Here is a 113,316-nt window from a genome sequence, read left to right as displayed (position 1 = left end):
AGAGTCAGCCCAACCGTGCCGCCGCGCGCGCGACGATCTCACCGCGCACTCTGCGCGATTCGACGGTGCGCTTGTTGGCTTCTTCCAGCACGTGCTGGGGCGCGGTGTCCGGGCGGCCGGAGTCGAAGGGTGGCGCGGGGGCGTATTCAATCTGCAACTGCACCAGTTGCGCCGCCGCCTCGCTGTACAACTCGGCCGCCAGGGTCAGGGCGAAGTCGATGCCGGCGGTGATGCCGCCGCCGGTCAGCAGGTTGCCGTCACGGACCACGCGTTCGTGTACGGGGATGGCGCCGAGCGGGGCGAGCAGGTCGTGGTAGGCCCAGTGTGTAGTCGCCTTGCGTCCCCGTAGCAAACCTGCCGCGCCCAGTACCAGCGAGCCGGTGCACACCGAGGTCACGTAGCGCGCGGTCTGTGCCTGGACCTTGAGGAAATCCAGGGTCTGCGGGTCTTCCATCAGTGCGCCCACGCCGGAACCGCCGGGTACGCAGATCACATCCAGGCGCGGGCAGTCGGCGTAGGTCATGGTCGGGGTAAACACCAGGCCAGTGCTGGAGGTGATGGGTTCCAGGTCTTTCCACACCAGGTGCAGGTTCACCTCCGGCAGTGAACCCAGCACGTCGTAGGGGCCCGTGAGGTCCAGTTGCTGGATGCCGGGGAACAACAGAAAGCCGATCTGCAAGGTCATGAATGAAGCTCCGTGAAAGGGGTGGACGGCTTCACTCTAGAGGCCTAGGCTTTGGCGAATACGCCATTGAAGCCACGAATCACGCCAATCATGCCTCGAATCGTTCACGTCCTCGCTTTCGATAATGCCCAGGTGCTCGATGTGACCGGGCCGCTGCAGGTGTTCGCCTCCACCAATGACCTGGCGCGCCAGCGCGGCGAACCCTTGCCTTACGCGGTGTCGGTGATCGCCGCCCAATCGGAACCGGTGATGACCTCCGCCGGCCTGGCCCTGGTGGCCGAGCCGTTACCGGCTGCGGACGCGCCGTGCGATACGTTGGTGATCGCCGGCGGTTGGGGCGTGTACGGCGCTGCCGAAGACCCGGCCCTGGTGGATTGGGTGCGCGAGAAAGCCAAACACACCCGGCGCATGACGTCCGTCTGCACCGGCGCGTTCCTGCTGGCCGCCAGCGGCATGCTCGACGGTTGTCGCGTGGCCACTCATTGGACCCGTTGTGAAGAGCTGGCGCGCAAATTTCCTTCGTTGACGGTGGAGTCCAACCCGATTTTCATTCAGCAGGGTGCGGTCTGGACGTCCGCCGGTGTCACCGCTGGCATCGACCTGTGCCTGGCGCTGGTGGAGGAAGACCTGGGCCGCGCCATCGCCCTGGAAGTGGCGCGGCACCTGGTGGTGTTCCTCAAGCACCCCGGTGGTCAGTCCCAATTCAGCGTGACCCTGTCCCTGCAAAAAGACGACAGCCGTTTCGCCGAACTCCACGCCTGGATGGCCGAAAACCTGACCCTCGACCTGAACATCCCCACCCTGGCCGCCCAGGCCGGCATGAGCGAGCGCAGCTTCGTGCGCCACTACCGTGCCGAAACCGGCCAGACCCCGGCACGCGCCGTCGAGTTGATCCGCGTCGAAACCGCGCGCCGCCAACTGGCGGACAGCACCGCATCGATCAAACGCATCGCTGTGCAGTGCGGGTTTGGCTGTGAAGAGACCTTGCGACGCAGCTTCCTTCGCGCCCTGTCGGTGACGCCCCAGGCCTACCGCGAGCGCTTTTCGCCAAGCAGTTCCAGCAGCGCATCAAGCGTGGCGTGTGGCGCTTCCTGAGGAATATTGTGGCCCACGCCCGGCAGCACCTGGCGTCGGTAAAACCCGCTGAAATGCTCGATGTCATCATCCTCGTCGGGCGGCGGGCCCACGCCATCATCGGCGCCGCACAACGAAATGCTCGGCACTGAAATTGTCGGTTGCAGGGCCAGCGCGGCTTCAATGGATTCCAACGCCGGGTCGCCGGGCGCGTACATGAAACGATGGCGATACGAGTGAATCACCACCTCGACGAAATCCGGGTTATCGAACGACGGCGCGGTCTGCTCATACAGGCCCGGCCCCTCGGCCCAGGACGGCGACCACAGTGCCCACAACAGCTTGCACAGTTCACGCCGGTTGGCGGTCAAGCCGTCCACACCGCGCTGGGTGTGAAAGTAGAACTGATACCACAAGCGATGCTCCGTCACCGGCGCCCTGGGCTTCAGTGACTTGGCGATGTCCTGGATGTTGTAGCCATCCCCGGTCACCAACCCGCGCACCCGCTCGGGCCACAGCGCCGCGACGATACACGCGGCACGCCCACCCCAGTCATAGCCGGCGAGGGTCGCCTGGGGAATGCCCAGCGCATCCATGAAATCCAGCAGGTCCTTGGCCAACGCCGCTTGTTGCCCGGAACGCATCACCTGCTCGTTGATAAAACGCGTCGGGCCATAACCGCGCAGATACGGCACTAGCACCCGACACCCGCGCGCGGCGAGTACCGGCGCGATCTCGTCATAGCCGCGCGGGTCGTAGGGGAAGCCATGCAGCAGGATCACCGGCGTACCGTCGAGTGGGCCGTGGGCTTCATAAGCCACGTCGAGCAGGGTGGTGCGCACGGTGTGCAGGGGGAAGGCGATGGTCATGGCGGACTCCTGTCAGGTGCTGGAACTCTAGCCGAAAGGCGTGACGGCAGGGTGCGGGACTGAAGGCTGGGGCGTTACGTGTCCAGGCCGAGGTCGGCGCGGCGCAGCACATGCTTGAAGTGATGCCGCCACAGGTCCACCCCCAACTGCCCCGACCGGTCCAGCGACGAACCCATCGTGAGATCGCTGATCAAGGTCGGCTGCAACCCCGCGTCAAATAGCGCAAACCCCGCCGCCAGCACACAGGTGTCGGTCTGGATGCCGCACACCAGTACGCGCTCTGGCCCGAGGCTTTTCAGGTAGGCAACGGTCTCGGGTGTCGGGGCGTAACCATGCTTGATAAAGATGCGGTCGGCTGCAATCAGGCTCTGGTCATTCGGTGCCGGTTGCCAGCCGAGCTGCCGGGCGAAGGGCGTGATGCTTTCGTCATGGCGTTCCACGGTGGCGACTGACGGCATGCGCCCGAGCAGGGCGTTGATGCCGTCCACCAGCCACGTGGGCGGGTTGAAGGAAGGTTGCACGTCGATGATCAGCAGTACCTGGCGCATGGCGTTCCTGTCCGTAGTCGAGGGCCTGCCCATTGTGCACAGGCCACTTCAGGGTTGCCAGGTGGTTTTCTGCCCGCTGAGTTTACGGTCCAGAAACGATGCCGCACTGATCAACGCCAGGTGGCTCAAGGCCTGGGGTGTATTGCCCAGGTGCCGGGCCTGGTTGTCGAACTCTTCGGCGTAGAGGCCCAGAGGGTTGGCGTAACGCAGCAGTTGTTCGAATTCCAGGTGGGCCTTTTCCACTTGCCCGGCGCGGGCCAGGCATTCGACGTACCAGAACGAGCAGGCTGCAAACGCGCCTTCGGTGCCTTGCAGGCCGTCGATCTGGCTGTCGTCGTTGCGGTAGCGGTAGACCATGCCGTCGCGCACCAGGCTTTTCTGAATGGCTTCCAGGGTCGAGAGCCAGCGTGGATCGGTCGCCGCGACAAACCTCACCAACGGCATCAATAGCATGGAACCGTCGAGCGCCGTGGTGCCGGTATGCTGCACGAAATGCCCGCGTTCTTCGTTCCAGAAGTTGCTCCAGATGTCGGCGTAGATCGCTTGGCGAGTCTGGTCCCAGCGTGCAAACGGCGCCGGCAACGAACGCTTGGAGGCCAGGCGGATGGCGCGGTCCAGCGCCACCCAGCACATCAGTCGTGAGTGCAGGAAGTGATGCTGCTCGCCACGCATTTCCCAGATGCCCACGTCTTTGGTGTTCCAGATTTCACAGACCTGATCGGCCACCTCCACGGTGTGTTTCCAGCCTTCATGGGAGATGGCCTCGCCGTACTTGTTGACCAGGTAGACGGCATCCATCAGTTCGCCATAGATGTCCAGTTGGATCTGGTCGAACGCCTCGTTGCCGATGCGTACGGGTTTGGCACCGCCGTGGCCGGCGAAATGGTCGAGTTCGGCCTCCGGCAATTCCTGGCGGCCGTCGATGCCGTACAGGATATTGATCTTGGTCGGCTGGTTGCAGCAGTCGCTGACCCGGCCTTTGAGCCAGCGCATATAGGCATTGGCTTCTTCGACAAAGCCCAGGCGCATGAAGGCGTAGACGGTGAACGATGCATCGCGGATCCAGGTGTAGCGGTAGTCCCAGTTGCGCTCACCGCCGGGCGTCTCGGGCAGGCCAAAGGTGGCGGCGGCGATGATTGCGCCGTGTTTGCGCGAGGTCAAAAGCTTGAGGGCCAGGGCCGAGCGGTTGACCATTTCGCGCCAGCGCCCGCGGTAGTTCGATTGCGCGATCCAGCCGCGCCAGAACGTCAAGGTGTGGGCCAGCGCCAGGTCGGTGCAGCGGCTGTCCACCCGTTCATCCTCCTGGCCACCGAGGACGAACTCGGCGCCTTCTTCCTGGCCCAGGGTAAAGCTGGCCACGGCGGCACCGTCTTTGATCTGCAGCGGGTAGCTGCCGGACAATCGCAGACCGGGTTGGCCTTCGGCGCTGAAGCACACCGTGCCATCGTCACGGGTGGCTTGGGTGGGCGTTCGCGCGTAGTCGTGGCGTACCGCACAGCGCAGATGAATGTCGGCCTTGCCACTGACCACACGCACCCGGCGGATCAGCAGCGGCAGGTCATCAACGTCCTCGCTGATGGCCAACAAGTCAGTGATCTCCACCACGGCCTCGTCGCTGAGCCAGCGCGTTTGCAGCACGTTGGTGTCGGGCAGGTAGATCTGTTCGCGACGGGCGTTGGGCAGGTCCGGGGTGAGTTGGAAAATGCCGGCGTCGGGACTGTCCAGCAGCGAACAGAAGATCGACGGGCTGTCGAATTCCGGCCAGCAGAAGAAGTCGATGCTGCCTTTGTCGTTAACCAGTGCGGCACTGCGCATATCGCCGATAATGCCGTGGGCATCGATGGGGCTTTGTTGTTCGTTCTTCAAATCAACCATTGCCACGGAACTCCGGATAAAGGCTCATGCCGCCATCAATAAAGAGCGTGCTGCCGACCACATAATCGGACGCATCGCTGGCCAGCCACACCACGGCGTTGGCCACGTCTTCCACGTCGCCGACTCGCCCGTAGGGGATCAGCTTCAACAGTTCCTTCTGCGCTGCGCCTTCGGTGGCCGCGCGATTGATCGCGGTGCGTATCGCCCCCGGCGCAATGCCGTTGATGCGGATGCGCTGTTCGCTGACTTCCTGGGCGAGGGTGCGCATCAGCATCTCCACGCCGCCCTTGGACGCTGCGTAATTCACATGCCCGGCCCAGGGGATCAGTTGGTGCACCGAACTCATGTGGATGATTTTGCCCGCCGCCCGCGATACGCCTTCGCGCACGCCCTGGCGGTTGAAGATGCGCACCGCCGCGCGGGCACACAGGAACTGGCCGGTGAGGTTGACGCCGATCACCGCGTTCCAGTCGTCCAGGCTCATGTCCACCAGGTTGGCGTCCTTCTGCATCCCGGAGTTGGCCACCAGGATGTCCAGGTGACCGAAGGCATCCAGGGTCTGGGCAAAAAGCCTCTCTACATCGTCTTCTTTTGAGACGTTGGCGCCGATGGCAATCGCCCGGCCCCCCTCGGCGTTGATCTGCTCTGCCAGGGCCTCGGCCGGTGCGGCCTGGCTGTTGTAATTGAGCACCACGGCCGCTCCGGCTTGCGCCAGCGCCTTGGCCGCGCCGGCACCGATTCCGGAGCTGGCACCGGTCACCAGCGCTACTTGTTGCTCCAACGAAATACGCATTGCTCACCGACCTTGAATTCGTGAGTTCAAGTAGCTGACTGATCGCGCGCAAAGGAAGTTCACCCGTGTGAAATTAGCGACTACAACCATGGTGAAAAATGGAATAACAGAACTATAAAAAATAACCATAAGATACTAAAAAACCGCTCAAAAGCGTTTGACAGGCTTTTTCGCCGCGTGTCTTATAGGCACACATCAACCCGCTCCGTTGGTAGTTCGGAAGTCATCGCGGGGCCACCTATAAGAGAAATCCATGTGCCATTCGGCCGATATAGGGGAACTACCCGTTCAGGTAAAAGCAGCGGCCTTAGTTGGCGTGCATAAGTTAGTTGGCGTGCCTAAGTTAGTCATCTTCGATTGCGATGGTGTCCTCGTCCAAAGTGAAGAAATAACCCTGTCTGTATTGATCTCCATGTTTAATGCTCTTGTTCAGGGCGACACGATGCTTGATGTGACACATTTCACCGAACACTTTCGTGGGCGGAAGATTGCTGAGTGTTTGCGCGAAGCCGAGCAGATATTGAACATCAGTGTGGACGAAGTGTTTGAACAACGCTTTCGCGAGCGAGCGCTGCACGCGCTGACACTCGGGTTGACAGCGACGGAAGGAATAGTCGAAGTGCTGGAAAGTTTGGAAGTGCCTTATTGCGTCGCCTCGAGTGCACCACGCAATAAGATAGAACACTGTTTGCGCCTGGCTGGACTGTTTTCTTATTTCGAAGGGCGGATATTCAGCTGTTATGAATTGGGTCGTTGGAAACCCGATCCGTTGGTGTTTATGACGGCTTGTCGCACTTACAGTATTGATGTGAGTGATGCGCTGGTAGTTGAAGACAGTGTGACGGGTATCCAGGCAGCCGTTGCTGCCCAAATAAAAGTGCTGGGCTTTGGTCCACCGCATCGGCATGCGCAATTGGCCGCGGCGGGAGCATTGCCGATTGCCGACATGCGTGAAGTATTGACCATTTTCAATTGACTTATTAACTCAGGGAGGCGGCGTTGTGAACACACTTGGTTACCTGGAACGGCTCAAACGCAACGATCAATCTTCAGAAGTGTGGTGGGATTCGTCGCCTGCCGTGTACCTGCCGTACAAACAACACCTGCTGGAAAAATACCCGGCGGCCGCGGTTTATATAGAAGCGTTGATGCCGGATGAGTTTTCCCAACCTTGGGGCTTATGCAGTGCGACCACCAACCCCCGGTTGGTGACGGCCGTGATCCTCGATAAGCGTGAGTATTGGTCCTCACGTTTCAACTTGGCCAACCTGTCTCCCAGTGAGTTGCGCAAGCAGTTGTACAACGAGGTCATTGTTGAAGGTGCCGCGACGCTGATGCCAAGGTGGGTGCAATCGGCACAGGTCGAAGGTTGGATTTCCGCCCAGGTCGACCCGGTTGACGTGCGCTGTACCGAACGGATGACCACCCGAGGGTTGGAGTTGCAGCGCCTGGCGCCGAACGTGATGGTCAAGGTGCCCGGCAGTCTGGAAGGGCTGGTCACGGTCGAACACCTGGTGGCCCAGGGTGGGTCGGTGAATATCACCTTCTGCTTCACGGTTGCGCAGTTCCAGGCCGGTATCCAAGCCATCGAGCGCGGCTTGGCGACTGCGCGCAGCAACGGGATCGACACCGGGCGCTGCAAGTACGTGATCACCTTCATGATCGGGCGTTTCGCCTGCCAGCCCGAGTTCACGCTGCAGGCTGCCGAGCGTGGTCTGGCCTTGAGTGCCGAGGAACTGCGCTGGGCTGAGTTGTTGATCTACGAGCAGATCCAGGCGCTGGTGGCGGCCTCGAGCGTGCCGGTCAAGACCCTGCTTTCCAGCATAAAGGTCGATGTGGACGAACGTGGCAACAAGCATTGCTGGCATCTGGAGAAGACCGGGCAGACGGCGACCTGCTACACGCTGACACCGGAGGTGGTGGAGTTCCTGATCGAGCGCGAAAGCCATGGCAAACCCGTCGTACCCGCGCTGGAGCACCAGAAACCGCCCACGTCGACCTTTGCGAAGCTGATTCGCATCCCCTATTTCTACGAAGCCTACTTTGTCGACAGCATTGAACCGTACGACTTCGGTAACCATGAAGCCTTTATCAACGCCTGCAATGAAGCCAACAGCGCGCATCGGCGCCTGGCGGATTACTGCGTTCGGCTCTGCCCAGTGGCCAGACCGTTCAAACGCGCACTCAACGCGTTGCTCGCCGCCGAATTTGGGGTGATTGCATGAACAGGATGATCGGGTTGTGGGCGCACCCACGTTCGCGCTCCACGGTGCTTGAGCGCGTATTTATCGAGCGGGGCGATTTCGAGGTCTTCCATGAGCCTTTTGCGCATATGGCATTTTCCGAGGACTCGGCGATCCCCTCTGATGAGTGGGATCACAGTTTGCCCACGACTTACCAAGGCATTAAAGAACATCTGCTTGATGCCCGTGAGCGTGCGAATGTCTTTCATAAAGACATGTGTTATCACTGTTTGGATGACTTGAAAGTTGATACTGGCTTTCTCGCGCAACAGGACAATATCTTTCTTATTCGCGAACCCGCCAGCAGCATTATTTCCCATCATCGGGTGCATCCCGAAATGCCCTTGCAGGCCATCGGGCATAAAGCGCTGTACGACATATTTTGTGTCGTCACCAAACTGACGGGGAAAGTGCCTTATGTGATCAATGCCGATGATTTGGCCGCAGAACCGGAGCGGGTGATTCGCAAATTGTGTGATCACTTGAATATAGAGTTTCTGCCACACGCCATGACGTGGAAACGTGAGTGCCCACAACAATGGAAGACGTGGCGTAGTTGGCATGTCGAAGCGGAAAACAGTGAGCGGATTGTTTCGCCAGATAAGCAGGGCGTCGATATTGAGGCAGTTGAACAGTATCCGAAGTTAAAGGCGATGTATGAATACCATCGAACGTTTTACGCGCGCATGAATGAATTTTGCCAATAGGGATTGTTGTATGAAAAAGTTGATTGTTACTGGAGCGGCCAACGGAATTGGCCGAGCCACTGTGGAATTGGCGATTCAGCAGGGTTATTTCGTGATCGGTGCGGACAAGGATGCCGAGGGCCTTAACGTGCTGCAAGGTCTGTATGGTGCTGATGTATTCGAGGCGCACAGTGCTGATTTCTCGGATATGGCTGTTATCAAGGGGTTTATCCCAACGCTTTATGAGCGGCATGCAAGTATTGACGGCCTGGTCAATAACGCCGGTATTTATCACGGCAAAAGTGTCTATGCCTACTCCGATGAGCAGATAGACGAGATCCTCACCGTCAACCTCAAGGCACTGGTTTATCTCTCCAAGGACTTCGCCGAACGGGAAATGCAGCATGAAGCCCCGCGCAGCATCGTCAACATCGCTTCGGTGGCCGGTGAAGTGGGCAGCTGCGATGCGCTCTACGGCGCCACCAAGGCGGCGGTGATCGGCCTGACCAAGGCCAATGCCTGGAACTTTGCGCCGTTCGTACGGGTGAACGCGGTCTCCCCGGCACTGATCCATGAAACCGCCATCTACGGCACCATCCCCGAATACCGACGCGCCGAGTACGCCCGCCAGGAAGTGCTCAAGGAGCCGATCCTGCCCAGTGGCGTGGCCGAGGTCATCTTGCTGCTGGTGGGCGATGCGATGCGCCATATCACTGGCAGAGTGATTCCGGTCGACAATGGAGCCTACCCACGATGAGCCTTCCGGTACGCAAGAGGAAACTGTTGCTGGTGGGCGCTGGCAACCTGTGCCTGCAGATCCTGAAGATTCTGGGGCCGAAAAACGCGTTCGAGTTTGTGGTGTTGGGCCGCAATGAGGAGGCCACGATCCGGCTGTGCAACCTGGTGGCGTTGTCCTGTGCGCAACTGGGCCAGTTTATCGACATCAAACCGGTGATTGCCGACCTGACGGACATCGGCAAGGTCACGCGGCTGTTACGTGAAGAAGCCCCGGATATGCTGGTGAACTGCGCGTCGTTGCAGTCATGGCGGGTCATCACCGGGTTGCCCAAGCTGTCGTTCGAGAAGCTCGACCAGGCCCAGTTCGGTCCCTGGCTGCCCATGCACCTGACGTTGATGCATTGCTTGATGCAGGCGGTGAAAGCCTCCGGCATCGCTACCAAAACCGTGAATGCGGCGTTCCCCGATGCGGTCAACCCGATCCTGGCGCGCATCGGCCTGGCGCCGGACATTGGCGTCGGTAATGTGGCCAATCTGGTTCCGGCCGTGCGCCTTTCCATCGCACGCTTGCTTGAATGTGCACCCGCTGATGTGCAAGTGCAGCTGTATGCCCAGCACTACTTCAGCCACTACGTGCCGCGCGGTGGTTTGCCACCGCGTGCCAGCTACCGCCTGCTGTATGACGTGCGCAATCGGCCAGAGGTGGCGCGCCTGCCGGCCGAGGCGATTTTCTCAACGGTGAAGTCCGAGTTCCGTCGCCTGGGCGGGGTGGATGGGCAATTCCTCACCGCGTGCTCTGCGGTCACGGTCATCGAAGGGCTGTTCTCGTCCGTGCCGGTCCTGGTGCATGCGCCGGGTCCTCTCGGGCTTCCGGGCGGCTATCCAGTGTGGCTGCACGAAGGGCGGATCCAGGTGCAGTTCTCCGAGGCTTGTCCACAGGATGAGGCGGTGCGCATCAATAGCATCTGCCAGAGCCAGGACGGCATCGACGAAATCCACTGTGATGGTTCGGTCACTTACAACCCGCACTGCATGGCCGTCATGCAATCGATGCTGGGGTACTCCAGGAACACCATGTCCATCGAGCAGTCCGCCGAGTTTGCCCATGAGCTGGCGAGTAAATACCTGGCCTTCAAAAATTCAACCTGGTAGGTGTGTGATGAATCAGATATCGGGGCGCAAGCACAACGATGTACCCAGCTATGCCAGGCAATATTCGGCGGATTTCGTCGAGCGTTGGGATGAGCTGATCGATTGGGAAAAACGCAAGGCCGGGGAGGGCGGGTTCTTCGAAAACCTGCTGCGCAGCCACGGTGTGCGCTCGGTGATCGACGTGTCGACGGGCAGCGGTTTCCATGCCGTCCAACTCAAGCAGGCGGGCTTTGAGGTGGTTGCCACGGATGGCAGCAGCACCATGTTGACCAAGGCGCGGGCGAACTTTCGCAAACATGGCCTGGACATTCAGTCCCATTATCGCGACTGGCACTCACTGGATCCCCAGGAACTGGGCCAGTTCGACGCCGTGGTGTGCCTGGGCAGTTCGCTGTGCCATGTCTTCGCCGCCCACGATCGGTTGCGGGTGTTGGCGAGGTTCAGGGCTTTGCTCAAACCGGGTGGTTTGCTGATTGTGGATCAGCGCAATTTCTTCGCCATCCGTGCCGGCAACTACAAGGCCAGCGGAAATTACTATTACTGCGGTAAGAACGCGTCGGTCAGCCTGGGACAGGTCGATGAGCACCTGTGTGAGTTCATCTATTCCTTTGATAACGCGGAACTGTACCGGCTGCAGGTCTATCCCCTGTTGCCGGGCGAATTGAAGGGGGAGGTGCTCAAGTCCGGGTTCACCCACCATGAGAGTTACGGTGATTTCGAACTGGACTACGACATGATGGATTGTGATTTCGTCATCCACACTGCGCGCGCCGAATAAGGAGGGCTTGATGAGCACACTCGTACAGAGCAATGCGCGCCCCTTGGACAGCGTCGTGCTGGCGGTGGTCCTCACCGGGTTCGTGGCCAGCACTTATGGTTTTGGCGTTTACCTGTTCGCCAACCTGGTGGTGGACATGCGCCGCGACATCGGTTTCGACTACACCACCGTGGGCCTGATCACCGGCGGCGCGCAGATTGGTTTCCTGCTGTTTTCATCGGTTACCAGCTATATCAGCCGGTTTTTCGAGGGATGGAAAATCAGCCTGGTGTCTACGGTGATGACGTCCCTGGCGCTGCTGGGGTTAAGCGTCAGTAACAGCATCTGGTTGTCGGGGGCGCTGTTGATCTTGCTCGGTGGCTGTTCCGCTTCGGTGTATATCCCGTTGGCGGAGATCGTTACCAAGGGCTTCAGCCCGGGCAATCGCTCGCGGGTCATGGGGCTGATTTCCAGCGGCACCAGCTACGGCGTATTCATCAACGGTTTGCTGGTGTCGTTTCTGACACTCAATGGTGGCTGGCGCTCGATCTGGCTCACCGCCGGGCTGATCTCGGTGGCCCTGTGTGGGGTGGCGTGGTTTCTGTTGCGCAACCTGGCTGCGGGCCAGGACGCCGGGTTTTCCGGCGAGGACACCACCGCCTTTGACCGTCAGCAACCCTGGCTCGGTCGCTCGTTGTACCTGACCTGGGCCATTGCCTTTCTCAATGGCATGGCGTTGCTGCCGTTCCAGACTTACCTGGCGCCGTTCCTGCGCGATGAATTGGGTGTGTCGGTACGGGACGCCGGGTTTATCTGGACCACCCTTGGTGCCGTAGGCATGGCGTCGGGTTTTCTGGTGGGCTGGATCGCCGACAAGGTGGGCGTGCGCGCGTCGCTGGCAATGTGTTTCCTGAGCGCGGGGCTGGCCGCCAGCCTGGTGTTCAGTTTCAACAGCCTGCCGTTGTTCTATCTGGCGGCGTTTCTGTTTGCGCTGGCGTTCTATCCCATCTTCGGGCTGGTCCCCAGTTATATCGGGCAAATCGTCCCGGTCAGCCGTCTGACCCAGGCCTTCGGTATTGCCAACGTGTTGATCGGCCTGGGTGGCGTGTGTGGCAATTTCCTGGGCGGGTTTTCCAAGGATTTGACCGGGTCGTTTTCGACGGTCTACTGGGTGGTGGCGCTGTTGCTGTTCGTGCAATGCGTGATGGTGTTCCTGTTGGGTAAACGGCCCATTTCGGTCGGGGAGGGCGAGCAGTCATGAGTTATTTTCCAGACACTTCAAACCAGAACCTGCACGCCTTTGCGTTCAGCCGCCGGCGCGCCGGGCATCCGAGCATGAAACACAAACCCGTGGTCATCTGGATGACCGGCCTCTCCGCGTCCGGGAAGTCGACCATTGCTGATGCGTTGGATATCGCGCTGCAGGAGCAGGGGCGAATCACTGCCATTATCGACGGCGATTCGGTACGCGGCGGGCTGTGCCGGGACCTGGGGTTTACCGACAGCGACCGCGACGAGAACATCCGTCGCGTCGCCGAAGTGGCGCGGTTGATGCTGGAGGCGGGGTTGATCGTGATCGTGGCGCTGATTTCACCTTCGTCGGCCAGCCGGCACTTTGCGCGCTCGATCATCGGCAACGAGTTTTTCGTCGAAGTGCATGTGGATGCGCCGTTGGAAACCGCGGAAAAACGTGATCCCAAGGGGCTGTATAAAAAAGCCCGCGCCGGGTTGATCAAAAACTTCACGGGTATCGACTCCCGCTACGATGTACCGGTGTTTCCGGAAGTGCATTTGGATACCCAGGCGCTTTCAGTGGAACAGTCGGTCGCGACGATTCTTGATTGGGTGGCGCATAACGACGGTCACACCTAGCCGTCTGTCTTTGCGCGAGGATGACACTGTCTGCATGCTGAAAAAACAAGGTAATCTGCGCCATCGCAGGGAGAACGCGTTTTTTCAGGAGTAGGCATGACACATTTTACGGGCACTGCAAAATCGATCCGTTTGATTGGTGGGGCCCGGGTGTTGGATTTTATCAATACCACCAACGGCCGTCGTCCTGGCACTTCGCTCAAGGTCATGGAAGAACGGCTCACCAGTCTCCAGTTCTTCTTCGAGTGGGCAGTGCACGCGTCGTTGATCTCGGCCCGAGAGTTTGACGACTACAAGCCGATGGTGTTCGAGTCTTCGATGGCCTACCAGCCGGACCTGGATGCGATCATCGCGTTCAGGGAATGCCTGTACGCGGCGTTCTATCCGTTGTCGTTACAAGGGGCCGCGCCCGATGACGCGTTGCAGCACATCAACCGGGCCTTCCAGCAAGGCGTTGCCTGGCGGGTGCTGTGTTCTGTCGATGGCAAACCTGCCTGGGCGTGGAAGCCCTGCACCACGACGCAGGAGCTGACGACCATGGTGCTCGGGCGCCTGGCCATCGAGGCCACGCAGTTACTGGTGTCCGGTGAACTGCACGCATTGCGCAGTTGCAGCGCCACTGATTGCGATTGGGTGTTCCTCGACATCTCCAAGAACAAGCAGCGCAAATGGTGTCAGATGAGCGTGTGCGGCAGCCGTGAAAAACTCAGTCGTCTGAGGCAGGTGGGCAGCACACACTAGTTTCGAGGTGATATGACGGGTAGCAATTGCTCCGCTTAATAGGAAGCATTACTATTCACGCCCCGCCTCCCCAGTGCACCCGCGATGATCCCTCAGCCGCCCCGCAGAACAGGCTTTTTCGAACATTACGAAGAGTTGATCGGAACCTGGACGCGCCGCCTGAGAAACCGTCAACAGGCCGAAGACCTGGCCCATGACACCTTTGTGCGGGTGCTGGAGTCAAAATCCAGCGAGGTTGAGCAACCGCGCGCTTATCTGCATCAAACCGCGCGCAACATCGCAGTGGATGCCTATCGACGTGAAGACCGTCGCGAAGCTATCACGCTGGAAGCCTTTGATCAGCGTTCGCCCAACAGTGGCGACCCGGAGCATTTCATGCACGCGATCCAGTTGGCGGACTCTATCGAGCGGGCCTTGTCTGAGTTACCGCTCAACTGCCGCAAGATTTTCATCTGGCAGAAAATCGAGGGCCTGACCCAGCAGGAAATCGCCGAACGCCTGGGCCTGTCTAAAAACATGGTGGAAAAGTATATGATCCGCACCCTGCGGCATCTGCGCGACCGCCTGGACGCGATGGCGCCATGACCCAAGGATCTTCCACGATGGACAACCGTGCCCGAGACGAAGCCGCGCAATGGTTTGCGCGCCTGCAGGATGCCGAGTTGAGCATTGCCGAACGCCAGCGCTTCGACGCATGGCGTAATGAGCATCCCGATCACCAATATGAATTTGATGTGCTGCAAGGCCTTTGGAGTGCCACCGGCTTGCTGCCTAAAGCGCGCTTGCAGGCGTTGTGCGAAGCCCCGGTGGAGCGGCCCAAGCGGCGTGCCGTATTGCGTTATGCGGTGGCCGCCGGTGTGATCGCGGTGGCCCTGGGCTTGGGTCTGTTCAGTGGGCTCGATCATCCGAAACCCTACAGCGCCGAGTTCAGTACAGGTGTGGGTGAACATCACCAGGTGGCGTTGCCCGATGGCTCGGTGATGGACCTCAACAGCCGCACCGTGGTCGCGGTGCAGTATGAAAAAGGCCGGCGTGGCGTGGAACTCAAGCAGGGCGAAGCCATGTTCAGCGTCGAGCATGACACCAGCCGACCCTTTGTCGTGGCTGCCGGGGCAGGGCAGGTGACGGTGACCGGCACGCGCTTTGATGTGCGCCGTGATGAAGGCCAGACTCGCGTGATGGTCGAGGCCGGAACCGTGAAGGTACAAGGTGATTCACCGGACAACCTGGTGACGCTGACGGCTGGCCTGGGCACCCACGTCGACAACAAAGGATCGGTGGCAGCGGCCTACACGGTGAACACTGAAGAATTGACCGCCTGGCGCACGGGCAAGCTGGTCTTCAACAACGCTTTGCTGGGCGAAGTGGCACGCGAGGTTTCGCGCTACCGCGAGCGTCCGTTGCGGGTCAGTACGCCTGCGGTGGGTAACCTGCGCCTGACCAGCGTGTTCAAGGCCAACGACACTGACGCCTTGCTCAAGGCCTTGCCGCACATCCTGCCGGTGGCCTTGCGGACCTTGCCGGACGGCAGCCAGGAAATTATTTCACGCTGACATTCAGGTTTTTTTCGAGTTCTTCGTCTTCTCCTGCAACTGCAACTGGTTTGCATTAACAGCCGCATACTCTTGCGATCACAGGATTAGGTTCGACGTGAAAAAACTCGCCATCCACAACAATAAAACTTCCCGCTGGGCGCCGCTCGTCCTGGCGCTCGCAGTCAGTGCCACGCTCCCTGCGGCCTACGCCGCCGACGCCATTCATATCCAGGCCCAGCCCCTGGGCGCGGCGCTGAGCCAACTGGGCCAGCAAACTTCCCTGCAAGTGTTCTTCAGCCCCGATCTGGTCGCGGGCAAGCAGGCGCCGGCCGTAGACGGCAACCTTTCCCCTGAACAAGCCCTGCGCCAATTGCTGCAAGGCAGCGGCCTGGACTACCAGATCGACGCCGGTTCCGTGACCCTGCGCCCGCTGAACAGCGGCACCGGTGAAGCCGGCTCGCCCCTGGAGCTGGGTGCCACTGATATCAAGGTGGTCGGCGACTGGCTCGGCGATGCCAACGCTGAAGTGGTGCAGAACCATGCTGGCGCGCGCACCGTGATCCGCCGCGAGACCATGGTGGAGCAGGGCGCAATGAACGTCGGCGACGTGCTGCGCCGTGTGCCAGGTGTACAGGTGCAGGAATCGAATGGCACCGGCGGCAGCGATATTTCCCTCAACGTCGGCGTACGTGGCTTGACGTCACGGCTGTCGCCACGCTCCACCGTGCTGATCGACGGTGTGCCGGCTGCGTTCGCACCCTACGGCCAACCACAACTGTCGATGGCACCGATTTCCGCCGGCAACCTGGACAGCATCGACGTGGTGCGCGGTGCTGGCTCCGTGCGTTATGGGCCACAAAACGTCGGTGGCGTGATCAACTTCGTGACCCGTGCCATCCCCGAGAAATTCTCCGGCGAAGTCGGCACCACCCTGCAAACCTCTGCCCACGGCGGCTGGAAGCACGTGGAAAACGCCTTTATCGGCGGTACCGCCGACAACGGCATCGGCGCCGCTTTGCTGTACTCCGGGGTCAATGGCAACGGTTACCGCAACAGCAATAACGCCAACGACATCGACGACGTCATCTTCAAGACGCACTGGGCACCGACCGATCAAGACGACTTCTCGCTGAACTTCCACTACTACGACGCCAGCGCCGATATGCCCGGCGGCCTGACCCAGAAGCAATTCGATGCCAACCCGTACCAATCGGTGCGTGATTGGGACAACTTCAGCGGGCGCCGCAAGGACGTGTCCTTCAAGTACATCCGCCAGATCGATGACCGTACCCAGGCCGAAGTGCTGACTTACTATTCCGACAGTTTCCGCGGCAGTAACATCGCCAACCGCGACCTCAGGACGATTGGCTCTTACCCGCGCACCTACTACACCTTTGGCATCGAGCCGCGGGTGTCCCATGTGTTCGATGTGGGCCCGAGTACCCAGGAAGTCAGTGTGGGCTATCGCTACCTCAAGGAAGGCATGCATGAGCAGGCCACCAGCCTGAACCTGGTCAACAATGTGCCGACTCCGGGTGGGCAGAGCGACGGTCACGTGTATCAGGACCGTACGGGGGGCACCGAGGCCAACGCGTTCTATATCGACAACAAGGTTGATATCGGCAAGTGGACCATCACGCCGGGCATCCGCTTCGAGGACATCCGTACCGAATGGCACGATCGCCCGGTGGTTGCATTGAATGGCACCCGTACCCAGGAAAAACGCCGCGAAGTCCACAACAACGAACCGCTGCCGGCCTTGAGCGTGATGTACCACGTATCCGACGCCTGGAAACTCTTCGCCAACTACGAGACCTCGTTTGGCAGCCTGCAATACTTCCAACTGGGTCAGGGCGGCACCGGCGACCAGACGGCCAATGGTCTGAACCCGGAAAAGGCCAAGACCTACGAAGTGGGGACGCGCTATAACGACAATGTGTGGGGCGGTGAGCTGACGTTCTTCTACATCGACTTCTCGGATGAGCTGCAATACGTCAGCAACGACGTGGGCTGGACCAACCTCGGCGCGACCAAGCACACCGGCATCGAAGCGTCGGCCCATTACGACTTGTCGAACCTGGACCCACGTCTGGACGGCCTGACCGCCAATGCCGGCTTCACCTACACCAAGGCCACCTCGGAAGGCGACGTACCGTTCAAGGGGCGCGACCTGCCGCTGTACTCCCGTGAGGTCGCCACACTGGGCCTGCGCTATGACGTCAACCGCTGGACCCACAACCTGGATGTGTACGCCCAGTCCGGCCAGCACGCCCCCGGCACGACCAGTACCTACATCACTCAAGGCACGGCTGACGGTCAGTACGGTGATATCCCAGGCTATGTCTCAGTCAACGTGCGCAGCGGTTACGACTTTGGCGAGCAGTTGTCCAACTTGAAACTGGGCGTGGGCGTGAAAAACGTCTTCGACCAGCAGCACTACACCCGCTCCAGCGACAACAACTCCGGGCTGTACCTGGGGGAGCCCCGCACGTTCTTCGTACAGGCCAGCGTCGGGTTCTGATCGACACATTGCCGCTCTTCCTGCTCAGGTCGAGCGGCGCTGCCTGCCGACAGACCGTCTTGTCTCTCACTCGATCAGATGCTCTTCCTACTTCGATTCTGGAAACTTTCAGCGGTCTCAGGAACCGGTTCCTACTGTTCTGCCACACAGAAGATGCCTGCCTTTGCTGGCTTCCTTGACGACTCAAAGTCAGGCACCTGAATACACCGAACTGGAGAACTGGAATGTCGGTATCAGCATACAATCAGAGCGTCGCTCCTTCCCTCGATAACGCCTCCCTCGGAGATGCTAAGCCCGGTGCCGAGCGATCTGCTGCCGCATCAAGTGTCCAGCTTACGGTAGGCGTCAATTTCACTGCGCAGTCCAATCACGCCGGCCCGGTATTCGGTGGCCCGCCGCCGCGTCCATTGCCGGAAAACTTACGCCCGAATCCCGGCCCGCCACCACGTCCGAACCCCTCGTTGCCAGACCCCTATTACTCGAAACAAAGTAACGAGCAATTGGCACAAGGCCTTTTGAATAATTATGGCGCGTTCAAAGGGCGCTGGCCTTCACGTTATGTCACGGAACAAAGTCTGCAGAAAGTGGCCAAGCAGCCGTTGACTGGCAACCCTTACAAGGACCCGAATATTCGATTGGCGAACGAGGTGCTGCGGCGTCCCGGGTTGCTGCAATCGCTCGATCGCAACGGCAGCACCGGTGCGTTGGATGGCCGCTTGTCCAGGGACGATATCACCAGTTTTGTTCGTTCGGACAATCCGTTGAAACTGAGTGACGACAAGCAAATCGTTCAAGACATGCTGAATAATTTCAATGCGCTGAAGGGCGGGTACTTCAGCAGCACGATTAAGCTCAGGGAGCTCAATGCACGTGCAACGCAACCGTTGTCCGGCAATCCCTACAACGACCATCTCATCCAGCTTTCGCGGGAGGTCATGGCACGTTCTGATCTGAGATCAGCGATGGATAATATTTACAGCTGGCAGCGCGATGGCAGGATTTCTCGCCAGGAATTGTACACATTGCTGGGTTAGACCTGGGGCTCCCTGCCGTGCACTAGGCGGCAGGGGGCGGCAAGCGCTTGACGTAACCCTGCACCCCAATCACATGGAACTGATTGCGAAGATCTACCACAAAGAAAATATCCAGCGGCCATTGAGTGCCGCTGGGGGCCTTCATCTACCGGATTAGGTCTGGACCATGAACTCGACATCATTTGAACCCCGTCACTCCCAGTACAACGCGTCGAATGTGGCTGCACTGACACAGGAGGCAAAAAATCCACGAGAGCCGCAGGGTCTCAACCTCACATCCTCGCCGAGGTTTAGCTTCAAGGCGCCCACCGCCGAAGACTTTGACAAAGGTTCTCGGGTGTTCACGGAAGAGTCGGCGCCCAGCGCTGTGACTTCCCTGTTAGCGAGTCTTTGGAACAAGTTGTCCCGCCGCTGAGCAATGCCGTTTTACACGGCAGGATTTTCCAAGGCATGGATGCGCGGCAGGTGAGCTGGTTACAAGCGCTTAAGATTCCCCAGGGTCTATCCAGCGTTTTGGACGAGCGTCTTCGGAACCGTTGTTTCCTGTGCACCACTCAATCGCTGCTTGTGCCATCTTGATTTCGAGGCCCTTTCGAGGATCAGGCAATCAAGGCCCAGGCTACGGAATCTAGATTAGGGTGGAGGTGAATCATGATTGGTCGTGTCAATAATCCGAGCTATACGCAAACGGCTGGGTCCAACGCACCAGGGCCAACGGGGAGTGGTCAGTCTCGCTATGAGGTCGATGCCCGCGCATTGGGTAAGCCGCTTCCGGCCGCGCAGCCAATCAACACCCGTTTCGCGAACGGCGCCGACCGGCACTTCGACGGCCAGAATCTGTACGGAGGCATGACGAAAGTTGGCAACCCCTTCGTCAGTTCGGACGACCATCTGCTGGCGACCGACTTGAAGAACAACCTGTCATTGCTGGACGCTTTCAAGAAAGATGGCCGGCTGACCCAGGGTTCTTTACAGGAGATCGCCAAAGAGGAACCCAGCAGCAGCAAAGTCTCGGAACGCACCATCATGTTGGCGCGAGAGATACTCAACCGACCCCGACTGAACGAAGCGATAATTGCGAAGGGCGGTGAAATCACGCATGACAGTTTGACCAGGGCTGGTGACTCAGAGATCGGCAATACGAACCCCAACACGCAAAGCGCGGATCCGTTCCATGCGAAAACCGACGCTCAGGTCGTCCAGGCATTCAGAGGCATGTTTGATGACTTGCGGGATAAGTCGGAAGACCGCTCATTCTTTTTCGAAAAACATCGGTACGTCAAAAAAGACACACTCATCGAGATCAGTAAGGATCCGAACCAGACGGATAAGAACGGCGAGCCTTTACGGGATGTGCGCACCGGGTTTCCGTTGAAAATGTACAGCGAACAACAGGTATACCTGGCCAAGAACCTGATGGAGCGGCCGGGTTTGATGGCCTCTCTGGACAGTTATAAAGCCAATGGCTACAACCTCTTTGGCAGTCATAACGATGATGGCTGGTTGAAGAACTACAGCATTGACCGCTGGCTGGAGAACGACAAGGAAGAGAAGGGGAAATAACGTAGGCAGGCGCGCATCAGCGGCTTGAAAGCATCAAGCCGGCGATGCCGCCCTGTGTTCAGACGCGCAGGATTTTTCCACTGACCGCCACCGCCGCAAGCAACCCTCCAATTAACAGAAAGGCAGTGGCCAGGCTGCTGCCATGGGCGATGAACCCGATCACGGCAGGCCCTGCCAAAATCCCCGCATAGCCCAAGGTGGTAATGGCCGGCACGGCAATGTGCTCTGGCATGACGTTCTGTTTGCCCACAGCGGTATAGAGTACCGGGACGATATTGGAGCACCCGGCGCCTACAAGCGCATAACCCAACAACGCCACTTCCCAGGCCGGGGACAATGTGGCGAGGAATGTACCGGCCGCAGCCAGTGCGCCACCGGCCACGATCACCCGGGTAGCTCCCAGCCGGCGCACGATGGCATCACCGGTCAAGCGCCCGGCCGTCATGGTCAAGGCAAAGGCTGCGTAACCCAGGCCAGCATAGGCTTCGTCCAGGCCGCGCTCGGCACTGAGGAACACCGCACTCCAGTCGAGCACCGCACCTTCGGCCAGGAACACGACAAAGCACAGGCAACCGATGAACAGCACCACGCCGTGGGGCACGGCAAACGCCGGACCGGAACTCTCACTGCCGTAAGGCAGCAAATGCGGTGCAGCCTTGAGCAGCGCCGCCAGCGTGATCACAATCACCACCAGCGTCGCCTGCAATGGCGACAGTCCCAGCCCCAGCAGCCCCGAAACGCCCGCTGCACCGACAATCCCGCCCAGGCTGAACAGCCCGTGAAAGCCCGACATCATGGTCTTGCCGCTGGCTCGCTCGACGATCACCGCCTGCAGGTTGACCGTAGAATCCACGGTGCCGAGGCCAGCGCCAAACAGGAACAACCCCGCCATCAATAGCGGAATCGAACTGACCGTCGCCAGCGTTGGCAACGCCAGGCAGATCATGATCGTCCCGGCACTCAGCACACGTCGGCAGCCAAAGCGCGACGCCAACGCACCGGCGGCGGGCATGGCGATGATCGAACCGACGCCCAGGCACAACAGCAGCAGGCCCAGGGTGCCTTCGCTCAGATCGGCACGGGCCTTGGCATAGGGCACCAGCGGCGCCCAGGCTGCGATGCCGAAGCCAGCAATGAAGAAAGCGATACGGGTCGACATTTGCTCTAACCGCCCGGGAACCACGGGCGCTGAGGTGGGAATGGCAGTCATGAAAAATCCTTGGTTTTGCGTTCTACGAACGATGTCCGGCGTGACATCCTTGCACATCAGGTCGTGGTGCGCGAGCCGGGTTCCCTGGGGGAAGTCGTGGTCGTGAATTTTATTTTTACAAACCCGGAACGTCAGGAGGGTTCGTCGCCACACAAACGGTATCGAGTGTGTACGAGGCGGTCTGGAAGGTGCGTAATCCCCGTGGGGGCTTTTGAACCCCTGGGCCCTCGCGGCGGATTACCACCTTCCAGGCCGCCTCCGAAACCCTATCAGGCAGGCGTTTGCCTATCGACGCTGACTTCAACCTCCTCGGCGCACACTGTCGCAAAAGACCATGGCGACGGCGCGCGGACTTCGGCCTGATGAAAACGTCCGTTCAGGGGATTGAACGTGTAGTGCTTGCAGGATGGTGTGCAGCGTCGAGATCCCACACAATCTGCCCCTTCTTCAGCGCATGCACAGGTGGACGACCCCATGACCCTGTTCTACGACGCCCGCGGCAATATCTATGGCGTGGTCAGCCCGGCCTCGTTGAGAGACGCGGGCATTGCTGTACCCGAGAGCGCTGAGCTGGCTGCGCGTACTCGCAGCAACTGGACGTCGGCGGCCATCGCCTCTGAATGCAGTTGGGGCTCGCTGCCACGTCCAGCCGGTGCCAAGACTCATCGCTGCGATGGCTTGCTGGTCGGGCCGTTCCAGGCCGAGCCGCCCTTTGACTTGATGATTGTCAACACCGACGGTTCCTTGGCCGAGCGCAGTGGCAATGGCCTGACGATTTTTGCCCAGGCACTCACTGACCAGGGCCTGCTAAGCGGGGCCTGTGAGTTGAGGGTGCACCACGACAAATCGGACGCGGTATCACCCGTATCGACATGGGTTGAACCGGCAATCCGTGAACAGGTTGCGGGGTTCTGGCTTGAGTTGGGGGTACCTGGTTTCGGGCCTGAGGTGGTGGGGGCGCAGATGGAGGTGGATGAAACTGAACTGAGTCATGTGAGCGAGTTGGCGGCGATCAACCCTCAGTGGGCGGCCAGCCAATTTGTGCGGGTGGGCAACCCCCATTGCGTGACACTGGTCGAGCAGGTGTCGGCATTGCCGGACAACACTCAGATGCAGCAACCCGCACTGTACGAGCCCTTGAAGACCATTGCGTTTGCTCCCCCGGCGGGTGGTGGTCGGCCCTGTCCGGCAGGGGTCAACTTGCAATGGGCGGCGCGCCAGCCCGGCAATCGAATCATCGCGCGCGTGTTCGAACGGGGGGAGGGGCCCACCGCGTCTTCCGGAACCAGCGCCAGTGCGGTGGCTTGTGCCGCTTGGCGGGCGGGCTGGGTGGAGAGTGGTGAGGTTGCAGTGGTGATGCCGGGTGGCATTGCGCCAGTTCGCTTGCACACCCAGGCCGAAACGTTGCTGAGCGTCAGTCTGTTCGGCACTGCGCAGTTGCAAGCATGAAGTTGTTTAACGGCTGACACTGTTAACCGGTGTCAGCCATTTCTATGTCAGTTAGTCATGCCGATGTAAGTCGGTGTAGGGCATTTCTTGTTATTAAGAAATGGCACGCTGGCTCGTTTTATTATTGTGTAAAAGACACTTCCAGCTTAGTTGTACGAAACTTCTTTTTTATTTGAAAACGGTCGATTCCTCCCCGAAATGACTAAGCTTTGAGACGTTCCAGCGCCTTTTCTCGATAACTAATTCTCTGTGTAGCGAGAGGGCCTGTCTCCGGGTGTTCATTTATTAACGGCGGGTAACAACGGATGGTTAACGCGTTTGTTTCGTCACGTTTCAATCTGGTTCTTCCACATGTAGATATCGACTTGCAAGTCCTGGCATTCAAAGGCAGTGAAGTCCTCGATCAACCGTTTTTCATTCACATACAGGTGGTCAGCGAAAACCCTTCCCTTGATCTGGAAGCGCTGCTCCACCAACCCGCCTACCTGGCTTTCGGCGAAGCGGACGACGGTTTGCATGGGCAGGTCTACGCCATTGGCCGGGATGACCCAGGTCGGCGCACCACGCGCTATCACCTGACCCTGGCGCCCCGCCTGGCTTACCTTGCGCACCGACGCGACCAGAGGATTTTCCAGCAGCGCAGCGTGCCCCAGATCATCGCCGAGGTCCTTGAGCAGCATGGCATCCTGGCGGATGCTTACGCCTTCGAACTTGGCCCCGTGGTTTATCCGCCGCGTACGTTCTGTGTTCAGTACGCTGAGAGTGATCTTCACTTCATCCAGCGGCTATGTGAAGAGGAGGGCATTCACTATCATTTCCGTCACAGCGTGGACGCCCACCTGCTGGTATTTGGCGATGACCAAACGGTGTTCCCGCGTTTGCCCGTGCAATGCTATAGCGCTCCTGGCGGGCCGCACGCCGATACGCCGGTTATCCAGCGTTTCGACGTGCGCCTGGGCATCCGCAGCCAGAAGACGGTGCGTCGTGATTACGACTTCGAACATCCTTCCGTGCACCTGCACGACAGCGCGGGGGCCGCGTCGACACTCCCACTTGAGGACTATCAGTATCCCGCAGGATTCACCGCTCATACCCGTGGCAAGCAGTTGGCACGGCGGAGTCTGGAGCTTCACCAGCGCGACCGGTATCGGGCATTGGGCAAGAGTGATCAGCCAGTGCTGCGCAGTGGGCACTTCCTTGAGATACGCGATCATCCCGACCCCTCCTGCAACGACCTGTGGCTGATCACGTCGGTGCGTCATGAGGGTTATCAACCCCAGGTGCTGGAGGAAGCGACGCCGGCAACCGACGTATTCCAGGGCTATCGCAATCGTTTTACCGCAACACCCTGGCAGGCCGTGCATCGACCCTCTCTCAGGCATACCAAGCCGACCATCAATGGCAGCCAGACCGCAACCGTGACCGGGCCCGCCGGTGAGGACGTGCATTGCGATGTGTATGGCCGAGTGAAGGTGCGCTTTCACTGGGACCGCCTGGACGAGGCGGATGATAAAAGCAGTTGTTGGTTGCGGGTGGCGTCCGGATGGGCCGGTGACGGGTTCGGTGCAACGATGATCCCGCGTGTGGGCATGGAAGTGCTGGTGACCTTTCTGGACGGGGATCCCGACCGCCCCCTGATCAACGGCTGCCTGCCGAATGCATTGCATCGGCCGACCTATCCCTTGCCACTGCACAAGACTCGCAGCGTTTTGCGCAGCAGCAGTTCCCTTGGCGGCGAAGGCTCCAACGAGCTGTACCTGGAAGATCGCCGGGGCGAGGAACTTGTCTACCTGCGTGCGCAGCGGGACCTGGAGCAACGGGTGGGCCATGACAGTCGGCTGGAGGTCGCAGGGGAACGGCAAGAAGTCATCCATGGGATCAGCACGACTCACCTGGAAAGCGAAGAGCATCGTCAGGTCACCGGCGACCGCAAAGTGTTGCTCAGGGCGAGCGACTACCTTGATGTGCATGGCGATAGCCGGACCCACGTGGCACAGACCTTGGTCATTGAGGCAGGGCAGCAGCTCCACCTTAAATCGGGTGCCAGCCTGGTGATTGATGCCGGGTCACAACTGAGCCTCAAGGCGGGTGGAGAGCATCTGGTCATCCAGGCGGGTGGCATTTTTAGCAGCCGTCCCATCGCGCTGGGCGGTTCGGCGTCTGTTACCCAATTGGCGAGCGCTTTCAGGGTGGCCGGTATGCCTGAGGTCTCCAAGGTACAAGGCACGATCATGAACCTGGCCAGGCAACTGGGAGCGGACTATTGCCCGGTGTGTGAGCGTTGTCGCGAAGGCCTGTGTGATCTGCCAGGGAGGGCGGCCTGATGCAGAACACGCCAAGTCAATGGATAAACCAACAGCAGCAGGCAGGGCGAAGCCTGTGCCTGATCCTCGATGGGCAGAATGCCGCGCGTCAGCCACTGTTGGCGGTGCGCAGTTTGTCAGACTATCGCAGCCTCTATGCCGAGACTGCGCTGGCGGATCTCATGAGGGAGGGCCCCGTGATCCTGCTGTTGAAGCAGATGAGCGAGCCTGCATTACGAGACCTCTTGCAACAGCCTGAGAATAACTGGGGCTGGCTGGGCAGTTTGTCGTGCAAGGACCTGACTGGCGTGACTCGGCACTGGCGCGACCGTTTGCTGACGGGACCGGAGGGCGAGCAATCGCTGTACCGCTTTCACGACAACCGTACCCTGGCACGTGCGCTGGACTATCTGGGTGCGGACCACTGGCCGGTCTTTCTTGGCCCATTGATCAGCGTGTGCTACTGGCACGAAGACCGCTGGCGCACGGCTGACAACCCGGCTGTCGGCGAGTATCCGCTGCCTGACCCGGTTCCTTGGCTGAACACGCCCAACCCGAATGCCGAAGCCATCCTGCACGCCAATATTCTGCGTTACCTGTTGGCTGTACACAGCGAAGAACTGGTCGCTTTGGTGGAATTCCAGGACCCGAGAATCTGGCTGGGCCAAGTCTTGGAGCTGGCGCGTGTCTGGCAATGGAGAAGGCCGGAACAATTGGAGTTTCTGGTGGTGCGACGGTTGGAGGAGGCCACACGCAACAGTCTCATTCGGTGGCAACCGCTGGTTGGGGAAGCGCCAGGTGATCATTTTGAACGGGTGGTGGAGCAGTGGCGATCAATGGAGGGAAAGGATGAATAGGCGAAGGCTTGGTGCGTGGGTTGTGGTGGGAATGCTGACGCTGACAGGCTGTGCGGGCAAGCCGGTTGAGCACTTTACGCTGGAGGTGGATCTGCCGGCGGAGTTCCGCTTCATCGGGGGAGCCAACTACGGGCCTGCGACCGGGGAAACCTGCACGCTGCCAAGGCGTCGGGGCAAGAGGCCGGAGCGGAAGATTTTTATTGCGCGTTACAAGCCTGTGGCCGAGCGCGTGAGTGTTGAACTGCCGTTGAGTGAGGTGATTGAAGGTTGCCCTACGGTTTTGCGAAGTGTCGATTTTGATATGTATGCGAAGTGGGGTAAGCGAGATACGGATGTGGGGGGCGATCGTGCAGGCATCGCCATTCGAGATCGCTGGAATGATCAACCTGGCATGCCCGAGTCAGGTGTGCAGGAACTGATTGGGCAATGTCAGTGGCGCTTCAGGACTGTGGGGCCGTTTCATGCGATCAGGAAACTTCTGCAATGTCGTTCGAAGAATGCAATAGGGCCGTTGCAGGAGTCCCTGGCCGGTGGTGCTGCTCAACGTGATCAGTTAGCGGGGAAAACGCTCAGGCTGGTGCTGACGGTCACGGACAAGGAAGAACCGGCTGTTGGTGATAACTGGGTGGTCGTTCCGGGTGGCTGGAAGCGTTGTAAAGGTAAAAGCTTTGAAGACCTTTATGCGTTTTGTAACGGCAACACCTCCGACTTTAAACCGATAAAAATGCCGGATGGTCGCGTTTGTGATGTTTATCCATCGTGTCAATAACAAGGAGCAAGGTCATGAAGCAGGATGCATGGAAGCAATCTTTTTTCAGTGATAGCAAGCCAGCCTGTTCACTGCGCGGGCATTGGGTGAGCTTTTGCCTGGTCGACGAACTGGGCGTGGGAGCGGCGTATGGGGGACTGCCATACACCGTCCACGATAGTGCAGGGCAGGAGTACAAAGGCAGGCTGAATGGAGAAGGGTTTGCCAAGCTAGACAATATTTTCTGTGGGCCTGTGGTACTTGTTCTCGACGATCTGTATTCAGGAACAGAGCCCCCCTATCTACAACTGATGTTGCGCCCCACCTACAAACTTCCTATCACCGAGCTTCAAGTTCGGGCTGAACAGACTCGGTTTGCCGCCTCTGATGGCCAGCGCCTCGACAGTAATCCTGCTCAGCACAAGGCCAACCGGTTCTATCAAGTGGAAGTGCGTGATTTGGTCCGCCATGTCGCCCATTTGCCACCGGTTGCGCAGCGGAGTCATCAACCCCTGCGACACGCGTTGAACATGATGGGTGAGCTGGGATTTGGACCACCTCAATCAAACTTGGTAGGAGTCGTGTTGTTTCCCAACAACCACACCGCTCTGGAAGTTCGACCACTCAGGGCCTTTCGCCCGATGCTTTCAACCGACGACGGTTTCTGCGCCTTGAACCTTTATCAGTTGGCATTGATGGCCACCTTGAGTTATTGCAACTTCGGCCAAGTGCCACCTGAAAAGCCCCACGACCACGTTCGCTTTCCCCTTGATCCCAGCATCGGGCATCTATTTGCCGAAGAGCTTTCGGGTTTCCATGAGGCCTGGCGATTTGATGCAGAACAAGTCGACCGTTTTTTCCCCCTTTACGAAGAGGTCCCTTACTCCCAGCGTTTTGAGATTTTGCCCTTCGATCCAGAGCTATACCCACAAAACCAACCGGAGCTGCAGGAAAAGCAGGAACATCCAGCGAATGTGCACTTTTTCGATGATGAAGCGCTTGGTACGGATACTCAGGCGTTTATTACCCATCACGATGAAGTAATCCTGATCGCGGTGCGTGGTACCGCCAGTGGTGCGGACGGGATGCGAGATGCAAACGCTCATCAGGTCCCTTACACGGAAGGAGTCGGCAAGGCCCACCAAGGTTTTTATCAGGCTTACCGGGCAGTGCGCGATTTCGTATTGCACTACCTCGACCAATTCCATACCGGCCAACGAATTATCATCTGCGGCCACAGCCTGGGCGGCGCAATCGCTTTACTCCTCGCAGAAGGTCTGCGCAGGGCTCCGGAGTGCAACTACAACATCCTCCTCTACACCTACGGCGCCCCCCGCGCCGCCGACTCTGAATTCACCCAAGGTGCTTCAACCCTGGTCCACCACCGTATCGTCAACCACAACGATCCCGTCCCCAGCGTCCCGGCCCCTTGGATGAACACCACCGCCAAACTCTGGATCCCAGGCGCCGTCACACTGTTCAGCGCCCCTGCACCGGGCGGCCTGCTGTTCGCCGCCGGGTTGGTGCGTTTTGGCGCAAACCCTTACCAACACCACGGCGAACAGCACCATTTCATGCCGATCATGCTGCCGGATGGCACACAGTCTTCGGTGTTGTGGAAACCCGGTTGTGAATCCATCCAAGAGGCCGGTTGCAACCGAACCTTGCAACTGCGTGGCGACATGCCCGAGCGGGATAACCTGCTGAGACAGCTGTTCCAGGCCAACCAGCACTTCATGACTGCCAGCTACATTCCGGCGGCGTGGGCAACGCTACGTCGCTGGCAGCAAACCCAGGAAAGCAACGGCCCACTGGTCACGCCAAGCGAGTTCGAGCTGCTCGACCTGGCCCTGGAGACCATGCGCCAACAACTGCGCAACAAGCGCCGGGAACTGGCCCGCCTAAGGTCTGCCAACGACCGAGGCTATGAACACAACGAAGCCCTGAATACCGAGATCGACCGCTTGCACACCAGCCGTGAGCGCCTTGCGACTCTGCGCTGGCGCCGCCTGGAAGCCCGTGATGTCTACGGCAGTCAAGCCCATAGCGCCAACGTGCAACCCAGCCTCAAGCGCTGGTTCAGCCACCGTGAAAACCGTGAGCCGTCGCAAGTCGCCAGCATTCCCCCCGCGCAGCATCACGAATGGGGGAGGGTGCAAACGCTGGATATCGACTCGATTGTCTGAACCCGGTTTTACACAAACTCAACCTGCGCCGGCTGACGCCGCATCAGCACCTTGCCGTTGCGGATCGAGTACAGCGGCAAGCCCTGACTGCGGATGACCTCATAGTCGCTGTCCGCCGAAAGGATCAGCAGGTTGGCGGGCCTTCCGGGTTCCAGACCGTAGCGGTCACCCAGGGCCATGGCCTTGGCACTGTTGTCGGTCACCAGGTCGAGGGCGCTTTGCAGGTTGCGGTAGCCGAGCATGTGGCAGATATGCAAACCGGCCTCCAGCACCCGCAGGATGTTGCCGTTGCCCAAGGGGTACCAAGGGTCGACGATGGAATCCTGGCCGAAACACACGTTCATGCCGGCCTCCAGCAGTTCATTGACCCGGGTGACGCCACGGCGTTTCGGGAAGCTGTCGAAGCGTCCTTGCAGGTGGATACTTTCGGTGGGGCAAGAGACGAAGCTGATCCCCGAATGCCCCAGCAGGCGGAAGAGTTTGGCGCAGTAGGCATTGTCGTAGGAGCCCATGGCCGTGGTGTGGCTGGCGGTGACGCGGGCACCCATATCGCGGCTGCGGGCTTCTTCGGCCAGCACTTCGAGAAAACGTGAATGGGGGTCGTCGGTTTCGTCGCAGTGCACGTCCACCAGGCAGCCGGTACGTTCGGCCAGGTCCATCAGGAACTTCACCGAACTCACGCCCTGGTCGCGGGTGTATTCAAAGTGAGGGATACCGCCGATTACGTCGGCCCCCAGGCGGATGGCTTCTTCCATCAGTTCGCGGCCGTTGCGGTACGACTCGATGCCTTCCTGGGGGAAGGCGACGATTTGCAGGTCGATCAGGTGCTTGCTCTCTTCGCGCACTTGCAGCATCGCCTTGAGCGCGGTGAGGTCCGGATCGGTGACGTCGACGTGGGTGCGCACGTGTTGGATACCGTGGGCGGCGAGGGCCTGGATCGTCTTCTTGGCGCGGGTCTTGGTGTCTTCCTGGGTGATGGTGGCTTTGCGCTCGCCCCAGCACTCGATGCCTTCGAACAGGGTGCCGCTCATGTTCCAGCGGGGCTCGCCGGCCGTCAGGGTGGCGTCCAGGTGGATATGCGGTTCAACGAAGGGTGGAATCACCAGGTTGCCCGCAGCGTCCAGGTCACCAGATGCCAGTACGGGCGCTGTCGTTTGTGGCGTGATGCTGGCGATCCGGCCATGTTCCAGGTGCAGATCATGCAGGCCTTCACGGTTGCGCAGGCGGGCGTTGATGATGTGCATGGGCAAGTTCCTCTTGGCTAAAAACAATCAGGCAGACAGTCGCCAGATCATCAGCGCTATACCGATGTCCAGGCGATCATAAGCGTTATCCAGCGTCAGCCCGCACAGGGCTTCGATGCGCTGGACACGGTGCGTTAATGTATTGCGGTGCACGGCCAGCCGCTGGGCGGCGGCCACAAGGTTACCATTCTCATGGAACCAGGCTTCCAGGGTGGGCATCAGGTTGGGGCCATGGTGCAAGTCGTGGCGCAGCAATGGGCCGAGGCGTTCATTCAGGAATTGATCGAGGAGGGCGCGATCACGCACGCCGCTGAGCAGCTTGAGCACGCCCAATTCGTCGTACACGCACAGCCCGGCACGCTCACTGAAGCGCCGCGCAGCCGCCAGTGCCTGGCGGGCTTCATCCTGCGCCTGGGCCAGGTGTGCCGGTGGGTGCGCTGCGGCGCTGAGGCCGATAAACAGTTTGAGCGGCGCCAAGCGTAGATTCAGCGGATTAAGCCAATGGGCTAGCTGTTGGCGGTTGGTCAACGCCGCCACGGCATCCGGCGCGGGCAGCAGCACTGTCCATTGGCCGGCTCGTCCCTGCACCGGCAAACCGGCCGAGAATTGCCGCAGTCGACGGCTGATAACGTCGTGTTGTCGCGCCAGTTGCGCTTCCACCGAAGCCGCATCACCCTGGGCAAACAGCAACTCGTTGCCTTCCAACTGCAGTTGCACCACTTGCCAATACCCGGCCAATGGCATGCCCAATTGCGTGGCCCGGTGCAGCAACAGTTCCAGGGATTGGTAGTCGCCGGTCAGCAAGCGCTCAAGCACATCATGCCGCGAGCGCCCCAGTTGTTCGGACTGGATCAGCGCCGAACCAATGGCCTGGGTTACCAGCACCATTTTCAGCGAGTAGGGCTGTTCGATCAACGGCATGCCGGCGGCTTCGGCGGCGTCGAGTAAACGCTGGGGAATCGCCTGGATATACGCAGGCCCGGTCAGCACTACCAAGCCAGCCACTTGACGCTCGCAGGCTTCCTCAAGCAATTGCAGCAGGTTGGTTTCGTCGCGCGGGTGATTGATCCCGGTGACGAACACGAGCTCGCCACCGAGCACCCATTCCGCAATCCCGCTGTTTTCTGCCACATAAGGCCAGCGCACACCGTTATCCAACCCGGTCTCGCCAGCGCGCAGGCGCATGGATTCCAGGCCCGGCAGCGCCAGTACATCGGCAATGGTCAAGCTCATGCCTGGGCATCAGCCAGAGGCGCACGCACGCGTAGGACGGCGGTGAGCACGATGTAGGTCAGCGACGCTGCAACGATACCCACCAACGGCGCGACCCAGGGCGAGTTGAACGCCAGCACGGTGCCAACGCCATAGGCCACCAGCCCCGGCCAGTTGAATGCCGGCAGGCGCGCATCCGCCAGGCGCGGGTAGCGGCCGCGATAGCGATAGAAGAAGTCCGCCATGATCACCCCACCAATCGGTGGGATCACCGTGCCCAGCAGAATCAGGTAAGGCACCAGCATGTCGTACATGCCGAGCAACGCCAGCAGGGTGCCGATCACGGCGCCGGCCAGGGTGACTGTCTTGCGGCGTTTGGTGCGCAACAGGTTGCAGCCGGCCACAGCGAAGTTGTAGATCGTGTTGTCCTGGGTGCTCCAGATATTGAGCAGCAACATGGCCATCGCCGCCATGGCAAAGCCTTGCAGCAGCAACACTTCAACCACGTCCGGTTGCTGATAGACGATGGCACCGTAGGCGCCAATCAGCACCATCAATCCATTGCCGATGAAGAAGCCGATCAGGCTCGCCAGTACCGCCACTTTGGCCGAGCGCGAAAAACGCGTCCAGTTGGTGGCCTGGGTCGCGCCGCTGACAAAGGTGCCGAACACCAGGGTGATCGCGGTGGACAGGTCCAGCTCACCGCTCGGCACCACCGCCAGCAGCCCATCCAGCCCGCCGACTTTGACCGTGGCGACCCACATCGACAGAAACAGCAGGATGCCCATGGCCGGCACCGCGATGTAGGACAGGATTTCCAGCCCGCGATAACCAACGTAGGCCGTGGCGCAGAACACCAGGCCGAACAGCACCATCAACGCCAGTACGCTGCCCTGGCCCAGCTCGAAATATTTGCCCAGCACCACGGCGGCAGTGGCGGTGCCCCAGGCGTACCAGCCGATCTGGGTGAAGCCGAGGATCAAGTCGCTGAGCTTGCTGCCCATTTCGCCGAAGCAGAAGCGTCCCATCAGCACCGAATTCAGCCCACTCTTGAAGGCGATGTAACCCAGGCCTGCGGCGTAGATACCCAGCAGCAGGTTACCCAGGGCGACGACGCCGAGCATGTCGGTAAAGCTGAACGCCACTCCCAGCTTGCCGCCGGCAAACATGGTCGCGGTAAAAAAGGTAAAACCCAGCAGCACCATGGCAGTAGACGCCAGGCCCTTGCGCGCATGCATCGGGACTTCGCTGAGGGGGTAATCGTTGCCCGGTTCTTGCTGCGTCATGTGCCTTGCTCCTGAATGAGTGACGCAGGCCTATTGCACCGCGCGTGCCACATCGGGCAGCAGTGACACACGCACGGTAGGGTTTGTGCACTGTGCACAGTATTTATAGCCAAAACGGGAAGGAGCGCGGGAAAGAGTGTTCGGCGTGCCCAATCGGGCACGAAAGCGGTGCAGCCGTGATACAAATTGGATCAGTCGAACAGCGTCTGGGTGATCTCGCCACGGTGGAAGGCAAATGCAGCCTCCAGATCACTTTCGATGGTGCGCCCGCGAGACAGTGGCGGCAGGTCATTCAGCCGGAAAAAGCCCACTTCGGTGGTCTCGAACCCTGCCATCGGAGCCGACTGATCTACCGGTTCACAGAGGAAGTACAGCTTATAGAAGTCGCGCACATCCGGCCGATACAAGCCCTTGGCCTTGTGCGTCACGCTGTATAGGGCGCGCGCCGTCACCGTCAGCCCGGCTTCCTCGCGAATCTCCTTGACGATATTTTCCGCCGCCGACAAACCGATATCCGCATAACCTCCCGGCAACGCCCAGCAGCCATCGGTCAACTCCCGTACCAACAGAATTCGATCGTCTTGGATGACCGCCCCGCGCACGTCGATCATCGGCGTCGAGTAGCGTTGGGCAAAATCCGTGACCAGCCCGGTGATGCGCTCCAAGGGCACATTGCCCAGCTGCGCGAGCATGCTGTGGGCAATCTCGGCAATTTCTTCCAGGCGCTCGCGCTCGAAATCATCGGTACAAAAGTGCAGCCCTGTGGACGCCAACGCCTGCAAGCGTTTGGCCTGGGCCAGCCAGGTGTTTTCCATGGGTTACTCCCGGAGTTTCTTGGTCATGTACACCCGCCGCAGGCCATGTTTTTCGGCCCGGTGGGTCTCGATACAGCCACGACGGGTGTACAGCGTGATGTTCTCGTGCATGGCTGCGTTGGTGTATAGACGAATGGCCGCGAAGCCGGCATCCAGCGCCTGGTGTTCGGCAAAATTGCAGCGGGCTCCTCTGGACAGTCGATCAGTCTGCCGGCGCTTCGAAGATGTCTTCGATAGGTCGTTCGAACACCTTGGCGATCTTGAACGCCAAGGGCAAGCTCGGATCGTAGCGGCCGGTCTCGATGGCGTTGACGGTTTGGCGTGACACACCCAGGCGTTCGGCGAGGTCGGCCTGGGACCAACCCAGTCCCGAGCGCAACTGGCGCATCAGGTTGTTCATTGGTAGCGCCTTGTGCCGATGATCGTGGCGACGCACCAGACGCCGCCCATGATCGGCCACACCATAAAGGCCGACAGCCGTGGGAAGCCAGCGGTTTCCAGGAAGCCGTAACTGAAGGTCGTCAGGGCCGTGCACACAAAGGCCACGGCCAGTGCGTCCAACTGGATCTTGCGGCCCATTTCATCCATGGCGTTGAGCCGGCGGATGATCGCAATTGCCATCGCGATCATCGGAATGACCGGCAGCAAAGCCAGGGCAACTCGGGCGGCGCCGTTGGGCATGGACGACATGTAGGCGCTGGAAACCACCACGCACAGCATATACGCCAGCATTGTCACCGCGAATTCCACCAAGAAGCGTTTGACCGACATAGCCATCTCCGTAAGTAAAGGGTGCTTTACATTAAGTGCGGGCCATTGAGGTGTCAAGGTCGCTTTACATGGATAAATGCCAGGCGCAAAAAAACCACCCGAAGGTGGTTTTTATGGACGCAGTCGATTACTCGCCGCGATAGATGCAGCCGCTGGTGCAGGTCTCGTGGATGCGAATCGCACTGAGCTCAGGCAGCAGAGGTTTCAACTCATTCCAGATCCACTTGGCGAGCACTTCGCTGGTCGGGTTTTCCAGGCCAGGGATGTCGTTGAGGTAGTTGTGGTCGAGGCGTTCATAAAGCGGCTTGAAAATCGCCTTGATCTCCGAGAAGTCGCGAATCCAGCCGGTATGGGGATCCAGGTCGCCGCTCAGGTGGATCGCCACCTTGAACGAATGCCCATGCAGGCGCCCGCATTTATGGCCTTCCGGTACGTGGGGCAGGCGGTGGGCGGATTCGAATGTAAATTCCTTGAAGATTTCCACAGTGTTTTCAGCTCGGTCGGTGTCTGGCAGGCGGCGAGTTTAACAGCTTGATCCGTCGCTGCGCATACCGTCCCTCTGTAGGGCGCGGCTTGCGGGCGAAATGTAGAGTGCAGGTGGCGAGGGAGCTTGCTACCGATGGAGGCCTGACAGCCGGTCGCTATCTACCTGTTATCCCGCGATCCAAAATGTGGGAGCTGGCTTGCCTGCGAAAGCGGCCCGACAGACGACCACAATCTAACTGCTACCCCGCACTCCAAATGTGGGAGCTGGCTTGCCTGCGAAGATGGCCTGACAGCCGACCACAATCTAACTATTCCCCCGCACTCCAAATGTGGGAGCTGGCTTGCCTGCGAAGATGGCCTGACAGCCGACCACAATCTAACTATTCCCCCGCACTCCAAATGTGGGAGCTGGCTTGCCTGCGAAGGCGGCCCGACAGACGACCACAATCTAACTGCTACCCCGCACTCCAAATGTGGGAGCTGGCTAGCCTGCGAAGGCGGCCCGACAGACGACCACAATCTAACTGCTACCCCGCACTCCAAATGTGGGAGCTGGCTAGCCTGCGAAGGCGGCCCGACAGACGACCACAATCTAACTGCTACCCCGCACTCCAAATGTGGGAGCTGGCTTGCCTGCGAAGGCGGCCTGACAGCCGACCTGGATGTTGGATCTGCCCGGGTACATATCCGTTATTTAGGTAACGACTACTATTGGTTCCGCCCTTACGGCGGGTCACTTTCGAAAAGCGCGAAAGTAACCAAAGCGCTCTTGCCCCAACACTCGGCACCTCGCCTAGGCTCGGTGTGCCCGTAATCCGACAGGGATTTGGGGGGCCGCCGCCACGCGCCATCCATGGCGCGGGGCGGCTAAACCGGCATCCCTGCCGGTTTACCCCCCAAATCCCTGTCGAATTCCGGCCAGCGTGTTTGACGGGGCGCCTAAGATCAAAAGCAAAAGCAAGAGCAAGAGCAAAAGCAAAAGCAAGAGCAAAAGCAAGAGCAAAAGCAAGAGCAAAAGCAAGAGCAAGAGCAAAAGCAAGAGCAAAAGCAAGAGCAAGAGCAAGAGCAAGAGCAAGAGCCGCTCGCTTCGCATCGTGGTTAGCGGTGAGGTGGCACCTACAGGGGCTGTAGGCTCTCGCCCAATCGGCCGTTGTCCGCCAATGCCAGAAACTCATCGCCCAGCCGCTGGCTTTCGCTCATCGCGGTCTGCCAGTATTTGTTGCGGCTAGGATCGTCACCCATGAAGCGCTTGAAGTCGCTGCGGTCCGGCAGTTTGCCGTGGGGCAGGCGGGCGAGGTAGTCCTTGGACGGTGCCAGCAGCAACACGTCCTGCAGACCTTGCGGGTTGCTGCGCCGCCACGGCAGGCCCTTGTCGAACCAGCCGGGGATGACCCGGTCGGTGAAATGCGGGTACAGCACGATGTCGTCGCCGTGGTAGGGCAGGTCGAGGTGGTAGTCCAGCAGGCCGCCGTCGCGGTAGGTGCCGGCGCCTGCGCCCGGCAGGTCGCGCACGCCTTGCATTACCATGGGGATCGAGCCCGAAGCTAGCAGGGCCTGGCGCAGGTTACCCAGTTCCAGGGCCAGGAAGCGCGACGGGAAATCCTTCAGTGGGTGCACCGGTGGCGCCTGGCGCGGGTCGTGGATGATCAGCCGCTCAAAGTGCCGCGACAGCCGCGCGCGGCCGCGCAGGTTGTCGGCGATCACCGACGAAAGGCCCAGCCCGAGGCGCCCACGGTGGTCATCGGCGAGCAGGCCGTGGCTCTTGACCACCATGATGTTCAGACGATAGTTCGGGTTATCCAGTAGCTGTGCATCGCGACCGGCCAGCAGGTCGTCGAGCATGCGTTGGCAGCTCTGGCTGACCTCGGCCATGGTCACGCCTTTGGCAAAACGTTGCTCGTTGTACAGACGACCGAGGTCCAGCAGGCCTTGCACCGGGTCAGGCAGGCACGCGCTGGCAAACCGCCAGGAGCCGATGGAAGCCCCGATCAGCGCCCGTTCCCGTGGCGCGCGGGGCAACCAGTCACCGAATAGCGCCAGGTCCAGGCCCTGGATACCCAATGCCTTGGGGCCGCCGGCCGCGCCGGGCAGGATGCCGACGTCGGCCGGTGTGAGGCCTTGCGCACGAATACGAGCAAAGGCGCGTTTGCCGGCCTTGAGGGTCAGGGCGGGAAACTTGATGTGGATAGCTGTCATACCGGTCTCTGTTCGAGCGAGCGGGGCATTATAGAAAATCTCGCGGAATGTGTGAAAAGGCCTTGCCTGGAATTGCCATGGTGGCAATTCAGTTTCAGTTAAGTTGCAGCGCGTACGGTGACCGGCGTAGGAAAACATCCTGTAACGGAGACATATCATGAAGCGCCTCACCGCTCTGGTCGCCGCCGGTATGATCGCCCTCATGGCGACCCAGGCCCGAGCCGTGGACCCCGACAAGCCACTGAAAGTGCCTGCCACTGTTACTATTGTCGCCTTCGATAAACTGGAAGCCGCGGCCCTGGCCCTGCACCCCGGCTCGACGCTGCTGGATACCGACCTGGACGAGGCCTACGGCAAGTACGTCTACGAGGTCGAATTGGAAGATGCCCAGGGCATCGAATGGGACGTTGAATTGGACGCGCTCACCGGGCAGGTTCTCAAGAATCATCAGGAAACGTAATGAAGGTTAATCTATGTGCCAGCAGTCGTGCCGCGCTGGTGCTCATGGCATTCTGCTCCAGCCTGGCGGCCCGCGACCTTAATCAGGATGAAGCCTTGTCGCTGCGCCAGCAGGGGGTGATCCTGCCGCTGGAGCAGCTGTTGCACCAGGCCATGGCGCGGTATCCGGGTTCCCGCCTGCTGGAAGCCGAACTGGAAAAGAAGCACGGCCAATATGCCTATGAAGTGGAACTGGTGACCACCGAAGGCGTGGTGCGCGAGATCAAGCTGGACGCCAGCACCGGTGTGCTGATCAAAGATGAGGAAGACTGATGCGCCTGCTCTTGGTGGAAGACAACGTCCCCCTGGCCGATGAATTGCTGGCCGGGCTGCAACGCCAGGGCTATGCCGTCGATTGGCTCGCCGATGGTCGCGACGCCGCGTACCAGGGGCGTAGCGAACCCTATGACTTGATCATCCTCGACCTCGGGCTGCCCGGTTTGCCTGGGCTTGAGGTATTGGCGCAATGGCGTGCCGCCGCGCTGGCCACCCCGGTGCTGATCCTCACCGCCCGCGATTCCTGGGCCGAGCGCATCGAAGGGCTCAAGGCCGGCGCCGATGATTACCTGAGCAAGCCGTTTCACCCCGAGGAGCTGTACCTGCGCATTCAAGCGCTGGTGCGTCGCTCCCACGGCCAGGCCAACCAGCCCACCTTGCAATCCGCCGGCCTGCACCTGGATGAAGGCCGCCAGTGCGTGCTGCGCGATGGCGCAGAGATCCCGCTGACCGCCGCCGAGTTCCGCCTGTTGCGCTACTTCATGCTGCACCCCGAACAGATCCTGTCGAAAAGCCATTTGGCCGAGCATTTGTATGACGGCGAAACCGAACGCGATTCGAATGTGTTGGAAGTCCACGTCAACCACCTGCGGCGCAAGTTGGGCCGCAGCGTGATCGAGACCCGCCGCGGCCAGGGTTACCGGTTTGGCGCCAGCCCTGCATGAAGTCGATCCAGCGACGCCTGAGCCTGGGCCTGGTCAGTGTCATGGTGATCGTCGGCGTGGTGCTGGCACAAACCAGCTTGTGGTTGTTTGAAGCCGGTTTGCAGCGTTACCTGGAAGCCGGGTTGCGCAACGACGCCGAGAACCTGCTGGTGGCGCTGGTGCGTGGTCCTAACGGTGTGCAGTTGGATGAACAACGCCTGTCGCCAGCCTATCAGCGTCCGTTTTCCGGGCACTACTTCCGCATCGACTTTGCCGACACCCACTGGCGGTCCCGCTCGCTGTGGGACCAGGAACTGCCGCGCCTGCCCGAAGTCGGGATCAAGGGCAATCTGCAACTGGGACCGGAAGGCCAGCAACTGCTGGTGCTGCGCTCGGACTACAAACGCTTTGGCCAGCCGATTTCCATCAGCGTGGCCCAGGACTACACCCCGGTGCGGGAAAGCTTCCGTCTCATGCGTCAGATCGGTCTGGTGCTAGGGCTGGCGGCGCTGCTGCTGGTGCTGATCCTGCAACGGATCACCGTACGGCGCGCCTTGCGCCCGCTGGAAACCGCGCGCAACCAGATCGCCCAACTGCAACAGGGCCAGCGTTCACAGCTCGATACCCAGGTACCGCTGGAACTGGAACCGTTGGTGGCGCAGATCAACCACCTGCTGGCTCACACCGAAGACAGCCTCAAGCGTTCACGCAATGCCTTGGGCAACCTCGGCCATGCCCTCAAGACCCCGTTAGCCGTGCTGTTGAGTGCCGCGTCGAGCGACGCGCTCAAGGATCGCCCCGAGCTGAGCAAGCTGTTGCGCGATCAATTGGAGCACGTGCAACAACGCCTCAACCGTGAACTCAACCGCGCGCGCCTGGCCGGGGAAACCCTGCCGGGCGTGCTGTTTGACTGCGAAAAAGAACTGCCCGGCCTGCTCGCCACCCTCAGCATGATCCATGGCGAACACCTGGACCTGAACTACCACGCCGCGTCCGGCCTGCAACTGCCTTGGGACCGTGAAGACCTGTTGGAGCTGCTCGGCAATCTATTGGACAACGCCTGCAAATGGGCGGATGCCGAGGTGCGCCTGACCGTCACGGAGACTGGCCGCAACTACCTGTTGGCGGTGGAGGATGACGGTCCCGGCATTCCCGAAACCCAGCGTGACCAGGTGTTCAGCCGTGGCACGCGCCTGGATGAACAGATCCATGGTCATGGCTTGGGGTTGGGGATCGTGCGGGACATCGTCGAGGTGTGGGGCGGGGTGTTGCAGTTGCAGGAAAGCGAGCTGGGTGGGTTGAAAGTGCTGATCGAATTGCCGAAGCGCCAAGGATAAACCTGGCGCCTCGACAATTGTCTGGTTAGACCCTGAACTGATCCATCAACCCTTGTTGCTGATTCGCCAGGCTGTTCAACGCCTGGCTCACCCGTGCCGATTCATTCGCCTGTTCCGACAGCGACTCGGTCACATCGCGAATAGTCGCCACGTTGTTGTTGATTTCCTCGGCGACGGCACTTTGCTCTTCGGCGGCGCTTGCGATCTGCAGGTTCATGTCGCTGATCACCGTGACGGCATCACCAATCTGGCGCAGGGCCGTCACGGCTTGCCCGACCTGTTCGACACTGCCCTGGGCCTGGCGATAGCTGTTACCCATGGACCCGACAACCGCTTCGGTGCCGTTTTGCAGGTGCTCGATGACCAGGCGGGTTTCTTCCACCGACTCCTGGGTCCGCTGCGCCAGGTTGCGTACCTCGTCGGCCACCACTGCAAACCCACGGCCGGCCTCACCGGCGCGGGCGGCCTCGATGGCGGCGTTGAGGGCCAGCAGGTTGGTCTGCTCGGCGATTCCGCGAATCACTTCGAGCACCGAACCGATTTTTTCGCTGTTGGCAGCCAGGCCTTCGACCTGGGTCATGGCCGTGCTCATGTCCGACGCCAACGCCCCGATATTGTGAGTGGTGTGCTCAATCACTGTCAGGCCATCACGGGTGGCTTGGTCGGCGTCGCGAGCGGCTTGTGCGGCCTGCGCAGCGCTGCGTGCCACATCCTGGGCGGTGGCGCTCATTTCGTGAGACGCCGTGGCCACCTGGTCGACCTGGCGGTACTGCTGCTCCATGCCGGCGCTGGTTTGAGTGGCGATGGCGGCGGATTGGTCCGCAGTACCACGGGCGTCCTGAACCGAGCGTTTCACCTCGGCAATGATCGGTTGCAGTTTGTCGAGGAAGCGGTTGAACCAGCCGGCCAACTGGCCCAATTCGTCCTGTTTGTCGTAGGCCAGGCGGCGGGTAAGGTCGCCTTCACCGCTGGCGATGTCTTCGAGCATGTGCGCCACACCGAGGATCGGGCGGGTCACGCTGCGTGCCATCAACCACACCAGGATCAAGCCGACCACCGCAGCCAGCAGGCCCAGGCCCAATTCCAGCAAGGTGCCACGGGTGTTCTCGGCGTCCATCTGGGCTTTCAGCGCTTCAGCCGGGCCTACCAGGACTTTCTCCGGCACATCCAGCAGCACGCCCCACGGCTTGCCCTCCGGGATGGGCGCAAAGGGTGCCAATACCTTCAGTTGATGATCGGTGCGCAGGCTACGAATATGCGTGCTGCTGGCCAAAGCGTCGATCAATTGCGCGCCGTTGGCGGTATCGACCTGATCCAGGCGCTGGCTGAGCTTGCTCGCGTCCGGGCTATAGCCGGCGAGCAAACCGGTGGGGCTGAGGATGCTGACCTGGGTCTGACCGTCATACAGCTTCTGGCTGGCCTGTTGGCTCACGGCCTGCAGGCTGTTGAGGTTGATGTCCACCGACAGCGAGGCAATGACTTTGCCGTTGGCCATCAACGGGAAGACGATGCTGGTCATCAGCACGTTTTGCCCGTTGATCCTGTAGAAGTATGGCTCGATGACGCACGGCTTGAGCAGGGTGCGTGGGCAGGTGAACCAGGCGTTGGCCTTTTCACCGCTGGGGCCGACGCTGGTGTCGGACATGTCGCTTTCCGGCAGCGCCATCGACTCCAACTTGCCGGGTGTCGGCTGCGACCAGTACAGGGCGAAGCGGCCCTTGTCGTTACTGCCGAGTTCAGCCTGGCCGGCGAACAACTCATCCTTGCCGTCCAGGGCATTGGCTTCGAACACCAGGGACAGGCCGAGCAGATCCGGGTTGGCCTGCAGCGCGGCCTTGACCTGGCGGGTCAGGTCTTCGCGGGTGTCGAAGGCATCGAGAAAGCGCTTCTCGGCCTGTTCACGCAGGAACAGCACCTGGCGGGAAAAACCATGGCCATACTGATAGGCGTCCATGAACTGGCGGCGGATGCCCAGCGCCTGCACTTCGCCTTGGGCCTCGATGCGCGCCTGGGCGGCTTCATCCAGCATCTGCATGCTGGACGCCTTGACCTGCTGCGAACTCTGCTCCATGCGATACAGCGACAGACCCACCAGCAGGGTCACGATTCCCAGCAGGCAGAGGCCAGCGAGCAGGGTGATTTTCCATTGAATGGAGAGCTGCCTAAGCGACATCGGTACGTCCTTACCTGAAAACACATAGAGCTCGGTTATCGGCTGATTTCAACTTTTCTTTATTCAAACGATCAATTTAAACTTGCTTTGTGATGAGGTGCTCGCTCACCACAAAAACGCCTTGTTCACTCCCTGCTTTTGACATGAGCGCCCACCTGCTGCACAGTGCGCGCCCTCTAATAAGACCTCCTTCACGCCTGCACGCTGGTTGCCACCCGATGGTCGCCTGGGCGCGGGCATGCCTGTTTTTTATGTTTTTCTGCTTGAGGTAACCATGATTAACGCAGTCATTGCCGCGGTCGGCACCATGCTGGTGCTCAGTTTGTCCCGCGTGCATGTGGTCATCGCCATCATCGTCGGCGCCCTGGTGGGTGGTTTGACCGGTGGCCTGGGCATAGACGCCACGCTCAAAGCCTTCAATGGCGGTTTGGGCGGTGGTGCGACCGTGGCGTTGTCCTACGCCTTGCTCGGCGCTTTCGCCGTGGCAATTGCCAAATCCGGCCTGGCCCACGCCCTGGCTGACAAGGCGCTGCTGCTGGTGGACCGCCAGGACGCCAGTGGCGGCGGCCACGTCAAATGGCTGCTGATCGGCCTGCTGTGGGTGGTGGCGATTGCCTCGCAGAACATCCTGCCGATCCACATCGCGTTCATTCCGTTGCTGGTGCCGCCGCTGCTCTACGTGCTGACCAAGCTGCAATTGGACCGCCGCCTGATCGCCTGCGTGATGACCTTCGGCCTGATCACGCCCTACATGTTTTTGCCGGTGGGCTTCGGCAATATCTTCCTCAACCAGATCCTGCTGGCCAACGTGGCCAAGAGCGGCGTGGATATCAGCCAGGTCAACGTCACCCACGCCATGAGCCTGCCGGCACTCGGCATGGTGGTGGGCTTGCTGGTGGCGGTGTTTATCAGTTACCGCAAGAAGCGCGTGTACGACCTGGAGAAAATCGAGCGGGTCGAGCAAGTGGCGGTGCAATACAACCCGCTGACGCTGCTGGTGGCCGGCCTGGCGATTGCCTCGGCGTTCATCATCCAGCTGTGGCTGGACTCGATGATCATCGGCGCCCTGGCCGGGTTCCTGATTTTCTCGGTGTCGGGCATCGTGCGCTGGCGCGATACCGACGATCTGTTCACCGAAGGCATGAAGATGATGGCGATGATCGGCTTCATCATGATTGCCTCGTCGGGCTTTGCCGAAGTGCTCAAGGCCACCGGCGACGTGCGCTCGCTGGTGGAAACCTCGGCGGCGTTCATCGGCCATAACCGTGGCGTGGGCGCGTTGCTGATGTTGCTGGTGGGGCTGCTGGTGACCATGGGCATTGGTTCTTCGTTTTCCACGGTGCCGATCCTGGCCGCGATTTTTGTGCCGCTGTGCGTGCAACTCGGCTTCAGCCCGGTGGCCATTGTGTGCATCGTCGGCACCGCCGGTGCACTGGGTGATGCCGGTTCGCCGGCCTCGGACTCCACCCTCGGCCCGACCTCCGGCCTGAATGTCGACGGCCAGCACCACCATATCTGGGACACGGTGGTACCGACGTTCCTGCATTACAACCTCCCGTTGCTGGCGTTTGGCTGGTTGGCGGCGATGACGCTCTAACAGCCTCGCCGCGCATATCTGCAGATTCGTCTCGGTGGCGGCGCCTGCCGCCGCCTTTTGTCGGAAGAGTCGCGGGCTTGGGTAGTGATTTTCTGAAATCGACCTGCACTCGGCAGGGGAAGATTGTCGGACTGTCGATGGTCTTTATATTCCGGAGCTTCTTACCCGACGTTGACGTACTCCGATGAAAAAAGCCGTCCTTTTGCTCGCCATTCTGATGATGACAGCCTGCGTCACGGCGCCGGAAAATCTGATTGTAAAAAACGGCTATGCCGTTGACACCACACACACCTCCCCAAACCAGAACGAGCGGATTCGTTTTTTAGTCCTGCATTACACGGTCTTTGACGACAAAAACTCCCTGGATGCGCTGACCAACGGCACCGCCAGCGCGCATTACCTCGCCTATAGCACTCCGCACAAGCACCACAACCTACCGGTGGTTTTGCAGTTGGTGCCGGAGGCAAAACGCGCCTGGCACGCCGGCGTCAGTCATTGGGGAAACCGGGCCAACCTCAATGACACCTCCATCGGCATCGAGATCGTCAACGCTGGCTTCATTGAAGGCCCCACCGGGCGGTTGTGGTTCCCCTACACTGAAGCGCAACTGGCGCTGGTCAAGTACCTCGCCGCGGACGTGATCAAGCGCTACGCCATCGAGCCGCAAAACGTTGTCGGTCACAGTGACATTGCTCCTTTGCGTAAATCCGACCCCGGTCCGTTGTTTCCCTGGCAGGCGCTTTCCGAACACGGTATCGGCGCATGGCCAGACGCAGTCACGGTACACAAGCACCTGGCCGGGCGCCCTGAATCTCAAACGGTTGACGTGAGCATTGTGCAACGCGCCCTTGCCACTTATGGCTACACGATCCCGCAGAGCGGCGTGTTGGACGACGAAACCCGCCAGGTCATCCGGGCGTTCCAGATGCATTTCCGGCCTGCGGGTATCTCGGGTATCCCTGATGCCGAGACCGAGGCCGTTGCATTGGCCCTGGTGGAAAAGTATCTGTCCTGAACGCCGCAATGGCCGAGCTGGAGCAGTAAGTGCGCGCGCCATCAGACGTTGGGGTCCTACAGAATCCGCGCGATTGGCCGTTAACCTCTCAAGTCGCCACTAATAAGAGAGAGAAAAGCCATGCGTCTGAGCCTCAAGGCCAAAGTCCTGTCCCTCGCCGTAGTGCCGGTGCTGCTGTTTGCCGTGGTCATCAGCCTGACCACCGTGTGGATTTTGCAGGGCCAGGCGCGCAACGAGGTGGAAGAAACCCGCCAGCGCCTGCTCAACGACGCCAAGGCCACCCTGCAAAGTTATGTCGAAGTGGCCATGAGCACCATCAAGCCGCTCTACGACGCGGCCGCGCCTGGCGATACCGCTGCGCGTGCGCAGGTGGTCAAACTGCTGTCCAACACGAGCTACGGCAAGGACGGCTACTTCTTCGGCTACGACTCCGAGACCATCCGCCTGTTCAAGGGCAACAGCCCCGACGGCGTGGGCAAGAGCTTCAAGGACAACCGAGACCCCAATGGCGTGTACGTCAACCGAGACCTGGTCAAGGTCGGCAAGGACGGCACCCACTACCTGCAATACAGCTCGACCCAGCCGGGCCAGACCGAATTGGTGCCCAAGATGGGCTACACCGAATACCTGCCGAAATGGGACATGGTCATCGGTACGTCGGTAAACCTGGACGGTATTGAAGCCCAAGTCGCGGTGGTCGAAGCCAAGGTGCAGAAACGCATGGAGGGCGTGCTGCTGAGCATTCTCGGCGTGGCCGTGGTGCTGCTGTTGGTGATCGCTGCCGTTGGCATGCTGCTGGCCAATACTATCCTGCGTCCACTGCACTTGATGAAAGCCAACCTCGACGACATCGCGGCCGGCGAAGGTGACTTGACCCGCCGCCTGGCCATCACCAGCCAGGACGAACTGGGCGATCTGGCGGGGGCGTTCAACCGTTTTGTTGACAAGATCCACGGCCTGGTGCGCCAGATCACCGAGATGACCAGCCAACTCACCGGCCTGGTCAGTCAGGTTTCCGACCAGGCCCAGCGTTCCGAACAGGCCATGGAACGCCAGCGCCACGAGACCGACCAGGTTGCCACCGCGATCAACCAGATGTCGTCGGCTGCGCAAGAAGTGGCGCGCAGTGCCCAGGGTGCCTCGGTCGCTGCCCAGCAAACCGATGCCGAAGGCCAGGCCGCCAAGCGTGTGGTGGACGGCAGCATTGCGCAGATCCATGCGCTGGTGAACGACATCCGCAGCAGCGGCGTGTCCCTCGACAGCCTGCAGCAGGACGTGTCTTCCATCGTCAGTGTGCTCAGCGTGATCCGTTCCATCGCCGAACAGACCAACCTGCTGGCACTCAACGCCGCCATCGAAGCCGCAAGGGCAGGCGAGGCTGGGCGTGGTTTTGCGGTAGTGGCCGACGAAGTACGCGCCCTGGCCAGCCGCACCCAGACCAGCACCCAGGAAATCCAGGGCATGATCGACCGCCTGCAAAAAGGCACCGAGGCCGCGGTGGAGGCCATGCGCCGTTCCAGCGATGCCGGCGACGGCACCTCGGCCCAGGCCAACGAAGCCGGAGCCTCCCTGGACACCATGGCTCAGTTGATCGGCACCATCAATTCGATGAACGCCCAGATCGCCAGCGCCGCCGAAGAGCAGACCGCCGTTGCCGAGGAAATCAACCGCAGCGTGCATCAGATCGCTGTGGCGGTGGACAGCGTCGCCGACGAAACCCAATTGGGCGCCCAGACGTCCCGCAGCTTGGCGGAGCTGGGTCAGCGCCTGGGGCAGTTGGTCGGCCAGTTCCGGATCTGATCAGCCATAAGAGGACTCATCTCCTGTCACGGGCCGACCCGCTTCAGTGTCTGGTTGAACGCGATACCGTTATAGGTCGCGCATCAGCAAGCCGAAGCGCACATCCATCTCCGCCGGGACCGGCACGTACACCGTGTGCCCATCCCCCGGCGCGACCTCCACAGCCTCGTCCTGGCTGTTGTGCATTCTCTCCAGGTCAAAGTGGAAGTTGCCGGCAGGGGTCATCAATTCCAGGTGATTGCCCAGGGCGAAGCGGTTTTTCACCTTGACCTCGGCCAGCCCGCCCCGGCGCTCGCCAGTCAGCTCGCCGACGAACTGCTGGCGTTCGGACACTGAGCTGCCGTTCTGGTAGTTCTGGTATTCATCGTGCACATGGCGGCGCAAGAAACCTTCGGTGTAGCCGCGCTGGGCCAGGGATTCGAGGTCGGTCATCAGGTTGCGGTCGAAGGCGCGACCGGCCACCGCATCATCAATGGCCTGCCGATACACCTGGGTGGTGCGCGCGCAGTAGAAGTGCGACTTGGTGCGGCCTTCGATCTTCAGTGAATGCACGCCCATCCGGGTCAGGCGCTCCACGTGCTGCACGGCGCGCAGGTCCTTGGCGTTCATGATGTAGGTGCCGTGCTCGTCTTCGAAGGCGGGCATCTGTTCATCGGGGCGGTTGGCCTCTTGCAGCAGGAACACCTGATCGGTGGGCGCGCCAGTGCCCAGGGTGGGTTGGCATTGCTGAACGATATCCCCCGTGGCGTTTTCCACAGCCGGGGTCGCCTGATATTTCCAGCGACAGGCATTGGTGCAGGTGCCCTGGTTGGCATCGCGCTTGTTCATATAGCCCGAGAGCAGGCAGCGTCCGGAATAGGCCATGCACAACGCGCCGTGCACAAACACTTCCAGCTCCATGGCCGGCACTTGCTGGCGGATCTCATCGATTTCTTCCAGAGACAACTCCCGCGACAGAATTACCCGGCAGATGCCTTGCTGCTGCCAGAACTCCACACTGGCCCAGTTCACCGTATTGGCCTGCACCGACAAGTGGATCGGCATCTGCGGGAAGTGCCGGCGCACCAGCATGATCAATCCGGGGTCGGACATGATCAGCGCGTCCGGCCCCATGGCGATCACCGGGGCCAGGTCCTTGAGGAAGGTCTTCAGCTTGGCGTTGTGCGGCGCGATGTTCACCACCACATAAAAACGCTTGCCCAACACGTGGGCTTCCTGGATGCCGAGTGCCAGGTTGGCGTGATCGAACTCGTTATTGCGCACCCGCAGGCTGTAGCGCGGCTGGCCGGCGTAGACGGCATCGGCGCCGTAGGCAAAGGCGTAACGCATGTTTTTCAGGGTGCCGGCGGGCGCGAGCAGTTCGGGGGCGAGGATGGGAGGCATGGGCACGGGTCGCAAAAGGTCGCGAAGGTAGCCGAGCGGCGAGGGCGGTTTATTGATCCAGGTCGTCCTTTGGGCTTTTTGTATCGCTGTGTATCGGCGGGGGCTGTGGATACGTATCGATTTATCCGCGCGGTTTTCCGACACAGGCGCGATACCTCAGGGGCTTCTAATTGATTCCAACGAGGCACACCGCCTCCAACCCTGAAAACCTGGAGTCAACCGCCATGAACACCAAAGCCATCTACGCCGCCTGCCTGTTTGCCGCCCTGAACATCTGCACCTTGTCGGCCCGCGCCGAAGCCGCCACTGCCGCGCAAACCTACACCTACGGCACCCACCTGGACATCAAGCAAGTGGTGTCGATGAGCCAGGACTCCAAGCCCGCCTGTGGCGTGGTGAATGCGCGCATGACCTACCTGGACTCCCACGACAAGACCCAGGTGCTGGATTACCTCAAGTTCGGCGACGGCTGCATCGGCGACAACTGAGTCGCGCTGACCTCTCCCATTTTTTGCCACAGGAAAACCGCCATGAACCATCTGACCCGCTTTTTGACCGCCACCGCCTTTGCCCTCGCCGGCACTGCCGTGCACGCCAACGCCGCGATGGAGAAAAGCAGCTGCGCCGCCAGCACGTGTTTCCAACTGACCCCGGTGCAACACGGCGCCGGCCAAGACCTGCTGGTGGAGGACGGCAGCCGTCGCACACCGCTTGGCCAGGCGCTGGACCACCAGACGGCGTGAAGCCGTCTCCCCACTCGATAAGGTGAACACCATGCTACTCATCGCATTCCTGGGCGGCGTCCTGACCGTCCTCAGTCCTTGTATCCTGCCGGTGGTGCCGTTTCTGTTCGCCGGCGTCGACCGCACCCGCCGTTCGATCCTGCTGACCCTCGGCGGCATGGTCCTGACCTTCGCGCTGATTTCCAGCCTGGCCGTGGTCAGCACGGAGTGGGTAATACAGGCCAATAACACCGGCCGCCATGTGGCGCTGATCGTGATGGGGCTGTTTGCGCTGTCGCTGATCTCGGCACGGGTCGGTGGCTGGCTGGCACGCCCCTTTGTGGTGTTGGGCAACCGTCTCGATCCTGACAGCCGCACGCTGTCCGGCCCGCTGAAGTCGGTCCTGATCGGCGTCGCCACAGGCCTGCTGTGGGCGCCGTGCGCCGGGCCGATCCTGGGCGTGATCCTGACCAGCGCGATGCTGCAAGGCGCCAATGCACAGACCAGCCTGTTGCTGGTGGCCTACGGCCTGGGCAGCGCCTTGTCCCTGGGCACGCTGATCTTTGCCGGGCGCGGCTTGGTCAATCGACTCAAGGCCTCGATTCCGGTGACCGGTTGGCTGCGCCGTGGGGCAGGTGTGGCGGTACTGGCTGCAGCAGTGGTGATCTCCACCGGTGCGGACAAAACCTTACTCGCCGGTACGTCGTCCGAAGGTGTCAGCAGCCTGGAAAAGGGCGTACTGGAAAACGTGCCCAAAGTTGTGGATTACGTGGTGAGCAAGGTCAAGGCCGACCCTGGCCAGGACAATGCCAACGGTGCCATGCCGTCGCTGGCCGGCGCGGTCGAGTGGCTCAACTCACCCGAACTCACCGGCGAATCCTTGAAAGGCAAAGTGGTGCTGGTGGACTTCTGGACCTATGACTGCATCAACTGCCAGCACACGCTGCCGTATGTGAAGCAATGGGCGAAGAAGTACGAGAAGGACGGCTTGGTGGTGATCGGCGTGCACACCCCGGAATACGGCTATGAACGCATCATCGGCAACGTCAAGGACCAGGTGCGCAAGCTGGGTATCACCTACCCGGTGGCCATCGACAACAACTACGCGATCTGGCGCAACTTCGACAACCAGTACTGGCCCGCCCATTACCTGATCGATGCCAAGGGGCAAGTGCGTTACACCCACTTCGGCGAAGGCCGTTATGACGCGCAGGAGCAGATGATCCAGACGTTGTTGAGCGAAGCCAAGGCCATTCAGTGATGCGGTCTATGCTTGTTCAATAACCGAGGGCACTCCCAGGTTTCGCTGCGGACTAAGCAACAGGGTCTACAAGGGACCTCTGCTTTTCTGACATGGACCGGACATGAATCAAACCAATCTGCAATTCAAGACCCTGCTGTTGTTGCTGGGCCTGGTGACCATCGCGTTTATCTGGATATTGCTGCCGTTCTACGGCGCGGTGTTCTGGGCGGTGATCCTCGGCATCATCTTTGCCCCGATGCAGCGGCGCCTGCAGCAGCGCTTTGGCTGGAACCGCAACCTCACTTCCCTGGCCACCTTGAGTGCCTGCCTGATCATCGCGATCCTGCCGGTGATCATCACCAGCGCCTTGCTGGTGCAAGAGGGCGCGACGCTCTACAAGAACATCGAAAGCGGCAAGCTGGACGTGGCCGGGTATATCGAGCAGTTCAAGAATGTGTTGCCGCCGTACTTCCAGCACCTGCTGGACCGTTTCGGCATGGGCAACCTTGAAGGGTTGCGCGAGAAAATCGTCAAGAGCGCAATGCAAGGCAGTCAGTTCTTTGCCACTCAGGCATTCAGCTTCGGCCAGGGCACGTTTGATTTCCTGGTGAGCTTTTTCATCATGTTGTATCTGCTGTATTTCCTGCTGCGCGATGGCCCTGAACTGGTACGTAAGGTGCGCACCGCGGTGCCGTTGGCCGAGCCACAAAAGCGCCGGTTGCAACTCAAGTTCAATCGGGTGGTGCGTGCCACGGTCAAGGGCAACGTGCTGGTGGCCGTGACCCAGGGTGCGCTCGGCGGGTTGATCTTCTGGTTCCTGGATATTCCCAGTGCATTGCTCTGGGCGGTACTGATGGCGTTTCTGTCGTTGTTGCCGGCGGTGGGCGCGGGGATTGTCTGGGGGCCGGTAGCCGCCTACTTCTTATTGAGCGGCGCAATCTGGCAGGGCGTGGTGCTGGCGCTGTTTGGCGTGTTTGTGATCGGCCTGGTGGACAATGTGTTGCGGCCGATCCTGGTGGGCAAGGACACCAAGATGCCGGATTACCTGATCCTGATCTCGACCCTGGGCGGTTTGTCGGTCTTTGGCTTGAACGGCTTCGTGATCGGGCCGCTGGTGGCGGCCTTGTTCATGTCCAGTTGGGCGTTGTTCGTGGAGAGCAAGCCGCGAGTCAAGTTGCCGTTGCCCTAAAAGGCAGCTTCAAGCTTGAGGCTTGCAGCTGCTTCACGGCTGCTTATAAAAGGACCACTGATGGCTTCGCCATCGCGAACCAGGTACCAGCAGGCGAGCAAGCCCAGCTGGCGAAGAGGGGCGGGGACGGCGCTGCCGATGACGGACATGATCTGAATAGTGGCCATAAGGACCTCCGATTGCTATGGAGGTCACTGTACGGGGCAGGCTGATCTAGGAAAAATCACCTGGCTCGATAGTCGACATCGACGCGAGACGTCAGTCCACCACTTGATCGAGCATGTTCACCACTTCCTGCTCGCTGAGCAGACCCTTGCGCACCAGGTTTTCCGCCAGCAGCGCGAGGAATTTGGCGCTGCGGTGGCCCTCCAGGTGCTTGAGTTCGGTGAGGGCGCTGTAGACTTTGCTGGATGTGCAGAGGCCAGCGGTGCGGTGCGGGTTTTGCGTGGGCATGGTCAGTCGTCCTTGTTGTTATTGGGTGGACAGGATCGATAGTGGAAGGCTGTCGTGACACAAACATGACAGCGCAAGGCCGGTTCGAGCAAGTAGACATTGGTGTCGATGATGTGCGATTGCGCACCGGGCATTGTCCTCAGAGCGACCTTGACGGCATGAATCCGGACTTTCCAGGCAAAAAAAAGGCCCCGCAATCCGGCGAGGCCTGTTTCAGGCGATCCGCTTACCAGCCGCGACCGTAATAGCCGTGGGGAGGGCCGTAGTAGCCGCGTGGTGGACCGTAATAGCCACGCGGTGGGCCGTAATACACCGGCGCCGGACGATAATAAACCTGCTGTTGCACATACACCGGTGGCGGCGGTGCGTAGTAGACCGGCGGCGCGGCGTACACCGGCTGCGGTTGCACATACACCGGCTGCTGCACGTAGACGTCACGCGGCTGGCTGGCAACCACGGAGCCCACGACGGCTGCGCCGACTAAAGCACCCAATACGGCCGGGCCACCCCAACCACCACCATGGGCGGAGGCTTGGCCTGCCATCGCGAGTGCGCCAACCAGCAAGGCGATCTTGGGGATTGTACGAATCATGGTCATTCCTCGGTTAGCCCCAGCGCTTGTGGTCTGCAATCAATAGATTCAAGTAATGTCGCGGGGATACTTTTAAGACAACGTATTTCTGAAAAACAGCACAGCCGCTAGGTAAAGGTTGTGTAAGGTCTGTACCCAATTGCTTACTCAAAGGAGTTATCCATGCAGATGCACCCCAACAAGGACACCCAACTGTGCATGTCTCTGTCGGCGCGCCCCGGGAATTTCGGCCTGCGGTTTCATAACCACCTGTACGAGCAGTTGGGTCTGAACTTCTACTATAAAGCCTTCAGCAGCCAGGATTTGCCCGGCGCGATCGGTGGTATCCGCGCGCTGGGCGTACGGGGTTGCGGGGTTTCCATGCCCTTCAAGGAGGCTGCCATTGCCTTAGTGGATGAACTGGACGATTCGGTTCAAGCCATCGACTCCCTGAACACCATCGTCAACACCGACGGGCACCTCAAGGCCTATAACACCGACTACATCGCCATCGAGCAACTGCTGAAGAAGCATGCCGTGCCTAAGGACTCGACCTTCGCTCTGCGTGGCAGCGGCGGTATGGCCAAGGCCGTGGCCAGTGCCTTGCGTGACGGTGGTTACGCCAATGGCGTAATCGTTGCGCGCAACGAAGCAGCAGGCCGGGCGCTGGCGCAGAACCTGGGATATGAGTGGCGAGCCGAATTGGCGGATATGCGTCCGCAGATGCTGATCAACGTGACGCCCATCGGCATGACCGGCGGGGCTGAGGCAGACGCGTTGGCGTTTGACGCTGATGCGGTGGATGTCGCGGAGACTGTGTTCGATGTGGTTGCGATCCCCTCGGAAACACCATTGATCGTGCGTGGAAGGGCCCAGGGCAAGCGGGTGATTACCGGCTTGGAAGTCATTGCCATCCAAGCGCTGGAGCAGTTTGTGCTCTATACCGGCGTGCGGCCGACCGATGAGCAGTTTCAGGCGGCAGTGGCCTTCGCCCGAAACTGAAGCCTTGCCTGGAACGAACGTGGGAGCGAGCAAGCCCGCTCCCACACGTTGACTGTTTTAGGCCTGTTCCAGTAGCGCCAACCGCTCTTCCAACGCTGCAATCCGCGCTTCCAGCTCTTCAATCCGGTCCACGGAAACCCCAACCCCACGCTCTGCCGGGCTACCCCGCGCCGCAATAATCGTCTCGATGTCCGCCGGGTCACCCAGCGCATGGGTATACCGATCTTCCCGTTGCCCGGCCTGACGCGGCACCAGCAGCGCCAACCCTCGCGCAATCAAACGCTCAAGCTGGTGCACCACCTGCTCAGTATCTTCAAAATCATGCATGCGCCCGCTGCGGGTGAGCAGTTCGTTGACCGTCTGCGGCCCTCGCAGGAATAACAAGCCAATCAGGATGACCTGGGCTGGCACCAGTTCCAGTGCCTTGTCCACCCGATGTTCCCAACGGTCGGCGCGGCTGCCCATCACCAGGCGGGTAAAACCCTGGCCCTCCAATGCGCGCAGGCTTTGGCCGACCTGGCCCTGACTGAGGTTCATGACGGGTTCGCGACTGGTCTTCTGGTTGCAGGCCAGTACCAGCGCATTGAGAGTCAGGGGATAGGTTTCCGGGTTGGTCGCCTGTTTTTCGATCAGGCAGCCCAGGATGCGGATTTCCGTGCTGTTCAGGCGCGGCTCAGGGGTCTCGGTGTCGTGCTCGGCGGTCATCGCGCTTTCCCTATGCAGTGAGCTCACTAGCGTAAGCCGGAAAAAATAAAAGACAAGCGCCCGGCATGTCTATAATCGCCGCTGGTTCAAACCGTGACATTACCCAGAGACTGCCATGACTATTTCCCTGTACGCCGCCTCCATCCCGGTCTTCAAGCAAATGCTCACCGCCCTGAGCGGTGTGTTGACCAAAGCCGAAGCCCACGCCACCGCCAAGAACATCGAGCCGAACGCCTTGCTGCAGGCACGCCTGTTCCCGGACATGTTCCAACTGGTTCGCCAGGTGCAGATCGCTGTCGACTTCGCCAAGGGCGTTTCCGCACGCCTGGCCGAGCTCGAAGTGCCGAAATATGAAGATACCGAAGTCACCTTTGCCGACCTGCAAGCCCTGATCGCCAAAGTGTTGGCCTTTGTCGACACCATCAAGCCCGAGCAGATCGACGGCAAGGAAGGCATCGAGATCATCACTCGCCCAGACACGCCGAAAGAAAAGCGCTTCAGCGGCCAGTCCTACCTGCTGACCTACGGCCTGCCGCAGTTCTTCTTCCACGTCACCACCGCCTACGCTCTGCTGCGTCACAATGGCGTGGAAGTGGGCAAGCGCGACTACATGGGCGCTTTCTAAGCATCCAGCCACAAAAAAGCCCGGGGTCGTTCTTCAGTGAACGGCCCCGGGCTTTTTTGTGGCTGGCGATTAAGCCGGCTGTTCTTCCTTGCCCAGGCAAGCGGCGGCAGTGAACAGTACATCGGTGGACGAGTTCAGCGCGGTTTCCGCCGAATCCTGTAGCACACCGATGATGAAACCCACGGCGACTACTTGCATGGCGATGTCACTGGGAATGCCAAACAAGCTGCACGCCAGCGGGATCAGCAACAGCGAGCCGCCCGCCACGCCGGAAGCACCGCAGGCGCAGATGGCCGCGACCACACTGAGCAGCACGGCAGTTGGCAGGTCGACGGCGATGCCCAAGGTGTGCACGGCGGCCAGGGTCAGCACGGTGATGGTGATCGCAGCACCGGCCATGTTGATGGTGGCACCGAGTGGGATCGACACCGAGTAGGTGTCTTCATGCAGGCCCAGGCGTTTGCTCAAGGCCAGGTTGACCGGGATGTTCGCCGCCGAACTGCGGGTGAAGAACGCGGTGATACCGCTTTCACGCAGGCACATCAGCACCAATGGATACGGATTGCGGCGCAGTTTCCAGAACACAATGGCCGGGTTGACCACCAGCGCCACGAACAACATGCAGCCGATCAGCACCACCAGCAGGTGGGCGTAGCCGAGCAGGGCGCCAAAGCCGGAAGTGGCCAGGGTCGAGGCTACCAGGCCGAAAATGCCCAACGGCGCAAAGCGGATCACCACACGCACGATCAGCGTGACGCCATTGGACAGGTCGTCGAGTACGGTGCGCGTGGTCTCGCCGGCATGACGGATGGCTACGCCCATACCGATGGCCCAGGCCAGGATGCCGATGAAGTTGGCGTTCATCAGCGCGCTGACCGGGTTGTCCACCACGCTCAACAGCAGGCTTTGCAACACCTCACCAATGCCGCCCGGTGCGCTGACCGTTGCATCATGGGTTGCCAGCACCAGCGAGGAGGGGAACCACATGCTGGCAATTACCGCGACGACGGCGGCAGCAAAGGTGCCCAGCAGGTACAGGAACAGGATCGGCTTGATATGGGTTTCCTGGCCGTGCTTATGGTTGGCGATCGACGCCATCACCAGCACAAACACCAGGATCGGTGCCACGGCTTTGAGCGCCGTGACGAACACCTTGCCGATAAACCCGGTGGCCTTGGCCGCCTCGGGCAGCAGCAGGGCGAGCAGGATGCCGGCGATCAGGCCGATGACGATTTGCGTGACCAGGCTGACGCGCGCCAGTCGTTGCAGGAGGGATGGGGCAGCAGTCATAACACTTGTCTCTAGTTTTTGGAGGCACAGCGGCGTACGCAGAAATGGCTGTAGGACGCGGATCGCGAAGTCTAGCACGCTGTAGGAAATGTCCTCGCCTGTGCGGCATTGCGTCACCCGCCCGTCCCAGTCTTTGCAAAATCCTGTTAAGATTCCGTCCTCTCATCTTTTCTTCCGTCAGCGGGCCCTTCGGGCTGTCGTTGATGTCGTCGTTTCTGGAGTTTTCATGTTGTTTCCCATCCTGCTGCTGTCAGCCGCCGGCTTTACGGTGCTGACCACGGAATTCGTCATTGTCGGCCTGCTGCCCTCCATCGCGCGGGACCTGAATGTGAGTGTGTCCCAGGCTGGGCTGCTGGTGACCTTGTTCGCGTTTACCGTGGCGGCCTTTGGTCCGTTTCTGACAGCCTATTGCGCGCGTTTCCCACGCAAACGGCTGTTCATCAGCATCCTGATCCTGTTCGGCGTGGCCAATACGGTGGCGGCGCTGGCACCGAATATCTGGGTGATGGCATTGGCGCGGTTGATCCCGGCGCTGGGGCTGCCGGTGTTCTGGGCGTTGGCCAGCGAGACGGCGGTGGACATCGTCGGCCCGGAATTCGCCGGGCGTGCCATCGAGAAGATCGGCTTTGGTATCGTCTGCGCCACGGTCTTCGGCATTCCGGTGGGTACCTTGATTGCCGATATGTTCGGCTGGCGCGCCGCGTTTGCCATTCTCGCGGTGGTGGCGTTGGCCAAGGCCTTGCTGCTGTTTATCTACCTGCCGGTGACCCAGCCCAAGAATGATGAAGTGACGTTGCGCTCGCAGTTCAAGATCCTGCGTAACCCGCTGATGCAGGGGCATATCCTGCTGTCGATTTTGGTGTTCAGCGGCATGTTCACGGCATACACCTACTTAGCGGACATCCTGGAGCGCCTGGCCGGTTTCGACGGTACGTTGGTGGGCTGGTGCCTGATGGGCTTCGGTGCCGTCGGGCTGATTGGCAATTCGTTGGGCGGGCGTGCGGTGGATCGCCACCCGTTGATCGCGTCGATGGTGTTCTGCGGCTTCATGATTGCGGGCATGGTGGCGCTGGTGCCAGCGATCCATTCCACCATTGGCCTGGCAGCGGCGATGGCCGTGTGGGGCGTGACCCAGGCGGCGATGTTTCTGGTCAGCCATGTGCGCTTGATGAAGGCCGCGCCTCATGCACCGGCATTTGCGGCGTCACTCAACATCGCCGGGGCCAACCTGGGAATCGGCCTGGGCGCCATGGTGGGTGGCCATGTGATCGACACCCTCGGCTTGGGCAGCCTGGGCTTTGCCGCGTCCGGGTTTATCCTCGTGTCGATCCTGCTGGCGTTGTGGCTGATGACCGCCAAGCAACCGGTCGCCTCCCAGGCCTGAGCCGTCAGGGCAGGGTGGTGAACAACTCCCGTCGAGCGCCTTCGGTAATCGCCACGATGCCGGGGTGCTTGACCTTGCGTTCCACCGAGATCGCGTAGAACGACTCGGTCACCGCCACGGTCTGGCCAATCAGCGCCACGCCGTACTGGCGCACCACTTCATCGGCAATCACGCTGGGGGCGATAAAGATCCCGCTGCCGGATTGGCCGAATGCCTGCATCAAGGCGCTGTCGTCGAATTCACCGATGATTTTTGGTTGGATCTGCTGTTCGGCAAACCAGCGCTGCAAACGACTGCGGACCACGGTTTCCGCCCCTGGAATCAATAGTGGCGCGCCGTGCAGGCATTGTGGGAAATCCCCGCCGTATGTGTCAGCCAACGCCTGGGTGGCGAAAAAGCTGATGCCACACTCGCCCAACTTCTGGCTGTAGCCCTTGATGTCCAAGTGTGTCGGCATGGGGCTGTCGGAAATCACCAGGTCCAGGCGCTGGATGGCCAGGTCGGCCAGCAGGCGTTCGAGCTTGTCTTCGCGGCAGGTAATGCGGATCGCCTCGCTCAACTCCATGGTCGGCGCAATCAGCCGGTAGACGATGGACTTGGGCACCACATCCGCCACGCCGACGCGGAACAGGATCTGCTGTTCATTGGGCTGCGCGCGCAGCATGGCCTCCAATTCATTGCCGGTCTGGAACATCTGCTCGGCATAGGGCAGGGCCTGGCGTCCGGCTTCAGTCAATTCCAGTTGACGGCCGACGCGCTGAAACAGCGCTATACCAAAGGTTTGTTCCAACAGGCTAATCTGCCCGCTGATGGTCTGGGGCGTGAGGTTAAGCTGCTCACACGCACGCACGATGCTGCCAGTCTTGGCCACCACCCAAAAATAGTGCAGTTGTCGGTAATTGAGCATGGCGATCATCACTTCGTAAAAATCGAAGTATACGCGAGAAAAATACGAATTTTCCTGAACTGTTCACCTGCATAGAATGCCTCGCTATCGCGGGGCCACTATCTGGACCCAATGGTTCTAACGAGGAAGACATCATGAAACTCAATTCCCTGGGCGCGGCATCGTTGCTTGCGCTTTCATTGGTGGTGATCAGCGGCTGCGATCAGGTCGAAAAAAGCGCGCAGCAGGTGCTGGGCAAGGCCACCGAATCGGCCAAGCAAGCCATCGATGACACGCATAAGGCGGCCGAGCAGGCATTGAGTGAAGCGACAAATGGCCTGATCAACCCACAGAAGAAGGATGATCAGGAAGAGAAAGAAACAGAATCGAACAGCAAAGAAGCCTAATTTTCCCGCACAACGTCAGGACTGACCTATGGATTACCTTTTACAACTGGCCGCCAGCCCCACCGCCTGGGTTGCCCTGGCGACCTTGATCGTCATGGAGATCGTGCTGGGCATCGATAACCTGATCTTCATCTCGATCCTCACCAACAAGCTGCCGGAGCAGCATCGAGCCAAGGCGCGGCGCATCGGTATCAGCATGGCGTTGGTGTTGCGTCTGGGCCTGTTGAGTACCATCGCGTTCATCGTGCAGTTGACCGCGCCGGTATTCGAAGTGTTTGGCCAGGCGTTTTCGTGGAAGGACATGATCCTGATCGCCGGTGGCCTGTTCCTGGTGTGGAAGGCGACCACCGAGATCCATCACAGCATGGACCCGGAGCCGGAAGAGAAGGAAACCAGCGCTGGCAACGTCGTGGCCATCGGTTTCGCCGCGGCCATCGGCCAGATCCTGTTGCTCGACCTGGTGTTCTCCATCGACAGCATCATCACCGCCGTGGGCATGACCGAGCACTTGCCGATCATGATCATTGCCGTCGTGACCTCGGTGATCGTGATGCTGGTGGCGGCCGAGCCGTTGGCCAAGTTCATCAACGACAACCCGACCGTGGTAATGCTGGCCCTGGGCTTCCTGATCATGATCGGTATGACGTTGATCGCCGAAGGCTTCGGCGCCCATGTGCCTAAAGGCTACGTGTATGCGGCCATGGCGTTCTCGGCGGCGATCGAGTGCCTGAACATCGCCCGACGTAACCGTCACAAGCGTTTGCTGGCTGCCCGTCAGTAACCGCTGCACCCAATAGGCCGGCTGCGCTCACAAGAGCCCAGCCGGCTTTTGCTGTCTGTTAGAATTCGCGCACTTGATAGCGTGAGGTCCACCATGAACGAGCCGATTCGTCTTACCCAGTACAGCCATGGCGCGGGATGCGGTTGCAAGATATCGCCCCAGGTATTGGAGGTGATCCTCGCCGGTAGCGGCGCACAGAACCTCGATCCCAACCTGTGGGTGGGCAACGCGTCGCGCGATGACGCGGCGGTGTACGCGATTGATGACGAGCGCGGCGTGGTCTCGACCACTGACTTCTTTATGCCGATTGTCGATGACCCCTTCGATTTCGGCCGGATTGCTGCCACCAACGCAATCAGCGACATCTACGCTATGGGCGGCGACCCGCTGATGGCCATCGCCATTCTCGGCTGGCCGGTCAATGTGCTGGCGCCGGAGATTGCCCGGGAGGTGATCCGTGGCGGCCGTTCGGTATGCGATGAAGCCGGTATTCCCCTGGCGGGCGGTCACTCCATCGACGCCCCGGAGCCGATCTTCGGGCTGGCGGTGACCGGTATCGTGCAAAAGCGCCATATGAAGCGCAATGATACCGCTACCGTCGGTTGCCGCCTGTATCTCACCAAGCCCATTGGCATCGGCATCCTGACCACCGCTGAGAAGAAGGGCAAATTGCGCGAGGCAGACATCGGCCTGGCACGTGACTGGATGTGTACCCTTAACAAGCCTGGCAGCCGTTTCGGCAAACTGGCGGGGGTAACGGCCATGACCGACGTCACTGGCTTCGGCCTCTTGGGACATTTGGTGGAAATGGCTGACGGCAGCGGGGTGTCGGCACGCATCGAATACGCAAAAGTCCCACGCCTGCCTGGGATTGAGGACTACTTGGAGCAGGGCTGTATGCCGGGGGGGACCCTGCGCAACTTTGACAGTTATTCCAGCAAGCTCGGGCGTCTGCAGGAGTTGCATAAGCGCGTGCTGTGCGATCCGCAGACCAGTGGCGGGCTTTTGATAGCGGTCACCCCCGAGGGCGACGCCGAGTTCCATTCAGTGGCCGCGGAACTGGGCCTGAGCCTTGAGCCTATCGGCGCATTGGTTGAGCGACAGCGCCACGCGGTAGAGGTGTTTTGATGGCGACTGACATCACTGACTACCGCGACATCTTCCTCAATGACCGGCCGATGATGGACACCCGCGCGCCGGTCGAATTCGTCAAAGGCGCGTTCCCTGGGACCGTCAATCTGCCGCTGATGACCGACGATGAACGCCAGCGTGTCGGCACCTGCTACAAGCAGCAGGGCCAGCAAGCGGCAATCGTGCTCGGGCACGAACTGGTGTCCGGCGCGATCAAGGCGCAACGCATCGAACAGTGGGCGCAGTTCGCCCAGGCCAATCCCGAGGGCTACCTGTACTGCTTTCGCGGCGGTCTGCGTTCGCAGATCGTGCAGCAATGGCTCAAGACCGAGGCGGGCATTGAATACCCGCGTGTCGGCGGCGGCTATAAGGCCATGCGGTCCTTTTTGCTGGAGACCGTCGAGCAAGCGGCCACACAATGTGATTTCGTGTTGCTGGGCGGTATGACCGGCACTGGCAAGACCGAAGTCCTCGGCCAGTTGCGCAATGCCCTGGATCTGGAGGGGCATGCCAACCATCGCGGTTCCAGCTTCGGTAAGCGCGCTACGGGCCAGCCGTCCAACATCGACTTTGAAAACCGCCTGGCAGTGGACCTGCTGAAGAAACGTGCCGGCGGCATCGAGGGATTCGTGGTCGAGGACGAGAGCCGCATGATTGGCAGTTGTGCGTTGCCGTTGCCATTGCACAAGGGGATGCAGACTTATCCCATGGTTTGGCTGGAGGACAGCGTCGAGGGGCGAGTCGAACGCATCCTGCGCGATTATGTCGTGGACCTGTGTGCGGAGTTCGTCGACGTATTTGGCGAGCAGGGCCACGCGCTGTTTGCCGAGCGGCTGACCCAGAGCCTGGCCAATATTCACAAGCGCCTCGGTGGCGAACGTTTCCAGCGACTGCAAGCGGTGATGCAGGACGCCCTGGCGGAGCAGGCGCGCAGTGGCGCAGTGGATTTGCATCGGGTCTGGATCGAGGGGCTGCTGCGCGAGTACTACGACCCGATGTACGCGTTCCAGCGTGAAAGCAAAGGCGCGCGGATCGAGTTTGCCGGGGAGCAGGGCGCGGTGGTGGAGTATCTGCGCGAACGAATGGGGTGAACTTTTCGGGTGCCATCGCAGGCACGCCGGCGCCCACAGGCTGGTGTGTGAACACCGTCAAACGTGCGAGCTGGCGTGCCTTCGATGAGCGCCTGAAGCTCATCCAAAACCTAAAGAAGCACCGCTCCGATCAACCCACACACCACCCCCACCAGCATGGTCAATCCGGCAACCGTTGCCAGCACTCGCGCATCAAAATCCTTACGCAGCATCAGCAGTGACGGCAGGCTCACACTGGGCAAGGTCATCAACAGGGCCACGGCCGGGCCGGTGCCCATGCCCAGGGCCATCATGGTTTGTACGATAGGTATCTCTGCCGCCGTAGGAATCACGAACAACGTGCCGACAATCGCCAATGGCACCAGCCACACCAGGCTGTTGGTCATGGCCCCATCCACATGCGGGAACAGCCACACCCGCGCCGCGCCCAGGATCAGCACCGCCAGGATGTAGACCGGGATGGTGCTCCAGAACAGTTGCCACAGGGTGCGCAGCCAGCGGCTCAGGAAGGGTTGGGACTCGACAACGCTGACTTCGGCCATCGCCTCCAGCGCTGGCTCAGGAACCTGATCCGGCCGCGAAATGCGCTGCGCCACCAGCGACACACCCACCACCAACACAATGCCTGCCACCAGGCGTAACGCGGTAAAGCCCCAGCCCAGCACAAAGCCCATGAATACCAGGGTGGCAGGGTTGAGTACCGGGTTGGCGATCCAGAAGGCCAGCGCCGCGCCCACGGACACCTGCTGGCGGCGCATGCCTGCCGCAACCGGTGCCGCGCAGCAGCTGCACATCATCCCCGGCAAGGCAAACAGCCCGCCGCGCAAGGTAGACCCGAGTCCGGCACGGCCAAACAGGCGCAGCAGCCAATCGCGGGGTATCAGCACTTGCAACAGCGAACCGAGGATCACCGCCAGCACGGCGGCCTTCCAGATCGCGAGGAAATACACTTGGGCATAGGCCAGCGCAGCGGCCAGTGGCGCGCTTTGCTGATCGTTGAGGATCGAAGCGCCGATGCTGTGGTTGTCGGCGGCCACGAAGGCCTTGAGGTAGTAGGGCGACCACTTCACGTAGTAGAGGCCAACACAGGCAATCAGCAGGAACAGCGCTGGTTTCCACCAGAAAGACCAGCCTCGGTTGGGCTGGGATGAAGTGACGTTGGGCATGGTGTGAGTCCGCAGGTGAGTCAATAGCGACGCATCATACGCTGTCAGCTATCGGCACTCACTTGTGTCGGTGCCGGGCACCCTTCGGCGCCGTCGTTCAAGCCTTGCTTGTAGTTGCGGCTCAGCAAGGAGGCCTTGCCGTTGTGCCAGGTCAGCGTCAGTACATACAGCGTGTCGTAGTCGCTGCCGGACCAGTCGTCGGTGATGGTGTGTTTTTCGCCCGACGCTTCACTGGCCACCTTGTTGATCAGCTCCGGCAGGTAGCCGTGGGACCATGCGGTGTAGATGGTGGCGTTGTGGTACTTGTCTTCCACCAGCTCGTCGGCGAGGGCGCTGGTGTCATTCGCGGAAAACTTGATGTTCACCGGCAGGCCCAGCTTGATGGCGCTGGGGCTGATGGTCATCAGCGGTCGAATATAGCTGTAGGAATTGTCCAGCTCGCCTTCTTCCACATTGCGTGTCGGGTTGGCGGCGAAGACGAAATCGGCCTTGCCGAATTTGTCTGGCAATACCGTGGCCAGGTTCATTGCCCGGTTGAGGCCCTGGCAATTGAGTTGCCCCAGGCCCCCGGCGGGTTTTTCACCATGGCGCAGGAACACCAGGGTTTGCACGCCATCCACGGGTTCGGCGCTGCTGATGCGCGATTCCAGGGTCAGGCCGAGAGCGCCGCCAACCAATAACAGCGGCAACATGATGTATGAATATCGTTTCAGATGTCGCGCAAGGCACAAAGGCTTGATGGTCATTAGTGTCGAGTCTTCAGTGCATCGGGTTAAGGCGGACAAGCCCGGCCCCAGTAACGCATCCGGCGTCCTGCGGTGTTCCCTGTCGATATAACGCGTTGCCTCCATTCACTGTTTGAGCGTACTTGAGAGTGCCCGCGGGCCTATTGGTTCGCCCAAACGGGATAATAGCCAGCAGTTATTGCGCATTGATGACTCATGCAGGACGCGTGGTAGATGACTATCATGGTTGCTTTCTGCCCAGGTACTTGCGATGAACCCACTCGCCGCTTTCCCGATCAACAGCAAATGGCCTGCTCAGCATCCCGAGCGCTTGCAACTCTATTCACTGCCGACGCCCAACGGAGTGAAAGTCTCAATCATGCTCGAAGAGCTGGGCCTGCCCTATGAAGCGCACAAAGTCAGCTTCGAGACACAGGACCAGTTGTCTCCCGAGTTCCTGTCCCTGAACCCCAACAACAAGATCCCCGCGATCATCGACCCCAATGGCCCCGGCGGTTCGCCACTGGCGCTGTTCGAGTCCGGTGCGATCCTGATCTACCTGGCGGAAAAAACCAGCCAACTGCTCCCCGAAGACCCGGCCACCCGCTATGAAACGATCCAATGGCTGATGTTCCAAATGGGCGGTATCGGCCCGATGTTTGGCCAGTTGGGTTTTTTCAACAAATTCGCCGGCAAGGCCTACGAAGACAAGCGTCCCCGCGATCGTTACGCCACCGAATCCCGGCGTTTGCTCGACGTGCTGGAGAAACGCCTGCTGGGCCGGACCTGGATCATGGGCGACGAGTACAGCATCGCCGATATCGCGACCTTCCCGTGGATCCGCAACCTGATCGGCTTCTACGAGTCCGGTGACCTCGTGGGCATTGCCGACTTTCCTAACGTGCTGCGCGCGCTGGACGGTTTCGTCGCACGGCCGGCAGTGATCCGTGGCCTCAATATTCCGAGTTAAAGCATGCCGACTTTCGATTTCAAGCAGCTGGACGTCTTCAGCCGTGTGGCGCTCAAAGGCAACCCGCTGGCGGTGGTGTTCGGTGCAGACAGCCTGACTGACCAGCAGATGGCGGACTTCGCCAATTGGACCAACCTCAGTGAAACCACGTTTTTGCTGACACCGCGTGATCCAAGGGCTGACTATCGGGTGCGAATTTTCACCACCTTGACGGAGCTGCCGTTCGCCGGGCACCCGACGCTGGGCAGTTGCTACGCGTGGCTGCAGGCCGGCGGGGTCTCAAAAGGCGAGGAGATCATCCAGGAGTGCGAAATCGGCCTGGTGCGTATCCGTCGCCAGGGCGAAGAACTGGCATTTATCGCGCCACCGTTATTGCGCTCCGGGCCGCTGGAGGCCTCGTTGGTTGAACGCGTGCGCTTGGCGCTGGGCCTTGCACCCGAGGCCATCGTGCGCAGCCAATGGGTCGACAACGGCGCGGGCTGGCTGGCGGTGATGCTGGCTGACCGCAATCAGGTACTGGCTCTACAACCGGACTATTCGCAACTGCTCGGTTTGGCAGTGGGGGTGATTGCACCGTGCGACCCTGCTCACGACGATGTGGACGCGCAGTTTGAGGTCCGCGCCTTCATCGCGGGTGATGGCGCCCCGGAGGACCCGGCCACCGGCAGCCTGAACGCTGGCGTCGCCCAATGGCTGCTGGCCGAGGGCCTGGCGCCTGAGTGTTATGTGGTCAGCCAGGGCACGGCCATTGGACGGGCGGGGCGGATTCGCGTCGAGCGTCAGGGCGATGAAATCTGGGTTGGCGGCGCGGTGGCCGTCTGTATCGAAGGGCGACTGCAGCTCTAGATCAATGAATTGTTACGGGCGGCGCAATACACTATTGGCCCCTCGGCGTTTGTGCTGCCGGGGCGAAGGGGCATAAGCTTTCGCCCCAAAGATTTCTGCCTTCTGATAGGAAAGCCATGACCAGCCAGTTCCCCCAAGCCCGCCCACGCCGCCTGCGCCGCTCTCCGGAGCTGCGTGGTTTGTTTCAGGAAAGTGAATTCACCCTCAACGACCTGGTGTTGCCGATCTTCGTCGAAGAAGAAATCGACGACTTCGTGCCCATCACCAGCATGCCCGGTGTATTGCGCATCCCTGAGAAAAAACTGGCCGGTGAAGTCGAACGCTATGCCCGTGCCGGCATCAAGTCGGTCATGACCTTTGGCGTGTCACATCACCTGGATGCCAGCGGCAGCGACACCTGGAAGGAGCGTGGCCTGGTCTCGCGCATGTCCTCGATCATCAAGGACGCCGTGCCGGAAATGATCGTGATGTCCGACACCTGCTTCTGTGAATACACCGACCACGGCCACTGTGGTGTGATGCACGGTGCCCATGTCGACAACGATGCAACCCTGGTCAACCTCGGCAAGCAAGCCGTGGCTGCCGCCCGCGCCGGTGCTGACGTTATTGCGCCTTCTGCAGCGATGGACGGCCAGGTCCAGGCGATCCGCCGCGCGTTGGATGATGCCGGTTTCACCCATATCCCGATCATGGCGTACTCGACCAAATTCGCCTCGGCCCTATACGGCCCGTTCCGCGAAGCCGGGGGCAGCGCGCTCAAGGGCGACCGCAAAAGCTACCAGATGAACCCGATGAACCGCCGCGAAGCGGTGCGCGAGTCGCTGCTGGACGAGCAGGAAGGCGCGGACGCGCTGATGGTCAAGCCTGCCGGTGCCTACCTCGACATCATCCGCGACATCCGCGAAGCCTCGCGCCTGCCGGTGGCGGCGTATCAGGTCAGCGGAGAGTACGCGATGATCAAATTCGGCGCCCAGGCGGGTGCGATTGATGAGGACCGCGTGGTGCGCGAGACGTTGGGATCGATCAAGCGTGCAGGTGCGGACCTGATTTTCACCTACTTCGCGATGGACCTGGCGCTGGCCGGGATCTAACTCCATCCCCACGGTAGGCGCTGGCAAACCAGCGCCTACCGTTTTTTCGGTGTGTCAGCGCTGCGCAAACGCCAGGTTCAACCCCAGCCCCGCAAAGGCCGCCGCAAAGCTGCGCCGCAACCAATTCTGAACCCGTGGCGATTCGATCACTGCGCGGCGAAATACATTGGCCAGCAGGCCATACACCACGAACACCGCAAACGTCATCCCCATGAAGACAGCACTCAGCACCAGCATTTGCAGGGCCGGCGCAGTGCTGCCAGGCGTGACGAACTGGGGCAGGAAGGCCAGGAAAAAAATCGTCAGCTTAGGGTTGAGAATGTTCATCAACAGTCCGCGCAACATCAGGCTTCGTGCACTGGACAGCGTAGGGGTTTCGCTGACCGCAAAGGCCGAGCGGTCCCTCCAGGTGGCGTATGACACGTAGAGCAGGTAGGCAACGCCTGCGTACTTGAGCATATCGAACGCCAATGCGCTGGTGTGCAGCAGGGCGGAAAGGCCGAGTACCGACGCGAGCAAATGCGGGATGATCCCGGCGGTACAGCCCAGCGCTGCGAATACACTGGCGCGCTTGCCGGCGGTGAGGCCGGTGGACACCGTGAATATCACACCGGTGCCGGGGATCAATACGACAATCAGGCAGGTAATCAGGAAGTTCAGGCTGAGCATGGCATTCAAACTCCGTGTACGAATGGTCGATGACCGATCCTGTCACGTTTTACGGGTCACTGGCGAGTGCACAAGGTGGGCGAACCCTGGTTAGACTTGCCGGTCGATATCTGCAACGCCTGGCCCGTCGCCATCCAAGGAAGCCCAATGTATTCAAGCCGCCTGTTCCTCTGCCTTGCCACTTTGCTGGTGCTGGCCGGTTGCTCTACCACGCGCAACCCGCAACAGCCGGAGCGCAGCGAGGCCGAGGTGAAGGCGCAGATCGTGCGCCTGCTACCGGCCCAGGTGCCTGACCGCAAAGGTTGGGCCGAGGATATCTACACCGCCTTCGACACCCAAAAAATCTACCCCAGCACAGAAAACATCTGCGCCGTGCTGGCGGTTACCGAGCAGGAATCCACTTTTCAGGTCGACCCGCCGGTACCGAACATGGGCAAGATCGCCCAGGATGAAATCCTGCGGCGTGCCGGAAAAGTCCACGTACCGGCGTTCGTCGTACGCAGCGCACTGCAACTGCGCTCGCCCACCGGCAAGACGTACGCTGACCGCCTGAGTGCCGCGCGCACGGAGAAAGACCTGAGCGCCATCTTTGATGACTTCATCAGCATGGTGCCCCTGGGCAATACGCTGTTTGGTGGTTTCAACCCGGTGCATACCGCAGGCCCGATGCAGGTGAGTATCGACTTTGCGCAAAAACAGGCGCGGGGTTATCCCTATACGGTGGACGGCACCATTCGCCGCGAAGTCTTTACCCGCCGGGGGGGTATGTACTTTGGCATCGCGCATTTGCTCGGCTACCCAGTGAACTATGACCAGCCGTTGTACCGCTTTGCCGACTTCAATGCTGGCTGGTACGCCAGTCGCAATGCCGCGTTCCAGGCTGCCGTCAGCCGTGCGGCGGGCAAAGAGTTGGCGTTGGATGGAGATTTGATTCGCTACGGTTCACTGTTGCCGGGCACTACTGAGCTGGCGGTGCGTTCATTGGGCGCCAAGCTGGACATGCGCAACCCCAGCATCCGCAGCCAGCTGGAGCAGGGCGAGCAGCTGGATTTCGAGGACACCACGCTCTACAAACGCGTGTTTGCCCTGGCCGACAAGGCGGCGGGCAAGCCGATGCCACGGGCGATCCTGCCGGGCATCGCGCTCAAGAGTCCCAAGATCACCCGCAACCTCACCACCGCCTGGTTCGCCAAGCGGGTGGATGAGCGGTATCAGCGTTGCCTGAAACGCTGATCAATTTTTGTTCGAGCGGGGCTCCTGTGGTGAGCGGGCTTGCCCGCTCACCACAGGACGGCTCCTCACTACAAAGCGCCGCCACAGCCATACCCACAACCACACCACCGGGAATGCCAGGATCACGAACGGCAGCACATAGCTTGACCGCTCCAGGGCGTCGGCGGTGCCTTCCACCAAGTTGTCGCCCAGGTTGTTGAACATCCGGCTGAACCGTGACTGCTGGTTCGCACCATCGGAGGAGCGGAAATTCAGGGTCACACGGTTAGTGTCGAGGCGGCGTTGCTGGCCGGCGGCGACCTGCGCCAGTTCCTGCAGTTCGTTTTCAATGCCCGCCTGTTCCTTGCTCAAGGCAATCAGGTCACTGACGGTGATGTCTTTGCGCTTGGCCAGTTCGTCGAGGCGCAGTTGCTGGGATTGCAGCCGATCCTGGCGACGGCGCACATCGGCAACGGCATCGGCCAGGTCTTCGGCGGTGGTAATGCGCTGGCCGAGCGTGCCACCTTCAGCGGCCATCGCGACCATCGGCTCAACACCGGTGGGCGCGATGCGCAGGATGATCTGACCGCCACTGCCGTCTTCGGTGATGCCGAGGATATTGCAGGCGCCAAAGCGCGCGGTTTCGCAGGCTTCGCGGGTGGCCTGCATGCGCGGTGCGAGCAGGGCGCCGGGCAGGGCCAGGCTCAGTTCGTGTTCGTAGGCCAATTGAGCGCCGGCACGGCTTTGTTCGCCGTTGATCACCCTCGCGCGCGAAGAGTCACTGGGCGAGCAGCCGACCAGCGCCAGGCCGGCCAGTAGCATCAAAATTGGTCCACGAAGTAGGTGGGATTTGCCGTCCGTGTGGCGCATTGCAGTTCCTTGAAGGGGGCGGTGCGGCGATTAAAGCGGGTCTGGTGGATTAACGCAAAGCATCACGGGGGATTTGCATGATGGATGGTCATGGCCGCTGGTACCGGCGAGGCGTACATCTCAACCCTCATGCTAAGGAAGAGCCCGTCATGATCACTCACGTCGTACCAGAAGGCTTTGTTTCACTGCCGCGCAGCAGTCCCTTGCTTGATCTGCTCGGCCCGGCATATTGCCGAGGGGAGGGACTGCAATTGGAAATCGGCCTGCGTGCCGACAATCGTCACGCCAATGGACGCGGCACCGTGCATGGCGGAGTGTTGGCGACCCTGGCAGATATCGGCATGGGTTATGCGATGGCGTTTTCCAGTGAGCCGCCGTTGCCGTTGATTACCGCGAGCATGACCTTGGATTACCTGGGTGCAGTGCAGGTGGGGGAGTGGGTTGTGGTGCGCTTGGAACATCACAAGCGGGGGCGGCAGATGGCGTTTGCCACGGTGAGCCTGCAGGTGGGGGAGAAGGTGGTGGCGCGGGCGAGTGCGGTGTTTGCGGTGCCGCGTTCTGACTGACGATTGGAGGTCAAATGTGGGAGCTGGCTTGCCTGCGATAGCGGTGGGTCAGGTTAACCATCGGGTACAGGTAGACCGCCATCGCAGGCAAGCCAGCTCCCACATTGACCGTGTCCTTTCAGGGGATCGAGAAGAAGAGGCCCGGTTTTCGTGGAACCGGGCCTCTTCTATGTTGCTCTTTGAATCAGCTGCGTTCGAGAGCGAGGGCCACACCCTGGCCGCCACCGATGCACAGCGTTGCCAGGCCTTTCTTGGCATCGCGCTTGATCATTTCGTGCAACAGCGTCACCAGCACACGGCAGCCAGACGCGCCGATCGGGTGGCCGATGGCGATGGCACCACCGTTGACGTTGACCTTCTCTGCATCCCACTCCAGCTCTTTGCCCACCGCCAGGGATTGCGCGGCGAAGGCTTCGTTGGCTTCGATCAGGTCCAGGTCGCCCAGGCTCCAGCCGGCTTTGTCGAGGCAGCGGCGGGTGGCCGATACCGGGCCAATGCCCATGATGGCAGGGTCTACGCCCGCATTGGCGTAGCTGGCGATGCGCGCCAGTACCGGCAAGCCGAGGGCCTTGGCCTTGTCGGCGCTCATCAGCAGCACTGCAGCGGCGCCGTCGTTGAGGCTGGAGGCGTTGCCGGCGGTGACGCTGCCGTCTTTCTTGAACGCAGGTTTTAGTTTGGCCAGGGACTCGGCAGTGGTGCCGGCGCGCGGCTGCTCATCCACGGCGAAGGCCACCGGGTCGCCTTTGCGCTGGGGAATCAGGATCGGGGTGATCTCATCGACAAAGCGGCCCGCTTCGATAGCAGCAGTGGCTTTCTGCTGGGACGCCGCAGCGAAAGCGTCCTGGGCTTCGCGGCTGATGCCGTACTTGTCCACCAGGTTTTCGGCGGTGATGCCCATGTGGTAGTCGTTGAACGCATCCCACAGGCCATCGGTGATCATGCTGTCGATCATTTTGGCGTGGCCCATGCGCAAACCGGTGCGGGCGGCTGGCAGCACATAAGGGGCCAGGCTCATGTTTTCCATACCGCCGGCGATGATCACTTCGGCGTCACCGCAACGGATGGCCTGGGCACCCAGGTGCAGGGCCTTGAGGCCGGAGCCGCAGACCTTGTTCAAGGTCAGGCTCGGCACCGCGTGGGGCAGGCCGGCGAGGATCGAGGCCTGGCGTGCCGGGTTCTGGCCGCTGCCGGCGGTGAGTACCTGGCCGAGGATCACTTCATCCACTTGGGCCGGGTCGAGGCCGGTCTGTTCCAACAGGCGACGGATCACGGCGGCGCCCAGTTCCGGAGCCGGAATGCTTGCCAGCGAACCCTGGAAGCTGCCCACGGCGGTGCGGGTGGCAGCAACAATCACGACGTCTTGCATGGAATCTGTCCTCACTGGAAGTGCATTTCTGGAACGTGGTCCGGGACGATCAGTTTACCGGCGGTCTTGCTCACAATCTCTTCAACGCTGACGCCAGGTGCGCGTTCCTTGAGGACAAAAGCGCCATTTTCGATTTCCAGGTAGGCCAGGTCGGTCAATACACGCTTGATGCAGTGGGCGCCGGTCAGCGGCAGGCTGCACTGGCTGAGCAACTTTGACTCACCGTCCTTGGACGCGTGGGTCATGATCACGATGATGTTTTCTGCACCGGCCACCAGGTCCATGGCGCCCCCCATGCCTTTGACCAGTTTGCCGGGGATCATCCACGACGCGATGTTGCCTTGTACGTCCACTTCAAACGCGCCAAGTACAGTGAGGTCGACGTGGCCGCCGCGGATCATCGCGAAGGACTCGGCGGAGGAGAAGATCGACGCACCGATGCGTGCGGTCACGGTCTGCTTGCCGGCGTTGATCATGTCGGCATCAATGGTTTCTTCGGTAGGAAAAGGACCCATGCCGAGCAGGCCGTTTTCCGATTGCAGCATCACTTCCATGCCTTCGGGGATGTAGTTGGCCACCAGGGTCGGAATGCCGATACCGAGGTTGACGTAGAAGCCGTCCTGCATTTCGCGGGCGACGCGTTGAGCCATTTGTTCGCGGGTAAGAGCCATTTTAGGTGTCCTTATTATTCGGGCTGGAGGCGGATTATTTGCGCACGGTGCGCTGTTCGATGCGCTTCTCGAACGTGCCGCAGATGATCCGGTCGACGTAGATGCCAGGGGTGTGGATCTGCGCCGGGTCCAGCTCGCCCGGTTCGACGATTTCTTCCACTTCGACCACGGTGATCTTGCCGGCGGTGGCGGCCAGTGGGTTGAAGTTCTGGGCGGTGTGGCGATAGATGACGTTGCCGAAATGGTCGGCTTTCCAGCCTTTGACGATGGCGAAGTCGCCGGTGATGGACTCTTCCATCAGGTAGGGACGACCGTTGAATTCGCGGGTTTCCTTGCCTTCGGCCACAGGCGTGCCAACGCCGGTAGCGGTGAAAAAGGCCGGGATGCCGGCGCCGCCAGCGCGCATTTTTTCGGCCAGGGTGCCTTGGGGGGTCAGCACCACTTCGATTTCGCCGCTGAGCAATTGCTTCTCGAACAGCGCGTTCTCGCCGACGTAGGACGCGATCACCTTGCTGATCTGCTTCTCTTCGAGCAGCACGCCCAGGCCGAAACCGTCGACGCCGCAGTTGTTGGAAACCACGGTCAGGTCGCGGGTGCCTTTGCGCTTGATCTCGGCGATGAGGTTTTCGGGAATGCCGCACAGGCCAAAACCGCCGGAGAGTACGGTCATGCCGTCTTCCAGGCCTGCCAGTGCTTCCTCGTAGGACGCCACGCGTTTATCGAAACCTGCCATATGCACCTCTTTTATTGTTTGTGGGCCAGCCAATGAACCGAGTGTTGCTCCGGCTGATTGATTTGTTAAGTTGTTTTTTAAGGTTGATTGATTTAAAAAACAGCATAGTCGTCGAACCGTTTGGAGTCGCGTCATGACAGTTAAACAGATGCGCGCGTTTCTCGCCGTGGCCCAAAGCCTGAGTTTTGCCGCCGCCTGCGAGCGTCTGCACCTTTCCCAATCGGCGTTGAGCCTGACCATCAAGGGCCTGGAAGAAGGGCTGGGCGGGCGTTTATTCAGCCGCAATACACGCAACGTTGCCCTGACGCCTGAGGGCGAGTCCCTGCTGCCCCTGGCGCGCCGGCTGATTGCCGACTGGGACAACGCTGAAGACGAACTGCGCCAGCGTTTCACCTTGCAGCGTGGCCGAGTGACCGTCGCGGCGATGCCATCGTTTGCGGGCAATTTGCTGCCACCGATCCTGAAGATATTCCGCGCGCGTTACCCTCAAGTGAATGTGACCGTCCATGACTTGATCAATGAGCAGGTGCTGGAGATGGTGCGCGACCGGCAGGTGGAGTTGGGCGTGGCGTTCGAGCCTGCGGAAGGTTCATCACTGGCGTTTACGCCGTTGTACCTTGATCGCTTCATCGCAGTGGTGCCTGGTGATTCGCCTTTGGCAGAGTGTGCTGAAATCGATTGGAAAACCTTGCTGGAACAGCCGTTCATCACGTTGCAAAGGCCTTCCACAGTGCGGGTGATGCTGGAAGAACACCTGGGCGCCCTCCGCATGAAGTTGCCGGTAGCCCTGGAAAGCCATCAACTGGCGACGGTGGGCAAGATGGTTGCCAGTGGTTTGGGCGTCAGCGCTGTGCCCGCGTTGTGCGCACGGCAAATGGAGGAGGCGGGCGCTCATTGCATCACCTTGAGCGATCCGGTTATCGAACGGCCGATTGGTGTACTGACCAAGCCAGGGCATGAGCTGTCGGCGGCGGCGCAGGTGTTGTTTGATATTTTCCGGGATGAAGCGGCAAAGGGGCGGTTTCCTGCATTGTTATAAGACAGGCATTAAAAAGCCCGCTTGAACTAACAAGCGGGCTTAACTGTTTAATGCTGTTATCAGCAGTATCTATCAATCACTTTAACGTTCGATTGGCCTTTGAGGTTCTGCCATTCGGTATTAAGTGTGTGGAAGACCTGCTCGATGAAGTTGCGATCGGCGGCGGCTTTCTTTCCGACATAGCCCTGGCCACGACGGTACATTTTCAGGCGCGCTGCCAGTTCACGGTTATTGCGGTCGAACTCGGCTTCTTCGGTGTGGGGCGCCAGGCAGTCGATTTGGACTTCGCCCGATTTGCCAATCCACAGGATATGGTCGTCGAGTGTGTCTTTCTGCGCTGCGAACATCTCAGCCAATTCTTCGATAGTTGGTTGGTTGTTCAGATTCATGTGTAAGCCCCTTGACCAGTTGGCGATCTATCAGTTGGTTCGTTAAAACATCTTTAGTTGTCTCCGGTTAAGAAAACCGGGCGTCAGCGACTGTCTGCCGAATACGGGCAGGGTCTTGAACCTGATGCATGTAGTCTTGCTGATGAACTGCTACGCAATGCTTTCATAACGAAGACAAGCCGCATTTGAGCGCCTTGTACCGAGCCTCTCGGTCCGGTCAGCTTCATCAATCCGCCTTGTGGGCAGTGCACATCCGGAAAAAACAGCTCGGCGGTCAGACGAGCTTGTTCAAAACGCTTGTTACCAACGCTCCCGATCCGGGAGACGTCTCGATAATGCAAGGACAAAAACGTTACGTCAACGATTATGTAGTGATTATTTTTTATCACTACATAAATCGCCGTGAGGACGGGAGAATGCAGGAAAACGTGACTTGGGCGTCATTTTCTGGAGGGGGGAGTCGTAGGGCCGAGCCAGTGAATTCGACACAAAGCACAGTAGGCGCCCGCAAGCCAGCGCCTACAGTTTTGATTGGCGGTGTACGGGTTACCGCAAACGGTCGGTCAACAGCGGCAACAACCGCTCGCACGACGCCTGGATCTTCACGTGCAACAGCTCATCCCCTCGAGTCTTGCCCAAGTTGATGGCAATGACTGGCTTGCTCTGTTCGACCATGGCTTTGCACAGGCGAAACGCCGAGTAGGCCATCAGCGACGAGCCCACCACCAGCAAACCCTCGGCATGCTCTACCGCATTCATCGCCCTGGCGGCTGTCGCCGGGGCTACGTTTTCGCCAAAAAACACTACATCCGGCTTCAGGCGCTCGCCATTGCAATGGGGGCAGCGGGGAACCTGGAAGTGTTCTTCAAACGCAGGATCGAGCAAGGTGTCGCCATCCGGTGCTTGCACCGCGTGGACGTGCGCCAGGTAGGGGTTGTCGATTTCCATCTGCCGCTGGATCGCATCACGCTGGCTGCGCAACTGGCAGTCCAGGCACAGCACCCGGTGCAGGCTGCCGTGCAGTTCGATCACGTCATGGCTGCCGGCTTGATCATGCAGGGTGTCGACGTTCTGGGTGATCAACCCGCTGATTCGCTCACGTTGTTGCAGCGCCGCCAGCGCCAGGTGCGCCTTGTTCGGTTGCGCGATGCGTACCCTCGGCCACCCCAGCATTGCTCGCGCCCAGTAACGGCGCCGCGCCTGCGGAGTGGCGAGGAATTCCTGGTACATCATCGGCGCCTTGCCCCGGCGCACGCCTTCGCTGTCGCGGTAATCGGGAATACCAGACGACGTGCTGATCCCCGCACCGGTCAATACCAGAAAACGCCGTTCCGCCAACGCCCTGTACAGGGTGTCGAGGTGCTCCTCTGTATGTTCCAGCGTGTCGAGCATGGGTTCCCCTATTCGCCGCGGATGTATTGCTCCAGCTGTTTGATCAGGTCGGCCTGGTCGGCAATGGCTTCTTTTACCAGGTCACCGATGGAGAGCAACCCCAGCAGTTTGCCGTCTTCGACCACTGGCAGGTGGCGCAGGTGACTGTCGGTCATGATGTTCATGCACTCATCGACCTTTTTATGGGTGTCGACGGTGATCACCGGAGAGCTCATCACCTCATGGACTTTTGTGGTGACCGACGACAGCCCCTTGAGCATGATTTTTCGTGCGTAGTCACGTTCGCTGATGATGCCTACCACCACGCCATCCTGGACGACCGGCAAGGCGCCGACGTTTTTCTCCGACATCCGCACCAGTGCTTCAAACACGGTGTGGTCATGTTTGATGACATGGACTTCCTGGTTTTTCTGGTCCTTGGCTTTGAGCACTTGTGCAACGGTTTTCATGGCGGCCACTCCGGTGTTGTTGTTAGTGGGTCAGGGTCCCCATACAGAATCCTAGACGGCCCACGCCGCGGCAAGGTCCAAAGCGGCGTTAAACCCGTCGAAAAACGTCATTCGCCGGATTTTTTCGGTGTTTAACCGGCATTTGTCGGTTTTTTCGCCCGCTTGGGGCTGGCCGCCGTCTTGCGGGGCGTGCTTTTACGTTTCTTTTTCCACGGTGTGGCGCCTCGACCTGCCGGGCTGGCCGGGCCAGTGATGGTCATGCGCATGCCATTGCAGCGCGCGACTTGCTTGCTCATCCAGGCCGCCTGTTTGGCGACGAATTCTTCCAGGCTCATTTCGCCGCTTTGCACCATGTCCAGCGCCTGCTCCCAGATCGCGGTGGTGCCCGGGTCAGCAATCGCGCGGGGCACTGCATCGATCAGGCTGAACGCCGCCGGCGTGGCCGACAGCGCCTTGCCGTTCTTCACCAGGTAACCCCGGTCCAGCAACCCCTGGATGATGCCGGCGCGAGTGGCCTCGGTGCCGATGCCAGTGGTGTCCTTGAGCTTTTGCTTGAGCAGCGGATCTTCCACCAGCTTGGCGACGTTTTTCATCGCCTTGATAAGGTCACCTTCGGTGAAGGGCTTGGGCGGTTGGGTCCACAGGTCCTTGAGGTTGACCTTGGCCACCGCATAATCCTGGCCCTGCACCAATGCCGGCAATGCTTGTGGGGCTGGCGCTTCCCGCCCTTTTGCCGGCGCCAGGGCTTCTGGCAACGCGCGTTTCCAACCGGGTTCGATCACCACTTTACCCACCGCGCGCAACGCTTGCCCCGCGCAATCGAAGTCCGCCTGGGTGCGGTCGTATTCATGGTTGGGCAGGAACTGCGCCAGGTAGCGTGCACGAATCAAGGTGTACACCGCGCGGTGCTTGCCGGTGAGTTGCCCCACGTCCTTGCCGGCACCGGTAGGGATGATGCCGTGGTGGGCGCTGACCTTGGCGTCATTCCACGCCCGCGAGCGACGCTGGGTCTCGATATGTGGCATCAGTTCGTTCACCGCGGCATCGGCGCGCGCCAGTGCAGCAAGAATCTTCGGCGCTTCGCTGTGCTGGCTCAGTGGCAGGTAGCCGCAATCGCTGCGTGGGTAGGTGATGACTTTGTGGGTTTCATACAGCGACTGGGCAATATCCAGGGTTTCCTGGGCGCCAAGGCCGAGTTTCTTGGAGCAGATTTCCTGCAGGGTGCCGAGGTCGAAGGGCAGGGGGGCAACTTCGCGCATGCGCTCGGTGCGCAGCTTGACCAGCCGCGCGGTGGCGGCGTTGCGCATGGCTTCGGCGGCGTCTCGCGCCAGTTGCGGGTCGAGGCAGCGGCCCTGGTCATCACAGGCATCCTCGGCCGCGCGCCATTGGGCGGTGAACGTCATGCACTCGTGCTGCAGGTCGACATCGATGGCCCAGTAAGCCACTGGTACAAAATCGGCAATACTGCGGTCGCGGTCCACCACCAGGCGCAAGGTCGGCGTTTGCACCCGTCCCACGGGCAACACGCCCTGGTAGCCGGATTGGCGCCCAAGCAAGGTAAACAGGCGGCTCATGTTCATGCCGATCAGCCAGTCGGCGCGAGAACGGCCCAGGGCCGAGTGGTACAGGCTGAAGGTCTCGGCGCCGGGCTTGAGGGCCGCCAGGGCTTTGCGGATGGAGGCGTCGTCCAGCGCCGACAGCCACAGCCGCTGGATCGGTCCGCGATAGCGGCAATGCTCCACCAGCTCACGGGCGATCATCTCGCCTTCACGGTCGGCATCGGTGGCGATCACCAGTTCCTGGGCCTCTCCCAGTAAACGCTTGACGGCCTTGAACTGGCTGGCGGTCTTGGGTTTGACGCGCATCTTCCATTTTTCCGGGACGATCGGCAGGTCGGCCAGTACCCAGCGCTTGTACTTCTCGTCGTAGGCGTCGGGCGGGGCGGTTTCCAGCAGGTGGCCGATGCACCAGGTGACCGTGACGCCATTGCCCAGCCAGCAGCCGTCGCCCCGGCGACTGGCGCCGAGTACGGCCGCGATATCCTTGGCCTGGGAGGGTTTTTCACAGAGGTACAGCCGCATGGTCATCACATCAGATCGGGTTGATGCCTTGCAGGATGCTCAGTCGGAGGGCTTTGATCAACCTTTATCTGTATGGATGTACAGCAATTTGTGTGGTCATCACAAAACAAATGTGGGAGCGGGCTTGCTCGCGAAGGCGGTGGATCAGTCAACTTTTCTGCGACTGATCCACGCTCTTCGCGAGCAAGCCCGCTCCCACAGGGGTGTTCCAGTGTTCAGGAGACCGGGTTAGTTCTTATCGATATCCACATGCCGCGTTTCCTTGAGGCAGATCATTCCCACAATCAGGCTCACGCCGGTCACCACCACCGGGTACCACAGGCCATAGAAAATATCGCCGGTGTACACCACCAGGGCGAACGATACGGTCGGCAGGAACCCGCCAAACCAGCCGTTGCCGATGTGGTAAGGCAGGGACATCGAGGTGTAGCGGATACGTGTCGGGAACAATTCCACCATCAACGCTGCCAGCGGGCCGTAGCACATCGCGGCGATCAGGATCAGCGCCACGATCAGTACCACCACCATGGTCTTGTTGACCTGGGCCACATCCGCCGAAGACGGGTAGCCGGCGAGGGTCACGGCGCCGCGCAGGGCTTTTTCGTCAAACCCTTCGATCCGCACGTCGCCCACGCTCACCTGTACCGGGCTGCCGGCCGGGGCGGCGGCGCTGCTGTAAGGCAGGCCCTGCTTGACGAGGAAGGTCTTGACCTTGTCGCATGGACTGTCGAATTTCGCCTTGCCCACCGGGTCGAACTGGAAGGTGCAGGTGGCCGGGTCGGCCAGCACGGTGATCGGTGCCTGGTTGCTGGCCTGGTCCATCGCCGGGTTGGTGTAGTGCGCCAGACTCTTGAAGATCGGGAAGTACAGTGCGGTCGCCAGCAACAGACCGAGCATCAGCACCGGTTTGCGCCCCACTTTGTCCGACAGCCAGCCAAAGAAGATGAAAAACGGTGCGCCAATCACCACGCTGATGATCAGCAGCATGTTGGCCAGGGCAGGGTCCATTTTCAGGAACTGCGTGAGGAAGAACAGCACATAGAACTGCGCCGCATAGAAAGTCACCGCCTGGCCGCCGTTGATACTGAACAGGGCAATCAGCACGATCTTGAGGTTTTCCCATTTGCCGAATGAATCGCGGATCGGCGACTTGCTGGCCTTGCCTTCCTCTTTCATTTTCAGGAACGCCGGCGACTCATGCAGGCTCATGCGGATCCAGGTGGAAATACCCAGCAGCACGATGGAGAACAGGAACGGAATGCGCCAGCCCCACACTTCGAACTGGTCCCCGGTGAAGTAACGGCAGGCCAGCACTACCAGCAACGACAGCAACAGGCCGAGCGTTGCGGTGGACTGAATCCAGCTGGTGTGGAACCCACGCTTGCCCGCAGGCGCATGCTCCGCCACATACGTGGCCGCGCCGCCGTATTCGCCGCCCAGCGCCAGGCCTTGCAGCATGCGCAGGACGATCAGGATGATCGGCGCCGCAATACCGATACTGGCGTAGGTCGGCAGCAGCCCGACGCAGAAAGTCGCCACGCCCATCAGGATGATGGTGACCAAAAAGGTGTATTTGCGCCCGATCATGTCGCCCAGGCGGCCAAACACCAGTGCACCGAACGGGCGCACCACAAAGCCGGCCGCGAAGGCCATCAAGGCAAAGATGAACGCCGTGGTGTCGTTGACCCCGGCAAAGAACTGCTTGCTGATCACCGCCGCCAGGGCGCCGTAGAGGAAAAAGTCATACCACTCGAACACCGTCCCCAGGGACGAGGCGAAGATGACCTTCTTGGATTCGTTGCGGGTGATGGCGGTATTGACCGCCGCGCCCAGGGGTTGAGCTTGTTCTGACATCGGGTAGCCCTCACAGTGATTATTTATTGTTGTTCCACTGTCGGCGCCAACCTCAGCGCCGGTTGTCCTACGGGTCATGCGGGTGCAGTCATTTGTCTCTCGGGGGCAAGGTTCCTTGTAGTCGGCGAAAGGATCAGCTGGGCGGCCTTCTCCGCGATCATCAGCGTAGGCGAACAGGTGTTGCCGGACGTGATGCGCGGCATGACGGACGCATCGGCGATGCGCAATCCGGGCACCCCGTGCACCCGCAGTTGAGCATCCACCACCGCGTCTTTATCGCTGCCCATGCGGCAAGTGCCGACCGGGTGGAAGATCGTCGTCCCGATACGCGCGGCGGCTTCGTGCAATTGCTCTTCGGACTGCAGCGAATCGCCCGGCAGGTATTCCACCGGTTTGAACTGGCTCAGGGCGGGTGCGGCAACAATACGGCGTGTCAGGCGAATCGCGTCGGCGGCCACCCGCAAGTCTTCCGGATGACTGAGGTAGTTAGGGCGGATCAGCGGTGCGTCCGCCGGGTTGGCCGAGCGAATGTCGATTCGTCCGCGACTTTGCGGGCGCAAGTCGCAGACCGATGCGGTAAACGCCGGAAATGCGTGCAGCGGTTCGCCAAAGCGCTCAAGCGACAGCGGCTGTACATGGTATTCGAGGTTGGCCGACGTCTGTTCCGGGCCCGAGCGGGCAAACGCGCCGAGTTGGCTGGGCGCCATCGACAACGGGCCGCTGCGGTCGTACAGGTAGCGCAGGCCCATGCCCATCTTGCCCCACAGCGTGCCCGCGATCTGGTTGAGGGTGCGGGCGTTTTCCAGCTTGTAGATGAGCCGAAGTTGCAAGTGGTCTTGCAGGTTGCCACCGACGCCCGGCAATTCATGCAGTACGTCGATGCCCAAAGGTTTAAGCACATTGGACGGGCCAATCCCCGAGCGCTGCAGGATGCCAGGCGACCCGACGGAGCCGGCGCACAGCACGATCTCCTTGCGCGCTTTCCAGCTCACCTGTTGGCCATGTTGGCGCGCGATCACCTGGGAGGCCCGACCGTTTTCCAGCAGCACGCGGTTTACGTCCACGTCGGTCAACACCGTCAGATTGGGGCGCTGGCGGACCGGCTTTAGGAACGCCTTGGCCGCGTTCCAGCGTACGCCGGCCTTTTGGTTGACCTGGAAGTAGCCGCAGCCTTCGTTGTCGCCCTGATTGAAGTCGTTGACAGGGGCGATGCCACTCTGCGCTGCCGCATCACGAAAGGCATCCAGGATCGGCCAATGCAGGCGCTGCTGTTCGACGCGCCATTCACCGCCGTCGCTATGGAATTCCGAGCCGCCGGCAAAGTGGTTTTCGCTCTGCTTGAACAGCGGCAGCACGTCTTTCCAAGCCCAACCTGCGTTGCCTTCTGCCGCCCAGCCGTCGTAATCCTGAGCCTGGCCGCGCATGTAAATCATGCCGTTGATGGACGAGCAGCCGCCCAGCACCTTGCCCCGTGGGTAACTCAGCGCACGGCCTTGCAGGCCTTCCTGGGCTTCGGTCTTGAAGCACCAGTCGGTGCGCGGGTTGCCGATGCAGAACAGGTAGCCGACGGGAATATGGATCCAGGGGTAATTGTCGCGGCCGCCGGCTTCAAGCAGCAGCACCCGGTGAGCAGGGTTGGCGGACAGTCGATTGGCCAGCAGGCAGCCGGCGGGGCCGGCGCCTACGACGATGTAATCGTATTCAGCAGTAGCAATGGGCATCGCAAGCCTCGCTTGTTTTTCTTATGGTTCCATCCTAGTTGTTAGTTTTCGTCTTAAAAATGTTAGTTTTTACCCAGCTGCTGTGCGTTTTTAAACAGCGTAACCGAGGCTCATGCAATGGAGGCGTTATGTTCGACTGGAACGATCTGCGGTACTTTCTCGAGTTGCAGCGCAGCGGCCGCCTGCTCACCGCCGCGCAACGCCTGAAAACCACGCATGCCACCGTGGCCCGGCACATCGAGGCCATCGAGAAGAGCCTCGGCACCGCACTGTTTGTGCAGCATGCCCAGGGCTACGAGCTGACCCCCGCCGGCGAAGCCCTGCTCAAGCATGCCGAAGCCATGGAAAACGTCGCGCTGCTGGCCGAAGACGAACTGACCCACTCCGCCGCGCCTCTGGGCAAGATCCGCCTCGGGGTGGCCGAAGGGTTGGGCGTGATGTTCCTCGCCAGCCGCATGGGCGGGCTGTTCGATCGCTACCCCGGATTGGAAGTGGAATTGGTGGCGGTGCCCCGCTTTGTCAGCATCCTCAACCGCGAAGCGGAAATCAGCATCCATCTTGAGCGTCCCAGCGTCGATCAACTGGTCACACGCAAACTCACTGATTATCGCCTGGCCCTCTACGCCAGCCGCACTTATTTGGACCGCAACCCACCGATTGAGAAGCGCGAAGACCTCGCGGCACATGCGTGGATCGATTACGTGGACGACTTGCTGTTCAGCCAGGAACTCAAGTTTCTCAGCAGTTTCTGCCGCAACCCCAAGGTGGTGTTCCACAGCACCAGTGTGATCGCCCAGCACCAGGCCGCGCGATCCGGGTTGGGGATTGCAGTGTTGCCGTGCTTCATGGCCTCGGGCGATCCGGAATTGGTGCCGTTGCTGCCGGGGGAGGGGATCCAGCGCAGCTACTGGATCAGCTCGCGCCGGGAGTTGCACAAGTCGGTGCGGTTGCGGGTGTTGTGGGATTACGTGGTGGAATTGTGTGCGCGCGAGCAACGTTTGTTGCTCGGCGAACCCCTGTAGCCGCGTTAGAGTTTCACCACCTGATGCACCTGCTCCGCGCAAGCCCGCGCATCCTCAATCATCTTCCCGAACGCCGTGCTGACAATCTCGTCATGGCCCAACCATCGCACCTTCTGGCTCAGGCGATAGTGGTAGCGCAACCCGCCAGCCTGTCGTGAACCCTCCAGATCCATGTCGTACCAGGGCGAGCGCACCTGGCAGCCAGGGATAGTTTTTTCCATCTGCCCGCCGCTCAGGGTGATGGTGTAGTCATGGGTTTGCGGATTCCCCAGATCCAGCTCGGCCTGCTGCCCTTGTCGCCGATAGTTGATAAAGCCATCCCAACGACCCTTGAGCGATTCATCGCTGTACACATAGTCATTCGCCAGCTTTTCCAGCGCCCGCTGGTCATTCATCTGCGCCGTGACGGTATACCCGTCATGCACCACAAAGCCGGTGGCCGCGCGGGTGATGTGGCAGTCGCTGATCTCGTTGCCGAAGTTGGCGCAGATGTCCTGGTCGGTCGCGGTGCTGCCTTGCTGGCGGTCGGCGACGCTCAGTTGCATCAGCGGCAGGCGGCTGAAGGTGATCGTGGCCTGGGTGGTGCCGGCGCCTTGCTGGTCGTAGCGCACCTGTTTGTCCAGGCGCAGGGTGGTTTCGGGACGTTCCAGGGGGATATGTTCTTCGCGCACTTGACCCTGCGCGTCGTTGACCAGCACCCAACGGTCCTGGATGTCGGGCATGACTTGGCCGGGAGCAAACACCGGGTTGGTCGGGTCGAGCCACCACACCTGGCCGTCCACTTCGGCGCGCACGATCGCGTGGTTCGGCGCCTGGGTGCCGGGGATCAATAGCGATTCGACCACATCACCACGGCTGACCCAGGCGGTCTCGGCCTTGATGCCAGTGGCTTTGAGCAAGGCGGTCAGCAGGATTGCCAGGTCCTTGCAGTCGCCATAACCGTGCTGCTCGATTTCATCGAGGTTGAACGGCACATAGCCGCGCTCGGTCGCACGCCAATCACCCAGGTAACGGTAGTGATCGTTGATGTGCTGCATCAACGCGGCAACCTGTTCCGCCGGCGCCAAACCGCGTACGGCCGTTACAGCTGCAGCACTCTGCGGCGGCAGGTTGGCACCGAGGATCTGGTTGTAGGCTTGAGCGAAACCACCGAAGTACGCCTGGCGCTCCAGGGCGCTACCCACCTCGATACGCGGGATGCGCAACAACGCGGCGTTGGACGCTTCGTTGATGTAGTTGAGATAGGTCGGGGTCTTCTGCACCACGTCCAGGGTCTTGCCGTTCTGCGACACGCTCACGTTGAAACCCTCGAACAGTTCGCTGCGCCACTGGAGGGGGCGCTCTGCCGTAAACCGCGCTTTGAACCGGTCGCGCCGCGCCGGGCTGGGGCCGAATTTGAGGACGTAATGAAACTGGGTCATCAAGGGCTTGGCGGCGTGGTGCTCGCGCACGGTGTAGCGAATCTGCGTGCCGACGCGCAGGTTGGGGAAGGCCAGGGAGGTCTGCTTATCACGGCTGAAACCCTGGTCCGGGTTGGGCGCGGTGCGGGTGTCGATTTGCGTGGCATCCAGGGCCACCGGCTTGGCGCCGGGCTGGGTGGACTGCGCGCTGAGCACTTCGAAAGTGTCGTCCTCGGAGTAATCGAAGTCGATGCGCGAAAGCATTTCGCGGCCGTTCGGCTTGAGGATCGTATAGCGGTAGGTGGTGGTGCAGTCGGTACTGGCGTCACGGTTGAAGTGGCAGTGCAACTCGGTGTCGCTGGCCAGTGGCGCTTCGGCCAGGGGCTGTAGCGCGGCGAACACGCCAGGAGCGGCAAGCCCCAGGCTGAGTGCAATCAGGGGGCGGTGAAACGAAAAACGGTACATGGGCGCCTCAGGTGACACATTGAAACAGCTACCCCGACGGGTAGCGAGAAGGCGCTGGATGATAATGGGTCGCAACTGAGAAAGCCAGGATTGTTCGACAATTATTACGGCTGAAAGGCCCGTTCTAGAGCCTTTTCTTTGATTTGTGTCAGTCGTCTCGCAGTTCGAAGTCGGCGCTGGCTAGCTTCTCTCCGTTGATCAGCACGTGGACCAAGTGTTTGCCGGGGTAATGCTTACGCGTGGTCAACTCGCGGATATGTTGCTCGCGTCGCAGGCTGTGACACTCGCCCGCGCCGAGGGTAAACGCCTTGAGCTTGAACACCTTCGCCGCACTGTGGCCGGCGCTTTTCACGTAGTCGATGGCGTAGTCCACCACCAGCTTCTGTGGCGTGGCGGCCGTAGATTCGAGGGTGAAGGAGAGGTTGATGCGTTCGCCCAGGTTGATCACCGCTGGCGTGACCTGCAGGTGGTGGATCTGCACCTCGGCCTTGGCGCCGGCGCCGATGATCGTCAGCGCGCGGGTGTTGCCTTGCTTGATCAGGCTGCGCAAGGCATGGCGGGCGATCCACGCGGTATGAGGGTTATCCAGGCTCCAGCCCTCGATCAGGCTGAGCACCCAGTCCGGATGATCCTTGGTGATGTCATTGAGGTGGTTGGCCACGGACTTGCGCACGTAGAGACTGCTGTCGGCCTTGAGGTTGTCGAGGATCAACGCGCACAGCTCAGGGTCAGCCTGCACCTGGGCCAGGCGGAATGACCACGGCAGGCGCGGTCTTGAACCTTCACTGGCGAGGCGGCGCACGTGCTCGTTGTCATCCAGCGACCAGGCTTGCATCACCGCCAGCGTGCGCGGGAAATCGTGCAGCAAAAAGTGGCGGATGGCGAATTCGGCGGAGCCAAAGGTGGTGAAGTACTTGAGCGCGGCCATGGAGCGCTTGAAGTCATCCAGCCCGTAACTCGCCACGAAATGCGGCAGGAACAGGCTGACAAACGCGCTGTTCAGGCGCGGGGCCAGCGCGTAAAGCACCTTGAGGGTCTGCGGATAGTCCAGCGGGATCACCGCGTACAGACTCTCGCTGACCCGCGCCATGCGCTGCATCACCGACAACTCGGCCAACCCGGCCTTGGCGTGCTTGAGGAAGCCCTTGGCGTCGAACGCCGGGTACACCGCCGTCATCTCATTGGCGATGTGTTGCAGGCGTTCGACGTTGAAAATGTCCTTGAGGGCCGGGGCGCTTTGGTCGGTCATCGGTGATTCCAGTGGCGGTTAGAGAAACCAGCGGTATTCCCGCGCGTGGATCTCTTGTTGGAAGGCCAGATGGTCCTGGCGTTTGTTTTCGCAGTACACGTCGACAAATTCGGCGCCCAGCTTATCGCGCAATACCGGTTGATGCTGCATGGCGCGCACGGCGTCGAGCATTTCCAGGGGGAAGTCAGTGCCGCTGCTGCGGTCCTCGTTCAGCGGGGCGATGGGTTCGTGCTTGGTTTCCAGGCCGTGCTCCAGGCCGACGAGGATCGCCGCCAGCACCAGATACGGGTTGGCATCGGCACTGGCCAGGCGATGCTCGATGCGCAGGTTGCGTGGGTCGGACTCGGGGATGCGCACGCACGCGTCGCGGTCTTCAAAACCCCAGCTCGCACGGGTGGCGGCGTTGACCGTAGCGCCCAGGCGGCGGAAGGCGTTGTGGTTGGGCGAGAAGATCGGCATGCAGTGGGGCAACAATTCCAGGCAACCGGCCACGGCATGGCGCAACGGTTGCTGCTGGTGCGCCGCCAGCAGGTTATTGCCCGCGCCGTCATACAGGCTGACATGCACATGCATGCCGCTGCCGGGGTATTGCAGGTAGGGCTTGGCCATGAAGCTGGCGCGGTAACCGTGCTTGAGCGCCACGCCCCGGGTGCTGCGGCAGAACAGGGCGGCCCAGTCGGCGGCGCGCATTCCATCGTCGAGGTGACCGAAGTTGATCTCAAACTGGCCGGGTCCGATTTCAGCGGTTATCACCGTAATGTCTACGCCCTGGTCCTTGGCGGTTTGCGCCATGTCGTCCAGCACTTCGCTGAAGCGCGACAGCCGTTCGATATGCAGGTTGGGCTGGTCGTCGGCGTCATCGCTCAGTGGGTCGCGAGCAAATTGCGGCAGCCCGTTGTCGAGTTTTTTGTCGAACAGATAAAACTCCAGCTCGAACGCGACCACCGGGTGAATACCCTTGTGCTGCAGGCGCTCCAGCACTTTGGCCAGCACTTCACGGGGTTCGAATTCGATGGGCGCTTCGGTGCCGTCTGATGTGATCAGCATCTGACCCAATGGCTGCGATTCCCAACTCACCGGCTTGAGCGTGCCCGGCACCAAGCGGCGGTTGGCATCCGGGTCGCCGTCGTTGAAGCAATAGTCGCCAATCTTGAACAGCCCGCCCTGGACCCCCAGCAGCACGGCGTTTTGCGGTAGCTTCAACGGGCTGCCGGCGGCGACTTTTTCCAGCATCTCGATGGGATAACGCTTGCCGTAGAAATGCCCGGGAATGTCCAGGGCGATCAGGTCGACATAGCGCACGTCGGGATGGTTCTGGCGAAAGGTCCGGACTTCGGCCAGTAACGTGGAGGCATGGCTTTTCACGGGTGCAGCTCCTAGTTGTAAACCCACAACACGCGGGCGGGCAGGTCGGTCAGATTGGCGTAGCGGCAATGGGCAAAGCTGGCCAGGTGAAAGCTGTCGCCGGGGCCGAGGGTGACGGAGTCGGCCTCACCCTCTACCCACAGCGTCAACTCGCCCTCCAGCACAAAACCGGCCTGCTCGGCGCGGTCGCTCATGGTTTGTTCGCCGCTGTTGGCACCGGGCGCCAACAGGCTGTCGAGCATCGAAAAGGCGCCGTTCATGCTCGGCGAGACGAGGATGTCGGTGATGCCATTGGCGTAATACACCGTGCGCCGCTCGTTGGGGCGCGTGATCCAGTCCACGGCCTTGGGCTTGGGCTGGCTGTAGAAGTAGGTGGTCGGGACATCGAGCGCGTGGCTGATGGCGGTGAGGTCCGCCACCGTCGGGCGTGACAGGCCGCGCTCGACCTGGGACAGGAAACCCACCGAGCGCTCGATTTTTTGCGCGAGTTGGGCGAGGGTAAGCTTTTTGTGCTTGCGCAGGTCGTGGATCAGCGCGGCGAGGGTGGCGAGTTCTTCTTGTGGGGTCATGAAATTTATTTCGATAAATTTCATGAAAAATTACAGGATTTATTTCACGCAGGCAATGACGTCCTTCAAGCGGTTGGGTGTGAGGCTTGATTGAATGATCATGCGCGCTAGCGGTCCGAAGTTGGGTACGCACCATTCATTGAAGGAGCACCCATGAAGTCCAGATCCCTACTCGCCTGCCTGCTGGTCGCCACCAGCCTGTCCACCGCCAGCTTCGTCGTGCAGGCCGGTGATACCCCTCAGGAAACCGTGCAACCTTCGAATATCAACACCCGCGACCTGAAAGAAGGCGACCGTGCGCCTGATATCCTGATGCGCAAGGAATCGGCTGTCAGCGACTGGAAAAAACGCGGACTCAAACAGCCTGAAGAAGACAGCCAGTGGGCGCGGGTGGGCGATAAATTCGTGCTGCTCAAGACCACCAACGGCACCATCCTTGAGATCACGCCCGTCAAGAAATGACCTTGCATTTCTGCCCTGTTCTTGAGTTAAGGTAACCGGCTGAAAAGTCCGCGTTACCTTCAAGGAAAGAGAGCAGGATGCTTGCCACAATAAGAAACTACCCCCGCACCGTTAACCTGCTGCTGTCCGCCACGTTGCTGCTCACGCTGGCCAAGGCAATCACGTTTCCGTACCTGGTGATTTACCTCACCAGTCACTTCGCCCTCGATATCACACAGGTCGGTCTGGTGATCGGCAGTTCGCTGATCGTCGGCTCGCTGCTCAGCGTGTATGGCGGGTTTCTGGTCGACCGTATCAACAGTTATCGGTTGCTGCTGGCCTTCAGCGTGTTGTTTGTGCTGGGCTTCATCGGCACCGTGCTGGCGCGGAATATCTGGGCGTTCTACAGCTGCCTGATCCTGATCAACCTGGCTTACGCGGTAATCGATATCGCCGTCAAAGCCGGCTTCGCCAGCCTGTTGCCCGAAGATGCACGTAGCGAAGTGTTTTCCATCAAGTACACGCTGACCAATATCGGCTATGCCGTAGGGCCTTTTTTCGGGGCGATGATTGCCAAGCTGGATATCAGCTTGCCGTTCATCCTTTCGGCGCTGCTGGGGGTGAGTTTTTTCCTGCTGTACTGGCGCTGGGGCGACCGTACTCTGACGACCGTGGATGCCACGCAAAAGCCAGTGCCGTTCCTTGCCGTCGGCCGGGTGTTGTTAAGGGATCATCGCCTGGTCTGCTTCACCCTAGGCGGCGTGCTCAGCGCCGTGGTGTTCGGTCAGTTCACCGCGTGGCTGTCGCAATACCTGGTGACCACCACCACCGCCGAATACACCTACACCGTGGTCAGCGCTGTGCTGACCACCAACGCGGTGTTGGTGATTGCCCTGCAATACGTGATCGGGCGGCGTATTTCGCACCGCTACCTGGGCCAGTGGCTGATCGCGGGTCTGGGCATGTTCATGTTGGGAATCGTCGGATTCGCGCTGTCCACCAGTGTGTTGTGGTGGGTGCTGGCGATGGCGGTGTTCACGGTGGGGGAGATCATTGTGTTTCCGGCCGAGTACATGTTTATCGACCGAATTGCCCCGGACCACCTGCGCGGCATGTACTACGGGGCGCAGAATCTGTCCAACCTGGGGGCGGCTCTGGGGCCGGTGCTGTGTGGGCTAGTGCTGGCCAGCCTACCGGCCCACTACATGTTTTACATGCTGGGAGCGTTCATTGTCGGGGGCGGGGTGTTCTATTTCATCGGGGCGTCGTTAAAGGCAAATCATCCAGCGTGAGCTTGCCCATGGTGTTGCTGTGCAGTTCGTACCGCAACTCTTCCACCATCTTTTCGACTTCTTGCGGGGTTTGCAGCCGATTGGTGCTGATCCCGGTCACCACCAGGTCGACCCGGCCGGTTTCGGCGTCGTAGACCTTGAGGGTCAGCGACGCGTCCCTGCACAGGGTGAACTCACACGTCAGTGGCGACAGGCCTTCTTCGATGCAATTTCGCAGTTGCGAGAGGGTAAACATGCAAGTTCCTTCAGGGCAAAATGTTCGTTCCCTGAAGGGTAGGGCGCGCCTCGCGTTGCAATAAGGCGAATTCGCACTAGCCACACTAGTGCATTTGCACTTTCATGGCCTACTTCTTAACACGCAATTCCCCGGCAAACAGCCCGCGCTCACGGGCCCAAACGATGGCCGCGCTGCGGCTGTGCACGCCCAATTTCGAATACACCGTGGCCACATGGTTACGCACGGTATTGGGCGCCAGTGTCAGGCGTGAGGCGATCTCTTTGTCGGCCAGGCCCTCACAGATCAGGCCGAGCACGTCACGCTCACGGGCGGTGAGGTCGGTGTAGGCGATATTCGGCTTGTTGGGGCTGTTGACGCTTTTGGCGTTGGCGAGTTTTTCGATCAGCGTCTGGCTGAACCACGAGGCGTCCTGCATCACTTCCTCGATGGCCGCCACCAGCTCCAGCTCGGAGCGTTTGCGTTCGGTGATGTTCATCATCACCAATAGGTAGCACGGCACGTCCTCAATGATCACGGTGTCGGCGGACACCACGCAGTCGATCACCTCATTGCCTTTCTTGCGCACCTTGAGGTCCTGGCCGTCGAGGTTGCCGGCTTTTTCCAGGGTGGTGAACAACTGCGCGCCCGCCTGGGGGCTGTCGATAAAGCTGATGTCTTCGATGGACTTGCCGATCAGCTCTTCGCTGGTGTAGCCGGTGATGCTCATGAAGGCTTCGTTGATATCCACTACCTGGCGGTTGCTGGCGCTGCACACCAGGGTCGGAACGGGCGTCAGGCGGAAGGATTTGGCGAAGCGCTCCTCACTCTGGCGCAGCGCGATTTCTGCTTTGCGCCGCGGCTCCAGATCCATGAACGAAAACAGCATGCAGTCTTCTTCGTTCATGTCCAAAGGCTGACCGGCAACAATCACCAATTTGCTGCCGCCCTCAGGCAAACGCAGCTCGGCCTGCATCTGCGGGATGGTGGCGCCTTCACCCAGGCGCTGGATGGCCAGATCCTTGCGTTCGGCCTGTTCCAGCACATCCAGCTCATAGACGGATTTACCGATGACCTGGTCGCGGTTGTAGCCGGTCATTTCCAGGAAACCCTGGTTGACCTTGATGTAACGCAAGTCACTCAGGCGACAGATCACCGCCGGCGCCGGGTTGGCGTTGAAGGTTTTTTCGAAGCGCTGTTCGGCGCTGGCCCATTCGGTGGCGTCGCTGAGGATCAGTACCAGTAATTCAGGCTCGCCACGGGAGTCGGTGATCACCAGGCTGCGCAGGCGGTGGACCCAGGTTTTCTCTTCATCGGCAGTGGGCGTGACTTCCACCACCACGTCGCTGAATTCATCGCCCGCGGCCGCTCGGGCCAGGGGGTAGTTTTCCGGCTGTACTGGGTGGTTGTTGCGGTAGCGCAGGGCGAAGCGCTTGGCATATTGCTGGCCATCGGCCCCTAGCCCCATCACGTCGCCCACACCATGCATGGCGAGGGCTGCTTCGTTGGCCCAGAGAATGGTTTGATCCATCTCGGCCAGAATCACACCGTCGGACAGCCCGGAGATGATCTGCTGCAGTTGGCGACGGTTGGTTTCTTTGGCTAGAACGTCCTGGGTCATGAGATCTCCGGGGTTTTGGGCGCATGGAAAGTACGACATCCGCACCTCAGGATAGTGCAAAGAAAATCCGCAATACGGGGTACGAATGCACTAGATGACCTGGTGCATTTGAGCGGGGACGGCAAGCCGCAGGCTCGCCAGACTGAAATGGTCAATCACTGTAAAAGGATCGAACATGACCACTGTCTATGAAGCCAACCGTTCGCTGTTTCGCGTGTCCTGGAGTTCCGTGCTGGCCGGTAGTGCAATTGCGCTGGTGACCTACCTGGTGCTGAGTGTGCTGGGAACGGCCATCGGTGCCAGCGCTGTCGACCCGATGAAGGCGGGCAACCCGCTCAGCGGTTTTGGCACGGGCGCGGGGATCTGGCTGTTCGTCTCGACGCTGGTGGCAATCGGCGTGGGGGCCTTTGTGGCTGGGCGGACCGCCCCGGATCGTGGCGGCCTGCACGGCGTGCTCACCTGGACCCTGACCACCTTGCTCACTACTTGGCTGCTGGCCGGGCTGGCCGCCAGTGTCGTCGGCACCGCCGGTAATGTGGTGGGCAAGGGCCTGTCGGCAGCCGGAAGCGGCATCGCGGCGGCAGCGCCGGGCCTTGGCGACAGCGTCAAGCAGCAACTGAACGAGCAGGGCATCCAGCTGGATTGGAACAGCCTGCAAGGTGAACTCGACACCTTGCTCAAGCAAAGCGGCAAGCCTGAGCTGGACCCGGCCAACGTCGAACAGAAATCCGATCAGGCCGCCGCCGATGGCAAACAGACCGCCACCGACGCTGCGATCAACCCGGCCCAGGCGGGCGATCAGTTGAAGCAATGGTTCGAGCGTGTCAAAGCGTCTGGTGAGCCTGCGTTGAATGCTGCGGATAAAGACGCGTTGGTCAACATCGTTGCTGCCCGCACCGGTAAGAGCAAGGCAGAGGCCACGCAGATCGTCGACAACTATGCCCAGGCTTACCAACAAGCCATGCAAAAGGTCGATGAGTTGAAGCAGCAGGCCGAGCAGAAAGCCCGTGAAGCCGGTGAAGTGGCGGCTCAACAACTCTCCCGTGCGGCTTGGAGCACCTTGGCTATGTTGCTGCTGGGCGCAGCGCTGAGTTTCTTTGTGGGACGCATGGCCCTGACCACGCGTCGAGTGCCGTTGGCTTAACGGCGTGTGCGGCAAGGACGCTGCTTTTCGCCGGCATCAAACCTGCCACCGTCGGCAGCCATCCGGCTGCTGGATCAGTTGGGCAGGTGCGGATGACAGGTCGGCATCAACCTCAATGAATGGGTAAAATGCCGGCCTTTTACGCGTATCCCGCAAAGGTGCCCCTTGAGCGCAGGCAAAGCTGTCGGACTGTTATTACTCACATCCATGCTGGCGGCGTGCGGCACCTCGCCGCCACGCACGCCCAATGACCTCTGCGGTATCTTCCGCGAAAAGGACGACTGGTACGACGCCGCCAAAGTCACGCAAAAACGCTGGGGCGTGCCGATCCAGGTGCCGTTCGCCATCATGTATCAGGAGTCCGGCTTCCACCAGGACGCCCTGGCCCCACGCAAATACCTGTTGTGGATCATCCCCTGGGGCCGCGTTTCCACCGCTGCCGGCTACGCCCAGGCCAAGGACGAGGTGTGGAACGACTACCGCAAGAGTACTGGCCGCAGCGGCGCCAGCCGCCAGGACTTCGACGACGCCATCGACTTTGTCGGTTGGTACATGGACAAGACCTACACCGTTAACGGCGTATACAAATACGACGCTTACGGCCAGTACCTGAACTACCACGAAGGCTGGGGCGGCTACCGCCAGCGCACCTATGCCGCGAAGGCGTGGTTGCCGCCAGTGGCCAGCAAGGTACAGGCGCGTTCGCAGATGTATGCGGCGCAATATGCGCGGTGCAAGGATGATTTGGGGCGGGGGTTTTGGAGTCGGTTTTGGCGGTGGTTGTAAGAGGGTAAACGCTGTTCCCCACGCTGCATGAATAGTGCAGCGTGGGGGAGGATCTACATCTTGATCAACCAGCCTACCAGAGGCACTATCATCAACGTACTCAACGCCATGGAAGTGACATTGCCTATATACGGATGAAAGTGTACGGGCAAGCGCCCCGCAATCGCAGAGGCCAGTGGCGGAGCGATCAGCGCCCCGAGCAGTGCACTTGAAGCGATGACTGTCCAACTGCCACCATGGGTCAATACAGCCGCCGGGACTACAGAGACCAGCGGAACGTAGGTCGGATACCAGCCTCGTTTCATCCACTGTTTTCGCCAGATCGCGACGCCCAACGCCGATGTCAACGCTTGGGCCGCCAGCAGGGGCAAGACCAGGCCTGATCCATACGCCGGGCTGATCGGGTTCAGTGCATAGGCCACCAGCACACCTGCCAGCAACCCGAGACTGGCGAGCTCGTTGCCGAAAAAAGGCGCTTCGGAAAAATCTGCCAGCACCCGACGCAGGCTCCAAACAATACCGTAAGTGGGCGGTCTGGCGGGTGCTGGCTTGGCGGGGGCTATGTAGTCAGAACTCACCAACGACGGCACTCGACGACACAGTACAAACGCAATGACACTGCCGATCGCCATGCCCACCACGTTGCCGATCACCACTGGAAGACCCAGTGGAACGCATACGAAGTTCACGATCAGCATGCAAATGGGTGTCACCAGCAATGCGCCCAATACAGCACCGTTTACAGCAACTTTCCAGCCACCGCCGAACATCAGCACCATGGCTGCCGGTAACGAGACGAATGCCGCAAACGTTGGCTGCCAGGTCTGTGCAGTGACGCTCCAGCCCCACAGAAGATTACTCAGCATTAGCCCCAGCAGTGAACTTGTCACCAGCCAAGGCCATAGCCCTGTTCCGTAGGAAATAGAAAATCCTTGCCAGGCTTTACCGTGCTTGCTCGCCCACCATGCCAGGTAGGCGCCGCTCAACAAACCGAGTGATGCCAATTCGTGCTTATAGAAGGCTACTTCGCTGATATCCCCGACTATCCATCGAAGCCAGGCAACAGGATGGGGCAGGCTTGCAACCATTTCGGCGTAGCCCGGCCATGACCATTGATTGCTGAGCGCCACCCAGAGCACCAGTACCATGCTGGCAAACCCCAACATCAGGACGGTGAGATCTACCCTGGACCGGCGGGCCCTCGTTTCGGTAATGAAGGTTTTCATATAGCGCCCTCCGATCAGCGTGGAAGGGCAGGGTGTCGGGAGTAGCCGAGCATTTGATCGTAGAGATCAATGCGTCGATCACGCTGCAGGTCATTGAGGCTGTTCCAGATCGGAGCACTGCGGGCGCTGGTGATATCAACGTCGGCGAACAGGATTTCCTGGCGATTGGCTGAAGCTACCGCGCCAATCGGCCAGCCGTTGGTTCCGGCAATCAACGAGCATCCGAGGTAACGCGCTTCACGCTCTTCGCCGATGCGGCTGGCGGCAGCGATAAACACGTTATTGACGTGGGCGGCGGTCATCGTCAGGTACGACGCCATGCATTTGCCTGCCTCATCGAATAGCGGCGGTGGCGTCCATACCCAATTGTTCAGGCTGCAAATAATATCGGCGCCCTGCTGGCTGAGAATACGTGGCACCTCCGGGAACCAGATATCCCAACAAATCAGCAAGCCAATACGGCCTATCGGTGTTTCAAATACTGGAAATCCGGTATCACCCGGAGTGAACCAGAGTTTTTCCAGGTTCCATAGATGTGCCTTGCGGTATTTGCCGATGAACCCGTCGGGACCTAGCAGCACAGCTGTGTTGAACAACTGCATACCGTCTATTTCACACAGGCCTGTCACCAGGTACACCTGGTGTTTGCAGGCAAAATCTATCCATGCCCGCACACTTTCGCCGCCTGGAATCAGCTCGGCATGATCAAAGGCATCCTGGCGACTGCTGAAGAAATACCCGCAATTGGTGAGCTCGGGCAGTACGATCAGGTTGGCTCCACCGTTTGCAGCTTCGGTCGCCAGTGCAAGACTTTGATGCAGGTTGCTGGACCGGTTGTTCATGCCAACCTGAGGGTCCAGTTGGATGACTGCTACGCGGGCGGGGCTTGCTGGTTCGCTCATGGCGGTGACCTCTTATTGTTATACAACCGGGAGTCGGTTGGGCGTTTATAAGAGGCGACCGAATGTTTAATTGAAAGTCAGGTGATTCCCCTTGAGTTGTAGTCTCTTTCTTTTATGGTTCGGCTTTGTAGATTGGGTAGTCATGCATGGTAAAGCCTCCGTTGAAATTGGCTTGGGTTCTATTACAAATGGCTATCACGGTATCAATTGCTCCCCTGAAGCAGGGCTCTGTCCAGCCCGAATCTACGGAGAAGGATTCGCCGCAGGGGTACAAACCCCCTGAACGACACCGCGTTAACTCGAGTGCATGCCCTCCAGCGACGGTTCCACCTTCACACTTGCCAAACCCACCCGATTCTGGGAAAACCCACCCTTTTGTACCGTCAACGAGCGCCCTATGAGCACCGAAGAACTCCGAATCACCGACATCCGCCCCGGCACCGGCAAAACCGTGGTGAAGGGCGCGCTGATCACCACTCAATACACCGGCACCCTGGAAGACGGCACGGTGTTCGATTCTTCCTGGGAGCGCGGCAAGCCGTTCCAGTGTGTGATTGGCACCGGGCGCGTGATCAAGGGCTGGGACCTGGGCTTGATGGGCATGCAGGTGGGCGGTGTACGTACCTTGTTCGTGCCGGCGCATCTGGCCTATGGCGAGCGATCGATGGGTGCGCATATCAAGCCCAACAGCAATCTGCGTTTTGAGATTGAGTTGTTGGAAGTACTGACGCGGGACGATTGAGGGCGAGTGAACATGGACGTTGATTCACCGCTGTTGCCGGGGTGCTCTGTCGCGGGCATTCAGGTCGTTGAGCTGGACAGCAGTGATGAGCAGGAGCTGCAGCGGTTTTTCGAGCGGGCGCCGGATTACTTCATTGCGGTCAACGGCGAGCCGGCCACGGCGACCGAAGCGCATGAAGAATTGCAGGGACAGTTGCCCGCAGGGTGGGCATGCAGCCGGATGTATTGGCTGGGTTACCGCGATGTGGAAAACCGGCTGGTCGCGGTGGTGAACATCGCGGCGGACTTGCTGGCCGTTGGCGTGTGGCATATCGGGCTGTTGCTGGTGGATGCACGCTTGCATGGCACTGGGCTGGCGCAGCAACTGCATGGGGATCTTGAAGCCTGGGCGGTTCGCAATGGCGCTCACTGGTTGCGGTTGACAGTGGTCATCGGCAACGCCAAGGCGGAGCGCTTCTGGCCAAAGCTTGGCTATGTGCAGGTACGCACCCGCGAGGGGATCACCCTGGGCCGCCAGGTGAACCGGGTTTCGATTCAGGTCAAGGCGCTGACAGGTGGACAGGTGGGTGATTACTTGGCGTCGGTTCAGCGGGATCAAGTGGATGCGCCTTCCTGAACCCATCCTGAAGAATTTTCTTATTCCCCATGCGGACACTTTCCTACGGTTTACTCTCCCATCATCGGGGCGTAAGCTTCGCGCGTTTTCATCAATAGCGGAGACCCTCAGTGGGTACTTGTTCGAGTGACAGTAGTCGGCCGGTTTCGGTAACCGGCACAGGCTTGGCAAGGTAACGCGCATTTTTCCGATGCCGTTGTCTCGCCACTAAAAGCGAGAAGCGGCATCCCGGCAGCGGCCAGTCCTGGCACCTGCCCGAATCCCTCTCATCGACGCTGACCAGCACCCGGTTCACCTCGGGATGCTACGGACGCGCCTGCCTTTTGCGGCAGGCGGGCCACGCTGGCTGTGCCTATAAAACGGGCGCGGTGCAGACGGCGGTACCTGCACGACGGTTTCTTCCTCGCGCAGGAGTAACACCATGAACTTGACTCTGTTGAAAGAGTTCTTTGCCGGCTTCCTGCGGACCCGGCACATTGCCCGGCATTTCCGCCGCCTGGCGATGCTCGATAGCGTGACCGACGCCAGCGTCAGCCGCGAAGTGCCGCCGACACTGGCGCAAACCCTGGTGGTTTCCGCCAACAGCAGTGCGGTGCAGTTGCTCGGCACGCTGGGCAGCCACTCTGAGGGTTTGAATACCCAGGAAGCTGACGCTCTGCGCGTGCAATACGGCCTCAACGAAGTCGAGCACGAACAGCCGCTGCCAGGGTGGGTGCACCTGTGGCACTGCTACAAAAACCCGTTCAACCTGTTGCTGACCTTGCTGGCGGTGATCTCCTGGCTGACCGAAGACATGAAGGCCGCCACGGTGATTTTCTCCATGGTGGTGCTGTCGACGCTGCTGCGTTTCTGGCAGGAGGCCAAGTCCAACAAGGCCGCCGATGCGCTGAAAGCCATGGTGAGCAACACCGCCACGGTGCTACGCCGCGATGAAGCCAAGCGCATCGAATTGCCGATCAAGCAATTGGTGCCGGGCGACCTGATCGTGCTGTCGGCCGGGGACATGATCCCTGCCGATTGCCGAGTACTCAGCGCCAAGGACCTGTTCGTCAGCCAGGCGGCGATGACCGGTGAGTCGATGCCGGTGGAGAAGTTCGCCCAGCAGCAGGACACCAAGACCCGCAACCCGCTGGACTTGGAGAACATCCTGTTCATGGGCACCAACGTGGTGTCCGGGGCGGCGACGGCGGTGATCCTGACCACCGGCAACAGCACCTATTTCGGTGCCTTGGCCCAGCGTGTGACCGCGACTGACCGTGCGACCACCTCGTTCCAGCACGGCGTCAACAAGGTCAGCTGGTTGCTGATCCGCTTCATGTTCGTGATGGCGCCATTGGTGCTGTTCATCAACGGTTTCACCAAGGGCGACTGGACCGAAGCACTGCTGTTCGCGCTGTCGATTGCCGTGGGCCTGACCCCGGAAATGCTGCCGATGATCGTCACGTCCACCCTGGCCAAGGGGGCGGTGTTTCTGTCGCGCAAAAAAGTCATCGTCAAGCGCCTGGATGCGATCCAGAACTTCGGCGCCATGGATGTGCTGTGCACCGACAAGACCGGCACCCTGACCCAGGACAAGATTTTCCTGGCGCGCCATGTGGACGTGTGGGGTGAAGAGTCCGACGATGTGCTGGAAATGGCCTACCTCAACAGCTACTACCAGACGGGCTTGAAAAACTTGCTGGACGTGGCGGTGCTGGAGCATGTGGAGGTGCATCGCGAGCTGAAAGTCGGCACGGCGTTCCAGAAGGTCGATGAGATCCCGTTCGATTTCAATCGTCGCCGCATGTCCGTCGTGGTCGCTGAGCAAGGCCAGCCGCACCTGTTGATCTGCAAGGGCGCGGTGGAAGAGATTTTGTCGGTGTGCAACAACGTGCGCCATGGCGACGTCAATGAAGCGTTGACCGAAGACCTGTTGGCGCGCATCCGCCAGGTCACTGCCGCGTTCAACGAAGAAGGCCTGCGCGTGGTCGCCGTGGCCGCGCAGCCGATGGCACCGGGTCGCGACACCTATAGCCTGGCGGATGAGAACAACCTCACGCTGATCGGCTACGTCGCCTTCCTCGACCCCCCCAAGGAAAGCACCGCGCCTGCGCTCAAGGCGCTCAAAGCCCACGGCGTTGCAGTGAAAGTGCTGACCGGTGATAACGAGTTGGTCACTGCCAAGATCTGCCGCGAAGTGGGCCTGGAGCAACAGGGCCTGCTGATGGGCAACGACATCGAGGCCATGACCGACGCCGAACTGGCCAAGGCCGTGGAAACCACCAATGTGTTCGCCAAGCTGACCCCGAGCCACAAGGAACGCATCGTGCGCTTGCTCAAGGCCAACGGGCATGTGGTGGGTTTCATGGGCGATGGCATCAACGATGCCCCGGCGCTGCGTACTGCTGATATCGGCATTTCGGTGGACAGCGCGGTGGATATCGCCAAGGAAGCGGCCGACATCATCCTGCTGGAAAAGAGCCTGATGATTCTGGAAGAGGGCGTACTGGAAGGCCGGCGCACCTTCGCCAACATGCTCAAGTACATCAAGATGACTGCCAGCTCCAACTTCGGCAACGTGTTTTCGGTGCTGGTGGCCAGTGCGTTCATCCCGTTTCTGCCGATGCTGCCGATGCATCTGCTGGTGCAGAACCTGCTGTATGACATTTCGCAGATCGCGATTCCGTTCGATAACGTCGACGCGCAAATGCTCAGCAAACCTCAACGCTGGCAGCCGGGAGATGTCGGCCGTTTCATGCTGTTTTTCGGGCCGATCAGCTCGATCTTTGACATCACCACGTTCGCACTCATGTGGTATGTCTTCGACGCCAACACCCCCGACCACCAGACCCTGTTCCAGTCCGGCTGGTTTGTGGTGGGGCTGCTGACCCAGACGCTGATCGTGCACATGATCCGCACCCCGAAAATTCCGTTCCTGCAAAGCCGTGCCGCGATGCCGTTGATGGTGATGACCGGCGTGATCATGGCGGTGGGCATTTTCCTGCCGATGGGGCCGCTGGCGCATTACTTCAAGTTGCAGGCGCTGCCGTCGCTGTACTTCGTATTCCTGCCGGTGATTCTGCTGGCGTACATGGCGCTGACCCAGGCGGTGAAGGGCTACTACATCCGTAAGTTTGGCTGGCAATAAGCAGGGAGGATGTCCTATGCAGGCAATCAACAACATTAACCTTGAATCCCTGGTCGACACCCTGGTCAGCCTCACTGCGGCCTTTGTCCTCGGCGGCTTGATCGGCTTCGAGCGTCAGTACCGCCAGCGCACGGCGGGCCTGCGTACCAACGTGCTGGTGGCGGTGGGCGCGGCGATCTTCGTCGACATGGCCAGCCGGCTCGGTGGCGCGGAAGGCGCGGTGCGGGTGGTGGCCTACGTGGTCTCGGGCATCGGTTTTCTCGGTGCCGGTGTCATCATGCGGGAGGAGGGCAACGTGCGTGGGCTCAATACGGCGGCCACCCTCTGGGCCTCGGCGGCGGTGGGGGCCTGCGCGGGTGCCGACCTGGTCCTCGAAGCGCTGCTGGGCACGCTGTTTGTGCTGGCCGCCAACACCTTGCTGCGCCCGATCGTCAACAACATCAACCGTCAACCATTGGACGTGGTATCGGCAGAGGTCACCAACATCCTGTATGTGATCGCCCGGCGTACCCAGCAGAAAGCCGTGCTGGCCTTGCTGGAAGCGGAGCTGGCACGTTGCAACTATCCGGCCAGCGACGTGGACGTGCGCCCCTTCGGCACGGAAGAAGTGGAGATCGAAGCCACCCTGGCCGTCACGTCGGTGGACGGTGACGAACTGGACGCGCTGGTAGCGCGAATCTCGATGTCGACCCTGGTGGTGCAGGCATTCTGGAGCCCGAGTACCACCGAGTAGCTCCCGGCCGTCAGGCGTTATCCCGTGCAAAGCGAACTAAGCTACTGCGAGGAAAAGTCCTACAATCAATCGAGATTATCCCTTCATTTGATAAGCCGCGCCGTTGTTAAGGTTGCGCCCTTGCGCCTCAGGAACCAAGGCGCAGCTCAACGTATTGACCGTGATTTATCAAAAGGAGGGGTCTTTACTACCTGTAGTGTCATGCAGAGTTATCAGCACCGTTTGTCGGAACTGTTACTTTTCACAGGTAGATAGGTCCCGTGTGATATGTAAGCGTACTGATCCCTCGGGGAGTCTTATGAGCAAAGCTTTAATTGTGGATGATCACCCTTTTATCCGCGCCACCGTGAAGTACCTGTTGAAGCAAGAAGGCTTCGATGAAATCTATGAAGCGGGCAATGGTGCCGATGCCATGCAGCTGGCGCGTGAGCGGCGCCCGGATCTGATCATTCTCGACCTGGCCATGCCCAAGCTTGGCGGATTGGAGGTGATCAGCCGGATCAAGGCGCTGGAACTGCCTTGCAAGATCCTGGTGCTGACCTCCTATCTGGCCGTGTTCTTCTCCACCCGCTGCATGCGCGCCGGGGCCATGGGCTTTGTGGCCAAGACGGGTGAACTGGACGAGTTGCAAAAGGCGATCAGGGCGATCCGGTCCGGCTACAGCTGCTTCCCCAGCGTGGCCACCAGTTCAGTGCGCCGTGACGATTTGCAGACCACTGAGCAAGAGCTGGTCAATTCGCTGTCGGACCGCGAAGTGACGGTGCTGCAAAGACTGGCCACAGGCCTGACGAATAAGGAAATCGCCGAGGATATGCTGTTGAGCCACAAAACCATCAGCACCTACAAGACGCGACTCAAGGAGAAGCTGCGCATGTCTTCGGTGGTGCACCTGTCCAAGTTCGCCCAGCGCAATCATCTGATCTGAAATGACGACCACCCGGCTGTTGAGATTCACGGCCATCCTGCTGATCGGGTTGTTTTCCCCTGCAGCGATGGCCCTGGATGAGCCGCACACCCTACAGCTCCTTGGCCACGCGACCCTTGAAAACCCAGGGCTGGAGCTCGATGAGAGCGACTGGCGCTGGTTACGCCAGCGACGCACATTGGTGATGGGGGTGTCGGCGCCGGACTACGCACCTTTTGACTTGAGCAATAACAAGGATTTTGAAGGTATCACCGCTGACTACGCGTGGCTGATCAGCCTCATCTTAAGCGTGCCTATCGAAGTTCGACGCTATGACACCCGCGATGAGGTGATCGAGGCACTCAAGCTGGGCCAAGTGGATTTAGTAGGATCGGCCAATGGTTACGAAGCCGCCGACAAGGGCCTGGTGCTGTCCCGTTCCTACGCCAATGATCAACCCGTGCTGATAACCCGCGCGGGTGACAGTCATTTACTGAGCGCCGACCTGGCCGGCAAACGCGTGGCGATGCTCTACCACTACATGCAACCCGACGCTGTCCAGGCCTATTACCCCAAGGCGCAACTGCTGTTGTATGGCTCGACCCACCAAGCCATCGGCTCCGTGGCGTTTGGTCAGGCGGATGTGTACCTGGGCGACATTATCAGTGCCCGTTATCTGATCAAAAAGAACCACCTCAATAATATCCGTATGGCCGATTTTTCCGGGCTGGAGGTCAATCCGTTCGGGTTTGCTTTCACTGCGGATAACATCCGCCTGCTGAATATCATCAACGCAGCGCTGGCCGTGATCCCCGCCAGTCAGCAAATGAGCATCCTGCGCCGTTGGAGCGCCGCAGACAGTGGGGTTCTGGAGGCAGACCGACTGCGCTTGAGCGACAGTGAGCAGCGCTGGCTGGAGAAGCACCCGCGGGTAAAGGTCGCGGTGCTTGACAAGTTCATGCCGCTGTCATTTTTAGATGAGCGTGGGCAGTTCGTGGGGCTGAGCGACGAGGTGTTGTCGCGGATCAGCTTGCGCACGGGCTTGAAGTTCGAGATGGTCCACGGCAATTCGTTAACTCGGCAAATTGATGAGGTCAGCAGCGGGCAAGCGGACATGCTAGCGGTCATCACCCCCAGCGTCGAGCGTGCCGAAAAGGTCCGCTTTACCCGACCTTATCTGTCCAATCCTTACGTGTTGGTGGCGCGTGCCAGTGATGAACGGCTGCTCACCCTGGAAGACATGCCCGGTAAACGCCTGGCGTTCATTGGTGGCAACAGCCTCGGTGCACAGATAGCACGCGACTATCCAGGTATCCAGTTTGTCGACGTCGGGAACCCTGAGGCCGCCATGGACCTGGTCGCGAAGGGGAGTGTCGATGCAACTATTGTGTCGTTGATCAGCGCACGCTACATGATTGCGCGCAATTATCGAGACCGTCTGCGTATCACCAGCACGATCGGCACGGAACCGGCGCGCATTGCCTTTGGCGTCAACCGCAGCCAACTGGAGCTGTATTCGATCCTCGAGAAGGCGTTGTTGAGTATCACACCTGAGGAAATGGACGAACTGAGCAACCGTTGGCGCAGTGAGATCATCATTGATGACAGCTACTGGAGCAGCCATCGCAATGTGATCATCCAGGGGTTTGGCCTGGCTGCGTTGCTGCTGCTGGTGACCCTGGGCTGGGTGCTCTACCTGCGCAACTTGATCCACAAGCGCGCCCAGGCGGAACAGGCCTTGAGCGACCAGATGCGGTTCATGAGCGTGCTGATCGACGGCACTCCCCATCCGATCTACGTGCGCGATCGCCAGGGCCGGTTGATGGCCTGCAACAACGCTTACCTGGATGTGTTTGGCTTCAAGTTGGAGGACGTGATCGGCAAGACCGTGGTGCAAACCGATACCGGCAACCCGCCGCAGGCTCAGTCGTTCCATGCCGATTACTTGAGCCTGATGGAGCGCGGCGAGCCGCAGATCCAGGATCGCGTGCTCAAGGTGCCGGGTGGCGGTGTGCTGACCATTTACCAGTGGATGCTGCCGTACCGTGACAGCAACGGCGCCGTCGTGGGCATGATTGCCGGTTGGGTGGATGTCAGCGAACGTCAGCGCCTGCTTGGCCAACTGCAGGAAGCCAAGGAGGAAGCGGACGCCGCCAACCGTGCCAAAACGACGTTCCTGGCGATCATGAGCCATGAGATCCGCACCCCCATGAATGCGGTGATTGGCATGATCGAATTGGCCCAGAAAAACGCCGAGCAGGGCCGTGTCGATCAGGATGCGTTGGAGGTGGCGTCGATGGCATCCCGGAGCATGCTGGAGTTGATCGGCGATATCCTGGACATTGCGCGCATTGAAACCGGTCACCTGTCCCTGAGCCTGGAACAGGCCAATCTCCATGAGTTGCTGGCGTCCGTAGCGCGGGTGTTCGAAGGGCTGGCGCGGGACAAGGGGTTGCTGCTGCAAGTCGAGCTCGACCCGATGATCGACCGGGCGGTGCTGATCGACCCTTTGCGTTTCAAGCAAGTGGTGTCCAACCTGCTGGGCAACGCTATCAAGTTTACCGCCACCGGGCAGGTGCGCCTGGCGGCTCAGAGCACACCGACATTGGCCGGTGATCACTTGAGCCTCAGGTTGTGTGTGGAGGATACGGGGATTGGCATCAGTGCCGAAGATCAGCAGCGCTTGTTCAGCCCCTTTATCCAAGGCAGCAACAACGACCAGTCGGCGCGCAGCGGTTCTGGCCTGGGGTTGGTGATCAGCCGCAACCTGTGCGAAATGATGGGCGGCCAATTGCATTTGAGCAGTGTGTTGGGCAAGGGGACGAGGGTGGACCTGACGTTGACGCTGGCCACGGCCACGGCCACACCGGTTTACGCACCTGCGCCTCCCGCGCCTGCGACTCACGCGTTGAACCTCCTGGTGGTTGACGACTACCCGGCCAACCGTCTGTTGTTAGCTCGGCAACTGAGCTTCCTGGGGCATCGCATCGTCACGGCCGAAGACGGCGCCGAGGGTTTTGCGCTCTGGCAGGACGGGCAGTTTGATGGCGTGATCACTGATAGCAACATGCCGATCATGGATGGCTATACATTGGCACGTGATATCCGTGCCCAAGAGCGCCAGCGTGGGCTGGTGCCATGCCTGTTGCTGGGGTTCACCGCCAACGCCCAGCCCGAGGAGACCGAGCGCTGCCGGCAGGCGGGCATGGACGGCTGTCTCTTCAAACCGACCGGCCTCGATGATCTGCGCACGGCATTGGCATCGCGCACCGCGGCGCCGGAGGAGAAAGAGGTCGTGCCGGTATGTGACTTGAGTACGCTGGTCGCCCTGACAGGGGGCGATACTGCTGGGCTCAACGAGTTGCTGGCGCCATTGCTCGACAGCCTGGCAGAGGACCGCTTGGTGCTATCGACGCTGAGAGCACGCACGGATTTCGGCAAGTTGCATGACCTGGCCCATCGCGTCAAAGGTGGGGCTCGTATGGTCAAGTCGCAGGCGCTGGTCGCTTGTTGTGAAACGCTGGAGGACGTGTGTGAAAGGAGGGACCGTGATGCGTTGGCGGCTACGGTTGACGCGATTGGCCATGCCATGGATCGCTTGCATCACAGCTTGAGCGCGTGCATCAAGCAGTCTTGACCCAGGTGGCTAGCCATTCGGTGGATTTGGGAGAACTCCTACAGTGGACGGGAATAAGCCTGATTTTGTCCTCGGGATATGTCTGGAAAATGGGCCTCGCTCACTGACGAGCGCTGCATGCCCAGGGTTCCGCCATGCCAAACAAAGCATTGACCATACTGATTGCCGATGAACAACACCTGCAACGCCTGCATATCGAAAAAATGCTCAACCGGTTGGGGTATTTCCGGATCGTACCAGTGGAAACCCTTGAAGAGGTCCTGTTGCTCACCGCCATCCCGGCCCGGCCGTTTGATGTGCTGATCATCAATTCGGGGCTGACGGCCCACGCTTGCGGGCCTCAACCTCAGGCACACCATGTGCTGGTCTACGATTATCTGGACCTGAGCACCCGCACCGCTGACGCAACCCCGGCGGTGCTGATGCGGCTGCCCGGCATGCCTGATAACGTCAACCTCGAACACTTCATGGACATCATCGACCCACCCGCAGCCACCGCCGGCCTGCGCGTGCTGCCGTGGCTGCGGGAGTTATCCCGTGCGCCCGTTGCCGGTGTTTAATCCCACTTTGGCGCGATACCCTTGGGGCTGGTCAGGCGATGGCCGCGTTCCAGTTCGGCAATCTGTGCCATATCGGCAGCGCTCAAGGTCAGTTGCAGGGCCTTGAGGTTGCTTTCCAGGTTGGCGCGCTTGGTCGATGATGGGATGACGGCGTAGCCCAATTGCATGGCCCAGGCCAGTGTCACTTGCGCCGGGGTCGCCTGATGGCGCTCGGCGATTTGCTGGATCACCGGGTCCTTGAGCACCTCGCCGTAGGCCAGGGTCATGTAGGACGTGACCTGAATGCCGTTGGCGGTGGCGAAATCCACGACCTTGCGGTTTTGCAGGTAGGGGTGCAGTTCGACCTGGTTGGTGGCGATGTTTTCGGCCCCGACGGCTGCAATCGCCTGTTTCATCAAGTCGACGGTGAAGTTGGAAATGCCGATCTGGCGGGTCAGGCCCAGGTGCTTGGCTTCCAGCAATTGGCCCATGAATTCGGCGACAGGTACCTGGTTTTCCGGTGAGGGCCAGTGGATCAGTGTCAAGTCCAGATAGTCGGTCTTAAGTTTGCTCAGGCTTTCACGCAGGCTTGGAATCAGCTGGCCTTCGGCGAAGTTGGCGATCCAGATCTTGCTGGTGATAAACAGCTCGTCACGCGGGACGCCACTGTTGGCAATCGCCTGGCCGACGTCGGCTTCGTTCTCGTAGATCTGCGCGGTATCGATCACGCGGTACCCCAGTTCCAGGCCGGTGCTCACGGAATCGATCACCACCTGGCCTTGCAGGCGGAATGTGCCAAGGCCGAAGGCTGGGACGTTTTGCGTTGGGATAGACATCGGTAACTCCTGAAGGGGTGTGAACAATGGCGTCGAGTATCCGCCCGTTGTTCCTTCGGAAAAACCGCCGAATCCGAAAAGGACTCTTTACCGCAAATCACGAATAGCAGCGCCGTGAACAGCTCGCGGCGTGCTATCGATTGGTCGCGCATTGCCGCATGAGCGACCTGAGCTGCGGACGCTGGATCAGGTGTCGCCGGGTTATCGCGACTGATGTAGAGTCGTGCTGCCGTCTCAATCGTAGGAATTCGCCGCATGACCCAGGAATCCCGTTTTTCCCGGATGGACCCGGAAGTGCGCAAGGCCAATCTGGTCCAGGCCACGCTCACGTGCCTCAAGCGTGATGGTTTTCAGGGGGCGTCGATTCGCAAGATCAGTGCCGAGGCCGGGGTGTCGGTGGGATTGATCAGCCATCACTATTCGGGCAAGGACGAACTGGTGGCCGAGGCCTACCGCACCATCACCGATCAGGTCATGAGCCTGCTGCGCGCGACCATGGCCAAGGCGCCGCCTAACCCTCGGGAGCGCCTGTCGGCATTGTTCCGCGGCTCATTTTCCGCCGAATTGCTCGACCCGCACTTGCTGGACGCCTGGCTGGTTTTCTGGGGCGCGGTCAAGACAGCGCCGGCGATCAACCTGGCTCACGAACACTCCTATGGCGAGTACCGCACCATCATGCGTTCGGCCCTGACCGACATGGCCAGGGAGGAGGGCTGGAAGCACTTCGACGCCGATCTGGCCGCCATCGGACTGAGCGCGCTGCTCGATGGGTTGTGGCTGGAGTCGGGGCTCAACCCTGGCACGTTCACGCCGGAGCAGGGCATCCAGATCTGCGAAGCCTGGGTCGATGGCCTGCAGGCCGGTGGGCGCCAGCGTTATCAGCTCAAACCCTGAGCCTTCTCCAGCCGCCTGGACGCACGGTTCAGGCCGGCCGTTTACCCCTCCCGAAAATATTTGCTGATTGCCGATTGCCTTCTTACTGAACACTTGTTTAGTATCGTTTCGTGTCGCACCCCTCAAGCCAACTAAAATAATTCGAGGAAGCCATGACTATCGATTCGCCCGTGCTCACTCAGGTGCAAGCTGGCGTTGCCTGGATCACCCTCAACCGTGGCCCGCAGCGCAATGCCTTGGACATTCCCACCCTCAAGCACCTGCACGCCTTGCTCGATACCTTCAACACCGACCCCGCTGTGCGTGTGGTGGTATTGACCGGCAACGGTCGCAGCTTCTGCGCCGGTGCCGACCTGGCTGAGTGGGCCGCCGCCGAAGCCCGTGGCGCCCTCGAAACTTATGGCTGGACCGACACTGCCCACGCCTTGATGACCCGCCTGCACACCCTCGACAAACCCACGATTGCCGCAATCAACGGCACCGCTGTCGGCGCGGGTATGGACCTGACCCTGTGCTGCGACCTGCGCGTCGCCGCCCAATCGGCGCGCTTCAAGGCCGGTTACACCAGCATGGCCTACTCGCCGGATGCCGGTGCCAGTTGGCACTTGCCGCGCCTGATCGGCAGCGAGCAAGCCAAGCGGCTGCTGTTCCTTGACGAGCTATGGAGCGCCGACCGTGCCCTGGCTGCGGGCCTGGTCGGTGAAGTGGTCACGGATGATCACCTGCACGCCCATACCACCGCACTCGCCACGCGCCTGGCCAACGGCCCGACCTTTGCCTTCGCCCAGACCAAGACCCTGATCCGTGACGGCGCCGAGCGCAGCCTGCCCGCGCAACTGCAGGCCGAACTGGCCGCTGGGCTGTTGTGCGGACGCAGCGCCGACGGTACCGAAGCCTTGCGCGCCTCCCTGGAAAAACGCCTTCCGATTTTCAGCGGCAAATAACAACAACACCTCCGAACAGGTAGCGCCATGAATTTCCAACTCAGCCAAGAACAAGACATGTTGGTGGACGCGGTACGCAGTTTTGTTGCCAAGGAATTGTTGCCCCATGAAGAGGCGGTGGACCGTGCCGACGCGGTCTCGCCCGAGCTGGCTGCGCAGATTCGCGACAAGGCCATTGCTGCCGGTTTCTATGCCTTCAACATGCCGGAAGAGGTGGGGGGCGGCGGCCTGGATTACCTGTCCCAGGCCCTGATCGAACGGGAGCTGTCCAAAGTCTCGTGGGCCTTGCATGTGTTTGTCGCGCGGCCGTCCAAGATCCTGATGGCGTGCACCGGCTCACAGATTGGCGACTACCTGTTGCCCTGTGTGCAAGGCAAGAAAGTCGACTGTTTTGCCTTGACCGAACCCGGCGCCGGTTCCGATGCCAACGCCATCAAGACCCGCGCCGTGCGCAGTGGCGATGACTTCGTAATCAATGGCAGCAAGCACTTTATCAGCCATGCCGGGCACGCCGATTTTGCCATCGTGTTCGCGGTCACCGATACCTACGAACACAATGGCCGGCAGCGCAACGCCGTGACCTCGTTCCTGGTCGATCGTGGCACCCCCGGCATGACCATCCGCCGTGGCCCCAAGTGCGTAAGCAACCGGGGTTATCACACCTATGAAATGTTCTTCGATGACTGCCGCGTCCCGGCTTCCAAGGTGCTGGGCGAAGTTGGCAGAGGCTGGGAGGTGGCCAATGCCTGGCTCACGGCCGGCCGTGTGATGGTGGCCGCCAACTGCGTCGGTCAGGCCCAGCGCGCCCTGGATGTGTCGTTGCAATGGGCGGCGGACCGCAAGCAGTTCGGCCAGCCGATCGGCACCTACCAAGGCGTGAGCTTCAAGCTGGCCGACATGGCCACACAGATCCGGGCCGCTGAACTGCTGACCCTGCACACTGCCTGGAAGATGGATCAGGGCAGCATGACCGATGGCGAGGCCGGCATGGCCAAGCTGTTCGCCAGTGAAACCCTGGGCAAGGTCGCCGATGAGGCGGTGCAGATTTTTGGCGGCATGGGCTTGATGGATGAAGGGCCGGTTGAACGTATCTGGCGTAACGCACGGATCGAGCGGATCTGGGAAGGCACTTCGGAAATCCAGCGCCATATCATCGCCCGTGAACTGTTGCGGCCGCTGTTGCGCTGATCGGCGAGGAGAGCGTATGTCCCAGGCTATTCGCGACAATCTCAAACGCCTGCTGGCGCCCCGGCACCTGGCTTTCGTTGGTGGACGCAGCATGGCGCGTGCGCTCAAGCGCTGTGCCGACGGCGGATTTACCGGGCCGATGTGGTTGGTCAACCCGCAGCATGACAGCCTTGATGGCATCCCCTGCGTGCGCCGCGTGACCGATTTACCGTGCGGGCCGGATGCGGTGTTTATCGCCACCAATCGCGAGTTGACGCTGACCTGCGTGGCTGAGCTAGCCGCTATCGGCACGGGTGGTGCCATATGCTACGCCTCCGGTTTTGCCGAGACGGGGGCCGGCGGTGCAGCTCTGCAGCAGCAACTTCTGAAGGCTGCGGGCGATATGGCCTTGCTTGGCCCCAACTGCTACGGCCTGCTTGACTACCTGCACTGCTCGGCGCTGTGGCCGGTGGCCCATGGCGGCAAGTCGGTAGAGAAGGGCGTGGCGGTGCTCACCCAGAGCGGCAACTTCGCCTACAACCTGTCGATGAGCGACCGTTCGCTGCCAGTGGCCTACATGGCCTCGGTCGGTAATCAGGCGCAACTGGGCGTTGCCGAGCTGATGGACGTGTTGCTCGATGAGCCGCGCGTCACCGCCATCGGCCTGCATTTGGAAGGCTTGAAGAATGTGCCGGGGTTTGCCCGAGCAGCGCACAAGGCGTTGGAGAAAGGCATTCCGATCATTGCGCTGAAAACCGGCGTGTCGCAGATCGGTGCGGAACTGGCCTTGAGTCACACCAGTTCGCTGTCGGGCTCCGACGCGCTGTACGACAGCTTGTTTGCGCGCCTGGGCGTGATCCGCGTCAGCGGCCCCGTGAGTTTTGTCGAAACCTTGAAGGCCGCCGCGTGCGGCAATCTTCCGGAGGGCAATCGCTTGATTGCACTGGCCTGTTCTGGTGGCGATGCGGGGCTGATTGCCGACTACGCCGAACGCAATCACCTGGCCTTGCCGACACTGGACGACGACCAACGTGCTGAACTGGCCCAGGTGCTGCCCAGTTACGCCAACCTGGTCAATCCGCTGGATTTCACCACCGCCATCTGGGGCGACCGTGATGCCCTCGACGCGATGCTCGACACCGTGCTGCGAACCGCCGCCGACGCCGCCATGCTGGTGCTGGATTACCCGGCCGAATTCACGGGTGAGCGCAAGGAGTGCGACCTGTTGCTGGAGCTGTTCTGCGCCGCGCTCGGTCGCCATGGCAAGACCGGGTTCGTCACTTCGGCACTTCCCGAACTGTTGCCGCCCCATGCCCGCGAGCGCCTGCATGCTCAGGGAATTGCTGCGCTGCAAGGCGTAGAGGATGCATTGGCCGCTTGGGGGCGGATTGCCGACTACCCGCGCAACCGCCGCGTGTTGCTGGAGCGAGGAGAATCGATCCTCGAACCGTTGTGCCCAAAAGCCCTGGATGACAGAGGCGAGGCCTTGGACGAATGGGCCTCCAAGCAAGCCTTGCGTGCATTCGGCCTTACGACACCGGCCGGCGTATTGAGTACGCCGGGCAGGGCGGTCAGCGATGCAGAAATGCTGGGCTATCCCCTGGTGCTCAAGGCGGTCAGCGCGCAGTTGCCGCATAAAACCGAGGCCGGTGCCGTGGTGCTGAACCTGCAAAACGGCAGGGCCCTGACCGCTGCACTTGAGCAGATGCGCGCGCACATCTCGGCTTATGCACCGCATGTCGTCTTCGATCAATTGCTGCTGGAGTCGATGGCTACACCGCCGTTGGCGGAGTTGATCGTGGGCATCAAACGCGAAAACGACTTTGGCCTGGCCCTGGTCATCGGCGCCGGCGGCATCCTGGTGGAGTTGCTCAAGGACAGCCGCAGCCTGTTGTTGCCGACCACCGACAGTGCCATCCGCAACGCCTTGCTCAGCCTGCGCAGCGCAGCATTGCTGCAAGGTTTTCGCGGGCGTGAAGTGGCGGATCTGGACGCCCTGGTGACGGCCATTCGTGCCGTGGCCGACTACGCCTGCGCCAATGCCGGGCAGTTGCTGGAGCTGGATGTGAACCCATTGTTGGTCAATGCCCAGGGCGCCACGGCGGTCGATGCGTTGATCCGTCTAGGAGATGAACATGTACGATAAAGCGATGACCGGTGGCCAGGCCCTGGTGCGACTGCTGGCCAACTATGGCGTCGACACGGTATTCGGCATTCCCGGTGTGCACACCCTGGAGCTGTATCGCGGCCTGCCCGGTAGCGGCATTCGCCATGTGCTGACGCGCCATGAGCAAGGTGCCGGCTTTATGGCTGACGGCTACGCGCGGGTCAGCGGCAAGCCGGGGGTGTGTTTTGTGATCACCGGCCCCGGTGTGACCAATGCCGCCACCGCTATTGGCCAGGCCTATGCCGATTCGATTCCGATGCTGGTGATTTCCAGCGTCAACAGCACCGCCAGCCTCGGCAAGGGCTGGGGCATCCTGCATGAGACCCAGGACCAGCGCGCGATCACGGCGCCGATCACCGCGTTTTCGGCGGTCGCTCTGAGCGCTGAGGACTTGCCTGAACTGGTCGCCCGCGCCTACGCCATCTTCGACAGCGAGCGACCCCGCCCGGTGCATATCTCGGTGCCTCTGGACGTGTTGGCCGCGCCAATCCAGCGCGACTGGAGCAACGAGGTCGTACGCCGGCCAGATTGCGGTTTGCCGTCGGCCAAAGCCCTGGATCAGGGCGCGGCTAAACTGGCGGCTGCCAAACGCCCAATGATCATCGCCGGAGGCGGTGCGTTGGCGGCTGGCGAGGCATTGCAGCGCTTGAGTACGCAGTTGGCGGCGCCGTTCTTCACCAGCGTGGCCGGCAAGGGTTTACTGCCTGTCAATGACCCGCTGAATGCCGGTTCCACCCTCTGCGTCGAACCCGGGTGGCAACTGATCAGTGAGGCGGATGTGGTGCTGGCGGTGGGCACGGAAATGGCCGATACCGACTATTGGTGTGAGCGTTTGCCTCTCGGCGGCGAGCTACTGCGGGTGGATATCGACGCGCGCAAGTTCAATGATTTCTACCCCTGTGCCGTGGCGCTTAAAGGCGATGCGCAGCAGACCGTGCTGGCCTTGCTGGAACGCCTGCCGACCACCGCGCGCAACGCTGAAGCCGCCATCTCGACGGTGGCGGCGTTGTTGCACGCGGTCGAATCGGGGCACGGCCCGTTGCAGTCCATCCACCAAGCCATTTTCGACCGCATTGAAGCCGAATTGCCGGCCAATGCATTCATCAGCAGTGACATGACCCAGTTGGCCTACACCGGCAATTACGCCTACCGCAGCCGTGCGCCGCGCAGCTGGTTGCATCCTACCGGCTACGGCACCCTGGGCTACGGCCTGCCTGCCGGCATCGGCGCCAAGTTTGGCGCGCCACAACGGCCGGGCCTGGTGTTGGTAGGCGACGGTGGTTTCCTCTATACCGCCCAGGAATTGGCCACCGCCGTGGAAGAACTGGACAGCCCGTTGGTGGTGCTGTTGTGGAACAACGACGCCCTTGGCCAGATTCGTGACGACATGCTGAGCCTCGATATCGAGCCCATCGGCGTGCTGCCTCGCAATCCGGATTTCGCGCTGTTCGCCCAGGCGTTCGGGTGCACCGTGAACCAGCCCCGCAACCTGGATGAATTACAGACGGACCTGCGCAACGCTTTCAAACGCAATGGCGTGACCTTGATCGAGTTGAAACATGCCTGTGCCTGTTGACCTTTGGAGAGACAAGATCAGGGGGGGCCGACTGGCTCGATCATCTGCTGGCCCAACGGGCGGCGCACACTGTTTGAGGACATCCCATGAAGGTTTTGATTGTTCACGCCCATCCTGAACCGCAGTCATTCACCGCGGCCTTGCGCGATCGGGCGGTCGCCACGCTGGAGGGCCTGGGGCATGCGGTAAAGGTCAGCGATTTGTACGCCATGCGGTGGAACCCGGTGGCGTCGGCGGCGGACTTTTCGTCGCGGGAAAATCCGGATTACCTGGTATA

At 60.5% G+C, this 113,316-nt stretch carries 106 protein-coding genes and 5 pseudogenes (1 of these 111 running past the window's edge); 64 read left to right on the top strand and 47 right to left on the bottom strand.

Annotation, left to right across the window (positions count from 1 at the left end; all coding sequences use genetic code 11):
* Positions 1–4: 4 nt before the first annotated feature.
* Positions 5–685 (bottom strand): isonitrile hydratase, encoded by a 681-nt coding sequence (gene inhA / locus AB4O08_RS02985; RefSeq protein ID WP_021492064.1) that lies wholly within the window; start codon positions 683–685, stop codon positions 5–7.
* Between the two features lie 90 nt (positions 686–775).
* Here inhA and AB4O08_RS02980 point away from each other — a divergent pair, with 90 nt between their 5' ends.
* Positions 776–1,780: a GlxA family transcriptional regulator gene (locus AB4O08_RS02980; RefSeq protein WP_460114690.1), complete on the top strand. Its 1,005-nt coding sequence runs from the start codon at positions 776–778 to the stop codon at positions 1,778–1,780.
* Here AB4O08_RS02980 and AB4O08_RS02975 read toward each other — a convergent pair.
* The 4 genes from AB4O08_RS02975 to AB4O08_RS02960 all read right to left on the bottom strand — a co-directional run bounded on the left by AB4O08_RS02975 (position 1,714) and on the right by AB4O08_RS02960 (position 5,844).
* A complete protein-coding gene (locus tag AB4O08_RS02975; protein ID WP_010211540.1) occupies positions 1,714–2,628 on the bottom strand; it encodes an alpha/beta fold hydrolase in 915 nt (304 codons plus the stop codon). The genes AB4O08_RS02980 and AB4O08_RS02975 overlap by 67 nt on opposite strands.
* A 74-nt stretch (positions 2,629–2,702) precedes the next feature.
* The gene (locus tag AB4O08_RS02970) at positions 2,703–3,176 is read right to left on the bottom strand and encodes an isochorismatase family protein (RefSeq protein ID WP_021492061.1); all 474 of its coding nucleotides are present in this window, start codon (positions 3,174–3,176) and stop codon (positions 2,703–2,705) included.
* A gap of 48 nt (positions 3,177–3,224) precedes the next feature.
* Complete coding sequence (locus AB4O08_RS02965; protein WP_010211538.1) at positions 3,225–5,051, bottom strand: glycoside hydrolase family 15 protein; 1,827 nt, start codon at positions 5,049–5,051, stop codon at positions 3,225–3,227.
* Positions 5,044–5,844, bottom strand: a complete 801-nt coding sequence (locus tag AB4O08_RS02960) for a glucose 1-dehydrogenase (RefSeq protein WP_045792329.1) — start codon at positions 5,842–5,844, stop codon at positions 5,044–5,046. The genes AB4O08_RS02965 and AB4O08_RS02960 overlap by 8 nt, the downstream gene beginning before the upstream one ends.
* Positions 5,845–6,097: 253 nt before the next feature.
* On the opposite strand from AB4O08_RS02960, the gene AB4O08_RS02955 reads away from it, so the two are divergent.
* The 15 genes from AB4O08_RS02955 (at position 6,098) to AB4O08_RS02885 (ending at position 20,686) form a co-directional block, all read left to right on the top strand.
* The gene (locus AB4O08_RS02955; RefSeq protein WP_460114689.1) at positions 6,098–6,820 is read left to right on the top strand and encodes an HAD family hydrolase; all 723 of its coding nucleotides are present in this window, start codon (positions 6,098–6,100) and stop codon (positions 6,818–6,820) included.
* 25 nt (positions 6,821–6,845) lie between these two features.
* Positions 6,846–8,069 carry a transaldolase family protein gene (locus AB4O08_RS02950; RefSeq protein ID WP_252959470.1) on the top strand — a complete coding sequence of 408 codons (1,224 nt, stop codon included), beginning with the start codon at positions 6,846–6,848 and terminating at the stop codon, positions 8,067–8,069.
* Positions 8,066–8,794, top strand: coding sequence for a sulfotransferase-like domain-containing protein (locus AB4O08_RS02945; RefSeq protein WP_460114688.1), 729 nt, complete (start codon positions 8,066–8,068; stop codon positions 8,792–8,794). Before AB4O08_RS02950 ends, AB4O08_RS02945 begins: the two co-directional genes overlap by 4 nt.
* 10 nt (positions 8,795–8,804) lie before the next feature.
* Positions 8,805–9,530: an SDR family oxidoreductase gene (locus AB4O08_RS02940; protein ID WP_010211533.1), complete on the top strand. Its 726-nt coding sequence runs from the start codon at positions 8,805–8,807 to the stop codon at positions 9,528–9,530.
* Positions 9,527–10,663: a Rossmann-fold NAD(P)-binding domain-containing protein gene (locus AB4O08_RS02935; protein ID WP_021492059.1), complete on the top strand. Its 1,137-nt coding sequence runs from the start codon at positions 9,527–9,529 to the stop codon at positions 10,661–10,663. The genes AB4O08_RS02940 and AB4O08_RS02935 overlap by 4 nt, the downstream gene beginning before the upstream one ends.
* A 7-nt stretch (positions 10,664–10,670) precedes the next feature.
* Positions 10,671–11,441: a class I SAM-dependent methyltransferase gene (locus AB4O08_RS02930; protein WP_010211531.1), complete on the top strand. Its 771-nt coding sequence runs from the start codon at positions 10,671–10,673 to the stop codon at positions 11,439–11,441.
* A 10-nt stretch (positions 11,442–11,451) separates the two neighbouring features.
* On the top strand, positions 11,452–12,681 hold the full coding sequence (locus AB4O08_RS02925; RefSeq protein ID WP_010211530.1) for an MFS transporter: 1,230 nt from the start codon (positions 11,452–11,454) through the stop codon (positions 12,679–12,681).
* Positions 12,678–13,292 carry an adenylyl-sulfate kinase gene (cysC, locus tag AB4O08_RS02920; RefSeq protein ID WP_187517111.1) on the top strand — a complete coding sequence of 205 codons (615 nt, stop codon included), beginning with the start codon at positions 12,678–12,680 and terminating at the stop codon, positions 13,290–13,292. Before AB4O08_RS02925 ends, cysC begins: the two co-directional genes overlap by 4 nt.
* Before the next feature lie 96 nt (positions 13,293–13,388).
* Positions 13,389–14,033: a CGNR zinc finger domain-containing protein gene (locus AB4O08_RS02915; RefSeq protein ID WP_010211527.1), complete on the top strand. Its 645-nt coding sequence runs from the start codon at positions 13,389–13,391 to the stop codon at positions 14,031–14,033.
* An 84-nt stretch (positions 14,034–14,117) separates the two neighbouring features.
* Positions 14,118–14,618, top strand: coding sequence for a sigma-70 family RNA polymerase sigma factor (locus AB4O08_RS02910; protein WP_010211526.1), 501 nt, complete (start codon positions 14,118–14,120; stop codon positions 14,616–14,618).
* A gap of 17 nt (positions 14,619–14,635) precedes the next feature.
* Positions 14,636–15,586: a FecR family protein gene (locus AB4O08_RS02905; protein WP_198832162.1), complete on the top strand. Its 951-nt coding sequence runs from the start codon at positions 14,636–14,638 to the stop codon at positions 15,584–15,586.
* A gap of 97 nt (positions 15,587–15,683) precedes the next feature.
* Positions 15,684–18,089 carry a TonB-dependent siderophore receptor gene (locus AB4O08_RS02900; protein ID WP_460114687.1) on the top strand — a complete coding sequence of 802 codons (2,406 nt, stop codon included), beginning with the start codon at positions 15,684–15,686 and terminating at the stop codon, positions 18,087–18,089.
* Positions 18,090–18,313: 224 nt separating this feature from the next.
* Positions 18,314–19,123, top strand: a complete 810-nt coding sequence (locus tag AB4O08_RS02895; protein ID WP_137206149.1) for a hypothetical protein — start codon at positions 18,314–18,316, stop codon at positions 19,121–19,123.
* Positions 19,080–19,280, top strand: coding sequence for a zinc finger domain-containing protein (locus AB4O08_RS02890; protein ID WP_420820064.1), 201 nt, complete (start codon positions 19,080–19,082; stop codon positions 19,278–19,280). The genes AB4O08_RS02895 and AB4O08_RS02890 overlap by 44 nt, the downstream gene beginning before the upstream one ends.
* Positions 19,281–19,774: 494 nt before the next feature.
* Complete coding sequence (locus AB4O08_RS02885; RefSeq protein WP_080662772.1) at positions 19,775–20,686, top strand: hypothetical protein; 912 nt, start codon at positions 19,775–19,777, stop codon at positions 20,684–20,686.
* Between the two features lie 58 nt (positions 20,687–20,744).
* Here the strand turns inward: AB4O08_RS02885 and AB4O08_RS02880 are convergent, their stop codons facing one another.
* Positions 20,745–21,896 (bottom strand): MFS transporter, encoded by a 1,152-nt coding sequence (locus AB4O08_RS02880; protein WP_021492053.1) that lies wholly within the window; start codon positions 21,894–21,896, stop codon positions 20,745–20,747.
* Positions 21,897–22,370: 474 nt separating this feature from the next.
* Between AB4O08_RS02880 and AB4O08_RS02875 the strand changes: the two genes are divergently transcribed.
* From AB4O08_RS02875 to AB4O08_RS02855, 5 genes are all read left to right on the top strand, one after another.
* Positions 22,371–23,345, top strand: a complete 975-nt coding sequence (locus tag AB4O08_RS02875) for a diaminopimelate epimerase (RefSeq protein ID WP_305375572.1) — start codon at positions 22,371–22,373, stop codon at positions 23,343–23,345.
* 305 nt (positions 23,346–23,650) lie between these two features.
* A complete protein-coding gene (tssI, locus tag AB4O08_RS02870) occupies positions 23,651–25,669 on the top strand; it encodes a type VI secretion system tip protein TssI/VgrG (RefSeq protein WP_460114686.1) in 2,019 nt (672 codons plus the stop codon).
* Positions 25,669–26,505 carry a DUF4123 domain-containing protein gene (locus AB4O08_RS02865; RefSeq protein WP_460114685.1) on the top strand — a complete coding sequence of 279 codons (837 nt, stop codon included), beginning with the start codon at positions 25,669–25,671 and terminating at the stop codon, positions 26,503–26,505. The genes tssI and AB4O08_RS02865 overlap by 1 nt, the downstream gene beginning before the upstream one ends.
* Positions 26,498–27,274, top strand: a complete 777-nt coding sequence (locus AB4O08_RS02860; RefSeq protein WP_460114684.1) for a hypothetical protein — start codon at positions 26,498–26,500, stop codon at positions 27,272–27,274. The genes AB4O08_RS02865 and AB4O08_RS02860 overlap by 8 nt, the downstream gene beginning before the upstream one ends.
* A 14-nt stretch (positions 27,275–27,288) precedes the next feature.
* Positions 27,289–29,439, top strand: a complete 2,151-nt coding sequence (locus AB4O08_RS02855; protein WP_021492048.1) for a lipase family protein — start codon at positions 27,289–27,291, stop codon at positions 29,437–29,439.
* An 8-nt stretch (positions 29,440–29,447) separates the two neighbouring features.
* On the opposite strand, the gene codA is transcribed toward AB4O08_RS02855, so the two are convergent.
* The 9 genes and pseudogenes from codA to AB4O08_RS02810 form a co-directional block, all read right to left on the bottom strand.
* Positions 29,448–30,683, bottom strand: coding sequence for a cytosine deaminase (codA, locus tag AB4O08_RS02850; RefSeq protein WP_010211502.1), 1,236 nt, complete (start codon positions 30,681–30,683; stop codon positions 29,448–29,450).
* A 27-nt stretch (positions 30,684–30,710) separates the two neighbouring features.
* Positions 30,711–31,916, bottom strand: a complete 1,206-nt coding sequence (locus AB4O08_RS02845) for a PucR family transcriptional regulator (protein ID WP_042570997.1) — start codon at positions 31,914–31,916, stop codon at positions 30,711–30,713.
* Entirely contained in the window at positions 31,913–33,181 is a 1,269-nt protein-coding gene (gene codB, locus AB4O08_RS02840; RefSeq protein WP_021492046.1) for a cytosine permease, read from the bottom strand. Before codB ends, AB4O08_RS02845 begins: the two co-directional genes overlap by 4 nt.
* 191 nt (positions 33,182–33,372) lie before the next feature.
* Positions 33,373–33,996, bottom strand: a complete 624-nt coding sequence (locus AB4O08_RS02835; protein ID WP_010211495.1) for an NUDIX hydrolase — start codon at positions 33,994–33,996, stop codon at positions 33,373–33,375.
* 3 nt (positions 33,997–33,999) lie between these two features.
* A pseudogene (locus tag AB4O08_RS02830) lies at positions 34,000–34,173 on the bottom strand (N-acetyltransferase); the annotation flags it as partial.
* A 25-nt stretch (positions 34,174–34,198) separates the two neighbouring features.
* Positions 34,199–34,396 (bottom strand): helix-turn-helix transcriptional regulator, encoded by a 198-nt coding sequence (locus AB4O08_RS02825; protein ID WP_010211493.1) that lies wholly within the window; start codon positions 34,394–34,396, stop codon positions 34,199–34,201.
* On the bottom strand, positions 34,393–34,767 hold the full coding sequence (locus AB4O08_RS02820; RefSeq protein ID WP_021492045.1) for a hypothetical protein: 375 nt from the start codon (positions 34,765–34,767) through the stop codon (positions 34,393–34,395). Before AB4O08_RS02820 ends, AB4O08_RS02825 begins: the two co-directional genes overlap by 4 nt.
* 127 nt (positions 34,768–34,894) lie before the next feature.
* Entirely contained in the window at positions 34,895–35,251 is a 357-nt protein-coding gene (gene queD, locus AB4O08_RS02815) for a 6-carboxytetrahydropterin synthase QueD (protein WP_003190259.1), read from the bottom strand.
* 1,118 nt (positions 35,252–36,369) lie between these two features.
* Positions 36,370–37,449 (bottom strand): hypothetical protein, encoded by a 1,080-nt coding sequence (locus AB4O08_RS02810; protein WP_010211389.1) that lies wholly within the window; start codon positions 37,447–37,449, stop codon positions 36,370–36,372.
* Positions 37,450–37,606: 157 nt separating this feature from the next.
* Here AB4O08_RS02810 and AB4O08_RS02805 point away from each other — a divergent pair, with 157 nt between their 5' ends.
* From AB4O08_RS02805 to AB4O08_RS02790, 4 genes are read left to right on the top strand one after another with little or no spacing between them, the layout of a single operon-like run.
* Complete coding sequence (locus AB4O08_RS02805; RefSeq protein ID WP_010211388.1) at positions 37,607–37,909, top strand: PepSY domain-containing protein; 303 nt, start codon at positions 37,607–37,609, stop codon at positions 37,907–37,909.
* Positions 37,909–38,220 carry a PepSY domain-containing protein gene (locus AB4O08_RS02800; protein ID WP_010211387.1) on the top strand — a complete coding sequence of 104 codons (312 nt, stop codon included), beginning with the start codon at positions 37,909–37,911 and terminating at the stop codon, positions 38,218–38,220. Before AB4O08_RS02805 ends, AB4O08_RS02800 begins: the two co-directional genes overlap by 1 nt.
* Positions 38,220–38,888, top strand: coding sequence for a response regulator transcription factor (locus AB4O08_RS02795; protein WP_010211385.1), 669 nt, complete (start codon positions 38,220–38,222; stop codon positions 38,886–38,888). Before AB4O08_RS02800 ends, AB4O08_RS02795 begins: the two co-directional genes overlap by 1 nt.
* Entirely contained in the window at positions 38,885–40,204 is a 1,320-nt protein-coding gene (locus tag AB4O08_RS02790) for a sensor histidine kinase (RefSeq protein ID WP_010211383.1), read from the top strand. Before AB4O08_RS02795 ends, AB4O08_RS02790 begins: the two co-directional genes overlap by 4 nt.
* Before the next feature lie 25 nt (positions 40,205–40,229).
* Here AB4O08_RS02790 and AB4O08_RS02785 read toward each other — a convergent pair.
* Positions 40,230–40,739 (bottom strand): annotated as a pseudogene (locus AB4O08_RS02785) (methyl-accepting chemotaxis protein); the annotation flags it as partial.
* Between the two features lie 396 nt (positions 40,740–41,135).
* Positions 41,136–42,158: pseudogene (locus AB4O08_RS02780) on the bottom strand (PDC sensor domain-containing protein); the annotation flags it as partial.
* Positions 42,159–42,654: 496 nt separating this feature from the next.
* Here AB4O08_RS02780 and AB4O08_RS02775 point away from each other — a divergent pair.
* The 4 genes and pseudogenes from AB4O08_RS02775 to AB4O08_RS02760 all read left to right on the top strand — a co-directional run bounded on the left by AB4O08_RS02775 (position 42,655) and on the right by AB4O08_RS02760 (position 46,789).
* Positions 42,655–43,974, top strand: a complete 1,320-nt coding sequence (locus AB4O08_RS02775; RefSeq protein ID WP_162098524.1) for a Na+/H+ antiporter family protein — start codon at positions 42,655–42,657, stop codon at positions 43,972–43,974.
* A gap of 184 nt (positions 43,975–44,158) precedes the next feature.
* Positions 44,159–44,989 (top strand): N-acetylmuramoyl-L-alanine amidase, encoded by an 831-nt coding sequence (locus AB4O08_RS02770; protein WP_045792318.1) that lies wholly within the window; start codon positions 44,159–44,161, stop codon positions 44,987–44,989.
* A 120-nt stretch (positions 44,990–45,109) separates the two neighbouring features.
* A pseudogene (locus AB4O08_RS02765) lies at positions 45,110–45,883 on the top strand (cache domain-containing protein); the annotation flags it as partial.
* Positions 45,884–45,967: 84 nt separating this feature from the next.
* Positions 45,968–46,789: a methyl-accepting chemotaxis protein gene (locus AB4O08_RS02760; RefSeq protein WP_370737439.1), complete on the top strand. Its 822-nt coding sequence runs from the start codon at positions 45,968–45,970 to the stop codon at positions 46,787–46,789.
* A gap of 69 nt (positions 46,790–46,858) precedes the next feature.
* Here AB4O08_RS02760 and trhP read toward each other — a convergent pair whose 3' ends face one another.
* Positions 46,859–48,172 (bottom strand): prephenate-dependent tRNA uridine(34) hydroxylase TrhP, encoded by a 1,314-nt coding sequence (gene trhP, locus AB4O08_RS02755; protein WP_198581549.1) that lies wholly within the window; start codon positions 48,170–48,172, stop codon positions 46,859–46,861.
* 224 nt (positions 48,173–48,396) lie between these two features.
* Between trhP and AB4O08_RS02750 the strand changes: the two genes are divergently transcribed.
* The 4 genes from AB4O08_RS02750 to AB4O08_RS02735 all read left to right on the top strand — a co-directional run bounded on the left by AB4O08_RS02750 (position 48,397) and on the right by AB4O08_RS02735 (position 51,326).
* Entirely contained in the window at positions 48,397–48,660 is a 264-nt protein-coding gene (locus AB4O08_RS02750) for a DUF2790 domain-containing protein (RefSeq protein WP_010211377.1), read from the top strand.
* Between the two features lie 42 nt (positions 48,661–48,702).
* Entirely contained in the window at positions 48,703–48,915 is a 213-nt protein-coding gene (locus tag AB4O08_RS02745) for a hypothetical protein (protein ID WP_010211376.1), read from the top strand.
* Between the two features lie 31 nt (positions 48,916–48,946).
* A complete protein-coding gene (locus AB4O08_RS02740; protein WP_154847308.1) occupies positions 48,947–50,155 on the top strand; it encodes a cytochrome c biogenesis protein DipZ in 1,209 nt (402 codons plus the stop codon).
* Between the two features lie 103 nt (positions 50,156–50,258).
* The gene (locus AB4O08_RS02735) at positions 50,259–51,326 is read left to right on the top strand and encodes an AI-2E family transporter (RefSeq protein ID WP_010211353.1); all 1,068 of its coding nucleotides are present in this window, start codon (positions 50,259–50,261) and stop codon (positions 51,324–51,326) included.
* Here AB4O08_RS02735 and AB4O08_RS02730 read toward each other — a convergent pair.
* The 3 genes from AB4O08_RS02730 to AB4O08_RS02720 form a co-directional block, all read right to left on the bottom strand.
* Complete coding sequence (locus AB4O08_RS02730; RefSeq protein WP_010211350.1) at positions 51,323–51,493, bottom strand: hypothetical protein; 171 nt, start codon at positions 51,491–51,493, stop codon at positions 51,323–51,325. The genes AB4O08_RS02735 and AB4O08_RS02730 overlap by 4 nt on opposite strands.
* Before the next feature lie 91 nt (positions 51,494–51,584).
* Complete coding sequence (locus AB4O08_RS02725) at positions 51,585–51,779, bottom strand: hypothetical protein (RefSeq protein WP_010211349.1); 195 nt, start codon at positions 51,777–51,779, stop codon at positions 51,585–51,587.
* Positions 51,780–52,005: 226 nt separating this feature from the next.
* Complete coding sequence (locus AB4O08_RS02720) at positions 52,006–52,377, bottom strand: hypothetical protein (RefSeq protein ID WP_047542811.1); 372 nt, start codon at positions 52,375–52,377, stop codon at positions 52,006–52,008.
* Between the two features lie 156 nt (positions 52,378–52,533).
* Between AB4O08_RS02720 and AB4O08_RS02715 the strand changes: the two genes are divergently transcribed.
* Positions 52,534–53,352 carry a shikimate 5-dehydrogenase gene (locus AB4O08_RS02715; protein ID WP_044286959.1) on the top strand — a complete coding sequence of 273 codons (819 nt, stop codon included), beginning with the start codon at positions 52,534–52,536 and terminating at the stop codon, positions 53,350–53,352.
* 57 nt (positions 53,353–53,409) lie between these two features.
* Here AB4O08_RS02715 and AB4O08_RS02710 read toward each other — a convergent pair whose 3' ends face one another.
* Positions 53,410–54,057, bottom strand: a complete 648-nt coding sequence (locus tag AB4O08_RS02710) for a YceH family protein (RefSeq protein ID WP_010211343.1) — start codon at positions 54,055–54,057, stop codon at positions 53,410–53,412.
* 115 nt (positions 54,058–54,172) lie between these two features.
* Here AB4O08_RS02710 and AB4O08_RS02705 point away from each other — a divergent pair, with 115 nt between their 5' ends.
* Positions 54,173–54,682 carry a DUF1993 domain-containing protein gene (locus tag AB4O08_RS02705; protein WP_460114683.1) on the top strand — a complete coding sequence of 170 codons (510 nt, stop codon included), beginning with the start codon at positions 54,173–54,175 and terminating at the stop codon, positions 54,680–54,682.
* Positions 54,683–54,751: 69 nt separating this feature from the next.
* Here AB4O08_RS02705 and sstT read toward each other — a convergent pair whose 3' ends face one another.
* Entirely contained in the window at positions 54,752–55,972 is a 1,221-nt protein-coding gene (sstT, locus tag AB4O08_RS02700) for a serine/threonine transporter SstT (RefSeq protein WP_021492028.1), read from the bottom strand.
* Positions 55,973–56,198: 226 nt separating this feature from the next.
* Between sstT and AB4O08_RS02695 the strand changes: the two genes are divergently transcribed.
* The gene (locus tag AB4O08_RS02695; protein WP_010211338.1) at positions 56,199–57,356 is read left to right on the top strand and encodes an MFS transporter; all 1,158 of its coding nucleotides are present in this window, start codon (positions 56,199–56,201) and stop codon (positions 57,354–57,356) included.
* A gap of 4 nt (positions 57,357–57,360) precedes the next feature.
* Here the strand turns inward: AB4O08_RS02695 and nhaR are convergent, their stop codons facing one another.
* Positions 57,361–58,263, bottom strand: a complete 903-nt coding sequence (nhaR, locus tag AB4O08_RS02690) for a transcriptional activator NhaR (RefSeq protein ID WP_010211336.1) — start codon at positions 58,261–58,263, stop codon at positions 57,361–57,363.
* Between the two features lie 134 nt (positions 58,264–58,397).
* Here nhaR and AB4O08_RS02685 point away from each other — a divergent pair, with 134 nt between their 5' ends.
* From AB4O08_RS02685 to mnmH, 4 genes are all read left to right on the top strand, one after another.
* The gene (locus tag AB4O08_RS02685) at positions 58,398–58,649 is read left to right on the top strand and encodes a hypothetical protein (RefSeq protein ID WP_010211334.1); all 252 of its coding nucleotides are present in this window, start codon (positions 58,398–58,400) and stop codon (positions 58,647–58,649) included.
* Between the two features lie 28 nt (positions 58,650–58,677).
* A complete protein-coding gene (locus tag AB4O08_RS02680) occupies positions 58,678–59,430 on the top strand; it encodes a TerC family protein (protein ID WP_010211333.1) in 753 nt (250 codons plus the stop codon).
* A gap of 93 nt (positions 59,431–59,523) precedes the next feature.
* A complete protein-coding gene (selD, locus tag AB4O08_RS02675) occupies positions 59,524–60,558 on the top strand; it encodes a selenide, water dikinase SelD (protein ID WP_010211332.1) in 1,035 nt (344 codons plus the stop codon).
* A complete protein-coding gene (gene mnmH, locus AB4O08_RS02670; RefSeq protein WP_460114682.1) occupies positions 60,558–61,652 on the top strand; it encodes a tRNA 2-selenouridine(34) synthase MnmH in 1,095 nt (364 codons plus the stop codon). Before selD ends, mnmH begins: the two co-directional genes overlap by 1 nt.
* Before the next feature lie 110 nt (positions 61,653–61,762).
* On the opposite strand, the gene AB4O08_RS02665 is transcribed toward mnmH, so the two are convergent.
* Both AB4O08_RS02665 and AB4O08_RS02660 read right to left on the bottom strand, forming a co-directional pair.
* Entirely contained in the window at positions 61,763–62,818 is a 1,056-nt protein-coding gene (locus AB4O08_RS02665) for a permease (RefSeq protein WP_010211330.1), read from the bottom strand.
* A gap of 44 nt (positions 62,819–62,862) precedes the next feature.
* Positions 62,863–63,564 (bottom strand): hypothetical protein, encoded by a 702-nt coding sequence (locus tag AB4O08_RS02660; protein ID WP_021492025.1) that lies wholly within the window; start codon positions 63,562–63,564, stop codon positions 62,863–62,865.
* 250 nt (positions 63,565–63,814) lie between these two features.
* Here AB4O08_RS02660 and AB4O08_RS02655 point away from each other — a divergent pair, with 250 nt between their 5' ends.
* From AB4O08_RS02655 to hemB, 3 genes are all read left to right on the top strand, one after another.
* Positions 63,815–64,513 (top strand): glutathione S-transferase N-terminal domain-containing protein, encoded by a 699-nt coding sequence (locus tag AB4O08_RS02655; RefSeq protein ID WP_236266795.1) that lies wholly within the window; start codon positions 63,815–63,817, stop codon positions 64,511–64,513.
* A gap of 3 nt (positions 64,514–64,516) precedes the next feature.
* Positions 64,517–65,359 carry a PhzF family phenazine biosynthesis protein gene (locus AB4O08_RS02650; protein ID WP_044286961.1) on the top strand — a complete coding sequence of 281 codons (843 nt, stop codon included), beginning with the start codon at positions 64,517–64,519 and terminating at the stop codon, positions 65,357–65,359.
* A 116-nt stretch (positions 65,360–65,475) separates the two neighbouring features.
* Entirely contained in the window at positions 65,476–66,450 is a 975-nt protein-coding gene (gene hemB / locus AB4O08_RS02645; protein ID WP_010211326.1) for a porphobilinogen synthase, read from the top strand.
* A 54-nt stretch (positions 66,451–66,504) separates the two neighbouring features.
* On the opposite strand, the gene AB4O08_RS02640 is transcribed toward hemB, so the two are convergent.
* Complete coding sequence (locus AB4O08_RS02640; RefSeq protein ID WP_010211325.1) at positions 66,505–67,119, bottom strand: LysE family translocator; 615 nt, start codon at positions 67,117–67,119, stop codon at positions 66,505–66,507.
* A 147-nt stretch (positions 67,120–67,266) separates the two neighbouring features.
* On the opposite strand from AB4O08_RS02640, the gene AB4O08_RS02635 reads away from it, so the two are divergent.
* Positions 67,267–68,352, top strand: a complete 1,086-nt coding sequence (locus AB4O08_RS02635; RefSeq protein ID WP_042571482.1) for a DUF1615 domain-containing protein — start codon at positions 67,267–67,269, stop codon at positions 68,350–68,352.
* Here the strand turns inward: AB4O08_RS02635 and AB4O08_RS02630 are convergent, their stop codons facing one another.
* The gene (locus tag AB4O08_RS02630; RefSeq protein ID WP_044286962.1) at positions 68,353–69,201 is read right to left on the bottom strand and encodes a DUF4349 domain-containing protein; all 849 of its coding nucleotides are present in this window, start codon (positions 69,199–69,201) and stop codon (positions 68,353–68,355) included.
* 149 nt (positions 69,202–69,350) lie between these two features.
* Here AB4O08_RS02630 and AB4O08_RS02625 point away from each other — a divergent pair, with 149 nt between their 5' ends.
* Complete coding sequence (locus tag AB4O08_RS02625) at positions 69,351–69,767, top strand: PaaI family thioesterase (protein WP_044286963.1); 417 nt, start codon at positions 69,351–69,353, stop codon at positions 69,765–69,767.
* Positions 69,768–69,951: 184 nt separating this feature from the next.
* Here AB4O08_RS02625 and AB4O08_RS02620 read toward each other — a convergent pair whose 3' ends face one another.
* The 3 genes from AB4O08_RS02620 to AB4O08_RS02610 are packed head-to-tail and all read right to left on the bottom strand — an operon-like array spanning position 69,952 to position 72,537.
* Positions 69,952–71,133: an acetyl-CoA C-acetyltransferase gene (locus AB4O08_RS02620; protein WP_010211321.1), complete on the bottom strand. Its 1,182-nt coding sequence runs from the start codon at positions 71,131–71,133 to the stop codon at positions 69,952–69,954.
* 11 nt (positions 71,134–71,144) lie between these two features.
* Positions 71,145–71,804, bottom strand: a complete 660-nt coding sequence (locus AB4O08_RS02615) for a CoA transferase subunit B (protein ID WP_010211320.1) — start codon at positions 71,802–71,804, stop codon at positions 71,145–71,147.
* A gap of 34 nt (positions 71,805–71,838) precedes the next feature.
* Positions 71,839–72,537, bottom strand: a complete 699-nt coding sequence (locus AB4O08_RS02610; RefSeq protein ID WP_010211319.1) for a CoA transferase subunit A — start codon at positions 72,535–72,537, stop codon at positions 71,839–71,841.
* 133 nt (positions 72,538–72,670) lie between these two features.
* Here AB4O08_RS02610 and AB4O08_RS02605 point away from each other — a divergent pair, with 133 nt between their 5' ends.
* Entirely contained in the window at positions 72,671–73,576 is a 906-nt protein-coding gene (locus AB4O08_RS02605; RefSeq protein ID WP_045792312.1) for a LysR family transcriptional regulator, read from the top strand.
* A 59-nt stretch (positions 73,577–73,635) separates the two neighbouring features.
* Here the strand turns inward: AB4O08_RS02605 and AB4O08_RS02600 are convergent, their stop codons facing one another.
* The 6 genes from AB4O08_RS02600 to AB4O08_RS02575 all read right to left on the bottom strand — a co-directional run bounded on the left by AB4O08_RS02600 (position 73,636) and on the right by AB4O08_RS02575 (position 81,462).
* Positions 73,636–73,965 carry a hypothetical protein gene (locus tag AB4O08_RS02600; protein ID WP_010211317.1) on the bottom strand — a complete coding sequence of 110 codons (330 nt, stop codon included), beginning with the start codon at positions 73,963–73,965 and terminating at the stop codon, positions 73,636–73,638.
* Between the two features lie 546 nt (positions 73,966–74,511).
* Positions 74,512–75,357, bottom strand: coding sequence for an NAD-dependent protein deacetylase (locus AB4O08_RS02595; protein WP_010211316.1), 846 nt, complete (start codon positions 75,355–75,357; stop codon positions 74,512–74,514).
* A gap of 8 nt (positions 75,358–75,365) precedes the next feature.
* Complete coding sequence (locus tag AB4O08_RS02590; RefSeq protein WP_016977364.1) at positions 75,366–75,806, bottom strand: CBS domain-containing protein; 441 nt, start codon at positions 75,804–75,806, stop codon at positions 75,366–75,368.
* A gap of 131 nt (positions 75,807–75,937) precedes the next feature.
* Positions 75,938–77,887, bottom strand: a complete 1,950-nt coding sequence (locus tag AB4O08_RS02585) for a DNA topoisomerase III (protein WP_460114681.1) — start codon at positions 77,885–77,887, stop codon at positions 75,938–75,940.
* Between the two features lie 228 nt (positions 77,888–78,115).
* A complete protein-coding gene (locus tag AB4O08_RS02580; protein WP_010211312.1) occupies positions 78,116–79,741 on the bottom strand; it encodes an MFS transporter in 1,626 nt (541 codons plus the stop codon).
* A 74-nt stretch (positions 79,742–79,815) separates the two neighbouring features.
* Positions 79,816–81,462: a GMC family oxidoreductase gene (locus AB4O08_RS02575; protein ID WP_460114680.1), complete on the bottom strand. Its 1,647-nt coding sequence runs from the start codon at positions 81,460–81,462 to the stop codon at positions 79,816–79,818.
* Positions 81,463–81,590: 128 nt separating this feature from the next.
* Here AB4O08_RS02575 and AB4O08_RS02570 point away from each other — a divergent pair, with 128 nt between their 5' ends.
* A complete protein-coding gene (locus AB4O08_RS02570; RefSeq protein WP_010211310.1) occupies positions 81,591–82,484 on the top strand; it encodes a LysR family transcriptional regulator in 894 nt (297 codons plus the stop codon).
* 5 nt (positions 82,485–82,489) lie between these two features.
* Here the strand turns inward: AB4O08_RS02570 and AB4O08_RS02565 are convergent, their stop codons facing one another.
* The 4 genes from AB4O08_RS02565 to AB4O08_RS02550 form a co-directional block, all read right to left on the bottom strand.
* Entirely contained in the window at positions 82,490–84,349 is a 1,860-nt protein-coding gene (locus tag AB4O08_RS02565; RefSeq protein ID WP_460114679.1) for a DUF3857 domain-containing transglutaminase family protein, read from the bottom strand.
* A 148-nt stretch (positions 84,350–84,497) separates the two neighbouring features.
* A complete protein-coding gene (locus AB4O08_RS02560) occupies positions 84,498–85,598 on the bottom strand; it encodes a DNA alkylation repair protein (protein WP_044286967.1) in 1,101 nt (366 codons plus the stop codon).
* Positions 85,599–85,616: 18 nt separating this feature from the next.
* Positions 85,617–86,963: a glutamine synthetase family protein gene (locus tag AB4O08_RS02555; RefSeq protein WP_010211307.1), complete on the bottom strand. Its 1,347-nt coding sequence runs from the start codon at positions 86,961–86,963 to the stop codon at positions 85,617–85,619.
* 11 nt (positions 86,964–86,974) lie between these two features.
* Positions 86,975–87,532: a helix-turn-helix domain-containing protein gene (locus tag AB4O08_RS02550; protein WP_010211306.1), complete on the bottom strand. Its 558-nt coding sequence runs from the start codon at positions 87,530–87,532 to the stop codon at positions 86,975–86,977.
* Positions 87,533–87,685: 153 nt separating this feature from the next.
* Here AB4O08_RS02550 and AB4O08_RS02545 point away from each other — a divergent pair, with 153 nt between their 5' ends.
* On the top strand, positions 87,686–87,994 hold the full coding sequence (locus tag AB4O08_RS02545) for an RcnB family protein (RefSeq protein WP_010211305.1): 309 nt from the start codon (positions 87,686–87,688) through the stop codon (positions 87,992–87,994).
* A 77-nt stretch (positions 87,995–88,071) separates the two neighbouring features.
* On the top strand, positions 88,072–89,265 hold the full coding sequence (locus AB4O08_RS02540) for an MFS transporter (protein WP_042571491.1): 1,194 nt from the start codon (positions 88,072–88,074) through the stop codon (positions 89,263–89,265).
* Here AB4O08_RS02540 and AB4O08_RS02535 read toward each other — a convergent pair.
* Both AB4O08_RS02535 and AB4O08_RS02530 read right to left on the bottom strand, forming a co-directional pair.
* Complete coding sequence (locus AB4O08_RS02535; RefSeq protein ID WP_010211303.1) at positions 89,228–89,500, bottom strand: DUF1652 domain-containing protein; 273 nt, start codon at positions 89,498–89,500, stop codon at positions 89,228–89,230. The two genes, AB4O08_RS02540 and AB4O08_RS02535, sit on opposite strands and share 38 nt — an antisense overlap.
* A 109-nt stretch (positions 89,501–89,609) precedes the next feature.
* Positions 89,610–91,100, bottom strand: a complete 1,491-nt coding sequence (locus AB4O08_RS02530) for a PAS domain S-box protein (protein ID WP_198729898.1) — start codon at positions 91,098–91,100, stop codon at positions 89,610–89,612.
* A gap of 175 nt (positions 91,101–91,275) precedes the next feature.
* Between AB4O08_RS02530 and AB4O08_RS02525 the strand changes: the two genes are divergently transcribed.
* Both AB4O08_RS02525 and AB4O08_RS02520 read left to right on the top strand, forming a co-directional pair.
* Complete coding sequence (locus AB4O08_RS02525) at positions 91,276–92,244, top strand: hypothetical protein (RefSeq protein WP_183703908.1); 969 nt, start codon at positions 91,276–91,278, stop codon at positions 92,242–92,244.
* A gap of 165 nt (positions 92,245–92,409) precedes the next feature.
* Positions 92,410–93,030 carry a transglycosylase SLT domain-containing protein gene (locus AB4O08_RS02520; protein WP_021493370.1) on the top strand — a complete coding sequence of 207 codons (621 nt, stop codon included), beginning with the start codon at positions 92,410–92,412 and terminating at the stop codon, positions 93,028–93,030.
* Positions 93,031–93,083: 53 nt separating this feature from the next.
* Here the strand turns inward: AB4O08_RS02520 and AB4O08_RS02515 are convergent, their stop codons facing one another.
* The 3 genes and pseudogenes from AB4O08_RS02515 to AB4O08_RS02505 form a co-directional block, all read right to left on the bottom strand.
* Entirely contained in the window at positions 93,084–94,256 is a 1,173-nt protein-coding gene (locus tag AB4O08_RS02515; RefSeq protein WP_010211296.1) for a hypothetical protein, read from the bottom strand.
* Positions 94,257–94,270: 14 nt separating this feature from the next.
* Positions 94,271–95,158, bottom strand: coding sequence for a nitrilase family protein (locus AB4O08_RS02510; RefSeq protein ID WP_010211295.1), 888 nt, complete (start codon positions 95,156–95,158; stop codon positions 94,271–94,273).
* 112 nt (positions 95,159–95,270) lie between these two features.
* Positions 95,271–95,435: pseudogene (locus AB4O08_RS02505) on the bottom strand (FAD-dependent oxidoreductase); the annotation flags it as partial.
* A 120-nt stretch (positions 95,436–95,555) separates the two neighbouring features.
* Between AB4O08_RS02505 and AB4O08_RS02500 the strand changes: the two are divergent.
* The 7 genes from AB4O08_RS02500 (at position 95,556) to AB4O08_RS02470 (ending at position 105,476) form a co-directional block, all read left to right on the top strand.
* Entirely contained in the window at positions 95,556–95,900 is a 345-nt protein-coding gene (locus AB4O08_RS02500) for an FKBP-type peptidyl-prolyl cis-trans isomerase (RefSeq protein WP_010211294.1), read from the top strand.
* 12 nt (positions 95,901–95,912) lie between these two features.
* Positions 95,913–96,515, top strand: a complete 603-nt coding sequence (locus tag AB4O08_RS02495; protein WP_010211293.1) for a GNAT family N-acetyltransferase — start codon at positions 95,913–95,915, stop codon at positions 96,513–96,515.
* A gap of 421 nt (positions 96,516–96,936) precedes the next feature.
* A complete protein-coding gene (gene mgtA / locus AB4O08_RS02490) occupies positions 96,937–99,642 on the top strand; it encodes a magnesium-translocating P-type ATPase (RefSeq protein ID WP_010211292.1) in 2,706 nt (901 codons plus the stop codon).
* A 16-nt stretch (positions 99,643–99,658) separates the two neighbouring features.
* Positions 99,659–100,375, top strand: coding sequence for an MgtC/SapB family protein (locus AB4O08_RS02485; RefSeq protein ID WP_010211291.1), 717 nt, complete (start codon positions 99,659–99,661; stop codon positions 100,373–100,375).
* Positions 100,376–100,673: 298 nt separating this feature from the next.
* The gene (locus tag AB4O08_RS02480; protein WP_010211290.1) at positions 100,674–101,300 is read left to right on the top strand and encodes a response regulator transcription factor; all 627 of its coding nucleotides are present in this window, start codon (positions 100,674–100,676) and stop codon (positions 101,298–101,300) included.
* A gap of 1 nt (position 101,301) precedes the next feature.
* The gene (locus tag AB4O08_RS02475; protein WP_045792305.1) at positions 101,302–104,916 is read left to right on the top strand and encodes a transporter substrate-binding domain-containing protein; all 3,615 of its coding nucleotides are present in this window, start codon (positions 101,302–101,304) and stop codon (positions 104,914–104,916) included.
* A 134-nt stretch (positions 104,917–105,050) separates the two neighbouring features.
* Positions 105,051–105,476, top strand: a complete 426-nt coding sequence (locus AB4O08_RS02470; RefSeq protein ID WP_045792304.1) for a hypothetical protein — start codon at positions 105,051–105,053, stop codon at positions 105,474–105,476.
* Here AB4O08_RS02470 and dkgB read toward each other — a convergent pair.
* A complete protein-coding gene (gene dkgB / locus AB4O08_RS02465) occupies positions 105,473–106,291 on the bottom strand; it encodes a 2,5-didehydrogluconate reductase DkgB (protein WP_021493368.1) in 819 nt (272 codons plus the stop codon). The two genes, AB4O08_RS02470 and dkgB, sit on opposite strands and share 4 nt — an antisense overlap.
* 255 nt (positions 106,292–106,546) lie before the next feature.
* Between dkgB and AB4O08_RS02460 the strand changes: the two genes are divergently transcribed.
* The 6 genes from AB4O08_RS02460 to AB4O08_RS02435 form a co-directional block, all read left to right on the top strand.
* Positions 106,547–107,185 carry a TetR family transcriptional regulator C-terminal domain-containing protein gene (locus tag AB4O08_RS02460; protein ID WP_010211286.1) on the top strand — a complete coding sequence of 213 codons (639 nt, stop codon included), beginning with the start codon at positions 106,547–106,549 and terminating at the stop codon, positions 107,183–107,185.
* Positions 107,186–107,337: 152 nt separating this feature from the next.
* Complete coding sequence (locus AB4O08_RS02455; RefSeq protein ID WP_045792303.1) at positions 107,338–108,129, top strand: enoyl-CoA hydratase/isomerase family protein; 792 nt, start codon at positions 107,338–107,340, stop codon at positions 108,127–108,129.
* Between the two features lie 27 nt (positions 108,130–108,156).
* Positions 108,157–109,317: an acyl-CoA dehydrogenase family protein gene (locus AB4O08_RS02450; RefSeq protein WP_045792302.1), complete on the top strand. Its 1,161-nt coding sequence runs from the start codon at positions 108,157–108,159 to the stop codon at positions 109,315–109,317.
* A gap of 16 nt (positions 109,318–109,333) precedes the next feature.
* Positions 109,334–111,442 (top strand): acetate--CoA ligase family protein, encoded by a 2,109-nt coding sequence (locus tag AB4O08_RS02445; RefSeq protein ID WP_010211283.1) that lies wholly within the window; start codon positions 109,334–109,336, stop codon positions 111,440–111,442.
* Positions 111,432–113,039, top strand: coding sequence for a 5-guanidino-2-oxopentanoate decarboxylase (locus tag AB4O08_RS02440; RefSeq protein WP_045792300.1), 1,608 nt, complete (start codon positions 111,432–111,434; stop codon positions 113,037–113,039). Before AB4O08_RS02445 ends, AB4O08_RS02440 begins: the two co-directional genes overlap by 11 nt.
* A gap of 86 nt (positions 113,040–113,125) precedes the next feature.
* Positions 113,126–113,316: the beginning of an NAD(P)H-dependent oxidoreductase gene (locus AB4O08_RS02435; protein ID WP_010211281.1), read on the top strand. It continues 511 nt past the right edge of the window; the window shows 191 of its 702 coding nt (coding positions 1–191); its start codon is at positions 113,126–113,128; the stop codon falls past the right edge of the window.

The sequence above is a fragment of the Pseudomonas sp. H3_E07 genome (assembly GCF_054668895.1).
Note: the sequence above shows the minus strand (reverse complement) of the source record. Positions and strands in the feature narration are given on the sequence as shown.

Coding starts and splice junctions, on each gene's coding strand:
- inhA (WP_021492064.1), bottom strand. CDS start 685: ATGACCTTGCAGATCGGCTTTCTGTTGTTCCCCGGCATCCAGCAACTG.
- AB4O08_RS02980 (WP_460114690.1), top strand. CDS start 776: ATGCCTCGAATCGTTCACGTCCTCGCTTTCGATAATGCCCAGGTGCTC.
- AB4O08_RS02975 (WP_010211540.1), bottom strand. CDS start 2,628: ATGACCATCGCCTTCCCCCTGCACACCGTGCGCACCACCCTGCTCGAC.
- AB4O08_RS02970 (WP_021492061.1), bottom strand. CDS start 3,176: ATGCGCCAGGTACTGCTGATCATCGACGTGCAACCTTCCTTCAACCCG.
- AB4O08_RS02965 (WP_010211538.1), bottom strand. CDS start 5,051: ATGGTTGATTTGAAGAACGAACAACAAAGCCCCATCGATGCCCACGGC.
- AB4O08_RS02960 (WP_045792329.1), bottom strand. CDS start 5,844: ATGCGTATTTCGTTGGAGCAACAAGTAGCGCTGGTGACCGGTGCCAGC.
- AB4O08_RS02955 (WP_460114689.1), top strand. CDS start 6,098: ATGTGCCATTCGGCCGATATAGGGGAACTACCCGTTCAGGTAAAAGCA.
- AB4O08_RS02945 (WP_460114688.1), top strand. CDS start 8,066: ATGAACAGGATGATCGGGTTGTGGGCGCACCCACGTTCGCGCTCCACG.
- AB4O08_RS02940 (WP_010211533.1), top strand. CDS start 8,805: ATGAAAAAGTTGATTGTTACTGGAGCGGCCAACGGAATTGGCCGAGCC.
- AB4O08_RS02935 (WP_021492059.1), top strand. CDS start 9,527: ATGAGCCTTCCGGTACGCAAGAGGAAACTGTTGCTGGTGGGCGCTGGC.
- AB4O08_RS02930 (WP_010211531.1), top strand. CDS start 10,671: ATGAATCAGATATCGGGGCGCAAGCACAACGATGTACCCAGCTATGCC.
- AB4O08_RS02925 (WP_010211530.1), top strand. CDS start 11,452: ATGAGCACACTCGTACAGAGCAATGCGCGCCCCTTGGACAGCGTCGTG.
- cysC (WP_187517111.1), top strand. CDS start 12,678: ATGAGTTATTTTCCAGACACTTCAAACCAGAACCTGCACGCCTTTGCG.
- AB4O08_RS02915 (WP_010211527.1), top strand. CDS start 13,389: ATGACACATTTTACGGGCACTGCAAAATCGATCCGTTTGATTGGTGGG.
- AB4O08_RS02910 (WP_010211526.1), top strand. CDS start 14,118: ATGATCCCTCAGCCGCCCCGCAGAACAGGCTTTTTCGAACATTACGAA.
- AB4O08_RS02905 (WP_198832162.1), top strand. CDS start 14,636: ATGGACAACCGTGCCCGAGACGAAGCCGCGCAATGGTTTGCGCGCCTG.
- AB4O08_RS02895 (WP_137206149.1), top strand. CDS start 18,314: ATGTCGGTATCAGCATACAATCAGAGCGTCGCTCCTTCCCTCGATAAC.
- AB4O08_RS02890 (WP_420820064.1), top strand. CDS start 19,080: ATGGCAGGATTTCTCGCCAGGAATTGTACACATTGCTGGGTTAGACCT.
- AB4O08_RS02885 (WP_080662772.1), top strand. CDS start 19,775: ATGATTGGTCGTGTCAATAATCCGAGCTATACGCAAACGGCTGGGTCC.
- AB4O08_RS02880 (WP_021492053.1), bottom strand. CDS start 21,896: ATGACTGCCATTCCCACCTCAGCGCCCGTGGTTCCCGGGCGGTTAGAG.
- AB4O08_RS02875 (WP_305375572.1), top strand. CDS start 22,371: ATGACCCTGTTCTACGACGCCCGCGGCAATATCTATGGCGTGGTCAGC.
- tssI (WP_460114686.1), top strand. CDS start 23,651: ATGGTTAACGCGTTTGTTTCGTCACGTTTCAATCTGGTTCTTCCACAT.
- AB4O08_RS02865 (WP_460114685.1), top strand. CDS start 25,669: ATGCAGAACACGCCAAGTCAATGGATAAACCAACAGCAGCAGGCAGGG.
- AB4O08_RS02860 (WP_460114684.1), top strand. CDS start 26,498: ATGAATAGGCGAAGGCTTGGTGCGTGGGTTGTGGTGGGAATGCTGACG.
- AB4O08_RS02855 (WP_021492048.1), top strand. CDS start 27,289: ATGAAGCAGGATGCATGGAAGCAATCTTTTTTCAGTGATAGCAAGCCA.
- codA (WP_010211502.1), bottom strand. CDS start 30,683: ATGCACATCATCAACGCCCGCCTGCGCAACCGTGAAGGCCTGCATGAT.
- AB4O08_RS02845 (WP_042570997.1), bottom strand. CDS start 31,916: ATGAGCTTGACCATTGCCGATGTACTGGCGCTGCCGGGCCTGGAATCC.
- codB (WP_021492046.1), bottom strand. CDS start 33,181: ATGACGCAGCAAGAACCGGGCAACGATTACCCCCTCAGCGAAGTCCCG.
- AB4O08_RS02835 (WP_010211495.1), bottom strand. CDS start 33,996: ATGGAAAACACCTGGCTGGCCCAGGCCAAACGCTTGCAGGCGTTGGCG.
- AB4O08_RS02825 (WP_010211493.1), bottom strand. CDS start 34,396: ATGAACAACCTGATGCGCCAGTTGCGCTCGGGACTGGGTTGGTCCCAG.
- AB4O08_RS02820 (WP_021492045.1), bottom strand. CDS start 34,767: ATGTCGGTCAAACGCTTCTTGGTGGAATTCGCGGTGACAATGCTGGCG.
- AB4O08_RS02810 (WP_010211389.1), bottom strand. CDS start 37,449: ATGACAGCTATCCACATCAAGTTTCCCGCCCTGACCCTCAAGGCCGGC.
- AB4O08_RS02805 (WP_010211388.1), top strand. CDS start 37,607: ATGAAGCGCCTCACCGCTCTGGTCGCCGCCGGTATGATCGCCCTCATG.
- AB4O08_RS02800 (WP_010211387.1), top strand. CDS start 37,909: ATGAAGGTTAATCTATGTGCCAGCAGTCGTGCCGCGCTGGTGCTCATG.
- AB4O08_RS02795 (WP_010211385.1), top strand. CDS start 38,220: ATGCGCCTGCTCTTGGTGGAAGACAACGTCCCCCTGGCCGATGAATTG.
- AB4O08_RS02790 (WP_010211383.1), top strand. CDS start 38,885: ATGAAGTCGATCCAGCGACGCCTGAGCCTGGGCCTGGTCAGTGTCATG.
- AB4O08_RS02770 (WP_045792318.1), top strand. CDS start 44,159: ATGAAAAAAGCCGTCCTTTTGCTCGCCATTCTGATGATGACAGCCTGC.
- AB4O08_RS02760 (WP_370737439.1), top strand. CDS start 45,968: ATGACCAGCCAACTCACCGGCCTGGTCAGTCAGGTTTCCGACCAGGCC.
- trhP (WP_198581549.1), bottom strand. CDS start 48,172: ATGCCTCCCATCCTCGCCCCCGAACTGCTCGCGCCCGCCGGCACCCTG.
- AB4O08_RS02750 (WP_010211377.1), top strand. CDS start 48,397: ATGAACACCAAAGCCATCTACGCCGCCTGCCTGTTTGCCGCCCTGAAC.
- AB4O08_RS02745 (WP_010211376.1), top strand. CDS start 48,703: ATGAACCATCTGACCCGCTTTTTGACCGCCACCGCCTTTGCCCTCGCC.
- AB4O08_RS02740 (WP_154847308.1), top strand. CDS start 48,947: ATGCTACTCATCGCATTCCTGGGCGGCGTCCTGACCGTCCTCAGTCCT.
- AB4O08_RS02735 (WP_010211353.1), top strand. CDS start 50,259: ATGAATCAAACCAATCTGCAATTCAAGACCCTGCTGTTGTTGCTGGGC.
- AB4O08_RS02730 (WP_010211350.1), bottom strand. CDS start 51,493: ATGGCCACTATTCAGATCATGTCCGTCATCGGCAGCGCCGTCCCCGCC.
- AB4O08_RS02725 (WP_010211349.1), bottom strand. CDS start 51,779: ATGCCCACGCAAAACCCGCACCGCACCGCTGGCCTCTGCACATCCAGC.
- AB4O08_RS02720 (WP_047542811.1), bottom strand. CDS start 52,377: ATGACCATGATTCGTACAATCCCCAAGATCGCCTTGCTGGTTGGCGCA.
- AB4O08_RS02715 (WP_044286959.1), top strand. CDS start 52,534: ATGCAGATGCACCCCAACAAGGACACCCAACTGTGCATGTCTCTGTCG.
- AB4O08_RS02710 (WP_010211343.1), bottom strand. CDS start 54,057: ATGACCGCCGAGCACGACACCGAGACCCCTGAGCCGCGCCTGAACAGC.
- AB4O08_RS02705 (WP_460114683.1), top strand. CDS start 54,173: ATGACTATTTCCCTGTACGCCGCCTCCATCCCGGTCTTCAAGCAAATG.
- sstT (WP_021492028.1), bottom strand. CDS start 55,972: ATGACTGCTGCCCCATCCCTCCTGCAACGACTGGCGCGCGTCAGCCTG.
- AB4O08_RS02695 (WP_010211338.1), top strand. CDS start 56,199: ATGTTGTTTCCCATCCTGCTGCTGTCAGCCGCCGGCTTTACGGTGCTG.
- nhaR (WP_010211336.1), bottom strand. CDS start 58,263: ATGCTCAATTACCGACAACTGCACTATTTTTGGGTGGTGGCCAAGACT.
- AB4O08_RS02685 (WP_010211334.1), top strand. CDS start 58,398: ATGAAACTCAATTCCCTGGGCGCGGCATCGTTGCTTGCGCTTTCATTG.
- AB4O08_RS02680 (WP_010211333.1), top strand. CDS start 58,678: ATGGATTACCTTTTACAACTGGCCGCCAGCCCCACCGCCTGGGTTGCC.
- selD (WP_010211332.1), top strand. CDS start 59,524: ATGAACGAGCCGATTCGTCTTACCCAGTACAGCCATGGCGCGGGATGC.
- mnmH (WP_460114682.1), top strand. CDS start 60,558: ATGGCGACTGACATCACTGACTACCGCGACATCTTCCTCAATGACCGG.
- AB4O08_RS02665 (WP_010211330.1), bottom strand. CDS start 62,818: ATGCCCAACGTCACTTCATCCCAGCCCAACCGAGGCTGGTCTTTCTGG.
- AB4O08_RS02660 (WP_021492025.1), bottom strand. CDS start 63,564: ATGACCATCAAGCCTTTGTGCCTTGCGCGACATCTGAAACGATATTCA.
- AB4O08_RS02655 (WP_236266795.1), top strand. CDS start 63,815: ATGAACCCACTCGCCGCTTTCCCGATCAACAGCAAATGGCCTGCTCAG.
- AB4O08_RS02650 (WP_044286961.1), top strand. CDS start 64,517: ATGCCGACTTTCGATTTCAAGCAGCTGGACGTCTTCAGCCGTGTGGCG.
- hemB (WP_010211326.1), top strand. CDS start 65,476: ATGACCAGCCAGTTCCCCCAAGCCCGCCCACGCCGCCTGCGCCGCTCT.
- AB4O08_RS02640 (WP_010211325.1), bottom strand. CDS start 67,119: ATGCTCAGCCTGAACTTCCTGATTACCTGCCTGATTGTCGTATTGATC.
- AB4O08_RS02635 (WP_042571482.1), top strand. CDS start 67,267: ATGTATTCAAGCCGCCTGTTCCTCTGCCTTGCCACTTTGCTGGTGCTG.
- AB4O08_RS02630 (WP_044286962.1), bottom strand. CDS start 69,201: ATGCGCCACACGGACGGCAAATCCCACCTACTTCGTGGACCAATTTTG.
- AB4O08_RS02625 (WP_044286963.1), top strand. CDS start 69,351: ATGATCACTCACGTCGTACCAGAAGGCTTTGTTTCACTGCCGCGCAGC.
- AB4O08_RS02620 (WP_010211321.1), bottom strand. CDS start 71,133: ATGCAAGACGTCGTGATTGTTGCTGCCACCCGCACCGCCGTGGGCAGC.
- AB4O08_RS02615 (WP_010211320.1), bottom strand. CDS start 71,804: ATGGCTCTTACCCGCGAACAAATGGCTCAACGCGTCGCCCGCGAAATG.
- AB4O08_RS02610 (WP_010211319.1), bottom strand. CDS start 72,537: ATGGCAGGTTTCGATAAACGCGTGGCGTCCTACGAGGAAGCACTGGCA.
- AB4O08_RS02605 (WP_045792312.1), top strand. CDS start 72,671: ATGACAGTTAAACAGATGCGCGCGTTTCTCGCCGTGGCCCAAAGCCTG.
- AB4O08_RS02600 (WP_010211317.1), bottom strand. CDS start 73,965: ATGAATCTGAACAACCAACCAACTATCGAAGAATTGGCTGAGATGTTC.
- AB4O08_RS02595 (WP_010211316.1), bottom strand. CDS start 75,357: ATGCTCGACACGCTGGAACATACAGAGGAGCACCTCGACACCCTGTAC.
- AB4O08_RS02590 (WP_016977364.1), bottom strand. CDS start 75,806: ATGAAAACCGTTGCACAAGTGCTCAAAGCCAAGGACCAGAAAAACCAG.
- AB4O08_RS02585 (WP_460114681.1), bottom strand. CDS start 77,887: ATGCGGCTGTACCTCTGTGAAAAACCCTCCCAGGCCAAGGATATCGCG.
- AB4O08_RS02580 (WP_010211312.1), bottom strand. CDS start 79,741: ATGTCAGAACAAGCTCAACCCCTGGGCGCGGCGGTCAATACCGCCATC.
- AB4O08_RS02575 (WP_460114680.1), bottom strand. CDS start 81,462: ATGCCCATTGCTACTGCTGAATACGATTACATCGTCGTAGGCGCCGGC.
- AB4O08_RS02570 (WP_010211310.1), top strand. CDS start 81,591: ATGTTCGACTGGAACGATCTGCGGTACTTTCTCGAGTTGCAGCGCAGC.
- AB4O08_RS02565 (WP_460114679.1), bottom strand. CDS start 84,349: ATGTACCGTTTTTCGTTTCACCGCCCCCTGATTGCACTCAGCCTGGGG.
- AB4O08_RS02560 (WP_044286967.1), bottom strand. CDS start 85,598: ATGACCGACCAAAGCGCCCCGGCCCTCAAGGACATTTTCAACGTCGAA.
- AB4O08_RS02550 (WP_010211306.1), bottom strand. CDS start 87,532: ATGACCCCACAAGAAGAACTCGCCACCCTCGCCGCGCTGATCCACGAC.
- AB4O08_RS02545 (WP_010211305.1), top strand. CDS start 87,686: ATGAAGTCCAGATCCCTACTCGCCTGCCTGCTGGTCGCCACCAGCCTG.
- AB4O08_RS02540 (WP_042571491.1), top strand. CDS start 88,072: ATGCTTGCCACAATAAGAAACTACCCCCGCACCGTTAACCTGCTGCTG.
- AB4O08_RS02535 (WP_010211303.1), bottom strand. CDS start 89,500: ATGTTTACCCTCTCGCAACTGCGAAATTGCATCGAAGAAGGCCTGTCG.
- AB4O08_RS02530 (WP_198729898.1), bottom strand. CDS start 91,100: ATGACCCAGGACGTTCTAGCCAAAGAAACCAACCGTCGCCAACTGCAG.
- AB4O08_RS02525 (WP_183703908.1), top strand. CDS start 91,276: ATGACCACTGTCTATGAAGCCAACCGTTCGCTGTTTCGCGTGTCCTGG.
- AB4O08_RS02515 (WP_010211296.1), bottom strand. CDS start 94,256: ATGAAAACCTTCATTACCGAAACGAGGGCCCGCCGGTCCAGGGTAGAT.
- AB4O08_RS02510 (WP_010211295.1), bottom strand. CDS start 95,158: ATGAGCGAACCAGCAAGCCCCGCCCGCGTAGCAGTCATCCAACTGGAC.
- AB4O08_RS02500 (WP_010211294.1), top strand. CDS start 95,556: ATGAGCACCGAAGAACTCCGAATCACCGACATCCGCCCCGGCACCGGC.
- AB4O08_RS02495 (WP_010211293.1), top strand. CDS start 95,913: ATGGACGTTGATTCACCGCTGTTGCCGGGGTGCTCTGTCGCGGGCATT.
- mgtA (WP_010211292.1), top strand. CDS start 96,937: ATGAACTTGACTCTGTTGAAAGAGTTCTTTGCCGGCTTCCTGCGGACC.
- AB4O08_RS02485 (WP_010211291.1), top strand. CDS start 99,659: ATGCAGGCAATCAACAACATTAACCTTGAATCCCTGGTCGACACCCTG.
- AB4O08_RS02480 (WP_010211290.1), top strand. CDS start 100,674: ATGAGCAAAGCTTTAATTGTGGATGATCACCCTTTTATCCGCGCCACC.
- AB4O08_RS02475 (WP_045792305.1), top strand. CDS start 101,302: ATGACGACCACCCGGCTGTTGAGATTCACGGCCATCCTGCTGATCGGG.
- AB4O08_RS02470 (WP_045792304.1), top strand. CDS start 105,051: ATGCCAAACAAAGCATTGACCATACTGATTGCCGATGAACAACACCTG.
- dkgB (WP_021493368.1), bottom strand. CDS start 106,291: ATGTCTATCCCAACGCAAAACGTCCCAGCCTTCGGCCTTGGCACATTC.
- AB4O08_RS02460 (WP_010211286.1), top strand. CDS start 106,547: ATGACCCAGGAATCCCGTTTTTCCCGGATGGACCCGGAAGTGCGCAAG.
- AB4O08_RS02455 (WP_045792303.1), top strand. CDS start 107,338: ATGACTATCGATTCGCCCGTGCTCACTCAGGTGCAAGCTGGCGTTGCC.
- AB4O08_RS02450 (WP_045792302.1), top strand. CDS start 108,157: ATGAATTTCCAACTCAGCCAAGAACAAGACATGTTGGTGGACGCGGTA.
- AB4O08_RS02445 (WP_010211283.1), top strand. CDS start 109,334: ATGTCCCAGGCTATTCGCGACAATCTCAAACGCCTGCTGGCGCCCCGG.
- AB4O08_RS02440 (WP_045792300.1), top strand. CDS start 111,432: ATGTACGATAAAGCGATGACCGGTGGCCAGGCCCTGGTGCGACTGCTG.